Annotated in this window: 100 protein-coding genes, 1 tRNA gene, 3 pseudogenes and 2 riboswitches; of the genes and pseudogenes, 55 read left to right on the top strand and 49 right to left on the bottom strand. The window is 64.9% G+C overall.

Annotated features, from left to right (window positions below):
- A pseudogene (locus tag BMF89_RS12470) lies at nt 1–198 on the top strand (lipoyl synthase); the annotation flags it as partial.
- A 16-nt stretch (nt 199–214) separates the two neighbouring features.
- Nucleotides 215–1,027, top strand: a complete 813-nt coding sequence (locus BMF89_RS12465) for a methylenetetrahydrofolate reductase (RefSeq protein WP_078107415.1) — start codon at nt 215–217, stop codon at nt 1,025–1,027.
- Between the two features lie 30 nt (nt 1,028–1,057).
- Here the strand turns inward: BMF89_RS12465 and BMF89_RS12460 are convergent, their stop codons facing one another.
- Nucleotides 1,058–1,777, bottom strand: a complete 720-nt coding sequence (locus BMF89_RS12460; RefSeq protein WP_078107414.1) for a zf-HC2 domain-containing protein — start codon at nt 1,775–1,777, stop codon at nt 1,058–1,060.
- Nucleotides 1,774–2,274, bottom strand: coding sequence for a sigma-70 family RNA polymerase sigma factor (locus tag BMF89_RS12455; protein WP_059389901.1), 501 nt, complete (start codon nt 2,272–2,274; stop codon nt 1,774–1,776). Before BMF89_RS12455 ends, BMF89_RS12460 begins: the two co-directional genes overlap by 4 nt.
- A 154-nt stretch (nt 2,275–2,428) precedes the next feature.
- Here BMF89_RS12455 and BMF89_RS12450 point away from each other — a divergent pair, with 154 nt between their 5' ends.
- Nucleotides 2,429–3,007 carry a hypothetical protein gene (locus BMF89_RS12450; RefSeq protein ID WP_078107413.1) on the top strand — a complete coding sequence of 193 codons (579 nt, stop codon included), beginning with the start codon at nt 2,429–2,431 and terminating at the stop codon, nt 3,005–3,007.
- Nucleotides 3,008–3,152: 145 nt separating this feature from the next.
- Here the strand turns inward: BMF89_RS12450 and BMF89_RS12445 are convergent, their stop codons facing one another.
- Entirely contained in the window at nt 3,153–4,001 is an 849-nt protein-coding gene (locus BMF89_RS12445; protein WP_078107412.1) for a hypothetical protein, read from the bottom strand.
- Between the two features lie 167 nt (nt 4,002–4,168).
- On the opposite strand from BMF89_RS12445, the gene BMF89_RS12440 reads away from it, so the two are divergent.
- Both BMF89_RS12440 and BMF89_RS12435 read left to right on the top strand, forming a co-directional pair.
- Nucleotides 4,169–7,561 carry a DEAD/DEAH box helicase gene (locus BMF89_RS12440; protein ID WP_078107411.1) on the top strand — a complete coding sequence of 1,131 codons (3,393 nt, stop codon included), beginning with the start codon at nt 4,169–4,171 and terminating at the stop codon, nt 7,559–7,561.
- Nucleotides 7,562–7,609: 48 nt separating this feature from the next.
- The gene (locus BMF89_RS12435; RefSeq protein ID WP_078107410.1) at nt 7,610–8,245 is read left to right on the top strand and encodes a hypothetical protein; all 636 of its coding nucleotides are present in this window, start codon (nt 7,610–7,612) and stop codon (nt 8,243–8,245) included.
- Between the two features lie 3 nt (nt 8,246–8,248).
- On the opposite strand, the gene BMF89_RS12430 is transcribed toward BMF89_RS12435, so the two are convergent.
- The 6 genes from BMF89_RS12430 to BMF89_RS12405 all read right to left on the bottom strand — a co-directional run bounded on the left by BMF89_RS12430 (nt 8,249) and on the right by BMF89_RS12405 (nt 14,344).
- Entirely contained in the window at nt 8,249–8,671 is a 423-nt protein-coding gene (locus BMF89_RS12430; RefSeq protein WP_078107409.1) for a helix-turn-helix transcriptional regulator, read from the bottom strand.
- Nucleotides 8,672–8,701: 30 nt separating this feature from the next.
- Nucleotides 8,702–9,667 (bottom strand): DnaJ C-terminal domain-containing protein, encoded by a 966-nt coding sequence (locus BMF89_RS12425; RefSeq protein WP_078107408.1) that lies wholly within the window; start codon nt 9,665–9,667, stop codon nt 8,702–8,704.
- 282 nt (nt 9,668–9,949) lie between these two features.
- Nucleotides 9,950–10,612 carry a nucleotide exchange factor GrpE gene (locus BMF89_RS12420; RefSeq protein WP_078107407.1) on the bottom strand — a complete coding sequence of 221 codons (663 nt, stop codon included), beginning with the start codon at nt 10,610–10,612 and terminating at the stop codon, nt 9,950–9,952.
- Between the two features lie 2 nt (nt 10,613–10,614).
- A complete protein-coding gene (dnaK, locus tag BMF89_RS12415) occupies nt 10,615–12,480 on the bottom strand; it encodes a molecular chaperone DnaK (protein WP_078107406.1) in 1,866 nt (621 codons plus the stop codon).
- A gap of 340 nt (nt 12,481–12,820) precedes the next feature.
- Nucleotides 12,821–13,597: an oxygenase MpaB family protein gene (locus tag BMF89_RS12410; protein WP_078107405.1), complete on the bottom strand. Its 777-nt coding sequence runs from the start codon at nt 13,595–13,597 to the stop codon at nt 12,821–12,823.
- Nucleotides 13,598–13,618: 21 nt separating this feature from the next.
- A complete protein-coding gene (locus tag BMF89_RS12405) occupies nt 13,619–14,344 on the bottom strand; it encodes a TetR/AcrR family transcriptional regulator (protein WP_078107404.1) in 726 nt (241 codons plus the stop codon).
- Between the two features lie 151 nt (nt 14,345–14,495).
- Here BMF89_RS12405 and BMF89_RS12400 point away from each other — a divergent pair, with 151 nt between their 5' ends.
- Nucleotides 14,496–15,431: an NAD-dependent epimerase/dehydratase family protein gene (locus tag BMF89_RS12400; RefSeq protein WP_078107403.1), complete on the top strand. Its 936-nt coding sequence runs from the start codon at nt 14,496–14,498 to the stop codon at nt 15,429–15,431.
- On the opposite strand, the gene BMF89_RS12395 is transcribed toward BMF89_RS12400, so the two are convergent.
- Nucleotides 15,407–17,575, bottom strand: coding sequence for an MMPL family transporter (locus BMF89_RS12395; RefSeq protein ID WP_253190805.1), 2,169 nt, complete (start codon nt 17,573–17,575; stop codon nt 15,407–15,409). The two genes, BMF89_RS12400 and BMF89_RS12395, sit on opposite strands and share 25 nt — an antisense overlap.
- Before the next feature lie 153 nt (nt 17,576–17,728).
- On the opposite strand from BMF89_RS12395, the gene BMF89_RS12390 reads away from it, so the two are divergent.
- The 8 genes from BMF89_RS12390 (at nt 17,729) to BMF89_RS12355 (ending at nt 23,871) form a co-directional block, all read left to right on the top strand.
- Nucleotides 17,729–18,241 carry a MarR family transcriptional regulator gene (locus BMF89_RS12390; protein ID WP_078107401.1) on the top strand — a complete coding sequence of 171 codons (513 nt, stop codon included), beginning with the start codon at nt 17,729–17,731 and terminating at the stop codon, nt 18,239–18,241.
- A gap of 72 nt (nt 18,242–18,313) precedes the next feature.
- Nucleotides 18,314–18,976, top strand: a complete 663-nt coding sequence (locus tag BMF89_RS12385; protein ID WP_078107427.1) for a hypothetical protein — start codon at nt 18,314–18,316, stop codon at nt 18,974–18,976.
- Between the two features lie 25 nt (nt 18,977–19,001).
- The gene (locus tag BMF89_RS12380) at nt 19,002–20,228 is read left to right on the top strand and encodes a pyridoxal phosphate-dependent aminotransferase (protein WP_078107400.1); all 1,227 of its coding nucleotides are present in this window, start codon (nt 19,002–19,004) and stop codon (nt 20,226–20,228) included.
- 51 nt (nt 20,229–20,279) lie between these two features.
- On the top strand, nt 20,280–21,095 hold the full coding sequence (locus tag BMF89_RS12375; RefSeq protein ID WP_078107399.1) for a methyltransferase domain-containing protein: 816 nt from the start codon (nt 20,280–20,282) through the stop codon (nt 21,093–21,095).
- A 114-nt stretch (nt 21,096–21,209) separates the two neighbouring features.
- On the top strand, nt 21,210–21,569 hold the full coding sequence (locus BMF89_RS12370; protein WP_078107398.1) for a YciI family protein: 360 nt from the start codon (nt 21,210–21,212) through the stop codon (nt 21,567–21,569).
- A gap of 3 nt (nt 21,570–21,572) precedes the next feature.
- Nucleotides 21,573–22,829 (top strand): sigma-70 family RNA polymerase sigma factor, encoded by a 1,257-nt coding sequence (locus BMF89_RS12365; protein WP_171983473.1) that lies wholly within the window; start codon nt 21,573–21,575, stop codon nt 22,827–22,829.
- Between the two features lie 99 nt (nt 22,830–22,928).
- The gene (locus BMF89_RS12360) at nt 22,929–23,204 is read left to right on the top strand and encodes a hypothetical protein (protein WP_078107397.1); all 276 of its coding nucleotides are present in this window, start codon (nt 22,929–22,931) and stop codon (nt 23,202–23,204) included.
- Nucleotides 23,205–23,247: 43 nt separating this feature from the next.
- Nucleotides 23,248–23,871, top strand: a complete 624-nt coding sequence (locus BMF89_RS12355; protein WP_171983472.1) for a LysE family transporter — start codon at nt 23,248–23,250, stop codon at nt 23,869–23,871.
- Nucleotides 23,872–23,979: 108 nt separating this feature from the next.
- Here the strand turns inward: BMF89_RS12355 and BMF89_RS12350 are convergent, their stop codons facing one another.
- The gene (locus BMF89_RS12350; RefSeq protein ID WP_078107395.1) at nt 23,980–25,050 is read right to left on the bottom strand and encodes a LacI family DNA-binding transcriptional regulator; all 1,071 of its coding nucleotides are present in this window, start codon (nt 25,048–25,050) and stop codon (nt 23,980–23,982) included.
- 162 nt (nt 25,051–25,212) lie between these two features.
- Between BMF89_RS12350 and BMF89_RS12345 the strand changes: the two genes are divergently transcribed.
- From BMF89_RS12345 to pabB, 5 genes are all read left to right on the top strand, one after another.
- Nucleotides 25,213–26,247 carry a nucleoside hydrolase gene (locus BMF89_RS12345; RefSeq protein WP_078107425.1) on the top strand — a complete coding sequence of 345 codons (1,035 nt, stop codon included), beginning with the start codon at nt 25,213–25,215 and terminating at the stop codon, nt 26,245–26,247.
- Nucleotides 26,248–27,675: an MFS transporter gene (locus BMF89_RS12340; protein ID WP_078107394.1), complete on the top strand. Its 1,428-nt coding sequence runs from the start codon at nt 26,248–26,250 to the stop codon at nt 27,673–27,675.
- Nucleotides 27,672–28,616, top strand: coding sequence for a ribokinase (locus BMF89_RS12335; RefSeq protein ID WP_078107393.1), 945 nt, complete (start codon nt 27,672–27,674; stop codon nt 28,614–28,616). Before BMF89_RS12340 ends, BMF89_RS12335 begins: the two co-directional genes overlap by 4 nt.
- Nucleotides 28,617–28,708: 92 nt before the next feature.
- Nucleotides 28,709–29,269: a low molecular weight protein-tyrosine-phosphatase gene (locus BMF89_RS12330; RefSeq protein ID WP_078107392.1), complete on the top strand. Its 561-nt coding sequence runs from the start codon at nt 28,709–28,711 to the stop codon at nt 29,267–29,269.
- The gene (gene pabB / locus BMF89_RS12325) at nt 29,266–31,365 is read left to right on the top strand and encodes an aminodeoxychorismate synthase component I (protein ID WP_078107391.1); all 2,100 of its coding nucleotides are present in this window, start codon (nt 29,266–29,268) and stop codon (nt 31,363–31,365) included. Before BMF89_RS12330 ends, pabB begins: the two co-directional genes overlap by 4 nt.
- 3 nt (nt 31,366–31,368) lie before the next feature.
- Here the strand turns inward: pabB and BMF89_RS12320 are convergent, their stop codons facing one another.
- Nucleotides 31,369–32,949 carry an NCS1 family nucleobase:cation symporter-1 gene (locus tag BMF89_RS12320; RefSeq protein ID WP_078107424.1) on the bottom strand — a complete coding sequence of 527 codons (1,581 nt, stop codon included), beginning with the start codon at nt 32,947–32,949 and terminating at the stop codon, nt 31,369–31,371.
- 137 nt (nt 32,950–33,086) lie between these two features.
- Here BMF89_RS12320 and BMF89_RS12315 point away from each other — a divergent pair, with 137 nt between their 5' ends.
- Both BMF89_RS12315 and BMF89_RS12310 read left to right on the top strand, forming a co-directional pair.
- Nucleotides 33,087–33,551, top strand: a complete 465-nt coding sequence (locus tag BMF89_RS12315) for a phage tail protein (protein WP_078107390.1) — start codon at nt 33,087–33,089, stop codon at nt 33,549–33,551.
- A 194-nt stretch (nt 33,552–33,745) separates the two neighbouring features.
- The gene (locus BMF89_RS12310) at nt 33,746–34,453 is read left to right on the top strand and encodes a hypothetical protein (protein ID WP_078107389.1); all 708 of its coding nucleotides are present in this window, start codon (nt 33,746–33,748) and stop codon (nt 34,451–34,453) included.
- 91 nt (nt 34,454–34,544) lie between these two features.
- Here the strand turns inward: BMF89_RS12310 and BMF89_RS12305 are convergent, their stop codons facing one another.
- A complete protein-coding gene (locus BMF89_RS12305; protein WP_078107388.1) occupies nt 34,545–35,642 on the bottom strand; it encodes an FAD-dependent oxidoreductase in 1,098 nt (365 codons plus the stop codon).
- 112 nt (nt 35,643–35,754) lie between these two features.
- Between BMF89_RS12305 and BMF89_RS12300 the strand changes: the two genes are divergently transcribed.
- A complete protein-coding gene (locus BMF89_RS12300; RefSeq protein ID WP_078107387.1) occupies nt 35,755–36,201 on the top strand; it encodes a MarR family winged helix-turn-helix transcriptional regulator in 447 nt (148 codons plus the stop codon).
- A gap of 4 nt (nt 36,202–36,205) precedes the next feature.
- On the opposite strand, the gene cls is transcribed toward BMF89_RS12300, so the two are convergent.
- The gene (cls, locus tag BMF89_RS12295) at nt 36,206–37,675 is read right to left on the bottom strand and encodes a cardiolipin synthase (protein WP_078107423.1); all 1,470 of its coding nucleotides are present in this window, start codon (nt 37,673–37,675) and stop codon (nt 36,206–36,208) included.
- A 111-nt stretch (nt 37,676–37,786) separates the two neighbouring features.
- Between cls and BMF89_RS12290 the strand changes: the two genes are divergently transcribed.
- A complete protein-coding gene (locus tag BMF89_RS12290) occupies nt 37,787–38,728 on the top strand; it encodes an aminodeoxychorismate lyase (RefSeq protein ID WP_078107386.1) in 942 nt (313 codons plus the stop codon).
- An 84-nt stretch (nt 38,729–38,812) separates the two neighbouring features.
- Here BMF89_RS12290 and BMF89_RS12285 read toward each other — a convergent pair whose 3' ends face one another.
- A complete protein-coding gene (locus BMF89_RS12285; protein WP_253190803.1) occupies nt 38,813–39,322 on the bottom strand; it encodes a DinB family protein in 510 nt (169 codons plus the stop codon).
- 123 nt (nt 39,323–39,445) lie between these two features.
- Between BMF89_RS12285 and BMF89_RS12280 the strand changes: the two genes are divergently transcribed.
- The 3 genes from BMF89_RS12280 (at nt 39,446) to BMF89_RS12270 (ending at nt 42,236) form a co-directional block, all read left to right on the top strand.
- A complete protein-coding gene (locus tag BMF89_RS12280) occupies nt 39,446–40,642 on the top strand; it encodes an SLC13 family permease (protein WP_078107385.1) in 1,197 nt (398 codons plus the stop codon).
- Nucleotides 40,643–40,745: 103 nt separating this feature from the next.
- Nucleotides 40,746–41,342 carry a hypothetical protein gene (locus BMF89_RS21950; protein WP_171983470.1) on the top strand — a complete coding sequence of 199 codons (597 nt, stop codon included), beginning with the start codon at nt 40,746–40,748 and terminating at the stop codon, nt 41,340–41,342.
- 366 nt (nt 41,343–41,708) lie between these two features.
- Nucleotides 41,709–42,236, top strand: a complete 528-nt coding sequence (locus BMF89_RS12270) for a cupin domain-containing protein (protein WP_078107383.1) — start codon at nt 41,709–41,711, stop codon at nt 42,234–42,236.
- Between the two features lie 152 nt (nt 42,237–42,388).
- On the opposite strand, the gene BMF89_RS12265 is transcribed toward BMF89_RS12270, so the two are convergent.
- Together BMF89_RS12265 and BMF89_RS12260 are read right to left on the bottom strand one after the other, a co-directional pair.
- Complete coding sequence (locus BMF89_RS12265; protein ID WP_078107382.1) at nt 42,389–43,420, bottom strand: ornithine cyclodeaminase; 1,032 nt, start codon at nt 43,418–43,420, stop codon at nt 42,389–42,391.
- Nucleotides 43,421–43,580: 160 nt separating this feature from the next.
- A complete protein-coding gene (locus BMF89_RS12260; protein ID WP_078107421.1) occupies nt 43,581–44,012 on the bottom strand; it encodes an Lrp/AsnC family transcriptional regulator in 432 nt (143 codons plus the stop codon).
- Nucleotides 44,013–44,067: 55 nt separating this feature from the next.
- On the opposite strand from BMF89_RS12260, the gene BMF89_RS12255 reads away from it, so the two are divergent.
- From BMF89_RS12255 to BMF89_RS12240, 4 genes are all read left to right on the top strand, one after another.
- Complete coding sequence (locus BMF89_RS12255) at nt 44,068–44,427, top strand: hypothetical protein (protein ID WP_078107381.1); 360 nt, start codon at nt 44,068–44,070, stop codon at nt 44,425–44,427.
- Nucleotides 44,428–44,540: 113 nt separating this feature from the next.
- Nucleotides 44,541–44,653: riboswitch (SAM riboswitch) on the top strand.
- Nucleotides 44,654–44,663: 10 nt separating this feature from the next.
- Nucleotides 44,664–44,921 (top strand): DUF1737 domain-containing protein, encoded by a 258-nt coding sequence (locus BMF89_RS12250; protein WP_078107380.1) that lies wholly within the window; start codon nt 44,664–44,666, stop codon nt 44,919–44,921.
- A complete protein-coding gene (locus BMF89_RS12245; protein WP_078107379.1) occupies nt 44,918–45,328 on the top strand; it encodes a rhodanese-like domain-containing protein in 411 nt (136 codons plus the stop codon). The genes BMF89_RS12250 and BMF89_RS12245 overlap by 4 nt, the downstream gene beginning before the upstream one ends.
- Nucleotides 45,329–46,537, top strand: coding sequence for an O-succinylhomoserine sulfhydrylase (locus tag BMF89_RS12240; RefSeq protein ID WP_078107378.1), 1,209 nt, complete (start codon nt 45,329–45,331; stop codon nt 46,535–46,537). It abuts the gene before it with no gap.
- A 12-nt stretch (nt 46,538–46,549) separates the two neighbouring features.
- Here BMF89_RS12240 and BMF89_RS12235 read toward each other — a convergent pair whose 3' ends face one another.
- From BMF89_RS12235 to BMF89_RS12215, 5 genes are all read right to left on the bottom strand, one after another.
- Nucleotides 46,550–47,794, bottom strand: coding sequence for a glutamate--cysteine ligase (locus BMF89_RS12235; protein WP_078107420.1), 1,245 nt, complete (start codon nt 47,792–47,794; stop codon nt 46,550–46,552).
- Between the two features lie 104 nt (nt 47,795–47,898).
- A complete protein-coding gene (locus BMF89_RS12230) occupies nt 47,899–49,422 on the bottom strand; it encodes a UDP-N-acetylglucosamine 1-carboxyvinyltransferase (RefSeq protein WP_078107377.1) in 1,524 nt (507 codons plus the stop codon).
- Between the two features lie 410 nt (nt 49,423–49,832).
- A complete protein-coding gene (locus BMF89_RS12225; RefSeq protein WP_078107376.1) occupies nt 49,833–50,639 on the bottom strand; it encodes an energy-coupling factor transporter transmembrane component T in 807 nt (268 codons plus the stop codon).
- The gene (locus tag BMF89_RS12220) at nt 50,636–52,246 is read right to left on the bottom strand and encodes an ABC transporter ATP-binding protein (protein ID WP_078107375.1); all 1,611 of its coding nucleotides are present in this window, start codon (nt 52,244–52,246) and stop codon (nt 50,636–50,638) included. The genes BMF89_RS12225 and BMF89_RS12220 overlap by 4 nt, the downstream gene beginning before the upstream one ends.
- Entirely contained in the window at nt 52,246–52,875 is a 630-nt protein-coding gene (locus BMF89_RS12215; protein ID WP_078107419.1) for an ECF transporter S component, read from the bottom strand. Before BMF89_RS12215 ends, BMF89_RS12220 begins: the two co-directional genes overlap by 1 nt.
- A gap of 75 nt (nt 52,876–52,950) precedes the next feature.
- Nucleotides 52,951–53,087, bottom strand: a riboswitch (TPP riboswitch).
- Nucleotides 53,088–53,281: 194 nt separating this feature from the next.
- Here BMF89_RS12215 and BMF89_RS12210 point away from each other — a divergent pair.
- Both BMF89_RS12210 and BMF89_RS12205 read left to right on the top strand, forming a co-directional pair.
- Entirely contained in the window at nt 53,282–54,004 is a 723-nt protein-coding gene (locus BMF89_RS12210; RefSeq protein WP_078107374.1) for an NUDIX domain-containing protein, read from the top strand.
- Between the two features lie 51 nt (nt 54,005–54,055).
- Nucleotides 54,056–54,316, top strand: a complete 261-nt coding sequence (locus BMF89_RS12205) for a DUF4235 domain-containing protein (RefSeq protein ID WP_078107373.1) — start codon at nt 54,056–54,058, stop codon at nt 54,314–54,316.
- 149 nt (nt 54,317–54,465) lie between these two features.
- Here BMF89_RS12205 and mnhG read toward each other — a convergent pair.
- From mnhG to BMF89_RS12175, 6 genes and pseudogenes are all read right to left on the bottom strand, one after another.
- Nucleotides 54,466–54,828: pseudogene (mnhG, locus tag BMF89_RS12200) on the bottom strand (monovalent cation/H(+) antiporter subunit G); the annotation flags it as partial.
- A complete protein-coding gene (locus tag BMF89_RS12195) occupies nt 54,818–55,096 on the bottom strand; it encodes a monovalent cation/H+ antiporter complex subunit F (protein WP_078107371.1) in 279 nt (92 codons plus the stop codon). The pseudogene mnhG and the gene BMF89_RS12195, both read right to left, overlap by 11 nt.
- Nucleotides 55,093–55,659 carry a Na+/H+ antiporter subunit E gene (locus BMF89_RS12190; protein WP_078107370.1) on the bottom strand — a complete coding sequence of 189 codons (567 nt, stop codon included), beginning with the start codon at nt 55,657–55,659 and terminating at the stop codon, nt 55,093–55,095. The genes BMF89_RS12195 and BMF89_RS12190 overlap by 4 nt, the downstream gene beginning before the upstream one ends.
- Entirely contained in the window at nt 55,656–57,245 is a 1,590-nt protein-coding gene (locus tag BMF89_RS12185; protein WP_078107369.1) for a Na+/H+ antiporter subunit D, read from the bottom strand. Before BMF89_RS12185 ends, BMF89_RS12190 begins: the two co-directional genes overlap by 4 nt.
- Nucleotides 57,242–57,697: a Na(+)/H(+) antiporter subunit C gene (locus BMF89_RS12180; RefSeq protein WP_078107368.1), complete on the bottom strand. Its 456-nt coding sequence runs from the start codon at nt 57,695–57,697 to the stop codon at nt 57,242–57,244. The genes BMF89_RS12185 and BMF89_RS12180 overlap by 4 nt, the downstream gene beginning before the upstream one ends.
- The gene (locus BMF89_RS12175) at nt 57,694–60,780 is read right to left on the bottom strand and encodes a Na+/H+ antiporter subunit A (protein WP_078107367.1); all 3,087 of its coding nucleotides are present in this window, start codon (nt 60,778–60,780) and stop codon (nt 57,694–57,696) included. The genes BMF89_RS12180 and BMF89_RS12175 overlap by 4 nt, the downstream gene beginning before the upstream one ends.
- Before the next feature lie 86 nt (nt 60,781–60,866).
- On the opposite strand from BMF89_RS12175, the gene BMF89_RS12170 reads away from it, so the two are divergent.
- The 6 genes from BMF89_RS12170 (at nt 60,867) to BMF89_RS12145 (ending at nt 67,675) form a co-directional block, all read left to right on the top strand.
- Nucleotides 60,867–62,270 carry an MFS transporter gene (locus BMF89_RS12170; RefSeq protein ID WP_078107366.1) on the top strand — a complete coding sequence of 468 codons (1,404 nt, stop codon included), beginning with the start codon at nt 60,867–60,869 and terminating at the stop codon, nt 62,268–62,270.
- 74 nt (nt 62,271–62,344) lie between these two features.
- Nucleotides 62,345–63,496 (top strand): ROK family transcriptional regulator, encoded by a 1,152-nt coding sequence (locus tag BMF89_RS12165; protein ID WP_078107365.1) that lies wholly within the window; start codon nt 62,345–62,347, stop codon nt 63,494–63,496.
- 63 nt (nt 63,497–63,559) lie between these two features.
- The gene (locus BMF89_RS12160; protein WP_078107364.1) at nt 63,560–65,083 is read left to right on the top strand and encodes a glycoside hydrolase family 3 N-terminal domain-containing protein; all 1,524 of its coding nucleotides are present in this window, start codon (nt 63,560–63,562) and stop codon (nt 65,081–65,083) included.
- 35 nt (nt 65,084–65,118) lie between these two features.
- Nucleotides 65,119–65,904, top strand: coding sequence for a glucosamine-6-phosphate deaminase (locus BMF89_RS12155; RefSeq protein WP_078107363.1), 786 nt, complete (start codon nt 65,119–65,121; stop codon nt 65,902–65,904).
- A 77-nt stretch (nt 65,905–65,981) separates the two neighbouring features.
- The gene (locus BMF89_RS12150) at nt 65,982–66,464 is read left to right on the top strand and encodes a cation:proton antiporter regulatory subunit (RefSeq protein WP_059389838.1); all 483 of its coding nucleotides are present in this window, start codon (nt 65,982–65,984) and stop codon (nt 66,462–66,464) included.
- 5 nt (nt 66,465–66,469) lie between these two features.
- Nucleotides 66,470–67,675 carry a cation:proton antiporter gene (locus BMF89_RS12145; protein ID WP_078107362.1) on the top strand — a complete coding sequence of 402 codons (1,206 nt, stop codon included), beginning with the start codon at nt 66,470–66,472 and terminating at the stop codon, nt 67,673–67,675.
- Nucleotides 67,676–68,074: 399 nt separating this feature from the next.
- On the opposite strand, the gene dcd is transcribed toward BMF89_RS12145, so the two are convergent.
- A complete protein-coding gene (gene dcd, locus BMF89_RS12140) occupies nt 68,075–68,650 on the bottom strand; it encodes a dCTP deaminase (protein WP_078107361.1) in 576 nt (191 codons plus the stop codon).
- A gap of 148 nt (nt 68,651–68,798) precedes the next feature.
- Between dcd and BMF89_RS12135 the strand changes: the two genes are divergently transcribed.
- Nucleotides 68,799–70,583: a CAP domain-containing protein gene (locus BMF89_RS12135; protein WP_253190802.1), complete on the top strand. Its 1,785-nt coding sequence runs from the start codon at nt 68,799–68,801 to the stop codon at nt 70,581–70,583.
- A 115-nt stretch (nt 70,584–70,698) separates the two neighbouring features.
- On the opposite strand, the gene BMF89_RS12130 is transcribed toward BMF89_RS12135, so the two are convergent.
- Nucleotides 70,699–71,145 carry an SRPBCC family protein gene (locus BMF89_RS12130; RefSeq protein ID WP_078107360.1) on the bottom strand — a complete coding sequence of 149 codons (447 nt, stop codon included), beginning with the start codon at nt 71,143–71,145 and terminating at the stop codon, nt 70,699–70,701.
- A gap of 237 nt (nt 71,146–71,382) precedes the next feature.
- On the opposite strand from BMF89_RS12130, the gene BMF89_RS12125 reads away from it, so the two are divergent.
- The 3 genes from BMF89_RS12125 to BMF89_RS12120 all read left to right on the top strand — a co-directional run bounded on the left by BMF89_RS12125 (nt 71,383) and on the right by BMF89_RS12120 (nt 72,828).
- Nucleotides 71,383–71,456 (top strand) — tRNA-Gly (locus BMF89_RS12125).
- A gap of 86 nt (nt 71,457–71,542) precedes the next feature.
- The gene (locus tag BMF89_RS22620; RefSeq protein WP_264637052.1) at nt 71,543–71,677 is read left to right on the top strand and encodes a hypothetical protein; all 135 of its coding nucleotides are present in this window, start codon (nt 71,543–71,545) and stop codon (nt 71,675–71,677) included.
- Nucleotides 71,674–72,828, top strand: a complete 1,155-nt coding sequence (locus tag BMF89_RS12120) for a N(5)-(carboxyethyl)ornithine synthase (protein WP_078107359.1) — start codon at nt 71,674–71,676, stop codon at nt 72,826–72,828. The genes BMF89_RS22620 and BMF89_RS12120 overlap by 4 nt, the downstream gene beginning before the upstream one ends.
- Before the next feature lie 69 nt (nt 72,829–72,897).
- Here the strand turns inward: BMF89_RS12120 and BMF89_RS12115 are convergent, their stop codons facing one another.
- A complete protein-coding gene (locus BMF89_RS12115) occupies nt 72,898–74,295 on the bottom strand; it encodes an MFS transporter (protein WP_078107358.1) in 1,398 nt (465 codons plus the stop codon).
- Nucleotides 74,296–74,445: 150 nt separating this feature from the next.
- Here BMF89_RS12115 and BMF89_RS12110 point away from each other — a divergent pair, with 150 nt between their 5' ends.
- The gene (locus BMF89_RS12110) at nt 74,446–75,300 is read left to right on the top strand and encodes a LysR substrate-binding domain-containing protein (protein ID WP_078107357.1); all 855 of its coding nucleotides are present in this window, start codon (nt 74,446–74,448) and stop codon (nt 75,298–75,300) included.
- Here BMF89_RS12110 and BMF89_RS12105 read toward each other — a convergent pair.
- Nucleotides 75,284–75,877, bottom strand: coding sequence for a TetR/AcrR family transcriptional regulator (locus BMF89_RS12105; protein WP_078107356.1), 594 nt, complete (start codon nt 75,875–75,877; stop codon nt 75,284–75,286). The genes BMF89_RS12110 and BMF89_RS12105 overlap by 17 nt on opposite strands.
- A gap of 99 nt (nt 75,878–75,976) precedes the next feature.
- Here BMF89_RS12105 and BMF89_RS12100 point away from each other — a divergent pair, with 99 nt between their 5' ends.
- The 3 genes from BMF89_RS12100 (at nt 75,977) to BMF89_RS12090 (ending at nt 77,855) form a co-directional block, all read left to right on the top strand.
- Complete coding sequence (locus BMF89_RS12100) at nt 75,977–76,303, top strand: hypothetical protein (protein WP_078107355.1); 327 nt, start codon at nt 75,977–75,979, stop codon at nt 76,301–76,303.
- 55 nt (nt 76,304–76,358) lie between these two features.
- Complete coding sequence (gene panD, locus BMF89_RS12095; RefSeq protein WP_171983469.1) at nt 76,359–76,787, top strand: aspartate 1-decarboxylase; 429 nt, start codon at nt 76,359–76,361, stop codon at nt 76,785–76,787.
- Between the two features lie 141 nt (nt 76,788–76,928).
- Nucleotides 76,929–77,855 (top strand): AEC family transporter, encoded by a 927-nt coding sequence (locus BMF89_RS12090; protein WP_078107353.1) that lies wholly within the window; start codon nt 76,929–76,931, stop codon nt 77,853–77,855.
- Between the two features lie 94 nt (nt 77,856–77,949).
- On the opposite strand, the gene BMF89_RS12085 is transcribed toward BMF89_RS12090, so the two are convergent.
- From BMF89_RS12085 to BMF89_RS12075, 3 genes are all read right to left on the bottom strand, one after another.
- A complete protein-coding gene (locus BMF89_RS12085; protein ID WP_078107352.1) occupies nt 77,950–80,589 on the bottom strand; it encodes a trehalase-like domain-containing protein in 2,640 nt (879 codons plus the stop codon).
- Nucleotides 80,590–80,713: 124 nt separating this feature from the next.
- On the bottom strand, nt 80,714–81,703 hold the full coding sequence (locus tag BMF89_RS12080; RefSeq protein ID WP_078107351.1) for an LLM class flavin-dependent oxidoreductase: 990 nt from the start codon (nt 81,701–81,703) through the stop codon (nt 80,714–80,716).
- Nucleotides 81,700–81,936: a hypothetical protein gene (locus tag BMF89_RS12075; protein WP_078107350.1), complete on the bottom strand. Its 237-nt coding sequence runs from the start codon at nt 81,934–81,936 to the stop codon at nt 81,700–81,702. Before BMF89_RS12075 ends, BMF89_RS12080 begins: the two co-directional genes overlap by 4 nt.
- Before the next feature lie 190 nt (nt 81,937–82,126).
- On the opposite strand from BMF89_RS12075, the gene BMF89_RS12070 reads away from it, so the two are divergent.
- The 3 genes from BMF89_RS12070 (at nt 82,127) to BMF89_RS12060 (ending at nt 84,580) form a co-directional block, all read left to right on the top strand.
- Nucleotides 82,127–83,098: an ABC transporter substrate-binding protein gene (locus BMF89_RS12070; protein ID WP_078107349.1), complete on the top strand. Its 972-nt coding sequence runs from the start codon at nt 82,127–82,129 to the stop codon at nt 83,096–83,098.
- Nucleotides 83,099–83,169: 71 nt separating this feature from the next.
- Complete coding sequence (locus BMF89_RS12065) at nt 83,170–84,120, top strand: D-2-hydroxyacid dehydrogenase family protein (RefSeq protein ID WP_078107348.1); 951 nt, start codon at nt 83,170–83,172, stop codon at nt 84,118–84,120.
- 7 nt (nt 84,121–84,127) lie between these two features.
- Nucleotides 84,128–84,580, top strand: coding sequence for a GNAT family N-acetyltransferase (locus tag BMF89_RS12060; RefSeq protein ID WP_078107347.1), 453 nt, complete (start codon nt 84,128–84,130; stop codon nt 84,578–84,580).
- 9 nt (nt 84,581–84,589) lie between these two features.
- Here BMF89_RS12060 and BMF89_RS12055 read toward each other — a convergent pair whose 3' ends face one another.
- Nucleotides 84,590–85,096: a GNAT family protein gene (locus tag BMF89_RS12055; protein ID WP_216353815.1), complete on the bottom strand. Its 507-nt coding sequence runs from the start codon at nt 85,094–85,096 to the stop codon at nt 84,590–84,592.
- Nucleotides 85,097–85,380: 284 nt separating this feature from the next.
- On the opposite strand from BMF89_RS12055, the gene BMF89_RS12050 reads away from it, so the two are divergent.
- Nucleotides 85,381–85,833: a hypothetical protein gene (locus BMF89_RS12050; protein WP_078107345.1), complete on the top strand. Its 453-nt coding sequence runs from the start codon at nt 85,381–85,383 to the stop codon at nt 85,831–85,833.
- Between the two features lie 111 nt (nt 85,834–85,944).
- On the opposite strand, the gene BMF89_RS12045 is transcribed toward BMF89_RS12050, so the two are convergent.
- Both BMF89_RS12045 and BMF89_RS12040 read right to left on the bottom strand, forming a co-directional pair.
- Nucleotides 85,945–86,454 (bottom strand): GNAT family N-acetyltransferase, encoded by a 510-nt coding sequence (locus BMF89_RS12045; RefSeq protein ID WP_078107344.1) that lies wholly within the window; start codon nt 86,452–86,454, stop codon nt 85,945–85,947.
- A 316-nt stretch (nt 86,455–86,770) separates the two neighbouring features.
- A complete protein-coding gene (locus BMF89_RS12040; protein WP_078107343.1) occupies nt 86,771–87,748 on the bottom strand; it encodes a nitronate monooxygenase in 978 nt (325 codons plus the stop codon).
- A 353-nt stretch (nt 87,749–88,101) separates the two neighbouring features.
- Between BMF89_RS12040 and BMF89_RS12035 the strand changes: the two genes are divergently transcribed.
- Together BMF89_RS12035 and BMF89_RS12030 are read left to right on the top strand one after the other, a co-directional pair.
- Nucleotides 88,102–88,905: an alpha/beta hydrolase gene (locus BMF89_RS12035; protein ID WP_078107417.1), complete on the top strand. Its 804-nt coding sequence runs from the start codon at nt 88,102–88,104 to the stop codon at nt 88,903–88,905.
- Between the two features lie 1,225 nt (nt 88,906–90,130).
- Complete coding sequence (locus BMF89_RS12030; RefSeq protein ID WP_078107342.1) at nt 90,131–90,775, top strand: hypothetical protein; 645 nt, start codon at nt 90,131–90,133, stop codon at nt 90,773–90,775.
- A 557-nt stretch (nt 90,776–91,332) separates the two neighbouring features.
- On the opposite strand, the gene BMF89_RS12025 is transcribed toward BMF89_RS12030, so the two are convergent.
- From BMF89_RS12025 to BMF89_RS12000, 7 genes and pseudogenes are all read right to left on the bottom strand, one after another.
- Nucleotides 91,333–92,730, bottom strand: coding sequence for an NtaA/DmoA family FMN-dependent monooxygenase (locus BMF89_RS12025; RefSeq protein WP_078107341.1), 1,398 nt, complete (start codon nt 92,728–92,730; stop codon nt 91,333–91,335).
- A 9-nt stretch (nt 92,731–92,739) separates the two neighbouring features.
- On the bottom strand, nt 92,740–93,894 hold the full coding sequence (locus BMF89_RS12020) for an LLM class flavin-dependent oxidoreductase (protein ID WP_078107340.1): 1,155 nt from the start codon (nt 93,892–93,894) through the stop codon (nt 92,740–92,742).
- Nucleotides 93,891–94,751, bottom strand: a complete 861-nt coding sequence (locus BMF89_RS12015; protein ID WP_171983475.1) for a DUF1684 domain-containing protein — start codon at nt 94,749–94,751, stop codon at nt 93,891–93,893. Before BMF89_RS12015 ends, BMF89_RS12020 begins: the two co-directional genes overlap by 4 nt.
- Before the next feature lie 150 nt (nt 94,752–94,901).
- Nucleotides 94,902–95,045 (bottom strand): annotated as a pseudogene (locus tag BMF89_RS22615) (LLM class flavin-dependent oxidoreductase); the annotation flags it as partial.
- A 41-nt stretch (nt 95,046–95,086) separates the two neighbouring features.
- Nucleotides 95,087–96,085, bottom strand: a complete 999-nt coding sequence (locus BMF89_RS12010) for an ABC transporter substrate-binding protein (protein WP_078107338.1) — start codon at nt 96,083–96,085, stop codon at nt 95,087–95,089.
- Between the two features lie 13 nt (nt 96,086–96,098).
- Nucleotides 96,099–96,926: an amino acid ABC transporter ATP-binding protein gene (locus BMF89_RS12005; RefSeq protein ID WP_078107337.1), complete on the bottom strand. Its 828-nt coding sequence runs from the start codon at nt 96,924–96,926 to the stop codon at nt 96,099–96,101.
- Nucleotides 96,923–98,005: an amino acid ABC transporter permease gene (locus tag BMF89_RS12000; protein ID WP_078107416.1), complete on the bottom strand. Its 1,083-nt coding sequence runs from the start codon at nt 98,003–98,005 to the stop codon at nt 96,923–96,925. Before BMF89_RS12000 ends, BMF89_RS12005 begins: the two co-directional genes overlap by 4 nt.
- 264 nt (nt 98,006–98,269) lie before the next feature.
- Here BMF89_RS12000 and BMF89_RS11995 point away from each other — a divergent pair, with 264 nt between their 5' ends.
- Together BMF89_RS11995 and BMF89_RS11990 are read left to right on the top strand one after the other, a co-directional pair.
- Nucleotides 98,270–100,234, top strand: a complete 1,965-nt coding sequence (locus BMF89_RS11995) for an FAD/NAD(P)-binding protein (RefSeq protein ID WP_078107336.1) — start codon at nt 98,270–98,272, stop codon at nt 100,232–100,234.
- Nucleotides 100,235–100,290: 56 nt separating this feature from the next.
- Nucleotides 100,291–100,812 carry a GNAT family N-acetyltransferase gene (locus BMF89_RS11990; protein WP_078107335.1) on the top strand — a complete coding sequence of 174 codons (522 nt, stop codon included), beginning with the start codon at nt 100,291–100,293 and terminating at the stop codon, nt 100,810–100,812.
- Between the two features lie 51 nt (nt 100,813–100,863).
- Here BMF89_RS11990 and BMF89_RS11985 read toward each other — a convergent pair whose 3' ends face one another.
- Entirely contained in the window at nt 100,864–101,442 is a 579-nt protein-coding gene (locus BMF89_RS11985; RefSeq protein WP_078107334.1) for a DinB family protein, read from the bottom strand.
- A gap of 197 nt (nt 101,443–101,639) precedes the next feature.
- Here BMF89_RS11985 and BMF89_RS11980 point away from each other — a divergent pair, with 197 nt between their 5' ends.
- Nucleotides 101,640–102,632 (top strand): hypothetical protein, encoded by a 993-nt coding sequence (locus BMF89_RS11980; protein WP_253190804.1) that lies wholly within the window; start codon nt 101,640–101,642, stop codon nt 102,630–102,632.
- A 23-nt stretch (nt 102,633–102,655) separates the two neighbouring features.
- On the opposite strand, the gene BMF89_RS11975 is transcribed toward BMF89_RS11980, so the two are convergent.
- The 3 genes from BMF89_RS11975 to BMF89_RS11965 all read right to left on the bottom strand — a co-directional run bounded on the left by BMF89_RS11975 (nt 102,656) and on the right by BMF89_RS11965 (nt 107,184).
- A complete protein-coding gene (locus tag BMF89_RS11975; protein WP_078107332.1) occupies nt 102,656–104,629 on the bottom strand; it encodes an NHL domain-containing thioredoxin family protein in 1,974 nt (657 codons plus the stop codon).
- A complete protein-coding gene (locus BMF89_RS11970) occupies nt 104,629–106,794 on the bottom strand; it encodes a cytochrome c oxidase assembly protein (protein WP_078107331.1) in 2,166 nt (721 codons plus the stop codon). Before BMF89_RS11970 ends, BMF89_RS11975 begins: the two co-directional genes overlap by 1 nt.
- 105 nt (nt 106,795–106,899) lie before the next feature.
- A complete protein-coding gene (locus BMF89_RS11965) occupies nt 106,900–107,184 on the bottom strand; it encodes an HU family DNA-binding protein (RefSeq protein WP_078107330.1) in 285 nt (94 codons plus the stop codon).
- Between the last annotated feature and the right edge of the window lie 596 nt (nt 107,185–107,780).

Here is a 107,780-nt window from a genome sequence, read left to right as displayed (position 1 = left end):
TTCCTCGGCGTCATGTCCGGCCCCCTGGTCCGCTCCTCCTACCGCGCCGGACGCCTCTGGGCCACCGCGATGCGCAAGAAAGGCCGCGAAATCCCCGCGCACTTAGAGCACATTGCCCACATCGCCGAAGGCATCCAGGACTCCGGCACCACCCGCCAGGAAGCCCGCACCCTCCTCGCACACCACGCCACGGCCTGATCCGCAAGGAGCCAGCATGTTTCCCACCCGGATTGAAATCATTCCCTCAGACGGAATCGTTGAGAAAGTCCAGGCCGCCGTGCCGCTTTCCACAACGCTCACCATCACCTGCCTGCCCCATCACGGCATCGTGCGGACCATGGAGGCTTCCGTCAAGCTCAGCCTGCTCGGCTACAACGTGATTCCGCACCTCTCGGCACGCGGGCTGGAGCACCGGTCGCAGCTTTCCGGCATCCTCCGGGATTGCGAGGCCGCCGGGATCAGTGAGGTCTTCGCCATCGGTGGAGACGGACCTCTTGGCGCGGGCCCCTACCGATCGAGCCTTGGGCTCTTGGCGGATATCGCCGAGTACACCGGCGGCAGCATCACAGCGGGCATCGCCGGTTACCCCGAGGGACACCCCTCCGTGAGCGGGCTGGACTTGTTGGACGCCCTGCTGGCGAAACAACAGCTGGCGACGCATGTTGTCACGCAGATGTGCTTCTCCGCGCCGAAGATCCTCGACTACGCCGCGCTCCTGCGCCGGGAAGGCGTCGAGCTTCCCGTATGGGCCGGCGTGGCCGGAGCAGTTCCCCGGACAAAACTGCTGGCCTTGGCAACCCAGATCGGCGTCGGGACTTCGCTGAAGTTCCTCAGCAACAAGGGAACTCTTGCCCGCAAGCTCCTGGGCCCGGACAAGTACTCACCGGAAACCCTGGTGTCCGAGCTCATGGCGCAGCCGGATGGGGTCTCGGGAATCCATCTCTACAGTTTCAACCGACTGGACATGCCCATCTGGGAGCGAAACGATCTGCCCGATCCTGAGGCCAGCGAAGCAGCGACCGCGTAGCGCGGCCAACCGCTTGGGTCCCGGAAACCCCTAGCTCCCCGGGACCGAAATCACCGCGACCGTCTTCTGGTTGTCGTCGCGCAGTTCCACGCCCGAAATCCCGGCGAGCTGGACCGGCGTCGCGCCCGTGACCTTGATGTGCCCGCTGGACGTCGCGGTCCAGCCGCAGGCCATTTCCTCCGTGCCGTCGCGGCCCTTGACCCACAAGTACATGGTGCCTTGCGGCGGCATGCTGCGGCCTTCCAGCTGCAGCTCCGTCCCCCACGCCTTCCGGACGAGCCCCACCGTGAGTTGCAGGCCGTTGTCCGTCTGCACCGAATAGCTGGCGTCTGGCTTGGGCGGCTGGTTCAACACGGGCCCCGCCAATATGCCCACTCCAAGGCAAGCGGCGGCAACGGCACCCACCAGGGCCGTCCACCGGCGTCGGGATTTCCGACGCCGAGCTGCCATCTTCAGGAGAATCGGATGCGGAAGCGTTTCTGAAAAAGCCCCCATAAGTGAGCGGGCGTCGGCAGTGGCCGCGGCGGGCTCGACGGCGGAAGGCTCGACGGCGGGGCGCCCGGCGGCGAGCGCGACGGCGTCGGGCACGGGGACGGCGTCGAGGAGGGCCGGGAGGCTTTCCAGCTCGCCCAACGCGAGCCGGCAGTCGGCGCAGCTTGCCAAATGCTCCTCGAAAACACGGGCCTCGGCAGGCTCGAGTCCGCCCAGCAAGTAGGCGCCCAGCAATTGGTGAAGTCCGGTTTCGTTCACCGCTGCACCCCCATTTCGTCGAGAATCGTGCGAAGCGCCCTGACGGCGTAAAAGGCCCGGGATTTCACTGTGCCGCTGGGGATGTTGAGCCTCAGCGCGGCCTCGTTCACCGTGAAACGTTCGTAATGCAGTGCTACCAGGACCTCCCGGTGTTCGGTGCTGAGCCGCAGGAGCGCCTCCTCCATGAGGACCCGGTTGAGGAGCTCGTCCACCCGCTCGGTGGCCTCCTCAGGGTCCGCCATGTCGCGTTCGGCAGCCTCTGCCGGGCGCCGCTGGGCCTTGCGGTAGTTGTCGATGATGACATTGCGGGCAGTGCGGAACAAATAGCTGCGCAAGCTGCCGGTGATCTGCGGTGCGTGCTGCCACACGCGGAGGATGGTCTCCTGCACCACGTCCTCAGCCAAGTGCGCGTCCGGCGTGCAGCTCAGCACGAAGCGGCGCAGGGCCGTACCGTGGTCGCGATAGATCGCGGCCACCACGTCCTCGTCGAGCGGCATCGGCGCCTCCTTGGTGCTCGGCTTCCCCTTCTCTTGCGTTACGACGTGCGCACCGCGAATAGGGTTCAAGCCCTGTGAACCATTCTTCACCCGGCGGCGTCGTACGGGTTAGCTTCCGGCACGTCCACGGCCGGTCGAAGCGAAGGAGCAAACCATGAAGAAGCAACTCGGCACCGGGCTCGGCATCCTTGCTCTGGCCATCGCCCTCACTGGCTGCGGAGGAAGCCCCGGAGCGTCGTCCTCAAGTGCCTCCAGCCCCGCGGCCTCGAGTCCGGCGGCATCGAGTTCGGCGAGCTCTGGCGGCTCGTCGTCGAGCACTTCGGCTGGCGCGGCGGAACTGAAGACGGCGTCGTCGAGCTTCGGCGCGCGAGTGGTTGCGGCGAACGGCAAGAGCGTCTACATCTTCGCGAAGGACGCCAAGGATTCCGGCAAGAGTGCCTGCACCGGCGGCTGCGCTACCCTCTGGCCTCCCGTGACAACGACGTCGGCCATGCCTGGAGTTGACGGAGTGAGCGGAACCATCGGCACCATCCCCACAGCAGACGGCAAGATGCAAATCACCATCAACGGGATGCCCATCTACTTCTACTCCAAGGACGAAGACTCCGGTGACACCTACGGCCAAGGCGTGGGCGGTGTCTGGTCGCTGGTCAGCCCGTCCGGCTCCATGGTGACCCCGAGCAGCAGCAGCACCCCAAGCGGCAGCGCCCCGAGCAGCAGCATGGGCTACTGAAACCCTCGCTCACCTTTGCACCCTAAAAGGCAAACGCTCGCTCAGATCTGTCCGGACCGGCCGGCAGATCTGAGCGAGCGTTTGTCCAAAAGGCCTCAAAGGTGAGCGGGCGTCCGCCTCAGAAGCCCCGAAGGTGAGCGGGCGTTTAGGCGTCTTCGAACTCGTCAGCGTCCTCGAACTCCACCGCGGCGATGATTTCCTTCGTCTCCGGGTGGATCATGAAGGCTTCGTCGTCCTCTTCGATCATGATGTAGTTGCCCTGGTCCGTGGCGAAGTGCCAGGCGAGGATGGTCTCGCCGTCATGCTCGTAGTTGGGATCGCCCATGGTGATCTTCTCCAGCTGGTAGCCGGCAACGTCGCACAGTTCGCGGATGATGAGCTCGAATTCGGGGGCGTTCTCAAGCTCGGCTTCGGCTGCCTCGGCCTGGCGCTCTTCGAGGTTCGGGATGAGGGCTACGCGCTCGGCGATGAGGGCCTTGAGCTGCTCCTCGTCCAAGTAGAGGACGCCGTCCTGGCTGCGGAGCCACGCTGCGTTGAGTTCGATGATGTCTTCGGTCTCGAGGAGGGATTCGAATTCGCCGTCGAGGGCTTCGAGCTCGGCAACGGCTTCCGGTGCCACTTCGGACTCGTCAAGTTCGCCGTCCAGGTAGGCCTCGGCATCATCCTCGGACAGCGCGTCAAAAGCCGCGGCGGTGCGGTTGAACAGCTCAAGGTGGCCTTTGGCGCCCATTCCTTCGAGGCCTTCGCGGACAAACGCATCCACCTCTTCGCGTTCCGGAACCGTGAACACGTACTGGGCGAAACCGCCCGCGAGTGCCTGTGTCAGGTAGTAGTCCACAAAGTAGCTGCGCAGGGCGTTGGTAGCGATTTCCTCATGGTTGAGGAGCTCCTCGTACATCTCGTTGACCACGGTGACGTTCGCGTCCACAACGTCGGCACTGTCGGCCTCGATGCTGTCCTTCGTCAGAACGACGGGGTTCTCATTGCTGGTCATGGGATTTCCTCACTGCTGGGAAGCTTGTGCTGCTCCGGACCCTTTCAACGTACGCGGGGGCGGTTGTCGGGCAAGCTAGGCAGAGGTGAACGTCCGGCAAAGTTTCAGGGCCGCTCAGTGGGCCCTAGGATTCATAGATAGCCTCCTGCCGAAAGTAGCCTTAACGAATGCCTTCCCACTCAGACGATTCCTGGGAACTGGCGATTCAGACACCCGCCATTAACGACCGCTCCCTCGCGGCCGGCCTCGCCTATGCCATGGGAAGCCGGGTCAGCGGCATCACCTTCGACTCCGCCACCGGCCTGATGATGGGCAAGGTCAGGGGCAGCGGCCCGTCGCCGTATTCAACGTCGGCCAAGCTGGTCCGCAAGCCCGGCGGCTGGAGCTGCACCGTGGGCGTGTGCAGTTGCCCCGTCCGGAAGGACTGCAAACACGTGGCCGCCCTTCTTTTCGCGGCCGAAGACCATCCCGCCGTGCGGGCACAGCTGCTCAGCGCGCCCGCGTTCGGGCAGACGGCCCAGCCCGGAGCAATCGTGCAGCGGCCGGCCTGGGAGCAGGCACTGAGCAAGCTCATCGCCACTCCAGGGACCACCCCGCAAGGCCAGGGCCTCCCCTTGGCCCTTGCCTTCGAAGTGGAAGAACCCGCCCCGCACTTCTCCTACACAGGCCGGCGCGACCCGCTCCGCAGCGTGCGCCAGCTCAAGGCCCGTCCGGTGATGATGGGAGCCAAGGGCAAGTGGATCCGGGGCGACGTTTCCTGGACCAACCTGAACTACCTTGGCTACAAGCGCGAGTTCAATGAAGCCCATATCGACTGGATGCAGAACTTCCTGGCCGCGCATTCCACTGCGGACTACCGGCAGCTCACGTCGAGCATGTGGATGCTCCTCAACGAATTCGCCGGCAAGAACCTGTGGAGCCTGCTGGCCGAAGCCTCGAAAGTCGGGGTCTCGCTCATCCACTCCGGCGGGGCCGAGCCGGTCCGCATCGCCGCGGAGCCCGCCGTCGTCGGGCTTGACCTCAGCCGGCCCGACGACGGCCTGCAGCTCGCGCCGTCGGTGACCTTGGGCGGGGACACTCTTGATCCCGCGACCTTGGGATTGCTTGGGCGTCCGGCGCATGGCTTGTTCTTCACTGGTCCCGGCGAGGGCCACTTGCCCGGGGTGTCGGCACCGGAGAACCTGATTACGCTGGCCCCCTTGGAGGGCGGCGAGTCGCAGGAACTCCTCGATTTCGTCATGGGCGCATCCCGGCTCCAGATCCCGGCGAAGGACGAAGAGCGATTCCTCACGGCGTTCTATCCGAAGCTCAAGCAGTCCACCCGGGTCACGGCGGCGGACCATTCCGTGGAGTTGCCGGTCCTGGCAGTGCCCACGCTGTCCCTGTTGGCGAACTACGGCTCCGACCACCGCGTGCGGTTGCACTGGGAGTGGCACTACAAAGCCGGAAAGCTTGTGACGGCCCAGCCGCTCTGGCGGCACCCGGACGACCACGGCTACCGCGACGACGCCGAGGAAGCCCGGATCCTGGAGACCTTGGGCCGGCCTTGGGACGTGGTTGGCGCGCTGGGCGAGTCGTCGAGCGGCGGATGGGGGGCTCCGCGGCTAGCGGCGTCGGTAGCTCTGGACGGGCTCGACACCCTGGCCTTCACCGAAGAGGTGCTGCCCCGGCTCCGCGAGCTGCCCGACGTCGTTGTGGACACCTCGGGTGAGATCGCCGACTACCGCGAGGCCACCGAGGCTCCCGTTGTCTCCATCTCGACGAAGGCCACCGACAGCCGCGACTGGTTCGATCTCGGCATCGTCATCACGCTCGAAGGCGAACCGGTGTCCTTCGCCGCGGTGTTTTCCGCCCTCGCGGCTGGCCAGAGCCGGATGTTGCTGCCGAGCGGCGCCTACTTCTCGCTGGACCTGCCAGAACTGCACCAGCTCCGCGCGCTGATCGACGAAGCCAGGTCCTTGCAGGACAACCCGGACCGGCACGGCACCCTCCAGATCAGCCGCTTCCAGGCCGGACTCTGGGATGAGCTCGCGCAATTGGGAATTGTCGATGAGCAGGCGGCTGCTTGGCGCGAGGCCGTGGGCGGCCTGCTCGACGACGGCGTGACCGGACTGCCGCTGCCGGGCTCGCTCGATGCGGAGCTGCGTCCATACCAGTTGGAAGGCTTCAACTGGCTGAGTTTCCTGTACCGGCACAGCCTCGGCGGTGTGCTGGCCGACGACATGGGCCTCGGCAAGACAGTGCAGGCGATTGCCCTGATGTGCGCGGCGAAGGAGCGAGCTGAATCCGACGCCGACGGCCCGGCCGGAGCGAGTGGCTCCGCTCCTTTCCTGGTGGTGGCTCCCACCAGCGTCGTGGGCAACTGGGCTGCAGAAGTTCAACGCTTCGCGCCCGGTTTGAGCGTGAAGACCATCGGAGAGACTTTCGCCAAGTCCGGCGCGGATCCGCAGGAAGCCATGGCCGGAACCGACGTCGTCATCACCTCCTATGCCCTGTTCCGGATCGACTACGAGGCCTACGCAGCCAAGGAATGGGCCGGGCTCATGCTCGACGAAGCCCAGTTCGTCAAGAACCACCAGTCCAAGGCCTACCAGTGCGCCCGCAAACTCCCGGCGTCCTTCAAGCTGGCCATCACGGGAACGCCGCTTGAGAACAACCTCATGGAGTTCTGGGCGCTGACCTCGATTGTCGCACCTGGGTTGTTCTCCAGCCCGCGCCGCTTCGCCGAGTACTACCAAAAGCCGGTCGAGAAGAACGGCGACAAGGCCCAGCTCGCCAAGCTCCGACGTCGGGTACGTCCCCTGATGATGCGCCGAACCAAAGAGCAAGTGATCAAGGACCTGCCGCCCAAGCAGGAGCAGGTCCTTGAAGTGGTGCTGAACCCGCGGCACCAGAAGGTGTACCAGACGCACCTGCAGCGTGAGCGGCAGAAAATCCTGGGGCTCATCGACGACGTCAATAAGAACCGCTTCACCATTTTCCAGTCGCTCACCCTGCTGCGGCAGCTGAGCCTGGACGTCTCCCTCGTAGACGAGTCCTTGTCCGCGGTGCGCTCGTCCAAGCTGGATGTGCTGTTCGAACAGTTGGAGGACATCGTTGCCGAGGGGCACCGGGCGCTCATCTTCAGCCAGTTCACGGGGTTCCTGGGCAAGGTCCGGGAGCGGCTCGAGGCGGAGGACATTGAATATTGCTACCTCGACGGCAGCACCCGGAACCGGGCCGACGTCGTGAGCGAATTCAAGAACGGCGCAGCGCCCGTGTTCCTCATTTCCTTGAAGGCCGGCGGCTTCGGCCTGAACCTGACCGAAGCCGACTACGTGTTCCTGCTGGACCCTTGGTGGAACCCGGCCTCCGAAGCGCAGGCCGTGGACCGCACCCACAGGATCGGGCAGGCCAGGAACGTCATGGTCTACCGCCTGGTGGCCAAGGACACGATCGAGGAAAAGGTCATGGCGCTCAAGACCAGGAAGTCCCAGCTTTTCGCGGACGTCATGGAAGGCGATGCCCTGTCCGGTGGCGCGCTCACGGCGGAGGACCTGGCGGGGCTCTTCGCGGAGTAGGGATTCGCCCCTGAAGCAACCGTTTCGACGTGGCCTAGGCTGGACCGCATGGCTATCATCCATCAAGCAACCCTGAGTCCCAGCAAACGTGAGCTCATCGAAAAGTATTTGCCCGTCCAGCCGTGGTTCACCAAGGACGGCTCCGCACCGCCCGAGCTGCTCGGTGCATACCGCTTCGATGATCCGGACGGCGAAGTCGGCCTCGAGACCCACTTGGTCTCCCACGGCGGCAAGATCTACCAGGTTCCCCTGAGCTACCGGGGTTCGGAATTGCCCGGGGCAAAGGACTCGCTCCTCGGCACCATGGAACACTCCGTGTTGGGCACGCGGTGGGTTTACGACGCCTGCGCCGATCCCGTCTACGTCGCTGCCCTGGCCACCGTCATCGTCACTGGCCAGCGGGAGGCCGAACAGTTCGTGGATATGGACGGCGTGCTGGAGCCTCGCAAGAGTTCCGTCGAGGTCAAGGGCAGCGGTACCCCCGGTAGCGAAGTGCCTGCGCTGAGCCCGGCGGCCCCGATCACCGAAGACGGCATCACCAGTATCGACGCCGGTCAACTCACCGTGCAGGTGAACCGTGTCCTCGTTCCGGGGACACCGGGTCCGGAAAATTCGGCTGTCCTGCGGGGCACGTGGGCCGGCCAGGAAGGGCCGGTGCTGCTGGCTTCCCTCTCGCAGGCCTAGGGACTACTCCCCCGTCCGCGGTCTCCACACCACGATTGCCTGGGACCGCGCCCGGGGGCGCTGCCCGCGGGCCAGGCTGACGACGTCGCCGGCTGCTCCCGCCGCGAAAACGCGGGCCTCCATCGGGCTGCGCCGGCGTTGCAGTTCCTCGCTCAGTTCGGCAACGCGAAATTGCAGCGCGGCCACCTGGTTTTCGAGTTCGAGGATGCGCTTGATGCCCTCGAGGGACACGCCTTCGTGGGAGAGCCGCTGGACCTCGCGCAAGCGGTCGATGTCGCGTTGGGAGTATCGCCGGGACTTGCCCGGGGCACGGCTCGGCGACACGATGCCGAGGCGGTCGTACTGGCGCAAGGTCTGCGGGTGCATGTCAGCCAGTTCGGCCGCGACGGAGATGACGAAGATCGGCTGGTTGATGTCGATGCCCATGCCTGCGTCCCCTCCCATTGTGTTCTGCCGCTACAAGCGGGCCCTGGAGGCCAGGTCGTGGCGGGGGTCGGCGTCGGCAGTGGCCGCGGCAAACGCCTTGACGGCCTCCTCGGCCTGCTTGTTGAGGTTCTGTGGTACGGAGACGTCGATTGTCACCAGCAGGTCCCCGGTGCCCTTCGACGTCTTGACGCCGCGGCCCTTGACCCGGAGCGTGCGCCCGGAAGGCGTGCCCGCCGGGACGCGGACGGTGACCGTGTCGCCGTCGAGCGTTGGCACGTGGATGTTGGAACCCAGCGCCGCCTCCGCGAAGGTGACCGGAACGTGGATGCGGATGTTGTCGCCGTCGCGGTTGAAGAAATCGTGGGGCTTGACGTTCACCGTGATGATGAGGTCCCCGTTGCCGGCCGCCCCGGGGTTGCCCTTGCCCCGCTGGCGGACCTTCTGGCCGTCCCTGATGCCCGCGGGAATCTTCACATCGATGACGTTGCCGTTGCTTTCGCGCAGGCTCACCGTGGTGCCATGAATGGATCCGGCAAAGGAAATCGAGGTGGACGCCGTGCGGTCGCTGCCCTTTTGCGGGGCTCGCTGGAAGCCGGTCTGCCCACCGCCGAAGCCGCCGCCGAACAGGTCAGCGAACTCGGGAGGGATGCCGCCGGCACCGGCAGGCTGACGTCCGCCGCCGCCGAAAAGCCCGCCGAACAGGTCCTCGAAGCCGCCATTGGCCGGCCCGCCGCGAGCTGCGCCCGGAGCGAAGCGTGCACCACCCATGGCGCGAATGGCATCGTACTGCTGGCGCTCCTCGGCATCCGAGAGCACCGAATAGGCCTCCGAGATGTCTTTGAACTTCTTCTCCGCAGCAGCATCCCCGGAATTGGTATCCGGATGGTACTTCCGCGCAAGCTTGCGGTACGCCTTCTTGATGTCAGCGTCAGAGGCGTCCTTGGCGACACCAAGGATGGCGTAAAAATCCTTCTCAACCCAGTCCTGGCTGGCCACTCGGCTACTCTCTTTCGTTTCTGGTTAAGTTGCGTGCGCTGCGCTTATCCCACCTTAGGTGAGACGACCGTCTGAGCGGAGCGAGGCAAGGGGCCCGGGAGTGGCATCTAAGGATCTGGCCGAGGGCCCCGACACGAGCTTGCGAGTGTTGGGAAGGCCAATATCCGCTGCCGAAGCCGGGTGGCCAAGGATCGCAGATCCTGGGCCACCCGGCGAAGGGGCGGGGCCCCTTGTCTCGTTTCGCGATGCTCCCCCTCATCCGCGAAAGCGCGGTGAGCACAACTAAGCCGGCACAGCCACAATCACCTGTGCCGCGCGCAGCACTCGGTCGCCGGACCGGTAGCCGGAGCGCAGCACTTGGCTGACGGTGTCTACTTCGATGTCCTCGCCCGGCTGCTGGATGAGTGCTTCGTGGATCGTGGGGTCGAATTCGACTCCGGTTTCCGCGATGCGTTCCAAGCCGTACGTCTTCAGCGCATTCTCCAGCTTGGCGGCGATCGCGGCGAACGGGCCGTCCACGAGGTCGCCGTGCTGGCGGGCGGCGTCGACGTCGTCCAGCACCGGCAGCAGGGAGTTCAGGACGCCGATGACGGCCATTTCCCCTGCGACGGCGCGGTCGCGTTCGACGCGCTTGCGGTAGTTGACGTACTCGGCCTGCAGGCGCAGGAGGTCGTTGCGGAGTTCCGCGGCCTCTGCTTCTGCAGCGGCTCCGGGGGCTACCGACCCTTCAGCCGGAACCTCCATGCCGTTGAGGATTTCCTCAGCCTGGGACAGGGCGTCGCCCTCGGCGGCAGCGGCGTTGGATTCAGCTGCCGATCCTTGGGTGTGGCGGGCGGCCCCGGTCTCCGGGTCAACCTTGCGGTTGTCCCGAATGACCGGCTTGTGCTGCTCGCTGCCCTCGTTGTTGGACGGTGAGTGCTCTGCGTCGTTGCCGTGGTGAGGCATGCTTACTTCTTTTCGTCTTCGTCGATGATCTCGGCGTCGACGATGTCCTCGTCGGCAGCCTTGGCATCGGCGTGAGCGCCCTCAGCACCAGCGGCGCTGCTTGCGCCATCCGGGGAACCGGCGTGCGAGTAGATCGCTTCGCCGAGCTTCGACTGCGAGTGCTGCAGCTTCTCGAAAGCGGTCTTCACTGCTGCGTCGTCGGTGCCTTCGAGGGCCTTCTTGAGGGCGTCGACGTCGGCCTTGACCTCGGTCTTGACCTCTTCAGGCAGCTTGTCGTCGTTTTCGGCGATGAGCTTGTCCACGGAGTAGGCGAGCTGCTCGGCAGTGTTGCGCGTGTCGGTAGCCTCGCGGCGGGCCTTGTCCTCGGCTGCGTGCTCCTCGGCTTCACGGACCATCCGGTCGATGTCTTCCTTGGACAGCGCAGTGCCGCCGGTGATGGTCATCGACTGCTCCTTGCCGGTGCCCTTGTCCTTGGCGGAGACGTGGACAATGCCGTTGGCGTCGATGTCGAAGGTGACTTCGACCTGCGGGACGCCGCGCGGGGCCGGTGCGATGCCGGTCAGTTCGAACGTGCCCAGCGGCTTGTTGTCGCGGGTGAATTCACGCTCGCCCTGGAAGACCTGGATGGCCACGGACGGCTGGTTGTCGTCAGCGGTGGTGAAGGTCTCGGAACGCTTCGTGGGGATCGCCGTGTTGCGCTCGATCAGGTGCGTCATGACGCCGCCCTTGGTTTCGATACCGAGGGAGAGCGGGGTGACGTCGATCAGCAGGACGTCCTTGCGCTCGCCCTTCAGCACACCAGCTTGGAGGGCTGCGCCAACGGCAACAACTTCGTCCGGGTTGACGCCCTTGTTGGGCTCCTTGCCGCCGGCGAGTTCCTTCACGAGGTCGTAGACGGCGGGCATGCGGGTGGAACCGCCAACGAGCACGATGTGGTCGATTTCGGAGAGCTTGATTCCGGTTTCGGCGATGACGTCGTGGAACGGCTTCTTGGTGCGCTCGAGCAGGTCCTTGGTGAGGTCCTGGAACTTGGCACGGGTCAGCTGCTCGTCCAGGTGGACCGGGCCGTCGGGGGTGACGGAGAGGTACTGGAGGGAGACGTTGGTGCTGGTGGAGGACGAGAGTTCCTTCTTGGCCTGCTCAGAAGCTTCGCGCAGGCGCTGCAGGGCGATCTTGTCCTTGGAAAGGTCGATGCCCTTGATCTTGAGCTGGTTCAGCAGGTAGTCAACAACGCGCTGGTCCCAGTCGTCGCCGCCGAGGCGGTTGTCGCCGGCCGTGGCGCGGACCTGGATAGTGGAGAAGCCGTCTTCGTCCTTGCCGACTTCCAGCAGGGAGACGTCGAACGTGCCGCCACCGAGGTCGAAGACCAGGATGAGTTCGTCTTCCTTGCCCTTGTCCAGGCCGTACGCAAGTGCAGCGGCGGTGGGCTCGTTGACGATGCGGAGAACGTTCATGCCGGCGATCTCGCCGGCCTCCTTGGTGGCCTGGCGCTCGGCGTCGTTGAAGTAGGCCGGGACGGTGATGACAGCGTCGGTGACCTTCTCGCCGAGGTAGCTCTCGGCGTCGTTCTTCAGCTTCATGAGGATGCGCGCGGAGATTTCCTGCGGCGTGTACTTCTTGTCGTCAATGGCGACGGACCAGTCGGTGCCCATGTGGCGCTTCACGGAAGCGATGGTGCGGTCGATGTTGTTGACGGCCTGGCGCTTGGCGATTTCGCCGACCAGGACTTCGCCCGACTTGGAGAATGCAACGACCGACGGCGTGGTGCGGCCACCCTCGGCGTTGGCAATGACGGTGGGCTCGCCACCTTCGAGAACAGAGACGACGGAGTTGGTGGTTCCGAGGTCGATACCTACAGCGCGTGACATATGGTGCTTCCTTTCAATGGCCGACGATCGAGATTTCACCCGATTCCTTTCCCCGTGGAGGGTTCGGAGCCGGGGAGCACTCAACCTTCGGCTAGTTGAGCGTTCTGCACTCAACTGTACTCAAGCCTCATCCAATGTCAATCCAAAGTTGAGTCGGGTAGGCTCAACTCTTCTCGATGAGAGCCTATGAACCCCGGAAACTCAGGGATTCATGGGCGATTTCGCCGTGGGAGAACGCTCGGTTGAGGGCCGACGTCGAACTCGCGGGAACAGTGCCGGTTCGCCGGAACGCTCCGGCGACTGCGCAGCGTTCCGGCGATGTCGAGGGCGGGCCGGCGCGTTATTCGCCCGGGCCGAGCTGGGCAAGATAGTAGTTCTTCGGCCAATGCCTGACCTTTTCCGGAAGCCTCGGATAAGCCACGGCCAACAACCGCATGAGGGCGTCGAAGCTGCGCCGGTGACGCACCTTCCAAGGAAGTCCGAATCCCGCGCGAAGCTGCTCCGGCAGGAGCCCGGCTGTAAGCAGGCGGACCAACGGCATGCTCAAACGCATCAAGAACGGCCCGCTCGCGGGGTACAGGAGCTCGTGGGCCACTCGCAAAGCGGCCGCATCCGGTTCGAGGTGCCGCAAGGAATCGTCCCGATAGCGCGCGAAGGCCGGGCGGTCGGCCGGCCAGAGTTCCGCGGGAAGCTGCAAGGCCGTCCCGATCCGCGCATACTCACGGTAGATCCGGTCGGCGGTGTCGTCGTCGAGGGCTCCGTGGACCTTTTCGTAAACGGTGACGGCGGTGTCATAGAGGGTGGCCACGACCCAGAGCTGGGAGTGCGCATCGAAGGCGTTGTACCCGTTCGACGCCTCGTCCGCTGGCCGGCGAACCGGGGCGTGCGCACGATTCACGGCCCGGCGCACCGCCGCCAGTTGCTCTTCCGAGCCATAGACCACGGCGTAGACGTACGTCATGGTGGCACGCAAGCGGTCAAGTGGCCGCTCGGCGAAATTGCTGTGCTCGGCGACGCCGTGACCGACCGCGGGATCGGCGATCTGCATCAGGATGGCGCGGCCTGCACCGGCCAGCAACACGCCCTCCGCGCCGATGTCAGCAAGTCCGCGACCCATGCAGTTACTGTACCTTCGCGGCTACAGCCCCACGACCCCCAGCAGCACCTCGAGCTGGTGTTCAAAGAGCTCGTCCAGCGCGGCAAAGGTGTCGGCGCCGTATTGGCCGAACACCTCGAAGCTGACCGCCCCGAAAACCGATGTCCACACCAGCACGCCCCGGGCCAACGCGGGTTCCGGAACAGCCACGCCCAGTTCGGCCCGGACGGCCGCCAGGTTCGCGGCGAGGGCGGGAGGAACGACGACGGCGGGCGCCACTTCGGCGGCCAAGGCGCCCGCGCGGTAGGCGGCGTCGAAGATCCCCACCATCCGGTAGATCACCCGCGTTCCAGGTTCGGTGGTGCGTTCTGCGGGCGCTTGGTATCCGGGCACCGGGCTGCCGAACAGGAGGGCGTACCGCGCCGGCTCGCGCAGGGCCCACTGCCGCACGGCACGGCCAAGCGCCAGGAACCTGCCACGATAGTCGCCCTCAGGGAGGGCGTCGACGGCGGCATCCACGTCGTCGCCCAGCTCTCCGTACGCGTCAATCAGCAAGAGGGTCAGCAGTTCGTCGCGGCTCTCCACATAGCGGTACACCGCAGACGACACCACGCCGAGGTCGCGCGCAACCGCCCTCAGGGACAGGCCCGCGGCGCCATGCAAAGCAAGGTGCTGACGGCCCAGCCGGATGATGTCCGCCACGGTCTGGGCCCGGGCCCGCTCTCGGGGCGTCGATTGCTTGGCCGCTGCAACTAAGGGGAGGTCCATGCATCCAGCATGCCATAAATGAGAGCACTGGAAACAAATGTGAGCAGTGCTCTTGACATGCGATTCGAAAGGATCCATCCTGAATTCAGAGAGCACTGCTCTCTGATCAAGACTTCCACCAATAGATCCCAGCCGGAAAGCGAGCAACACCATGTATGTCGTCACAGGAGCAGGCCCCGTCGGATGGACCATTGCCGAACAACTCGCGGACCGCGGAGACCAGGTGCGTGTCCTGACGCGCTCAGGCAGCGGCCCGGAACACCCGCTGGTCGAAAAGCTCCGCGTGGATGTCTCGGACCCGGCCAAGTTGGCGCAAGCCTTCGACGGGGCCGCGGCCGTCTTCCACTGCATCCACGGTTCCGCCTATCGCGCCAAAGCCTGGGCGGCCGAACTCCCTGTTGCAGAGCGGGTGGTGATGGACGCGGCATTGGCGGCGGGCGCCGTCGTCGTCTTCCCCGAAAGCCTTTACTCCTACAGCGAGCCGGACAAGACCATCACTGAAAGCAGCCCGCGCGAAGCGGCCGGCGGGAAACGCGGGATCCGTTCCGCCCTGCTGAAGGCCCGGCAAACCCACGCCGCGAACACCGTCAGCGTGGTGGCAGGCGATTTCTTCGGGCCACGGGCACGCATGGCGCACGCCGGCGAGCGCATGGTCCCGCTGATACTGAAGGGCAAGACAGTCCAGGTTCTCGGAAGCGCCGAGCAGCCGCACTCTTTCACCTATGTCCCGGATCTCGCCGCAGCCATGATCGCCGCGGCCCAGAAGCCCGAGCTCTGGAACTCGGTGCTGCACGCCCCCACGGGACCGGCAATGACGATGCGGGAAATTGCCGGCAACTTCGCACGGTCGGCCGGCGTTCCCGAACCGAAGCTGAGTGTGGTGCCCGGTTGGCTGCTCCGGACACTCGGCTTGTTTTCAACCGACATGCGGGAGCTGGCCGAAATGATGTACCAGTTTGAGCGGCCGTTCGTCATGGACTCCACGGCGAGCCAGGCCAAGCTCGGGCTGGAACCGACGCCGCGTGCGGACGCGATGGCGGCGACCGTGGCCTGGTGGCGGGATCAGGAAGCCGTCGCCGCCCGCTGATCCTCTTTCGACGCCGGATGGCGGCCCAAGCGTCCCGGCCACCAGATGCGGACCCCGACGTCGTAGGACAGCGCAGGCACCAGGAGCGATCGCACGATCGTCGTGTCGAGCAGCACCCCGAACGCCACGATAAAGGAAATCTGCGCAAGGAAGAGGATCGGAATGACCCCCAGGGCGGCAAAGGTTGCAGCAAGGACAACGCCGGCCGAGGTAATCACTCCGCCGGTGGCACCGAGCCCCTTCAAGATGCCGGCCCTGGTTCCGTTGAGCATCGACTCCTCCCGGACACGGGTCATGAGGAAGATGTTGTAGTCCACGCCGAGGGCTACAAGGAAGACAAAACCGAAGAGCGGAACCGAGCCATCCGCTCCGGGGAATCCAAACACATGGTTGAACACCCATGCCGAGACACCCAATGCGGCCGCATAGGACAGCACCACGGTTCCTATCAGCAAGAGCGGCGCCAGGATGGACTGCAGCAGTGCCATGAGCACCAACAAGATGACCGCCAAGACGATCGGGATGATGCGCCACAAATCAGACTGCGCGCTCGCGTTGGTGTCCGCGGCCGTGGCCGTGGTTCCTCCCACCAGGGTTCCGGGGGCCTTGTCATGGAGCTTCTGCCGGAGCGTGGCGATGGTCTGTTCGGCCTTCGCCGAGTCGGCCTCCGAGGACAGGGTGGCATTGATCAACACCCGGCCGTCCCGCACCAAGGGGGCGGCACCGGTCGCGGCTTCAGCCAGCGGTCGGGCTCCGGAATCCGGTGGAACGGTAACCACGGATACATCCGAGATGCCTTCCTGGGCCTTGACTTCGGCAAGCACCACGGCTGCCGACTTTTCCTCGGCCACCACCACTACAGGACTTCCTGCGCCGGCCGGATAGTGCCGGCCCACTGCCGTTTGGCCGTCCACAGCCTCGGATTTGCTCAGGATGAGTGCCGACTGCGGAACACCGCTCGCCTGGAGTTGCAGCAGGCCAGAAGCGCAGACCACCAAAACGGCGGCGGCCCCCAGCCATACGGCCCGGGGCCGCTTGGCTATGATTCCGGCCAGACGCCTCCAGACCCGGGGAATGTCGGAGTCGGCCGGGGCGGCGACGGCGGCACTCGCGTCAGCACTCCCGGCCTGGGCTTTCCTCGGCGTTCGCGGCCAAAATGCGGACCGGCCGAGAAGTCCAAGCGCCGCGGGAAGCAGCGTGAGGCTGGCCAACATTGAGAAGACGATTCCGATCGCGCCGATAGGCCCCAGCCCCCGGTTTGAATTCAGTTCCGAGAAGAGCAGGCAAAGCAACGCCAGCGCGACCGTCGTGCCGGACGCCACAATGGCCCCAAAGCTACCCTTGTACGCGCGTCCCACAGCCGACCATTTGTTTGACGCGTCACCCAAGGCCTCACGGTAACGGGCCACGAAGAGGAGCGCATAGTCGGTGGCCGAGCCCACCACCAGGATGGACAGGATCCCTTGGCTCTGCCCTGTCAATTGGATTGCGCCCGCCTTCGCCAAGGCAAAGACCACCAAGATGGACCCGCAAAGCGCGAAGACGGCAGTAAGGAGAACCACAAAGGGCAGCACCACGGATCGATAGACTGCCAGCAGGATGATCAGGACGGCGCCCAGCGCCGCGAAGAGCAATATCCCGTCGATGCCGCCAAAAGCGTTCACCAAATCGGCGAGAAAGCCCGCCGGTCCCGTCACGTAGCTGGTTGTTCCAGCGGGGAGCCCTGCCCCCGCCGCATACCCCGTCGCGTTTGCGCGAAGTGCTTGAATGCTCTCCTTGACACCGTTTCCTTCCTTCACGGGGACGATGAATTGCACCGCTTTGCCGTCCGCGGACGGAATCGGCCCGACGATCGCCGTCGAATGGCTGACCCCGACGACGGCGGACAGCTGGGTGCCGAGGGGCGCCAATCCGGCCAGTTGAGCGGGTGAAAGTTTCTCGGGAGACTCGAACAGCACCACCGCGGGAACACTGCCGCTGGAAGCGAACTTGCTTTGCCATGCGCGGGCTTCGGTGGATTCGGCGCTCGCCGGCAGGAAGGATGCTTGGTCGTTGCTGGACACCTCGCTGAGCTTTCCAAAGGTCGGGCCGCCGATTCCACCGATGACCATCCACGCCGCCAGCGATAGCACCGCCGCCGCCATCCACCACCGCGAACTGCTTCGTCGCCCGATTCCGGGCCGTCTGTCGTTCATGGCCGCCCCCTTCGTAATTACTTCCATGGTGAAATATATCTATCATGGAGATAATTGGTCAATGGCATCCCGGTGGGATAATTTGAGGCTGAAGGAGGCCTCATGGATGACAATCACGACGTTCGGTCCGCAGCTGCACTCCTTGGGCTTCTCCAGCAGTTCACGGTCGAAACGGAGCGCTACGTGGAGGCCGTCAGCAACCGCCACCATCTCCATCGAACGGATCTGAACGCATTGGCGGCCATGGTGGCCGCCGCGCGGGAGGGCAAGACCATGACTCCCGGGGCGCTCAGGGCGGCACTCAACCTGAGTTCTCCGGCAACAACCGCGCTTGTGGATCGACTTGACCGGGCAGGCCATTTGGCACGCCGCCGCAGCGAAAAGGACCGTCGGCAGGTTCAGCTGGAGATGACTGACTCCGCACGCGCCACCGGCAGCGAATTGTTCTCTCCCTTGGCGGGCGCCATAACCCCTGTCATTGACTCCCTTTCGCCGGAAGAAGTCCACGTAGTCATGACTTTCATGCAAGGCGTCATCGAGGCCACCAAGACGGCCCGCAACGATGTCCCGGCAAACAGCCAACCATCGAATGGAGTGACGCCTGAACCCCGGTGACTCGCGGACCAGTGCGGGAGTAACGTAGTGCACAACGGCTAGCTGGACCACTTTGTGGACTGGAGTGTCACCGTGGGTGTTGTGCGATCATCCCTGACCGAGCTCCTCGGGATACTTTCCGACGCCGTCTCTCCAGTGCGCGTCCGTTTCGACGACGGTTCGGAACCGCCAAGGGGTCAATCCTCCGACGCTCCTGTCACGGTCCACGCCGTCGCCATGAACAGGGTGGGCCGGTCCCGGCGGGAGGGGCCGCTGCTGGACCTCGAGCTCAAAGTGGCCGTGGAATGCCATGGACCCACGCAACTGGACAACATGGAGAAGCTCCTGGTGGCCATCGAACAAAACACCCAATACTCCGTGGTCTCCAGCGGTGAATTCCAACCGGACGAATACGACGCCGGGATCCGCCAAGGCCTCGGCTTCCTGGTCCGCGTCCCCGTGGGCATAAGCCTCGACGAGCCCTCCGGGCCTCCGGTCGCCGAACCTCTGCTTGCCGCTTCCACGCTGGCCCGCCTCATCCACGGCAGGTTGGTCGACGTCCACAACAAGGGCATCCCCGAGGCTTATATCCGCCCGCATTCGTCGGCGACCGCCGTCGTGAGCGATCCCACCGGTCATTTCGAGGTCCTGGCTTCGGCGGACGATCTCCAGCACTTTGTGGTGGCAGTCCGCGGCACCGAACGCGAAGTCTCGGCCAACACGAGCAGCCTGCCGGTCATCATCCGATGGGAGTGAGGCGCCGGACGTGAAATGATCAACCATGCGTCCGATGCAGCACTCCAGCAAACTACAGAACGTCCGTTATGAACTCCGCGGGCCCATTCTCCAAGCGGCCAAGACCATGGAGGCCGAAGGGCACCGCATCCTCAAGATGAATCTCGGGGACACCGCGCCGTTCGGACTGGAAGCTCCAGAGTCGGTTGTGGTGGACATGATCCACCACCTCCGCGGTGCCCAAGGGTACAGCGATTCCAAAGGCATCTTCACAGCGCGCACAGCGATTTCGCAGTACTACCAGACCAAAAACCTCATGAATATCGGCGTCGAGGATATCTTCATCGGCAACGGCGTCAGCGAACTGATTTCCATGACGCTGCAGGCTTTCCTGGAAAACGGCGACGAGGTCCTGATCCCCGCGCCGGACTATCCGCTGTGGACGGCAACAGTGACCCTCACAGGCGGAACGCCGGTTCACTATCTTTGCGACGAGGGCCGGAATTGGTGGCCGGACATGTCCGACGTCGAAGCCAAAATCACCAAGCGCACCAAAGCCATCGTCATCATCAACCCGAACAACCCCACGGGTGCCGTATACCCGCGCCACATCCTGGAGGAGTTCGCGGCACTGGCACGCAAGCACGATCTTGTCCTCTTCTCCGACGAGATCTACGAGAAGATCCGCTACGAGGACGCCCAGCACATCCATACGGCATCCGTGGCAGACGACATCTGCGTCCTCACCTTTAGCGGCCTCTCCAAGGCTTACCGGATGCCTGGCTACCGGGCCGGCTGGGTCGCTGTGACCGGCCCGCACGCGGCAACTGCCGAATACCGCGAAGCGTTGGAGCTCCTGGCGTCCCTCCGCTTGTGCTCCAACGTTCCGGCACAACACGCCATCCAGACCTGCCTTGGCGGCTACCAGAGCATCGAGGAACTCATCAGGCCAGGCGGCAGGCTCCGCGAACAACGGGACCTGGCCTTGAAGCTCCTGACGGCGATTCCCGGGGTCAGTTGCGTTCCTGCAGCCGGGGCGATGTATTTGTTCCCGCGGCTGGACCTTGACGTCTACCCGATCGAGAGCGACGAGAAATTCGTCCTGGACCTCCTGCAGGACCAGAAAATCCTGGTCTCCCACGGCTCGGCTTTCAACTGGCCAGCCCCGGACCATTTCCGCTTCGTCATCCTGCCATCAGTCCGCGAGATCGAGGAGGCCGTGCGGCGGATCGCTACGTTCCTGGCGGCGTATCGGAACCGGCCCCAGGCGTAGGGCCACGCGCAGTTCCGCCCGCTTTCGGCTCCATCGGGGTAGCGTTTCCCTATGAACGAGCAGAAGCCTGAAGACGTCTACACACACGGCCACCACGAGTCCGTCGTACGCGCCCACGCCTCCCGCACAGCCGAGAACTCTGCCGCGTTTGTCATCCCGCATCTCACCGCCGGGACGTCGGTGCTCGACGTCGGATGCGGGCCCGGGAGCATCACGTGCGACTTCGCGGAGCTGGTGGCTCCCGCGAAGGTCGTCGGGCTCGACCGTTCCGCCGAGATCGTGGCGCAGGCTGCGACGCTCGCGGCCGAGCGTGGCGTGGAAAACGTGGAATTCGTGACGGGCAATATCTACGATCTGGACTTCGAGGACGAGACCTTCGACCTCGTCCATGCCCACCAAGTCCTGCAGCACCTTACCGACCCCGTCGCCGCGCTGCGCGAGATGCGGCGTGTCGCCAAACCCGGCGCCATCGTTGCAGTCCGCGACGCCGATTTCCACGGCATGAGCTGGTACCCGGAGGTCCGCGAGCTCGACGACTGGATGGAGCTCTACCAGAAGATCGCCCGACGGAACGGAGCAGAACCCGACGCCGGGCGGCGGCTCGTGTCCTGGGCGCAGCAGGCGGGCTTCACCGACGTCGCGCCCTCCAGCAGCAACTGGCTGTACGCCACCGCGCAGCAGCGCCGCTGGCAGTCGCGCGTGTGGAGCGAACGCGTCCTGCACTCCGCCTTTGCCGAGCAGGCGCTGGAATATGGCCTGGCCAACGAGGCAGACCTCGCCAGGATCGCCGCCGGTTGGCACCGTTGGGGCTCCACGGATGATGGCTTCTTCCTGATCCCGAACGGGGAAGTCATCGCACGGGCCTAGCCGGCCGCCCAAAGTTTCTTGGAATTTTCCCTCGGCCCATGTCGAAAACGGTCCTGCAGTTCCGACTTATGAACGAAAGCGCCCACACAGAGCGCCCTGATAAAGGAGTTCGAGATGAAATACATGATCATGATGTTCGGTTCTGCCGAGGGCATGATGGAGACCGCGGACCCCGAGTGGATCAGGGAAATGATCGGATTCATGATCCAGATCGACAAGGACCTCACTGATTCCGGCGAGATGGTCTTCAACGCCGGATTGGCCGATCCTGGTACTGCCAAGCTGGTCAAGCAGACGGACAACGGGGTCATCACCACCGATGGACCTTTCGCCGAGGCCAAGGAATCCCTCATCGGCTACTGGGTAGTGGACGTCGCCAGCGAGGAACGGGCCGTGGAAATCTGCTCCAGCATCGTGAAATACGCACCGGTTGTGGAGCTGCGCCGCGTCCAGGACGCTCCGCCGGAGGTCTAGCGCTTGGCCGCACCTTCCAAGGAATCCACGTTCGAGGACCTGCTGCGCACGCTCGCGCCGCAGGTCCTTGGCGTGCTCATCCGCAGGCACGGCCAATTCGCCGAGTGCGAGGATGCCGTCCAGGAAGCGCTGCTCGCGGCAGCAATGCAATGGCCCGCCTCCGGTGTTCCGGAGAACCCGAGATCGTGGCTGCTCACGGTCGCTTCACGGCGTTTGGTGGACTACTGGCGCAGCGAAAGTGCCCGGCAGGCGCGCGAACAACGCGCCGCGGCCTTGGAACCGCCGCCTGGAGAAGACCCTTCCCCGAGCAGTCAGACGGACGGGATTGCGGAAGACACCCTCACCCTCCTTTTCCTGTGCTGCCACCCCGCCCTGTCAGCACCCTCGCAACTGGCACTGACCTTGCGGGCGGTCGGAGGGCTCACGACGGCGGAAATCGCCAGCGCGTTCTTTGTCCCGGAAGCCACCATGGGCCAAAGGATCAGCAGGGCCAAGCAGAGCATCAAGAAGGCGGGAGCCCATTTCGAGCTCCCGGAACCGGGCGAGCGAAAGGCGCGGCTCGGCGTCGTCCTCCACGTCCTGTACCTGATCTTCAACGAGGGCTACGCGGCCAGTTCCGGCCCATCCATGCAACGCGAAGACCTCACTGCCGAGGCCATCCGCCTTGCCCGGCTCCTTCGGGAGCTGCTCCCGGGCGAGTTCGAAGCGGGCGGGTTGCTGGCCCTCATGCTCCTGACCGACTCGCGACGACGCGCGAGGTCCCTCCCGGACGGGATGTTGGTGCCGCTCGCCGAGCAGGATCGCCGGCTGTGGGACCGGGCCCAGATCGCCGAAGGTCTCGAACTCTTGTCAACGGTGCTGGGGGCCGGGCGTCCGGGGCCCTATCAGCTGCAGGCCGCCATTGCGGCGGTCCACGCCGAGGCACCGTCCGCGGCCCAGACCGACTGGCCGCAGATCCTGGCGTTGTACACGGTCCTCGAAGCCGTAGCGCCAAGCCCGGTGGTGACGCTCAACCGGGCAGTTGCGGTGGCCATGGCGGAAGGCCCGCGGGCGGCCCTTGAGCTGTTGGATGGGCTTGGGACCGGGCTGGGAGACTGGCACAGGCTCGACGCCGTTCGCGGACACCTGCTCGAAATGTCCGGCGACCCTGCGGGCGCCCGGGAGTGCTTGCTGACCGCGGCGAAGAAGACCGGGAGTCTGCAGGAGCGGCAGTATCTCCTGGTGAAGGCGGCCAAACTCGGGCAGCTGTCCGCTCATTGACCAAGAAGAAAAGCTCTACCCAAGACTCGTCGTGATCGGCCTCGACGCCGAGATGCAGCTGGAAAGCATCCGGGTTGTCACGGAGTCCTTGAAGGCAGTTTGAAACCCTTCCAGGACGCCATCCTGGAACATCTGGATCTCGAGGGTTCCAAGTATTTTGCGATCGCGCACGCCGGAATCTGGGCGGAGAACGATTTCTTCAGTGAACAACCGATCCTCGCGGAAGCGAAGCTTCTGTCAGAGGCAGCCGCATGGAAGGGAATTCTGATGATCGGCCATTACGGCATCGACGTCCACGGCCGTTCTGAGTCTTACGCCTCAAGGGTTGACCAAGTAGCGCTTCAGGAATTCCGACTCGTCAGCACGATCTGGTAGCCGCGCGTCCCGTCGTCCCGCCCTGCGGGCATAAGCTGGGTTGGTGCAAATTTCGCTTTGGCTGGCTCTGGTAGGCGCCGGCACCCTGATCAGTTTCACTCCCGGCGCAGGCGCCATCTCCACGATGAGCAACTCGCTCAACTCCGGATTCCGCCGCTCCATCTGGGGAGTGCTGGGCCAACAGGCGGCACTGATCATCCATATCCTGATCGTGGCTCTCGGGGTAGGTGTTCTGGTCTCGAGCTCACCCGTGGTTTTCAACGTGATCCGCTACACGGGGGCGGCATATCTCGTGTACATGGGCATCCGGCAGTTCCTGCACCGGCCGGACCTGGACAAGGAAAAAGTGGAGGCCCGGCGGAACGAGCCGGCGTGGTCGATGTTCCAGCGAGGCATTTGGGTCAACCTGCTCAACCCCAAGGCGATCGTCTTCTTCCTGGCCTTCATGCCGCAATTCATCCGCCCCGAGCAGCCACTGATTCCGCAGTATCTGATCCTCAGCACCACGATCGTTTTCATCGACATCTGCGTCATGTGGTTCTTCTTCGCCTTGGCGGCCCGTTCATTCCAACGGTTCACGCACAACGAGCACGGACAAAAAGTCCTCAACCGCACTTTCGGCGTGCTCTTCATGTCCGTGGGCGTGCTGCTCGCCGCCATCCACTAAAACAACTCGACTGCTCCCCACCGGCCAAGTGCGCTCCACAGCGGTGACAGCGACGCAGAAGTTATCCACAGCCTCCATCGATTGCTCCAGAACGGTCGTTTTGGGCCTTCAAAACGACCGTTGCTCAGCAATCGATGGGGAAAAGCCAGTGGAGCCGCGTACCACCAAAGAGCTCTCGAGCGTCAGTTGCGGTTGCTCCAGCTCGCGGCCTTCCATCAGACCCCGGAGTTGTTTCCCGGCCTGGAGACCCAGCGGGGTGGCCGGCAAATGCACGCTGGTCAGGCTCGGGTTGCTCGTGGCCGAATACGGCAGGTCATCGAAGCCGGCGACAGCGAGTTCCTCCGGAATCCGCACCCCGGCCACGCGGGCCTCCTGCAGCACACCGTAGGCGTGGGTGTCCGTTCCGCAGACGACGGCGGTGACCCCGGCGCGCTGCCAGTCCGGCCAGGCGGCAGCGAAGGCAGCCGCGGCAGCGCCGACGTCGATGGTGGTACTGATGATGTGGGAGTCCGCCACCGAAATACCGCAGGAATCTGCCTCATCCAAGAATGCAGCCCGGCGCACCCCGAACGTCGCTGTGCCCGTCACGCTGTCCACGTACGCAACGCGCTTGTGTCCGGAGGCCGCAAGGTGCGCGGCCAATTCACGGGCGCCGTGGGCGACATCGAGGTTCACCGACGGAGCGTAGGCCTCAAGGCCAGGCGCATCCAGAAGGACCAGGGGCCCGGCGACGGACAGGTCCTCCAGAAAGGCCGCGTTGGGCGCATCCACCAGCAGTCCGGCGGGGCGAAGGGCCATGAGCTTTCGGACATCCTCCGCCCGGGGGAACTCGCCGGCGTCGGTGACCGATAGCAACAGCTGGTACTCGGAGCCGAGCGATTCCCGGACTCCGGCGATGACCTTCGCGAAGAAGGGGTTGGAAATGTCCGGCGCCACAAGGATCACAATCGAGCTCACGCCCTTGGCCAAGGAACTGCCGATGCCATCCACCACGTAGCCAAGCTCGGCGATGGCCTTGCGGACCCGCGAAATATTGTCCTCGGAGACCCTGCCCTGGGTTTTTCCATTGGCAACCAAGGACACCGTCGCAGTCGAGACCCCTGCCAAGGAGGCCACCATCGCCGCGGTGACGCGCTGCGTACGGCTTGAGGCCCGATGCACTGGTTCGGCGGATTCCATACAACGATCGTAGTCGGAATCAGCCAATTCCCACGCGCCAACGCATCAAGCGCTTGACGTGTTTTGCGTTAAGCGCTTGACGCGACACGCAAGCCAGTGCCAGAATTCCCCTGAATGCTTTAGCGCCCTGCCTCGGCAGGCCCCAATGACGTGGAGATGAACATGGATCCCAACACCATGACCCGTGAACGCAAGAAGATCATCCTGGATTGTGATCCCGGGCATGACGACGCCGTGGCCCTGCTGCTGGCCCACGGCAACCCGGACATCGAGCTGCTCGCCGTCACCACGGTGGTCGGCAACCAGACCCTCGAAAAGGTCACCCGCAACGCCCTGTCCGTGGGCACCATCGCAGGCATCACGGGTGTTCCCTTTGCCGCCGGCTGCGACCGTCCGCTGGTGCGCTCGATCGAAACCGCACCGGACATCCACGGCGAAACCGGCATGGACGGCCCCGAACAGCCCGAGTCCACCATCGAACTGGACCCGCGCCACGCCGTGGACCTGATCATCGAAACGATCATGGCGCACGAGCCGGGCACCGTCACCCTCGTCCCCACCGCGGGACTCACCAACATCGCCATGGCCGCCCGCAAGGAGCCGCGCATCGTTGAACGCGTCAAGGAAGTCGTCCTCATGGGCGGCGGCTACCACGTAGGCAACTGGAGTGCCGTGGCCGAGTTCAACATCATCATCGACCCCGAAGCCGCACACATCGTGTTCAACGAAAAGTGGCCTGTGGTGATGGTCGGATTGGACCTCACGCACCAGGCCCTGGCCACTCCCGAGGTGGTCGGGAAGATCGCCGCCGTGGGCACCAAGCCGGCCAAGTTCGTCATGGAACTGATGGAGTTCTTCACCAAGACCTACAAGGACGCCCAGGGATTCGACTATCCCCCGGTGCACGATCCCTGCGCCGTGGCATACGTCATCGACCCCACCGTGATGACTACCCGCAAGGTCCCTGTCGACATCGAACTGCAGGGCAAGCTCACCCTAGGCATGACCGTGGCAGATTTCCGGGCCCCCGCACCAGCCGACTGCAACACCTCCGTCGCGGTCGACCTTGACCACGAGAAGTTCTGGAACCTCGTCACCGACGCGATCATCCGCATCGGTGAGCCCGACGCCGGCGCTCCCGCCACCATGAGCGCCGACGCCGCCGTCGCCGTCAGCATCGCAGGAGAGGCAAAGTAAATGACCACGCTCATCAACGAAACCAAGACCAACCGCGGCAACGTCGCCGCACTCATGGTCGCCCTGCTGGCCGCCTGCGTGGCCTTCCAGCTCAACGCATCGATGCTCAGCCCGGCCCTGGTCACCATGGGCAACGAGCTCCACACGGACCAGGCAGTCATCGGCCTCTCGCAGACCTGGTTCTTCACGGCCGCAGCCCTGTTCTCGCTCTTCCTGCCGCGCCTGAGCGACATCGTGGGACGCAAGAAGATCCTCCTCGGCATGATGCTGCTGATGGCGATCGGCTCGGTCATCGCAGCGATGGCGCCCGACGTTACCTGGCTCTTCGTGGGCCGCATCATCCAGGGCGTCAGCGGCCCCACCGTGCCGCTCTGCCTCATCATGCTGCGCTCCGCCGTCGACAACCCGCGCAAATACGGAGCCCTGATGGGCCTCATCACGGCAGTCAACGGCGGCGTTGCCGGCGTCGACTCCTTCGTGGGCGGCTACTTCGCCGAGCACTTCGGCTTCCGCAGCATCTTCTGGCTCATGGTTGGCCTCGCCATCGTGGCAACGGCCTTGATCGCCATCCTTGCAGGCGAAAGCAAGCCTGCCGCAGGCACCGGCATGGACTGGCTGGGCGTGTTCTTCATCGTCATCGCCGTGGGCGCACTCCTGACAGCCCTCAATGAGGGATCCAAGCTGGTTGGCGCCTTCTCTTCCGGAACCCTCATGCTGTCCATCGGGCTGATTGTGGTCGCTGCTGTCGCTTTCGCCGCTTTCTGGACGGTGGAGAAGCGTTCCAAGAAACCGATGGTGGAAACCGTCCACCTCCGCCAGCGTTCCACGTGGGCGCCGCTGCTGACCACCACCCTCGCCATGACCGGCATCTTCGCGGTCATCAACGGCATCGTCCCGGCCTACGTCCAGGCCGCGGCACCGGGATTCGGGGTCGGCCCCACCGAGATGTCGCTCATGATCCTCACGCCGTACGCCCTCCTCGGCTGGGTATTCGGCCCCATCAGCGGCCGGCTCGCTCCCGTGCTCGGCTACACCAAAGTCCTGCGCATCGGCATGCTGGGCAGCATCGCGGCCCTGGCCGTCATCGCGCTCCTCGGACTCAGCAGCCTCCCCCTCATGATCGTGGGAACGGCCTTGCTCGGCATCATGTACGCCGGTACGGTCAACATCATGCTCAATGGACTCGGAGTCGTCCTCTCCCCCGCCGGCAACCCCGGCTTCCTGCCCGGCATGAACGCCGGGGCCTTCAACCTCGGCGCCGGACTGAGCTTCCTGGTGTTGCCGGCTGTCCTTGTGGCGACCTCCGCGCTCGGCGACGCCAAGGCGTCATACTTGACGGTCGTCGTCGTCGGCCTTGCCATCACGGTTGCCGCGTTCGCGGCGTCGCTGCTCATCCCCAAGCCCCTCGAAGCCGAGGTCGGAAAATGAGCCGCCGGATCGTCGTCGTCGGGTCCTTGAACGCGGACCTGACCATCTATTGCGAGCGGCTCCCGCTCCCCGGTGAAACCGTCCACGGCAATGGCTTCGCGGTCAATCCCGGCGGCAAGAGCGCCAACCAGGCCGTCGCGGCGAGCAAACTGGGCGGCGCCGTGAGCCTGATCGGCGCCGTCGGAGACGATTCCAACGGCGCCATGCTGCTCGCCTCCACGGAGGGGGCCGGCGTGGACGTTTCGCGCGTCCGCCGTTCCACGGATGCCGCCACCGGCGTCGCGGTTATCGCGGTGGACGCGCACGGTGAGAACAACATCATCATTTCGGCCGGCGCCAACGGAACGCTCGCCCCGGCGGACGTGTCGGCGGACGCCTTCGACGACGCGGCAGTGCTCTGCCTCTGCCTGGAGGTCGGCCTCGACACGGTGGAGGCTGCCGCCAAAACAGCGCACGACGCCGGCGCAACAGTTCTGTTGAACCTCTCCCCGTACGCCGAAATCCCGCGGAGCCTGGCCGCCCTGAGCGACGTCCTGCTGGTGAACGCCCATGAAGCGTCCATGTTCCTGGGCGACGCCGAAATGCCGCACCCGGGAGCGCACGCCAGCGCCTGGGAGTCAGTCCGGAGCCAGTTCGCCGAGCGGGGACTGGAGCGGGTCCTGGTGACCCTCGGGTCCCACGGCTCGGTGGTGCTGGATTCACTCGCGGCTCCCGGAGAACAGATCTCCCGGATCGCACCCACCAAGGTCAATGCCGTGGACACGACCGGTGCAGGGGATGCCTTCACCGGCGCGGTGGCTGCCCGTCTCGCCGCGGGCGAGACCTTGGCCGAAGCCGCGGCGTTCGCATCGGTTGCCGCGGCGCTCGCCACGACCAAGAAGGGCACCCAGGCGGCCTACCCCGGCGCCGAGGAAGTCCTGGAGCATTTGCGGATTTCCTGACCCAGCCTGCGCTTTTACGCCTCCACCAGCGACTTTACAAATCTTGTAATTTTGACTAGCCAAGACGGGGTGGGATCCCCCATGCTTGCTCCATGTACTCAGCGCCGAGCCCATACCGCATCATCACCGTTTGCACGGGAAACATCTGCCGCTCACCCATGGCGGAGCTCATGTTGACCGAAGCGTTCGACGCCGGAGGGCTGGGTGGAGCGGTTGTGGTGGACTCCGCGGGAACCACCTCATACGAGGCCGGACACCCTATCGATCCGCGTGCGGCCCGGGTCCTTTCAGCACACCGGATCCACTCCGAAGGTCACCTTGCCAGGAGCTGGCGCCAGGAGTGGTTCCGGGAGCGGGACTTGATTTTGGCGCTCGACGTGGATCACTACGGCTGGCTGCATGAGGCCGCCCCGGATTCGGAGACGCTCGCCAAGATCCGGATGCTGCGCAGCTTCGACCCATCCGTCGCTGGCCGGAGCACCCTGGACCTGGGCATCGAAGATCCCTGGTACGGGGGCCACCACGATTTCGACGTCACCTGGGACCTCATCCGGGCGGCCGTCCCCGGGATTGTCGCCTTCACGCGCGACGCCGTGGCCGCCGGGCAGCACGCACGGCACCACGACCCACAGCAGGTACGCTCTATTTCATGACCCCAGCACCCGTGATCATCGCCATCGATGGCCGGTCCGGCGCCGGAAAGACCACTCTCGCCGTCGAACTTGCCGCCCGCCTCCGCATGCATCACAAGGTGTCGCTGTTCCATCTCGAGGACATCTATCCGGGCTGGAACGGCCTCGCTGCAGGCATCGAGCGGTACGTCACCACGGTCCTGGCACCGCTGCGGCACGGCGACGCCGCCGAGTGGGTCAGTTGGGACTGGGAGAAGCACTACGACGGCCGCAACCACGTGACGCTGCCTGCCGAAATCGTCATCGTCGAGGGCGTCGGGGCCGCTGCGAATGCCGCCCGCCCGATGCTGGACGCCGTGGTTTGGGTGGACGCTCCCGACGACGACCGCAGGCACCGTGCGATGGCCCGGGACGGCAGCAGCTACGAACCGTTCTGGGACAGCTGGGCGGCCCAGGAGGACGAGTGGCTGGAGACCGACGACGTCCTCGACCACACTGACGTCAGGGTGCTGAACCGGGCTGACGGCAACGCCCCGGATGACTCGCTGCAGGCGCTGAACTACCTCCCGTCGCTCTCCCCCGTGCTGGCTCCCGAGCTCTCGGCACGCCGCGGTTTGCAGCTCAAGGCCGAACGGATAGATGCCACGCCGGACGCCGCGGCCCTGTTCCACACGCTCTACGCCCACTCCGCCAACGCCGTCTGGCTCGATTCCTCCAACACGTCCTCCAACACGTCCTCCAACAGGGACACAGTGGGCGACGCCGGATCCTCCAACGCCGCGGCCGAGCGCAGCCGCTTCAGTATCCTCGCGGACGACGGCGGCTCCTTCGGCCAAGCCGTAACGCACAGTTCCGGAACCACCCGGCTCAGTGCCGGTTGCGCCACCGTGGAGACCACCGGGCCCTTCTTCCGCTGGTTGGACACCGTGTGGGGCCGCAAGGCTTTGAAGGCGCCGGAAGGCTACGACTGCGAATTCACGCTCGGCTGGTTGGGCTACCTCGGCTATGAATTGAAGCGGGAGACCGGTGGCAGCGATGTCCAGGCCGGCACTCCGGATGCCGCGTTGCTCTTCGCCGGCAGGGCCGTGGTGATCGACCACCGTGAGGCTGCCGTGTGGCTGCTCGCCATCGATACCCCCGACGCCGGCGAATGGCTTGGGCTTGCGCGGGAGGCCGTGCTGTCCGCGGCGTCGGCACCCCAAGCGGCCAGCGCGCCGAGGCACTCGGCCGGGGATCCCGCCGTCGGGGGTCGCACACTGGCGCTTGAGTTCTCCAGCCGCGACACCGAGGACGAATACAAAAGCAAAATCAGCGACGCGCAGCACCAGATCGCCGAGGGCAACACCTACGAGGTCTGCCTGACCACCACCGTGACCGCCACGGATCCCGGGCTGGACCCGTGGGAAGGCTACCTCGCGCTGCGCAAGCGCAACCCGGCGCCGTTCGCGAGCTACTTGCGTTTCGGCGATCTGACGGTCGCGAGTACCTCGCCTGAGCGCTTCCTCCGGATAACCTCCGACGGCGGCATGCGGGCCGAGCCGATCAAGGGCACCAGGGGCCGGGCCAACGATCCTGTCATCGACGAGGCACTGCGGCGTGGCCTTGAGTCCTCCCTCAAGGACCGTGCGGAGAACATCATGATCGTGGATCTGCTTCGCAACGACCTCAGCCATTTCGCCGTGCCCGGATCGGTGACGGTCAGCCGGTTATGCGCGGTGGAAAGCTACGCCACCGTGCACCAGATGGTGAGCACGATCGACGCCCGGTTGCGACCCGGAGCGCCCCGGGCCGAAGCCGTCGCGGCAGCGTTCCCTGCCGGGTCAATGACGGGCGCTCCGAAGATCAGCACCATGGACATCCTTGACGGCTTGGAGTCCGGACCGCGCGGGGTCTACTCGGGCGCGATTGGGTACTTTTCGCTCAACGCGGCGACGGATCTCGCCGTCGTGATCCGGACCCTGGTGATGGGTCCCGACGGCGACGGCGGACGCACGCTCAGTCTCGGCGTCGGGGGCGCCATCACGGCGGACTCCACGCCCCAGGACGAATACGAGGAAATCCGGACCAAGGCGTTCGGCGTGCTCTCCGCCCTGGGCGCGGAGTTTCCCTCTACCTGAGAATCAGTCGTGTTCTTCCGTCCGGGCGCGGACCGTCCGCGGATCGTTCCGGGTGATCGTGTAGTAGATCAGGCTCGCCAGGATCGCCCCCACGAACCATGAATACGGACCCAGGCCCGAGCCTCCCGGCAGGAAGGTCTGCAGCGCCGGGACCAACGCCAGAACGCCTGCGACGACGGCGGCCGGGACCAACGCGGCGATGGCCTTGAGGTTCCAGCCCTTGGTGTAGAAGTAGAGGCCCTTCTCGTCCTCGTGGTACAGGTCCGAGACCTTGCACCGCTGGTGCCGGATGCGGAAGAAGTCCGTGAAGATGACCCCGAACAGCGGACCGAGCAGCGCGCCGAGGCCGCCCAGGAAGTACACGATCACCACGGGACTGCTGAAGAGGTTCCAGGGCAGGATCACGATGGCCAGCACCGCGCTGATGAGGCCGCCGCGGCGGAAGTCGATCCTGTGCGGGGCCACGTTGGCGAGGTCGTAGGAGGCGGAGACGAAGTTTGCCACCACATTGATGCCGATCGTGGCCACCACGAACGTGACGGCGGCGATGATGGTGATCCACGGATTCTTGATCGCCTGGACGATCGCCACCGGATCGGTGATGACCTTGAACATGTCCTGGCCGCGGTACTGGTCTGCGGTGAAGTATGATGCCGCGCCCGCTGTGACCACCACTGTGACCAGGGCGAACGCGATGAAGTTCACGGGCAGGCCCCAGAAATTGCCGCGCAGGATGGTCTTGCGGTCCGGTGCGAACCGCGAGAAATCGCAGAAGTTCAAGAGCAGCGCCGCAAAGTAGGTGACGGTCAGGGCAATTGCCGAGAAGAACTGGGTCACGGCTGCCGGTCCGTCCAGAGGGGCGACGCCGGGGATCGAGAGGCTGAACTTGTTGCCCGCTTGCGTCAGGATGTAGATCGCGAGCGCGAACATTGCCACCCAGATAGCGGGGCCGGCCCAGTCCTGGAATTTCCGCACGGTCTCCATGCCGCGCCGGATGACGAGCAGCTGGACCGCCCAGAGGACCAGGAACGCCGCCCAGCCGATCGGCGTCAAGCCAAGGATGCGTGGCACGTCCGGGCCATCGAGCGGGGTCAACTGGGGCCACACGGAAAACAGCAGCACCAACACGGCTTCGGAGGCGAGCCAGGTCTGGATGCCGTACCAGGCAATGGCGATGAGTGCCCGGATCAGTGCAGCCAGGTTGGCACCGAAGAGGCCGAAGGACATCCGCGCCAGGACCGGATACGGTACGCCGGTCTTCTGCCCCGCCGTCCCGGCAAAGTTCATCAGGAAGTAGACGAGGGTGATGCCGAGGACAAGGGCAAGGAAGACCTGCCAGCCCACGAGGCCGGTGATGAAGAGGCCGGCCGCGAAAGTGTATCCGGCGATGCTGTGGACGTCGCACATCCACAGGGCGAAGAGGCTGCGGACCCTCCAGTTGCGTTGCCGGGCCGGTGCGAGGTCTGCGTTCCACAGCCTGTCGCTGACCAATCTGCCCTCGGCCAGGATCCGGACTTTCTCAGGGTATTCGTCTCCAGGCTCTGGCGGTGCCTGCACAGCCGGGGACTCGTTTTTCCGCGCCATGACGCCTCCGAACAACGCTTCCAAACATGCTTGGACTTCCAGAATCGCCCCATTGCTCCAGGATGGAAAGACCCCCCGGGAGCGCTGGATCCTGGTCGCGTTAGCATTGGTCAAACCACGTCGTACCAGGAGGGTGCATGCCTTACACCGTTGACTTCGAGAATGTTTCTACTACCGGGCTGGAATCGTCTCCGGTTGCCGAGGCCTTGGCCGGGCTGCGCGCCAACGAAGGCCGCTACTACAGGAACAAGTACGGCCACGTCTTCACGGTGAGCCCTGCCGGCGAGGTTCCGGAGGTGGTGGAGCACGTGAGCCGCATCTTGAAGGAGGAGCGTGACATCGTCATCGGCTCCCGCCCGCTGGAAGCGACCGCCTTCGACGTCGACGGTTTGCGCATGGCCTACGTCTTCTACGAGTCGGGGTTGTCGATCAACGTCATGTACAGCATCGAGGCCGGCGGGAAGCGGGCAGTCGGATTCAAGCTCTCCGACGGCATGGAGATTCCAGAGGAACTGGAGTCACGCTTCAAGTTTGCCCGCCAGAAGTCGAAGCTTGCAGGCGTTATCCGCGGCTCGTTTTTCGTGATCAAGGGCGAGTACTGACCGTGCCGACGGCATCCAAGTAGACAACACTCTATTTAGGAAGCCTACTGATTATGTACCGTGGCAACCATCCTATTCATGACTGCTTGGGATCGGTGCGGGGAAAGACCGGCCCGGCGGTTGAGGCAAGGCTGTGCCGGTTACCCCCGGGAAGGCCATGCCGCCACGAAAATTGGGGTTTACACATGAAAAAAATGCTCGCACCACTCGGGATCGTCTTTGCTGCCGTCCTGGCGTTGACCGGCTGCGGAGGTCCCTCGAATCCGGGAACCGCGGCCGCTCCTTCCTCGACGCCGACGCCTACACCGACGCCCACTCCGAAGACGTATACGAATGAAGAACTCGCTTCCATCGTCGCGCAGTTGAAGGACGACCAGGGCAAGCCGTTGACCGTCATACCCGCTGCGCAGATCGACCAGGGCATCATCGCCGCGAAGCAGATGCTCAAGTCCGCCGTCATCACACCCCCGGCGTGCGCGGCCTTGGCGAACAACAACGCTCAGGTTCCGGAGGGGGCGACGTATGCGGCGGGGCAGAGCATCTCGGCGGCGGACAAGTCCGTCACCGTGATCACCGCCCTGGCGGTGAAGGATCCCACGGTATTGGGCGGCCAGACGAAGAAGTCCAGTGATGCGCTGGCCCAGTGCTCTACCTTCACGATCGAGGCGGGAGGACAGAAGGTCACTACCCAGACACAGCCGTTGCCGGAAAAGACCAGCGGGGACCAGTCGGTCGGGATGCTGATGACCCAGGTCCTGCCGTCGGGCCAGAAGGCGACCACACTGACCGTGACCGGAGTGAAAGGCAACCTCGGGGCCACAGCGATCAAGACAGGCGCCACCGTCACCCCTGACTCGGCGGCGGAACTGGTCAAACTCGTCGACGCGGTCCTCGGCCAGTAATCAGGCGGCGGAGGACTCATCCCTGCCCGCCAGGCGGGAGGCTCTGAATCTTCAGGGTCTCCCGCAGCCAGGCGACCTCGATTGAACTCGATCAAGCGCCGAGGTTCAACATTTCGACGTAGCGGTCGATCATCATGTGTTGGCCCTTGATCTCGGAGATCAGTTCCGGACTGGCGATCTCGCCGTCGGGCAGTTGTCCCGAGCCGCCGGACGGCCCCAGGGGAAGGATGATGACGGGCTTCGACGGCGTGTAGGCGGCCAGTTCCGCGGAGCCCTCGATCTGGGCCTGGACGTTCTTGGCAACCACCGCGGCTTCGCGTCCCGCGACTCCGGCTTTGTTCACGTCGATCGCCGAAATGTCACCCAAGGCGTAGACGTTATCGAAGCCTACGACGCGCAGCTCGGGGGTGACGTCCAGGTAGCCATCGGCGGTCCGGGCGGCCAGGAGGTCGCCTGCCACGTAGTCGGTCTGCGGGGCTATTCCGTAGCAACGGAACCAGATGTCCGCCTCGATGGCGGTACCGTCCACGGTGTTGACGGTGAACGTGGCGAATTCACCCGCAGGAACCGGCGGCAACTGCACCAGCGGACTTCCCAAAATTCGCCGTACGCCGAGTTCATCCAACTGCCGGTTGACCTCGATCCGCAGCCGTGGATCGTACGGGCCGGGAAGGATGTCCGGCGCAAGATCCACCATCACAATGTCCTTGTCCGGCCATGCCGCCGCGATTTCGCCCGCAAATTCAAGGCCCACCGCCCCGGCGCCGAGCAGCATCACCCTGCCGGCACGTTTGAGGTCGTCATGTGCGGCTTGGTAGCGGGCGATGGCGTCGCTCGTGACCATTCGATCGCTCTTGGCCGGGAAGGGGTAGCTGGAACCGCTTGCGAGGACGATGTAGTCCGGCGCCAGCCGGGCACCCGAAGCCAACTCGACAGTGTGCCCGTCTACCCGGACAGCGCGATCCCGGAGTACCTCACCGTGCCCCAGCAGGCGGTCATAAGGAAGGAACATCCGCGGCAGGAAATCGGGTTGGACCACGGATCGGAGGGCCGCAATGTTGTGCACGAAAGCGTCCTTGGGCTCCACCAAGGTAACGGTCGCGTATTCGTCCAGCGCCTTCGCTACGGAGATCCCGCCGTAACCTCCGCCGATGACTGCCACAGTGGGGTGCGGAGCCTCGTTGTTCATGGCAACTCCTTAGGTGGAAAGCTCACGCTGCTCGGCTCGTGCCGATCAGATCGTTTATGAAGGACAACGATTGCCCGTAGTCAATAATTTCCTCAGTGATAAGATTTTCCTGATGAGTTCTTCGGCAGCAGGAAAGCAACTGGGGTTTCTCCTGGCACGCCACGGGCGCATCATGAATACGCGCCTCCGCCAAGCCCTTGACTCCTCCGGGCTCAGCCCAAGGCATGCCGTGCTGCTGTGCCGGCTTGACGATTCCGGTCCGCTCAGTCAGCAGGACCTGATCGATATCCTCTCAATCGACGCGAGCGGACTGGTTGCGGTCCTGAACGACCTTGAGCGCGCGGGACTGGCGGAACGGCGCCGCGATCCCGCGGACCGCCGTCGCCATATCGTCGAAATCACCGCGGAAGGCAAGCGCGCGGTGGCGTCGATTGAAGTCGCGGTGGCCGACGTCGAGCAGGAGGCCTTTGCCGGGTTCTCCTCCGATGAGCTCGAGCAACTCCATGCGCTGTTGTCGAGGATCCACGGCGAACCCGCGGACGAGGCCTGCGAGGACTGAGTCCCTACTGCAGGGTGGCCGTCAGCCGCGCCACGTTGTCCACGTACTTGGCAAGCATCGGCCGGTGCAACCAGCCCTCCAGGGTCAGCTCGCGGCACATTTCCCGGTAGCTCGATTCCACGGCGCGCATGCTGTCCACGGCCTCGGCGCCCAGAATCATCACCGACACCTCCATGTTGAGCGAGAAGGAGCGCATGTCCATATTGCTGGAGCCGAGGACAGCCACTTCCTCGTCGATCGTGAAGTGCTTGGCGTGCAGGACGTAAGGGGCGCGGTACAAGTAGATCCGGACCCCGGCCTCCAGCAACGCCTCGTAATAGGAGCGCTGGGCATGGTGGACGAGGAACTGATCGCCCTTCTCGGAGACGAAAAGCTCCACGTCGACGCCGCGCTGGGCCGCCGTCGTAATGGCGTACAGCAGCGAATCGTCGGGCACGAAGTACGGGCTGCAAATCGAGATGCGGTGCTGGGCCGAGTAGATGAGCGTGTTGAACAGGCGCAGGTTGTTTTCGGTGACAAACCCGGGCCCGCTGGGAACCACCTGGGCCGTCATCCGGCCGGGCGTTGCCTGGACCGCAACCTGCAGCTGGTATTCGAGGGACTCGTCGGTTTCGCTGAGCCAGTCGGTAGCGAAGACGACGTTGAGGGTCGCAACAATCGGGCCCTCCATCCGCGCCATGAGTTCCACCCATTTGCGCCCGGCGCGTCGGTGCTTGGGGTTGTTGTAGGAGGGCTCGATCAGGTTCTGCGAGCCCGTGAAGGCGATTTCGCCGTCGATCACCAGGATTTTCCGGTGGTTCCGCAAGTCCGGCCGACGCCACTGGCCGTGGATGGGCAACAGCGGCAACATGCGGCGCCACTGGATCTGGCCGCGCTTGAGCCGGCGGACGAGCTTTCGGTAGCCGGGGATCCGCAGGGTGCCGATGTGGTCGAACAGAAGGCGGACGTTGACGCCGCGCGCTGCCGCGTTTTCCAACTCGGTGAGGAGCTCGTCAGTGACCGAGTCACTGCTCATGATGTAGAACTCCGCATTGACGAACTTCTTGGCCCCCCGGACTGCTTCCGCCATGGCCTTGATCGACTCCTCGTAGCCTGGGAAGAGCTCCACGGAGTTACCGTCCACCATCGGCAAGGAACCCAGGCGCCGGTTCAGTTCACCGGCCGAGGTCACCCATTCGGGTCCCGAGTACGTGCTTACGACGTCGGCGAGCGCCGACGTGCCTGCACGCACCCGATCATTGACTTGCTCCTGCTGCTCCCGACGACGGCGGGACAAGCGGAAATTGCCGAACAACAGAAACAGGACAAAACCGACGGATGGAACGAGGAAGACGGCGAGGAGCCACGCCATGGCCGTCGTGGGTCGGCGGTTTCCAGGAATGACGCCCAGCAGCACGATGCGCAAAATGATCTCAAAGATGGCCCACGCACCGAGGAGCCAGGTCCACTCTGGCCCGAACTGAAAAGGAAACAGCACCCACACCCCCACGATCGAATAGCCATTCAAAGAACCAACAGTCAGCCCAGCCTATCTGGCACACCGCATCCGACCGTCCGTCCCGCGGGCCAGCACTAAGCTGGAAACATGACTTTACCTGCCTCGACGGTCCTCGTATTCCTGGATCCAGCGTTCGAAAACGGCCGCGTCGCCGATTCCAGCCAGCCGCAGCTCATGGCCACAGACCTGGGCGCCACCCGGGGCGACGGGGTCTTCGAGTCGCTGCTCGCCGTCCAGGGCCGCGCGCGCAAGGTGCAGGCGCACCTCAACAGGCTTGAGAGCTCAGCCCGCGCGCTGGACCTCAACATTCCCGAGCAGGATGTCTGGCGCCGTGCCATCGACACCGCGATCACCGAATTCCGCGAAGCCTTCCCCGCGCCGAGCCCGGCCGAGGACGAGGTTGTCGTCAAGCTCTTGGTGACGCGCGGCGTGGAAGGCACCTCGACTCCTACGTGCTGGATCCAGGCTTCGCCGTCCCCCGCGGGCAGCCGCCGGCAGCGCGAGACGGGCATCGACGTCGTACTTCTTGACCGTGGCTTCGACACCGAAGCGGGCGACCGCGCCCCTTGGTTGCTGCTCGGCGCGAAGACGCTGTCCTATGCCGTGAACATGGCCGCGCTGCGCTACGCGCACAAGCAAGGCGCTGACGACGCGATCTTCACCTCAACGGACGGCCGGATTCTTGAGGGCCCGACGTCCACGGTGCTGCTGGCTCACGTGGAAACGGTCGACGACGGCGCCGGCTCGGTGCGCACGGTCAAGCGCCTCATCACTCCGCAACTGGACAGCGGCATCCTGCCGGGCACGTCCCAGGATGCGCTTTTCACCAAGGCAAAGGCAGCGGGCTGGGAGCTGGGCTACGGCCCGTTGGTCCCGGAAGACCTGTTCGACGCCGATGCGGTGTGGCTGATCTCGAGCATCCGGCTCATCGCTCCCGTGAACCACGTGGACGGCAGGGAGATCGGCACCCCGGCAATGCGCAAGCAGCTGACGGCCGAGCTCAACGAGCTGTTCGCGGGGATTGAGTAGGGGTTCCAACCCGACTGCCTCCGCCTGCCCAAGTGACTAGCAGTAAGTGTCGTTAAGAGCGCCCAAAACGACATCTGCTGCGAGCTACTTGGGTGCGGTGATCTGTTCGCGCAGGATGTCTGCGTGCCCGCAGTGTTGGGCTAGCTCCCGGAGCATGTGGAGGTAAACCCAACGCAGCGGGAGCGGACCGCGTCGGTTGCCGTTGAGCAGGTCGTCTAGCCCCAAGGACGACGTCGCCTGGCGCGAAGCTTCGCATGCCTCGCGGTGTGCTTGCTGGATCGTGGCGATAGTGTCGCCGTCGTCGAGGACAAAAGACTCGTCCGGCGTGGCCGGGATGCCGATCTCTGCGCGGGAACGGCACGTGACGGCTTCGTCGAACCAGACCTTTTCCACGAAGGTCACGTGTTTCACGAGGCCCAGCAGCGTGGTCCGGGACGGGACCAATGACCGCCGGGCCTGTTCCTCCGTCAAACCGTCCAAGCAGTCGTTGAGCGCGCGCCGGTGCTCGTCGATGAATGCTTCGAATTGGATCCGAATTGGCTGGTTGAGGTTGTCCTCGGCAAGCGTCACGGTTGCACCTATGTTTTCCGTCAAGCAGGGATTCAGTCAGTATCGACGTGATCCGAGCTTAGCGGCTGTCCTGAATTCCGCCGTCGATTGACGTCGGGGGCGCAGTCCTTGGTCTGAGGATCGCTTGCCGGGCAATAGACTCCGTTCATGCGTTTGGCGATCATTGGAGCGGTTCTCCTTGGCTTAGGGGCCGTGGCGATCGCCACGGGTGCCCTGCCTTTCACGGACCTCATGGCACTCGTGGATCGGGTGGCTCCGATTCTGCTGTTCGTCGTGGCGATGACGGTTGTGACTGAGCTGTGCAGTGAGGCCGGAGTCTTCCTTTGGACAGCCCGACGGCTCCGTTATTGGGGCCGCGGATACAGCATTCTCTTGTGGCTGTTCCTGGCAGTCTTCGCGACGCTGAGCACCGTCTTCCTGTCTTTGGATACAACAGCAGTGCTCCTGACACCCGTGGTGGTCAGTGTGACGCGGCAAGCCGGGCTGCCGGCCCTGCCTTTCGCCCTGACCACGGTGTGGCTGGCCAACACGGCAAGCCTGCTGCTGCCCATTTCCAACCTGACCAACCTTCTCGCCCAGCACAGCCTTGGCGGCATTACTCCGGGCGGCTTCGCCGGCCTCATGTGGGCACCCGCCCTTGCCGCCGTCGTCGTGCCGTTGCTCTTCATCGGTATCGTCTTCCGGCGGGATCTGCGCAACCGCTATTCACGGATCCCGGTGGTGCGGATCAGGCCGGATCAGCCGGCCGGGGCTGAAACCAGGCCTGCCGCGGACCGGGTACTGCTCGGGTTCAGCGCCTTGGTGCTGGCGTTGCTTCTGCCTGCGTTGGTGTCCGGGGTCCCGGTATGGATCCCGGCCCTGGCCGGGGCTGTTGTACTGGGGGTGGTGTTCGCGCTCCGGAGTCCGCGGGCCCTTAAGGTGACGCTGATTCCATGGTCCTTGCTGCTGTTCGCTTCCGGACTTTTCCTGGTGATGGAAGCCGCCAGGCATCTGGGGGCTCCCGTGTTGCTGAGCCAGTTGGCCGGACAAGGCCAAGGCTTCATGGACCTGGTTCGGCTTGCCGTGACGGGCGCCGCCGGTTCCAATGTCCTCAACAATTTGCCTGCCTACCTGCTGGCAGAACCGCTGGCGGGGACGCCTGCGCGGATGGCGGCCTTGCTGATCGGAGTCAATGCCGGACCGATCATCACCCCTTGGGCCTCCCTGGCCACATTGCTCTGGCACGACCGGCTCGTCCGCATGAATGTCCTGATCACGTGGAAGGGCTATGCGCTCTTCGGACTGATTGTCGCGCCCCTGACGGTGCTCGCGGCAGTGGCGGTCCTGGCAGCCACCGGCCAGTGAGCGTCTTCGGCAGTAGCCGTGTCGCCCGGCGTGAAGAATCAAGACAGAATGTAGAACAGCCCGGTCCGTATAGTCGGGGCCAAATACACGAAGGATCCGCCGCATGCTCAGTCTGCAGGACATCGACAACATCGTCCTCAACGGAGGGATTGTGGTGGACTCCGCCGGGGAGAAAATCGGCTCAGTTGAGCAGGTCTTCACCAGTGGCGATTCCGGGGATCCCGTTTTTGTCACCGTGCGGACCGGTTTGTTCGGCATGGCCGAATCTTTCGCCCCGCTCTCCGGAGCCAGCCTGGATGGTTCGGTGATCAAGGTGGCTTTCGCCAAGGACAAAGTGAAGAACGGCCCGCGCATCGAGAGTGAACGCGGCGTGATCACGGAGACGCAGGAACAGGAACTTTACAGCTATTACGGGCTCGTGGCCGAGGAATCCAATGATGCCGCCGCGGCAAACGATACCGAGGATACCGGGCTCGCGCCTGTGGAGACCGTCTCCGGCGAGAACGCACCGGACCAGCCTCTCCCGATGGCGCATGGGGGGCCAAATCCGCCGCACGGCGGCCCGCCACCCCCGCAGGGCGGGCCACATCCCCCGCATCCGCCACATTTGCACAAACATGTGCCCCGGCCCCCGCATCCCGGCCCGCCACCGCCGCATCGGCCGCCCGGGCCCCCGCCGGAACCGGGAGACCGTCAATAGCCGCGGCGTGCTCGCCGCGGCTATCTCAGCCGTCGGCTGTGACTCTCAAGGCGGCGGCGCGGGCGTCGGGAGCGACTGCGCCGTCCACGGGCCGGAAAATTTAGCGTGGCGAACTCTATTGTGCCGCCATGGCGGCAGTAGTTAACTAGTCCCGTGAACTCAGCTGGGGAAGGGTGATCTGGCTCTCGGCCCGGCGGGCACCTGGTTTCACGGTGCCGTGGAATCAGCACTGTTGATGGAGGGCATCATGATGAGTGCAGTTTCTTCGTCCTGGAATTTCAATCACGGTTTTCCCACGCCCGGACCCCAGGATCCCGACAAGACCATCGGCCTCCCGGCCTGCTTCTCACTGAAGGATCCGGTCACGTGACTGCCGCCGCGGAAGACTGGATCAAACGGCTGGACATGTCCCCCGCTCTCGTGGGCGGCTGGTTCGCGCCGGCGCTCGTGAGCAACGAGGACATCGCGGGATCGGCGCTGCCTCCGCGCTTCGGCGTCGATCATCCGCTCTACAGTTCCAACTGGTACTTGCTGCAATCAGGAGAAGTCCTCCAGTTGCACGCCCTGAAGCAGGACGAATTGTGGTTCTTCCATGTGGGGACGCCCATCAGGCTGCACGTCTTCTCCCGGGAGCTTGGACACCAGGACTTTGGCTATACCGAGACCGTGTTAGGGCCGGATCCGGAGGCAGGCGAGACGCTGCAAGGAGTTGCCCCGGGCTCCACCTGGTTCGGTGCCGAGTTGGCCGGTCCAGGGTTCGCCTTGGTCAGCTGCAGCCTCTCACCCGGATACGAGAGGTCTGACTCCGCGAAACCAACGGCACGGGACATCGAGTCGCTCGTCATGAGGTTCCCCGGGCATGCTGAGCTGATCCTGCGACTGGCGGCGGAATAGCCCGGGCCGGCGGGCTGGCAGTCTGGCCGGGAAAAACGTCTGGTGCGCCGGTTCTGGGGCCGGCGCACCAGGCTTCTCCCTCCCCAACTGACTCGCAGTTGTTGTCGTTTAGAGCGCCCTAAACGACAACAAATGCGAGTCAGTTGGGCTTCTCAGGATCCGACCGGAGAAAGCGCGCGCACCAAGCCGAAGAGGTCCTTGGGGTCGTCGGGGTTCGCGACGAGGTCGATCTCCTCGAAGAATTCCGAACCCTCGACGGCGTCGCGGAGATACCGCAAGGCGGAAAAGTCCTCGATCGCGAAGCCCACGGAATCGAATACCGTGATCTGGTGCCTGGAGGTCCGGCCCGGCGCATGACCGCCAAGGACTTGCCAGAACTCGGTGACGGGAAAATCGGCGGACATTTGCTGGATCTCGCCTTCAATCCGCGTCTGGGGATCGTATTCCACAAAGACGTCGCCGAGGTCCAGGATGGCAGCGTCGAGTTCGGTCTTTCCTGGGCAATCGCCGCCGATCGCGTTGATGTGAACGCCCGGAGAAACCTGGTCTGCAGTCAGGATGGTGGCGTTGGCCTTGTCCGCGGTGCACGTGGTGATGACGTCGGCGTCTTCCACTGCGTGGGCCGCCGAGCCCGCGATGGTGATGTCGAAGCCGAGGGGAGCCATGTTCCTGGCGAACTTCTCCATCGCAGCCGGATCAGTGTCCCAGATCCTGACAGTGTTGATGCCCAAGGCTGCCCGGAAGGCCAGCGCTTGGAACTCCGACTGGGTTCCGGTTCCGATCATCGCCATGACCCGTGCATCGGGGCGCGCAAGTTTCTTAGCGACCATGCCGGACGTGGCCGCCGTCCGCAGCGCTGTCAGCACTGTCATCTCCGCGAGGAACGTCGGGTAGCCGTTATGGACATCGGACAGGACACCGAAGGCTGTCACAGTCTGGAAGCCGCGCGCTGGATTCGAGGGGTGTCCATTGACGTACTTGAAGCCGTATGTTTCCTGGTCACTGGTGGGCATCAGCTCGATGACGCCAAACGGGGTGTGACTCGCCACCCGCGGGGTCTTGTCAAAAGATTCCCATCGCCGGAAGTCGTCTTCCAAGTACTGAATCATCTCCGAAATGATGGTTTCCGGGCCTCGCCCGGCCGTCCAGCGGACCATATTGCGGACATCGACAAAGCGCGTCATGTGCGCTCCTTTCCCTCATAAGCATTGTTGCTACGAGGCTACGGAGCGGCGATATGCATCCGCAATTGCCAAAGTATGTACTTTTCATTGAAAACATGCACAAAATGACGAGTCGTTTCGAACATAATGCTCATGAGGTTTGTCGCCGCCAAGCAAGCGGCTACCGCAGGACCGAGCTGAGCAGCAGGCTTGTCTCGCTATTGACGATCCCCTCGATCCCGCGGATCCTGCCCAGCACTTGGTCAAAGTCGCTGAGGCTCTCCGTGCGCAGCTCAGCCACGAGGTCCCAGCCGCCATTCGTGGTGTGCAGTGCCCAAATCTCGGGGAGCCCCCTCAGCTGGCGAATGACCCTGTCGGCCGACCTTCCTTCCACGGCAATGAGCGCAATAGCCCGGATCGCAAGTGGATCGACTTCGTCACGCACCCTCGCGGTGAAACCAACGATGGTTCCGGAGGAAACCAGGCGCTCGAGCCGGCTGTTCACAGTGGCCCTGGCGACGCCCAGTTGGCGCGCGAGGCTCGCGACAGATGCCCTGCCGTCCTCCCTGAGGGCGGAGAGGAGCTGGCGGTCAAGGTCGGTGAGTGCTGCCATAAAGACAAACGTATCGCCCATTCCCCAAGTGGGCCTGAGTCCGTAGGGTATCGACATGAGCATCTACATCAGCCCCGACTCTGCTGCATGGTCGCTGACGGCCATGGCAACCGGTGCGTCAGCGGGATCAATCGATGATGCGAACGGCATGTCCAACTTGATAAAGGAAATCTACGAGACAGAAGGTTTCGAAGCGCTGTCTGGCGTGGTTTTTGCCCTGGCTCATCACAACAGCCTCTCGCTGCACGCACTCGCCACGGCCACCGGGATATCCGTGCACGAGTTGCTGGAAATCCGGAAGCATCAAGGTTCCACGTTTCATCACTCCCCCACAGGAGTAGCATCGCGCTTTGATGCCGTTTCACCCCGGGTCCAGGCAAGCCTGGAACCGTTACCGAATGAAACCGAGGCCTAGGGTCCGCACCAGCGTGGCCCCACCCACCGGCTCCCCACCGGCCGCCTCCCGGTTACGGAACATGACGACGGCCGGTGATGCGGGCCGCCGTCGTGGGTGTTATTTTCTTCTTGAGTAATGAGCACCAGCGCGAAGCCCTGACTTGCTGGTCGGCAACCCTCTCTCCGGCGGGGTGCCTCAGGTGACTACTCGGCGTATCGACACTTTCGAACTGCAAGCGTGACTGAGGAGCACCAATGCCTGAACCAACCGAGGAAAAACTCTCCTACCGTCTCATCACGGGCCCTGACACCAAGGAATTCTGCGAGCGGATCTCCACCGCCCTTGCGGAGGGATACGTGTTGCACGGCAGCCCGGCCGCGACTTTCAACGGCAAGGACGTGATTGTGGCACAAGCCATCGTCCTGCCCGCGGCGATCGCGAGCGCGGATGCCGCCGTCGCCAATGCGGTGGATCAGCTTGATGAAGAGTTCGACGGCGAGGGCCACGCATGAGCTACGCAGGCGACCTCAGCCCGCACGACGCCTGGGCCAAGCTCGAGCAGGGCGCCATCTTGGTGGACGTCCGCACCGAAGGCGAGTGGGCACACATCGGGATCCCGGACACCAAAGCCACCGAAAACGATCCCTTGTTCATCCAGTGGAACCTCGCCGGCGGCATCCCCAACACCCGTTTCATCGAACAGCTGACGCAACAGGCTCCCGAGGCGGACGGTACGGAACTGGTCTTCCTCTGCCGCTCCGGCCAGCGCTCCATCGCGGCCGCGATCGCCGCAACCCAGGCCGGATACACCGCCTACAACGTCCTCGAGGGCTTTGAGGGCGAACCTGACCGCTACGGCGAGCGAACCGTGAATGGCTGGAAAAACCGTGGACTTCCGACGAACCTGGGGAATATCTAAGTGACTTTCAATCCTGACGCCGCCAGCTGGAGCCCTGATACCCAGGCAGTCCGCGGCGGTCTTGACCGTACCAACTTCCAGGAAACGTCCGAAGCCGTCTTCCTGAACTCCGGTTTCGTCTACGAGTCCGCCGCGGCTGCCGAGCGCGCCTTCACGGGCGAGGACGAACGCTTCGTCTACTCCCGTTACGGCAACCCTTCGGTCGCCACCTTCCAGGAGCGACTCCGCCTGCTTGAGGGCACCGAAGCGTGCTTCGCGACGGCGTCGGGCATGTCCGCTGTCTTCACCGCCCTCGGTGCGTTGCTGGCGGCCGGTGACCGCGTGGTTGCCGCCCGCTCGCTCTTCGGTTCCTGCTTCGTGATCCTCAACGAGATCCTGCCGCGCTGGGGGGTCGAGACCGTCTTCGTCGACGGGCCTGACCTCGACCAATGGCGTGCTGCGTTGTCCGAGCCGACAACGGCGGTGTTCTTCGAGTCGCCGTCGAACCCCATGCAGGAAATCGTGGACATTGCCGCGGTGAGCGAGCTTGCCCATGCGGCGGGCGCCACGGTCGTCGTCGACAACGTCTTCGCCACCCCTTTGCTGCAGCGCTGCGGCGATCTCGGCGCAGACGTGATTGTCTATTCCGGCACCAAGCACATCGACGGCCAAGGACGGGTCCTGGGCGGCGCGATCCTGGGCACCAAGGAGTTCATCGACGGGCCGGTCAAGCAACTCATGCGGCACACCGGGCCGTCCCTTTCCGCGTTCAACGCCTGGGTCCTGACCAAAGGCCTGGAGACGATGGCCCTGCGCGTCAACCACTCCTCGGCATCTGCGTTGCGGATCGCCGAATGGCTTGAGGCACAACCGGCCATCAGCTGGGTCAAGTACCCGCTTCTGAAGTCCCACCCGCAGCACGAGCTCGCCGCGAAGCAAATGAAGGCCGGCGGAACCGTGCTCACTTTCGAGCTGCTCCCCTCCGCGGGGCGATCAGCGAAGGAGGCCGCCTTCGCGCTGCTGGACGGGCTCGCCGTCATCGACATCTCGAACAACCTGGGCGACTCCAAGTCCCTCATCACGCACCCCGCCACCACCACGCATCGCGCCATGGGTCCGGAAGGCCGCGCAGCCATTGGCCTGAGCGACGGCGTCGTGCGGCTTTCGGTGGGGTTGGAGGATGTGGACGACCTCATCGGGGACCTCGAGCGGGCCCTCAAGCAGGTCTAGCCTGGCAGCGGGTTAGCCCGGCGCTTCGCGCCAGTCTTGGCGCACCCAGGTGAGGACGGGTTGCGGCTTGGTGTCGCTCTCGTCCCGCTCTGAGCGCATCGTGATCTGAACAGCGTGCTCGACGACGGCGGCCAGCCCGGCGGCGTCGGGCGCGCCCCCGTTGATGCCGCTCCAGCGCTCGGCAACACCACGCTGTTCGATAGCGCCATTGCCACGGCCCAGGATGGCTGCCACGCCGGTCTGGACCAAGTCGAATTCGCCCTGTTCGGCGAGCACAGGTTCCAGATACTCCACCAAGGACCAGACAACGTCCGCGGCGGGCTCCGGGCGGAAGGTCCCGAAGTCCAGCAGCTCGGTGCGCAGGCCGAAGTTGCTTGCCTGCCAGGACGCCATCCGCAGAAGCGCCGTGGGCACGGCCGCGGGCTCTATTCCGGCATGGTATTCACGAACAGACGTCTCAACCAGGGCCCTGACAAGGACGGCGATGAGCGCCGCATCCTCGGCCCGGAGGCAGACATCGGCCACCCGGACCTCCACCGTGGGAACGTGCCGGGAGAGCCTGGCGTCGAAGTAAACCATCCCCTCGTCCAGCAACACTCCCGTTTCGATGAGCCTCCGGACAACCCGCCGGTAGGAGGCGAGGGATCCGAAGATGGCCGACGGCCCCGACGAAGGCCAGCGGTTCCATGCTTGCGTCCGATAGCTTTCAAAGCCCGTGGCCAGCCCCCGCCAGTAGGGAGAGTTGGCGCTCATCGCGGTGAAGACGGCGAGCTTGTCCCGGATGCGGTCCAGGACCATCACGCCTTCCTCGGGGGACTCGATCGAGGTGTGGACGTGGAATCCGCACGTGAGCTGTTCGTGTGCGGTGATGCCGAAGCGTTCGAGCATGATGGCATACCGGGGATCCGGAGTGGTGTGCAACGCGGCGTCCACGGGCGACGTGGCCAACGCGGCGATCCGCGCGCCGTGGCGCCGTGCGGCGTGACTCGCGAGGCCCCTGCCCCTGCGGATCTGGTGTAAGAGCTCGGCATAGCTACGGCATGGCCGGGTCTGGGTTTCGATCTGCTCAAGCTTGAGTTCGTGGCTTAGGCCGGTATCGGGGCCGTCGACCTCGTCAAGGGTGGGTCCGGGTTCGGGGCCGTCATGGGCGGGGCCGTCCTGGGCAGCGCCAGCGAGGAGCGCGTCGGCAAGCGCGAGCGGCTCGCCGGTCACGGGATCGACGATCAGCAATTCCTCTTCCACACCAAAAGTGCGCACGGAACAATTGTGCGCCATGGCAGCCTTGCGGAGACAGATCGAGATTTTGGGGGCGCCGCTGAAGGATTCTGCTGGACCACATGATCGTGCAGAATCCGACGCCGTCAGTCCTGGAAGTACTCGATCTTCGCGCCGATGGTGTTGAGCCGCTCGGCTAGGTCCTCGTAGCCGCGCTCAATCACGTAGATGTTGCGCAACTCGGACGTGCCGCGGGCCGCCAGCATGGCCAACAGCAGGCAAGCTGCGGGCCGGAGGGCCGGAGGGCATCCGACTTCGGCACCACGCCACTTCGTGGGGCCATTGACATAGATGCGGTGCGGATCGAGGAGTTGGACCTGGGCGCCGAGTTTGTTGAGCTCGGTCAAGTAGATCGCCCGGTTCTCGTAGACCCAGTCATGGATCATGGTCTGGCCCTCGGCATTGCCGGCGATGACCGCGAAGAACGGCAAGTTGTCGATGTTGAGCCCGGGGAACGGCATGGGGTGGATCTTGTCCTCCGGCGCACGCAATCGCGATGGCTTGGTGGTGACATCAACCAAGCGCGTCCGCCCGTTGCGCGCGAAATACTCCCCCGAGATGTCGAGTTGCTGGCCCATCTGCTCAAGCGTGGCCAGTTCGATCTCCATGAACTCGATGGGGACCCGGCAGATGGTGACTTCCGAGTTGGTCACGATGCCCGCGGTGATCAGGCTCATGGCTTCAATGGGGTCTTCCGACGGGAAGTACTCGATGTCGACGTCGATCGCCGGACGGCCCGTGATCTTGAGGGTGGTTGTCCCGATGCCGTCGATCACCACGCCGAGCCTCTGCAGGTAGAAACAGAGGTCCTGCACCATGTAATTGGGGCTGGCGTTGCGGATCACGGTGGTACCGCTGCGGTGCGCGGCGGCCATGATGGCGTTCTCGGTCACGGTGTCTCCGCGCTCCGTAAGCACGAAGGTGCGGTTGTCGCCGTCGGCCGGCGGGGCCTGCACGGAATAGAAGCCGGACTTGGCCTCCACCGAGAGCCCGAACTGCCGCAGCGCCTGCATGTGCGGTTCCACGGTCCGGGTCCCGAGATCGCAACCGCCGGCGTAGGGCAGTTGGTATGAGGCAGCCTCATCGAGGAGCGGGCCGAGCAGCATGATGACGCTGCGGGTTCGGCGTGCGGCTTCCACGTCCATGGAGGCGAGGTCCAGGGTTTCGGGGCGGCGGATGCGCAGATCGTTGCCGTTCAGCCAGGTGCATTCGACGCCGATGGAGGTCAAGACCTCGACGATCCGGTTGACTTCTTCGATCCGGGCAAGCCGGCGCAAGGTGGTGGTGCCGCGGTTGATGAGGCTCGCGCAAAGCAGTGCGACGCCGGCATTCTTGCTGCTGTTGACGTCCACCGAGCCCGAGAGCGTGCGTCCGCCTTCCACGCGCAGGTGGGTCATCTGCCGTTTTCCGACCTTGACGATGGTTCGCCCGAAGATCGACTCAAGGCGCTCAATCATGCGGAGGCTGAGATTCTGCTTGCCCTGTTCCATCCGGGCAATGGCGCTTTGGCTGGTGCCCAGTTCCGAGGCGAGCTGTCCCTGCGTCCAACCCTTTTCGCCGCGGGCTTCACGAAGAAGGAGACCTACATGTTCGGCAGTCGGTTGAGTCATGATCAATAAATATCACGGACGGCGTATTCATGGGAGATTTTGTGACGCAACACGCCGATTCCGCCGATCAATAGTCGCCTCGTGCGATATTCACGCTCTGAAGTTGGTCACTCGCCAACTACAACGAACCTGGGGGTCAACAAAATTCCCCGCCGGATTCCAAGGCACCGGAAGCGCCGGGGGTTGACAGGTTCGCGCCCGCCTCGTGCTGGTCGCTTGCACCCGCGGAACATCCGGCGTCGGCGGCTTTCTTGGCTGGGGGAAGACCCATTTCGGGGGCCCTGCAGACGGGACCGCCCCCACGGGGCAGCATCCGGGCGGCGTTACCGTGCGGCCGGATTGGATCTGGCGCACCCAACTGACTAACAGTTGTTGTCGTTATGAGGCGCCAAAACGACAACAAATGCGAGCTAGTTGGGTTGCTTCAGCCAGACGAAGTGCCACGTCCCTGCCCATTGGGCCGCGAGCACGGCTGCGGCTGCGATGACCACCCCGCCGGCCAGAACCCAGACGTCCAGGCGGCTGTAGCTTGATTCGCGGGCCCAGGTCCGCTGTCCGCCGCCGAAGCCCCGCGCCTCCATGGTCACGGCCAAGCGGGACGCCCGACGGATCGCCTGGACCAGCAGCCCGAAGCTTTGGCCGAGCATGGCCTTGACCCGTTGCGGCGGGCTCCCGTGCGAGCCGACACCCCGCGCGCGCCGGGCCATGCCGATGGTCTGCCACTCCTCCGCCATGAGCCCCACGAGCCGCAGCGCGGCCAAGGTTCCCAGGACAAATCGATGCGGCAGTTTCGCCTTCTGCGCCAGCGCATCGGCAAGATCGGTGGGGTCGGTGCAACTCATCAGGAGGATGGCCGGAAGCGCTATGGCAAGGCCGCGCAGCATGAAGCCGACTCCCAGCTGGAGCGAGCCTTCGCTGATTGACCAGATCCCGACGTCGAGCAGTGTCCTGCCGCTGCCAGCCGAGAGGATCGCTGTGCTCCAGCCGCCCAGCACCGCCGCGATGATCAACGGCCAGCCACGCTGCCAGAGCAAACGCACGGTAAGGCCCGCGAGCGGGAACAACGCCAGTTCGCCCAAGAGCGCCGTCGAAGCCGACACCAGGTCGATGGACAACGCCAGCACCAGGGTGATCAGGAAGACCGACACGAACTTGGCCAACGGATTGGCGCGTGTCAGGAGGGCATTGTTGCCGCGCAGGGTCAAGGCTTCCCTCATGCCGCACCTGCTTCCTGCCGGGCCCCGCCCTGGAGCACAGGCTCGAGCCGCATCTCGGTGCCACCCAGGACGGAGCTGAATTCCCGATCGTGAGTCACCGACACAACGGAGGTTCCTGCATCGAGCAGTTCGGACAGGAACGAGGCAAGCTCAGCCCACGTGTTCGCGTCCTGGCCAAAGGTGGGCTCGTCCAGCACCAGGACCCGGGGGTGCGCGGCGAGCACCGTGGCCACTGACAGCCGGCGCTTTTCGCCCCCGGAGAGCGTGTACGGATTGGCGTCCACCAGATGCCGAAGGCGCAGACGCTCCAGCAATTCGTCCACCCGCTCCTCGCCGTGGCCAAGGTGCTTGGGGCCGAACATGAGCTCGTCGAGCACGCGGCCGGTGACAAACTGGTGCTCCGGCTCCTGGAAGACCGTCCCGATGCGCGAGATCAACTGCTGGGCCTTCCACTTGAACGGGTCCGTGCCGGCGCCGTCGCTGAGCCCGACGGCGGCAGTCACCGCGCCGGACACCGGCGCCAGCAGCCCCGCGAGGGTCAAAGCGAAGGTGGATTTTCCCGCGCCGTTGGGGCCCGTGATGGTCAGTGCCTGCCCGGCGAGCACCTCGGCGTCGAGACCGGACTGCACGGGAAGCGGCGGGATCGTCGTGAAACCCCGGCGCCGCGACCGTTCACGGGACACTGCGAGCTCCCGGGAGGCGAGGAGCAACTCCCCACCCGACGCCCCGGAGCTCCCCGCCTCGAAGCCGGCCGCTGTACCCGAACGTGGCCTGGTGGCCGGGACGTACCCGGGCACCCAGACGCCCGCAGCAATGAGCATGTCCCTCGCCTGAACCAACACCGTCTCGGGATCGCCGTCCAGGAGAACCGCCGGCGTCGAGCCCCCCGCAGAGGAGGAACTGCCCGGCTGGAGCACCACGATCCGGTCCACGAGGTCTTTCCAGACGGAGACCCTGTGCTCCACCACCACCAACGTGGCGCCGGTCTTGTCGAGGCAGCGGCCCACGGCGTCACGGACCTCCAGCACGCCGGCGGGGTCCAGGTTGGCGGTCGGCTCGTCCAGCAGGATCAAGCCCGGCCGCATCGCCAAGATGCCGGCCAGCGCAAGGCGCTGTTTCTGCCCGCCGGAGAGGGCCGACGTCGGGTGGTCGAGCGCAAAGTTGCCGCTCGCACTATTCCGCAGCCCGACGTCGTCGAGCGCTTCACCGACGCGCTTCCAGATCTCTTCCCGGGGCACGCAAAGGTTCTCGGCACCGAACGCGACGTCGTCGCCCAACCGGGAAAGCACCACCTGGGTTTCCGGGTCCTGCTGCATGAGTCCGGCACGGCCCCGCTGGGCCCTCGGCGACACACCGTCCACCAGCAACGAGCCGGTCTCGTCGGCGTCGTCCCCTTCCTCGCCCAGCACACCGGCCAGTGCATGCAGGAGCGTCGACTTGCCCGCGCCCGAGGGGCCGAGCAGGAGCACGCGCTCGCCCGGGCGGATGTCCAGGTCGAGGGCATGGATGGCCTGCGTGGTGCGGCCGGCGTGCCGCCAGCCCCAACCTTGCGCGGAGATGGCGGCGGGTCGCACCGCTGCAGAGGTGCCGGAATCAGGACTGGGCATCAGGAAAAGACGGGCTCCGAAGCGGCCTTGCGGGACGCGAACGCACTCAGGACACCCGTCTTGGCCAGGCCGCGTGTCGCGACCCAGGACAAAGCTCCGGCAATAACGGCACCGGAAATCGTGCAGAACACGATGTACGCGAGCTTGTCGACCGGTTCGAAGGCGATGTTCCAGCCCCACGGCAGGAAGGAATCGTTGAGGCCGCAGAACAGGCCCGCGCCGGCACCGGCCAGCAGTGACACCGGCAGGTTGAACTTCTTGTACATGAAGGCCAGGAAGATGAGTTCCGCGCCAAGGCCCTGGAGCAGGCCCGAGATCAGTACCGTGGTGCCGTACTGCGAACCCATGATGAGCTCACTGGTGGCAGCCACCGTCTCGCAGAAAATTGCAGCACCGGGCTTGCGCACGATGAGCATGCCCAAGACTGCCGGAATCATCCACCCGCCGGCGATCAGGCCGCTCAGGGGCGGGTAGCCGGCGGACATAGGCGTGGCAACCAGAGCCATCTGGTCCCATGCCCAGAAGATCACGCCACCGGCGATGGAGATCAGCGCCGCCACGACAATGTCCACGACGCGCCAATTGTAGGCAGGCTTGGTGAGGCCCGGCCTTGCAGAAATACCAGTCATTTTGTCCTCCTGAGGAACAGGAGGGGAAAGTGTTTCCGGTTTCCTGCGGGCGGCTTCCGCCGTGCCGGTTCCGGACACTATGAGAACTCGACTCCCTTGCGCCGGTACTAGCCGGATCAGGTTCGAGGGTCTGCGGCTGTCCGCACTCTCAGCGCCCGTCCTCCGTACCGCATTGCTGCGAGCCCGACGGCGGCGCTCCCCTGTCGTTATCAATCCGCCCTTTTGGGCGTGGTTCAGTTTACACCTTGACTCGGTTGCGGGCGCTGTGCCGGAACGCGAATCGACGGATTCTGCTGGATCACTCGCGGGTTGGGCGCAGTCCGGCCCGGAATGACGCGGGCGGCCGCGGAAACTGGGAGAATGATCCAGCAGAATGTGACGCAGAAGCGCAGGCAAAGGAGCGGTCTTGGCAGGGATTGACGAAGCGAACAGCACGGCCGAACCGAGACTCGCCGCGAGCGTGATCCTGGTCCGCGACGCCGCGGTTCCGGAGGGCTCTCAAGATGCGGCGTGCGCTTTGGAAGTGTTCGTCCAGCACCGGGTGACCACGATGGACTTTGCCGCGGGAATGGTCGTTTTCCCCGGCGGGCGGGTGGACCATGCGGACAGCTCCGGCTGGGACTTCGCGGACGACGTCGTGGAGCGGCACGCCGCCGCGTGGCACCGGAGCAGCATCGCCGTCGAGCCCTCTTCCGCCCGCTTCAACGCCGGCCGCGTACTGGCGGCCGCACAGCGCGAGGTTTTCGAAGAGGCCGGGGTGAAGCTCGACGCCGCCACCCTCCGTCCGTGGGCCAACTGGGTCACCCCGGCAGACCAGCCCAAGCGCTTCGACACCTACTTCTACCTGGCCTGCCCGGTTTCCGGTGCCGAGCCAAGGCACCAGACCACGGAAGCGTCATCCTCCCTGTGGATGCCGGTCCGCGCAATCCTTGATGCCGAAGCCGCCGGAACGCTCAAGCTCATGCCGCCCACCTTGGCTCTGCTGGATGAGCTCCTCGCCCTCGGCACGATGGAAGCGGTGCTGGGGGAGAGCCGGGACATCGTTCCCGTGCGTCCAAAGCCGGGGGCCCTGCAGGAGTTCTTCCGGCTGAGGCACCAGCCGCCATCCGGTGCTCCGGAACTGCCCTGAAGTGGGGTTAGGCTGGGGACGGTCCTGTTTCCTCCCGCAAGGAGTCCCGGAATGAACTTCTTCTTCAAACTGCTCGGTACCGGCGTAAGCATCGGCGCAGGCTTCGCCGGCACCAAGCTCGTCAACGCCCTGTGGGAAAAAACCACAGGCAACAAGCCACCCAAGGGCAACGACGACATGGAAGCGAGCCTGCGTTCCGCCCTGACCTTCGCCCTGATTTCCGCCGCTGTCAGCGCCGTCATCCAGGTTGTAGCGGGGCGGGGTACGAAGCGCGCCATCTCGCACTTCGAAAAGACACAGGACGTCGTCTAAGCGGACGGCCCGTCGTTAGCGCCCGCGCTCCCGCTATCCCGGGCGTCGCGGGCGTTGCCGCTTTCCCGGGCGCTCCCTCCGTCGCGCGTGCTCCCGGTGTGGCGCATTTCCGAAGCCGCTTCCTGGGCTTTCTCCGCTGCCCGTTGACCGGCTGCCCGCACCACCACAGCCTCGAGTTCGTCGATGCTCAGCAGCTCGGGGTGGAGGTGTTTGGTCCGGTAGCCTGCGCGGCCCACCATGTGTGCGGACACGGGCACGGTCAGCAGTTGGAAGATCCAGGCGACGGCCAGGATCGGCCACACCCACCATTCGCGCATCTGCAGCCCGATGGCCGCCAAGACAAGGAACAACCCGAGCACTTGGGGCTTGGTGGCTGCGTGCATGCGGCTCATCAGGTCCGGGAAGCGCAACAGGCCGACTGCCGCTCCCAATGACATCAGCGCACCGACAATCAGCAGCACTGCGGTGACCACATCGATGACGGCGTCCGCTCCGGTGGCGTTAGGAGTCATTGACTTGCCCTCTCCTGTCGGCCACGAAGCGGGCCACCGTCACCGATCCGACGAAGCCGATCAGCGTCAGGGCGACGAGGAGCACCAGGTTGTTGAGGTGCCTGTTGACGGCCATGTCGATGGCCAGCGCTGCGCCCAATATGGCGAGCAGCACGTCCGAGGCGAGCACCCGGTCCAGCAGCGAAGGCCCGACGGCGATCCTGTAGATTGCGCCCGCCGCCGCGAGGCTAAGAATCACCGCCGTGACGATCAGCACGATGTCCTTCATGAGGCAGCTCCCCTCGTTGCAGGCCGGCCTTCGGCCTGGAGTGCGTCCATTTCGGCCCGGGTACCCATGATCCGGATCAGCGAGGCTTCCGTGTCCTGGACTTCCTTGCGCAGCCTGGCGGTGTCCACAACGTTGCGGACATTGAGCCCATGGATATAGAGCGTGGACGTCGAGCGATCCACCTCCACCACCAAGGAACCCGGAATCAGCGAAATCACATGCCCTGTGGCCGTCACCATAAGGTCGGAACGGCTGCGCAGGGGAACGGCAACCACTGCGTTGGTTACCGAAGGACCCCGGAAGACCGCCAGGTACATGACCTGGAAGCTCGCGGCCACCACTTTGCCGAGGAACACCACGACGAAAGGAATGGCCCGCAGCACGTTGAAACGCCCGCTGAGCTCCACGGGAGGCAAGTAGAAGACCCTGGCTACCACCACGGCGATCAGCGCACCGAACACAAGATTGCCGGGGCTGAAGTCCCGCCAGAGCGCACCCCAGACGACCACCAGCCAGACCAGCAGGGGCAACTCGGTGCGGAACGAGATCCGCTTGCGGCTCACTTTCCACCTCCCTGCGGTGGGATCGACGCATCCGGCCCAGCGATGTCCGGAACTTTCGCATTCCCGCCGAGCACGGAATGGATGTACGCCGTACGGTCCAGCATCTGTGTCGCAGAGTTTCCGGCCAATTGGAAGAGCGGACCCGCAAAGACGGTCAGGGCCACGCCAAAGACCACCAGCGCGGCGGTCGGCCCCACCATGGTCCGTGGAAGCAGCCCGACGGCCGCAGAGTCTTTCAGGACGGGGGCCGGGTACTCAGCGTCCTCGGGTTTCCGCCAGAATGCGCGGTTCCAGACGCGGGCGATCGCCAACAAGGTCAAGAGGCTCGTGACCACTCCGCCCACCACCAAGGTCATGGACAAGGGTGTCCCCAGGGCGATCCCAGCCTGCAGGAGTCCAAGCTTCCCCAGGAACCCGGAGAAGGGTGGAATTCCCGCGAGGTTCATCGCTGGAATGAAGAACAGCAGCGCCAGGAGCGGAGAGAGCTTGGCAAGCCCACCCAGCCTGTCCATGGATGAGCTGCCGCCCCGGCGTTCGATCAAACCCGTGACCAGGAACAGGCTCGTTTGGACCGTGATGTGGTGGGCCACGTAGAAGACGGCTGCCGCAAGCCCGGCAACGGAAGACATGGCAAGCCCAAACACCATGTAGCCGATGTGGCTGACCAGGGTGAAGGAGAGTAATCGTTTGATGTCGCTCTGGGCTATGGCGCCGAGGATGCCCACCAGCATGGTCAGGAGCGCTACCACCATCAACGGGGTATTCAAGGTGTCACCAGGGAAGAGCAGGGTTTCCGTCCGGACCATGGCATACACGCCCACCTTGGTGAGCAGGCCAGCGAACACGGCGGTGACCGGTGCCGGCGCGGTCGGATACGAGTCAGGCAACCAGAAGGACAGCGGGAAAACGGCGGCCTTGATCCCGAAGGCCACGAGCAGCATGACGTGGAGCAGGTTCCTGGTGCCCGGATCCAGTCCGGCCAGCTTGATGGCCAGATCCGCCATCGTGATGGTTCCAGTGGCTCCGTAGATCATCGCAATGGCGATCAGGAACAACACCGAGGACACGACGGAAACCACCACGTACGTGACCCCTGCGCGGATGCGCGGACCGGTGCCCCCCAACGTCATGAGCACGTAGCTCGCCGTCAACAGGATCTCGAAGCCCACGTACAGGTTGAAGAGGTCACCCGTGAGGAAGGCGTTGGAGACACCGGCCACCAGGATCAGGTAGGTCGGGTGGAAGATCGACACCGGTGCCTCGCGGTCGCCGTCGGCCATGCCCTGGCCGGTGGCGTAAATCAGCACCGCGAGGCTGATGACGGACGAGACCACCAACATGAGCGAAGAGAACTGGTCCACCACCATCACCACGCCAAAGGGCGGTTGCCAGCCACCCAGGGTGACGGATGCGGTGCCCGTGGTCCATACCGAGGCAAGGACCAAGCATTCCAGGAGCAAGGTAAGGGACAACAAACCGATGCTGACCACCCGTTGGGCCAGCGGGTTCCTGTTCAGGGCGAACGTGAGTGCGGCACCGAGGATGGGAAGTACGACGGCGAGCGGCGCCAGGCTGGCGATGTTCACAGGGGGCCTCCTTCCTTGGCTGCTTCGGTGACTGCCGTGACCGGGAACTCGGATGTTTCCTCGGGAACCACCGAGTCGTCCTCGGCGTCAAAGCTGGGTGTCTTCGCGACGCGCCGGTCTTCGGCGTCGTCCTGGATGTCGTCTTGCCGTGCCAACGCCCATGTCCGGTAGATGATGCCGAGCATGAATGCCGTCACCGCGAAGGAAATCACGATCGACGTGAGAATCAAGGCTTGCGGCAGGGGATCGTTGTAGTCGCGCGGATCCGTCGATTTGCTGAACAGCGGGGCAAGTCCGGCATAGCCACCCGTCGCGAGGATGAGCAGGTTGGTGGCGTTGGCCAGGAGCATGAGCCCCAGGAGAACACGGGTCAGGCTGCGTTCCAGGATCAGATAGATCCCACAGGCGTAGAGCACTCCCATGACGATCAACAAGGTCAAATTGACGCTCATGGGATTCCCTTTCCGTGCGCGGTGGCTGCGGACTCGCCAGTGGTTGCCGGCGACGCGACGGGGGCGGCGGATCCGATGCCCCCTTGATCCCCTGCGTCTGCGTCTGCGCTGGAGGTCTCTTCGAAGTGTTCGTCGATCTCGGCTCCCAAACTGCGCAGCACGTCCAGGGCCAGGCCGATAACCACCAAGTACACGCCGATGTCGAAGATCGTGGAGGTCACGAACTTGATGTCGCCGAACAGCGGTAGCCAGAACTCGATGATGGCGCTTTGGAACACCTGGCCGCCCAGAAGCAGCGGGACGAATCCCGCGGTGGCCGCCGTCGCGAGGCCGGTTCCCAAGAGCATGCCTGCGCTGATCGGCGCGGCTTCCCGCAGCTCGAACCGTCCGCCGGCCAGGTATCGGATCGTCAGGGCGAGTCCGGCAGTGAGTCCGCCGGCGAAGCCGCCTCCGGGAAGATTGTGTCCCGCCAACAGGAGATACACGGAGAAAACGATCATCGAGTGGAAAATCAGCCGCGTGACCACTTCGAAGATGATGGAACGCCGTTCGGGTGCAAGGGTTCGGCCGGCCACGAGCCAAGGGTCCGTCAGGGAGCCCGCGAACTTGCGCACGAGCGCCAGCGAGGCGTCGTCGCGCGAACTGCCTCCGGCCGCGGCGCGCCTTCCCACGGTTCCCTCGGGGATCGTGGCGGCTTTGTCGAGGCGCTCTCCCCTGCTGCGGACAAAGATCAGGCTCGCGACGCCGGTAGCGGCGACTGCCAGCACCGAGATCTCACCGAAGGTGTCCCATGCCCGGATGTCCACCAGCGTCACGTTGACCACGTTGAGTCCGCCGCCGCCTTCGTAGGCCAACCGCGGGAAGGAGAGGGACACAGGCTCGGCAATGCGGGCACCCATGGCGTAGATCGCCACGAAGATCATGGTGACCGCGAAGGCCACGCCGATGATGACGCGTACTACCCGGTATTTGCCGCCAGTGCGGTCCCGGAGTTCCGGAGGGAGGCTGCGCATCGCCAGCACGAAGGCCACCAGGATGATGGTCTCCACCAGCATCTGCGTCAGGGCGAGGTCCGGGGCTCCCTGCAATGCGAACATCAGGGCTATGCCGTAACCGGTGACGGACACCATCAGCACAGCGAGGAAGCGCTTGTTGGCACGAACCGCGGCCAGCGCGCCAACGACGATTCCTGCCGCGGCAATGAGCTGGAGCGGAGAATTCGGGTCGATCAAGAACACACCGCCCGGGAGCGGCTTGTTGGCCACGATGAGCGCCGTGAGCGGGACGGCGAAAGCCACGGTGAGGATGACCGCCAAGTAGAAGTAGAGGGAACCGCGCTGCGTGCGGCCGGTGACCCATACTGCGACGTCGTCCAAGGCCCCGATGGTGCGCTGGTAGGCCCGATCGCCGTCCACCCAGTCCGGGACTCGGCCTTGCGCCCGGGACACGAGGTTGCGGGCATGGAACATGACGACGCCGGCCGCGAACGTCAGGGCGGTCAGTCCCAAGGCGGGAGTCAGTCCGTGCCACAGCGCGAGGTGGCTGGCGCTGGGAGCGCCGGTTCCGGCGTCGGGCGCTGCAAAAAGCGCGGCGTACGGCTGGATCCACCCGTCAACGGGATCCGGCCACAGGCCGTACACGATGGTGAGGAAACTCAGGATGGCGGGCGCCGCGAGGAACGATGGCTGGACGGCCTTGAAGGGCGTCCGGTCGACGCCCTGCTTGGTGGCGAATGCACCCCACATGAAGCGGGCGCTGTAGGCGAACGTGAGGATGGACCCCAGCACCAAGCCGACGAGCAGGACAAGCCCCCACGGTTCCGGCGCAGCGCCCGCGCCGGAGTGACCCGTGCCGTAATGGACGAACGTTTCCAACACGGATTCCTTGGCCACGAAACCTGCCAGCGGAGGTATGCCGGCCATGGATGCGGCGGCGATCCCCGCCACGATGGCGAGCGCCCTGGAGGACTTGTAGACGCCCGAGAGTTTGCGGATATCGCGCGTGCCGGATTGGTGGTCGATGATGCCCACCACCAGGAACAAGGAAGCCTTGAAGAGCCCGTGCGCCAGCAGAAGCGCGAGACCGGCGAGTGCGGCGTCGGGCCGGCCGAGGCCCACCACCATCATGAGGAACCCGAGCTGGCTGACTGTGCCGTACGCAAGGATGAGCTTGATGTCGGTCTGCCGGAGCGCCCGGTAGCCGCCCACCAGCATCGTCGCCAGGCCGAGCCCAAGCACCAGCGGCAACCAATAGGGGCTTTCGCTGAACCCCGGCGCCAGGCGGGCCACGATGTAGATGCCGGCCTTGACCATGGCCGCCGCGTGCAGGTAGGCGCTCACAGGGGTGGGAGCGGCCATGGCCCCCGGGAGCCAGAAGTGGAAAGGGACCAGCGCCGATTTGGTAATCGCACCTACCAGGATGAGTACGACGGCGGCTGCGACCGCACTTTGCGCGGGTCCCGTGATGAGGGTGGCCGCCTGTGTCATGATCGCCGAAATCCGGTATGTTCCGGCTGCCTGGCCCAGGATGATGAGGCCGACGAGCATGGCCAGGCCACCCGCGGTGGTGACCATGAGGGCCTGCAAGGCCGAACGGCGGGCGGCGAGGCGCGTTCGCGCGTAGCCGATCAGGAGGTAGGACAGGACCGTGGTGAGTTCCCAGAAGATGAACATCATCAGGAGGTCGTCCGCCGTCACCAGGCCGAACATCGCCCCCGCGAAGGCGAGAAGCTGGGCTCCGAACCCGCCGAGGTTGGCGTCCTTGTTCTTGAAGTACCGAGCGCAATAGACCAGGACCAGCGAGCCGACTCCCAGGACCAGCAAGGACATCACCCATGCCAGGACGTCCATGCGGAAGGCGAAGTCAAGCTTGAGGTTCGGAATCCACGGGAGGTTTTCTTCGATGAAGCCGCCGGTGGGATTCCCGCCTTTTCCTGGATAGACCCGGTCGTACTGCAGGAGCAGCCAGACAAACGCGGCCGCCGGAACCGCCGCGAGGACATAGAAGGCATTCCGCTGGAGTTTCCGGAAGATCCAGGGCGCCACAGTTGCCGCTGCAAAGGTCACGGCAAGAACTGTGATCACTGGAATCTCCGCAAAGTCAGGAATGAATTGTCAAAAGTTGGAGCAGGCGGTCAAACGTTGGGTTCGGTGCAGGTAGTTTATCAACCATGAACATGGCAACTGCGCCTGAAGCCCCGCACCCGGCATCCGAGCTCGCTTCGGGGCCTGTCCTGTCCAACAAGGGCCAGATCCTTGCCTGGGCATCCTGGGACTGGGGTTCCGCTGCGTTCAACGCCGTCATGACTACCTTCGTGTTCACGGTCTACCTGACGTCCAAGGCCTTTGGCGGGGAAGACTCCGCGTCAGCCACCTTGGGTGCCGCGTTGGCGATTGCCGGCGTCGCAATTGCGCTCCTGGCACCCGTCACCGGTCAACGTTCCGACTCCGGTGGGCGCAGGAAACTGTGGCTCGGTGTCAACACAGCCATTGTGGCCGTGCTCACTGGCTCATGCTTCTTCGTCTTCCCCAAACCCGAGTTCCTGCTCCTGGGGGTCTCGCTGGTTGCGCTCGGCAATATCTTTTTCGAGTTCGCGGGCGTCAATTACAACGCCATGCTGGCCCAGATCTCCACTCCTGCCAACATCGGCAAAGTGAGTGGCTTCGGCTGGGGAATGGGGTACCTGGGCGGCATCGTCGCGCTGCTCGTGGTGCTGCAGCTTTTCGTCCAACCGTCTTTCGAGTGGTTCGGAGCATCCACCCAGGACAGCCTGAATATCAGGCTCGTGGCCGTCTTCTCCGCGCTCTGGTTCTTCATCTTCGCGCTGCCTGTGCTCTTCGCTGTGCCGGAGCTCTCCGTCAGGAAACCGGAATCGCGGCTCGGATTCCTGGCCTCCTACGGTTTGCTGGTCCGCCGGATCAGGGCCATCTACCGGACCAGCCCGCACACCATCTACTTCCTGCTCGCGAGCGCCATCTTCCGCGACGGCCTGGCTGCGGTCTTCACCTTCGGCGGGGTCATTGCTGCGGGAACCTTTGGATTCGAGCTCAAACAAGTCATTTTCTTCGCGATTTTCGGCAACGTGGTGGCAGCCGTTGGCGCCATGATCGGCGGATTCCTGGACGACAGGATCGGGCCCAAGTCCGTCATCGTCATTTCCCTCATGGGACTCCTGGCAGCCGGCACCGTGATCCTGGTGCTTGGCAACGGCGACTACGTGTTCTTCGGAGCCCCTTGGGCAGGCAGCACCACGTTCTGGGTGTTCGGGCTGTTCCTCTGCCTGTTCGTCGGACCAGCCCAGGCGTCCTCCCGAGCCTATCTCGCAAGGCTGGCGCCGGACGGCGAATCCGGCGAACTGTTCGGGCTCTACGCCACCACCGGCCGGGCGGTGAGCTTCCTGGCGCCGGCACTGTTCACCCTGTGCATCACCGTGGCGACGCCCCTGGTGGCCTCGGGCGGGGCCCAACGCTGGGGAATCCTCGGCATCATGGTGGTGCTCCTGGCCGGCTTGTTGGTGATCCTGCCCGTAAAATCACCCAGCAAGACGGAAATCGCCACGGTTCCGCTGAGCTGACAGACTGTGCTTGATTCCACACAATCTGCAAAAAACCCTTGATCTTTGATTGTTAGTAGAGTTTACTAACTCACATGGAAGCCCTTCGCGACCGCCAGCGCACAGATCGGACCAGTGCGGCGACCCTGCCTTCTGACGGGCGCGCCCACAACCTCTCCCTGGTGCGCCAGACCCTCCACTCGGCCGGGGCAATGAGCCGCGCGGATCTCTCCCGGACCCTGGGCCTGACCCGCGTCACGGTATCGGACCTCGTCTCGGACCTCCTGGAACGCGGCCATGTGGTGGAACTGGGGCACTCCGATGAAGTCCGCCCCGGCAAACCGGCCATTCTGGTAGACATCAACCGCCAGGGCCTCCAAGTCATCGGCATGGATCTCGCCGAAAATTCCGTGCTGCGCGCCGCTGTCCTCGATCTTGACGGCAACATCCTCGACCGTGCGGAACGCACCCTCTCGGAGGAAACCGGACAAGACGTAGTCAACCAGGTCCTCGCACTGGCGTCCGAGGCAAAAGCACGGGCCACTGCCACGTTGCTCGGGATCGGCGTCGGGACCCCCGGCATCGTCAACGCCGACGGCGTGGTCACCACGGCCCCCAACTTCGGATGGAAGGACGTCGCCCTGCGCGAGCTCCTCCAGGAGCGCACCGGCCTGCCGACCCTCGTTTCCAACGACGCCGACGCGGCAGTCCACGCGGACTACACCTTCGGCGGCGGCAGTGACGACATGGTGCTCGTGAAAATCGGGCGCGGTGTCGGTTCAGGCCTCATCGTGGGCGGTAGACGCACCAGGGGCGCCCACTCCGCGGCGGGCGAAATCGGCCACGTCACGGTCGGCACCGACGGTGGAACCATCTGCAAATGCGGTAAAACCGGTTGCCTCGAAACCTGGATGTCCGTCCCCAGCCTCGAACGGGCCCTCGCCGAAGCTGCGGCGAGCTCCGAACCGGAGGCCGCGGCCGACGTCGTACTCCGGGAAGCAGGCGAGCGGCTCGCCATCGCCCTCGCCCCCGTGGTTGGCGCCCTCGATTTGGGCGAGGTGGTCCTCAGCGGACCCCGGGAGCTTTTGGAAGGTCCCCTTCTCAACGCCGTCCAGCAGACCTTGCTTGAGCGGCTCCTGCACCAGGACCCCTCACCGGTGTCCGTCCGTCTCGCGGCAGACGCACAGGACATTGTCCTGCGCGGCGCCGCCGTGATGGTCCTCGGGAACCAGCTTGGTGTGGCCTGAGTGCCACCTGCGCCGTTTCCAGCCCTGACTAACCAGCCACGCATCCCTTCGAAGGAGCCGGACATGGACACGATTCAGTCCCCCGCCACTCAGTCCTTTGCCACCAGGCCCGCCCGCGACCACCTGCGCCGCCTCGCGGCAGGAACCCTCATGCCCGGATTCACCGGCATCGCGGTCCCCGTCTGGATTCTTGAAGCGTACGACGCCGGGCTCGCGGCTGTGTGCCTCTACGGCACCAACGTGGCGTCCCCCGTCCAGTTGCGCGAACTGTGCGCCGGGTTGCGGGCACATTCCCCGAACACGCTCATCGCCGTCGATGAAGAGGGCGGCGACGTCACGAGGCTGCACTACCTCACGGGATCCACGCAGCCCGGGAACGCCGTGCTCGGGCGCCTCGACGACGTCGAACTGACCGCCGCGAGCGCCAGCGCCATCGGCCACGAACTGGCAGGCCTGGGCATCAACGTGAACCTGGCCCCGGATGCCGATGTCAATTCCGCTCCGGACAATCCCGTGATCGGCGTGCGCAGCTTCGGGGCCGAACCGGACTTGGTGGCCCGGCATACTGCCGCCTGGATCCGTGGCCTCGAAGACGCGGGCGTGGCATCCTGCGCCAAGCACTTCCCGGGCCACGGCGATACCACCACGGACTCCCACCTGGCGCTCCCCCGGGTCACCGCCGACGCCGCCACCCTGGATGCCCGCGAACTGGTCCCCTTCCGGGCGCTCGTGGCGGCTCGCGGAGCCACGGTCATGACCAGCCACATCCTGGTCGAAGCCCTGGACCCGGACCACCCGGCGACCTTCTCCTCGCGCATCCTGCAGGACCTGCTGCGACGTGACATGGGGTTCGACGGCCTCATCATCACCGATGCTTTGGACATGGCCGGCGCGTCCGCCCAGACTGGCATTCCGGAAGCAGCCGTCCGTGCACTCATGGCCGGGGCGGACCTGTTGTGCCTTGGTTCCGAAACGGGACCGGCCCTCTTCGAACAAACACTCACCGCGATCGCCGATGCCGTGGAAGGGGGGCGCTTGCCCATGGAACGCCTCGCGGACGCCGTTGCCCGGACGGCAGCACTGTCCGCGCGCTTTCCTGCTGCCGGCGCTGCTGAAATCCAGGAGGCCGCCATCAGGGGCCAGCTGGGGCTGCGGGGCGAGCCGCAACGCTCCGGCGTTCCCGGCGATGCGAACGCGCTCGACGGCGAGCGCATCGCCGAGGCCTTCGAGGTCTCCGAAGCCGCTCAAAGGTGGCTTGCACGGGCGGAACCCGTGGCGATCGTGCAGGTTGAGACCGGGTCCAATTTCGCGGTCGGTCGCGTGCCGTGGGGCCCTGCCGCCACAACGTCGGAAGTGGTCCGAGAAGGCGAAGTTCCCGACGGCGCGCGGGTCGCCGTCGTCGGGCGCGGCCTGGATGCCGAGCACCCGCTGTGGACCGTCTTCGCCCGCTTGAGGGCGGAAGGGCACGCGGTGATCGCCGTCGAGTGCGGCTGGCCGCGCGGCGGGGCGGACATCGTCACCTATGGTGCGTCGCTCACGGTGTCCCAGGCCCTGACGGCGCTGCTTAACGGCAGTACCAAAGCCTGACTGCAGCCCGCCCAACCCATCGACAGAAAGCTGCCATGGAAGTCATAGTCGCGCCCACCCCGGAATCGGCCGCTTCGGCCGCTGCCCAGGCCGTCCTCGCAGGAGTCCCTGCGGGCAGAGGACCAGTACTGGGATTGGCCACCGGCTCGTCCCCGCTCGGGCTGTACGCGGAACTCGCGGCTGCGTCCGCTGCGGGCCGGGTGGATTTCGCGGCCGCGAAGGGATTCGCCTTGGACGAATATGTGGGCCTTCCGACTGGACATGTCCAGTCCTACCGCCAGGTCCTCGTCCGCGAGGTCTGCGAGGTGATCGGGCTTCCACTGGCCGGGCTGAATGTCCCTGACGGCACCGGCGCCACGCAGGCCGAGCTCGAAACCGGAGCTGCCGCCTACGACGCCGCGATCCGCGATGCCGGGGGCGTTGATGTGCAGATCCTCGGCATCGGCGCCAACGGCCACGTCGGCTTCAATGAGCCCGGGTCCTCCTTGTCTTCCCGGACCCGGTTGAAGCGGCTGACGGCCCGCACGAGGCAGGACAACGCCCGGTTCTTCGGTCATCACGGCGACGTCCCGACCCACTGCATCACCCAGGGACTGGGGACCGTGCTGGAGGCGAGCAGGCTGGTGCTCATCGCCACGGGTGCCGCGAAGGCCGCCGCGGTCGCTGCCGCAGTCGAGGGGCCGCTGACGGCGTCGTGCCCGGGTTCGATCCTGCAATGGCATGCCGACGCCGTGGTGGTCCTGGACGAGGCCGCTGCCGCCGGATTGGCGAACCGCGAATACTACGACGACGCCGCGCGCGGCCTGGCTTTTGCCCCGTAGAACGGCGCGGACCGCTTTGCGCGAAGGGCTCGAGCGGCGTCATTCCGCCGCCCCTTCAAGAGGGCTAGGGTGGACTTATGAACGTGGATGAGACAGAACTTCCAGGCCTCGGGGTCCGCAAGGATTTCATCACGGCCTCGGGACGCCGCATCGGTGTTGTCGAGATGCGGGAGGGTGAGACCGAGCTTTTCGTCTCCACATGGGACGATCCCGATACCTGCCAGGCATCCATCCCGTTGACCGCAGACGAAGCCGCCGCCCTGGGCAACCTTCTGGGCGGACAGCACATCGCCATGCGCCTGGCCGAAGCCCACAAGGAAATCCCCGGCATTGTCACGCGGCAGTTCTCCATCACCGCTGACTCCCCTTTCAACAACCAGCCCATGGGCAAAGCCCAGATCCGCACCCGCAGTGGTGTCTCGATCGTGGCGATCATGCGCGAAGGCGAAGTGGTTCCCTCACCGGCTCCCGACGTCGTCCTTCACACGGGTGATTTGCTGGTGGCTGTCGGTACGCAGGAAGGTCTTGACTCTGCGGCTGCCATTCTGCGCAACGGCTGACGTTCATGGACCCCCTGGCCCTGACCCTCATTGAGCTGGGCGCAGTCGTTTTCTGCCTCGGCCTCTTGGCGCGCTTGGCCGGCAGGATCGGCATGTCCCCCATTCCGCTCTATCTGGTGGGGGGACTCGCGTTCGGGGCAGGTGGACTGGTCAAGCTCGACGGCATGCAGGAGTTCGCCCATCTTTCCGGCGAAATCGGGGTCATCCTGCTCTTGCTCATGCTCGGCTTGGAATATACGGCGGCGGAGCTCGTCACCGGGCTGCGGCGCTCCTGGCAAGCCGGTGTACTGGACCTGGTGTTGAACTTCCTTCCGGGTGCGGGCATCGCGGTGTGGCTCGGCTGGGGGCTGGTGGGCGCGATCGTCATGGGCGGTGTCACCTACATTTCTTCCTCCGGGATCGCGGCGAAGGTGATCACTGACCTCGGCCGGATCGGTAACAGAGAGACGCCCGTGGTGCTTGCCATCCTGGTGTTCGAAGACCTGACCATGGCCATCTACCTTCCGATCCTGACGGCGATCCTCGCGGGCGTGGGCTTCCTGGGCGGGCTCCAGACGGTGGGCATAGCGTTGGCCGTCGTCACCCTCGTGCTGGTGGTGGCCCTCAAACACGGCCATCGGGTATCCCAAGCCGTGCACAGCGAAAACTCCGAGGTCTTCCTGCTCAATCTCCTCGGGGCCGCACTTCTGGTGGCCGGCATCGCGTCCGCACTCCAGGTCTCCGCGGCCGTGGGGGCGTTCATGCTGGGCATCGCCATTTCGGGGGCAACTGCCCACAACGCGACGCGCATCCTTGAACCGTTGCGGGATCTCTTCGCGGCTATCTTCTTCGTAGCCTTCGGCCTCAACACGGACCCATCCAAGATCCCGCCAGTACTGGGCTGGGCGCTGCTTCTCGCCCTCGCAACAGCCCTTACCAAGGTGCTGACCGGATTCTGGGCGGCAAAGCGTGCAGGGATCGCCGTTCCTGGGCGTTTCCGCGCCGGGGCCGCACTGATCGCCCGCGGCGAGTTCTCCATTGTCATTGCGGGCCTGGCCGTAACCTCGGGAGTCGTACCGCACGAGCTTGCCGCCCTCGCCACCGCGTATGTGCTGCTCATGGCCATCTTCGGGCCGCTCGCAGCCCGCTTCGTGGAGCCTATGGCCAAGGTCTTCCGCAAGCCTCCCCGCAAATCGAAGGCGTCGGAGCCTATTGCGTCCCTCGAGGCGTGAGATCCCGGCCTTCTCGAGGGTTCAAAGAGGCGAGATCGCACGCCTCGATCCGTAAGCGGCCCGTCACTACTCCTCCCCACTGTGGATAACCAGCTACGGGTGCCTACGCTGTGCCAAGAATTGGTGCATGCGCAGTCCTGGACCTCTTCCTGAAACCCTCAGGGGCCGCTCGTTCACGCTCTCCGAACAGCGCGCTGCCGGGGTTTCGGAGAGCCGGGCATGGAGCAAGGATCTTCGCGTGGCCAGCCGTGGAGTCCGCGTTCCTTGGGGCGCCGTCCAGGAGCTTTCCCGTCGTAACCCGCGTGCGAGACGCCCTTGCCCGCGCAGCTTGGGTCAGCGAGACGTGAGATCTCGGCCATTTCGCAGCATCAAAGGGGCGAGACCTCACCTCTCGATGCGCTAAACAGACGTCCGGTGGAAGTTCAGGTGGCTGCGGCTCGCGGTAGGGCCGCGCTGGCCTTGGTAACGGTTGCCGTAACCGCCGGAACCATAGGGATGCTCGGCGGCCGACGAGAGCCGGAAGAAGCACAACTGGCCGATCTTCATGCCGGGCCACAGCTTGATGGGCAGGGTAGCCACATTGGACAGTTCCAACGTCACATGGCCCGAGAAACCGGGATCGATGAAGCCGGCCGTGGAGTGCGTCAGCAGACCGAGGCGTCCCAGCGAAGACTTTCCTTCAAGCCGGGCGGCGACGTCGTCCGGCAGGCTCACGGTCTCGTAAGTCGAACCGAGCACGAACTCGCCCGGGTGCAGGATGAAAGGCTCGTCGCCCTCGACCTCCACCAGGCGGGTCAGCTCAGGCTGTTCCTCGGAGGGGTCGATGTGCGCGTATTTGTGGTTGTCGAACAGCCGGAAGAAGCGGTCAATCCTCACATCCACCGAGGACGGCTGAACCATTGCGGGGTCGTAGGGCTCCAGGACGATACGTCGGGAGTCGATTTCGGCACGTATGTCGCGGTCAGAGATCAGCACAGGATCAAAAGTACCGTATGCGCCGCGTACCCCGTGGTGCCGGAGTGGCGCATGGGACTATAGTGCACCACATAGACTACCGTTACCGCTGTTGCGTTTGGGGACGGTGGCACGACGCGAATCTGGGGACACATTGAGACGAATTGCGGTGCCCGTTGCCGTACTGGTGGCCTGCCTTGTCACGGTGATGGCCCCTGCCTCCGGACCGATCGCCCTTCCGGCGCAGCTCGCCGGAACGTCCGCCGCAGCCGCGCCTTCCGCCCCAAGCACCGCCGCCGGTACTGAGAGTACGACGACGGCGTCCGCACCGCCGTCGGGATCCGGCCTTCCGCAGGCCGCACCTTCGCCGGCGTCACCAACGGCCACCGTTCCCACCATCCCGACCCCGGTAGCCGCAGCCGCCCCGGCTCCAGCCGCCCCCGTGGGTGGGGGCAGCACGCAGGCCGTCGAAACGGCGACGACGTCCACGCAGGCAAACCCCGCCGTCGCCCCGGGCAACGGCACGTCGCCCCAGGCAGTGGACGGCCCGCCCCCGATCCCCTCCATTCCGCCGGCATCCGGCCCCGACCCGCTCCCCGGAAGCCCGGCCGGGAATGTCCCGGATCCGACCCAAACCCAGGCGAAGTCCTCCCCCGCGGCCGTCCCGCTGGTTTCGCCGCACGCGTTGGTCAACGACGACAATTCGGCACAGGTGCTGGCCGTCTTCAACGCCATCAATGCCTACCGGACGTCGCTTGGCTTGAACCCGGTGAAGTACAACCCCACGGTGTCCACGCTGTCGCAGGACTGGTCCAACAACATCGCCAGCCGCCAAGTGATCGAGCACCGCCCCAACTTCTGGACCGATCCCAGGGCCTTGAACCCCAACAACGGCGCGGGCGAGATCATCGCTGTCCGCTGGGACCGGAATGCAGCCCAGCTTGTCGAATGGTGGAAGAGCTCACCCGCCCACGATGCTCTGCTTCGCGACCCCCGCTTCAACGTGATCGGCGTCGGAATCACGTTCACGGACGGCAACTACCAGACCACGCCCAATAGCTACACGATGTGGGGCGTGGTCAATCTCTTCGGCTATACGACCCTCCCCGCCGGAACCGTCAACAGCCCCGGCGCGGGCACAGCTCCTCCCCAGCTTCCGCCACCGAGCGTCTGCGACCCCATCGCGAAGCACCAGCCGCCCACCCTGGACCTCAGTGCGGCAGCCATCCGCAGCACCGGTGACCTGGTCGCCGTCGACCCTTCCGGAAACCTGAGGGACTACCCGGCACTCGGCAACGGCACCTTCGGCCCTGCCCGGACGGTCGGCTCCGGTTTCGCCGGGGCGAAAGAAGTGATGACCACGGATTGGGACCGAGACGGCGTGATCGACGTCATCGTCCAAATGCTGGACGGCAGGCTCCTGCTGTACCCCGGGGTGGTCAGCGGAGGATTCAAGGCACCCGTGACGTTGGGCTCATCGGGCTGGCAGGGGATGACCATGGCGGTGGGCACCTGGTGCGGGAACAACAGGCTCCCGCAGATCCTCGCCACCGATTCCACCGGGGCGCTCTACCTGTACCGGAACCTGGGACTCACCGCGCTGGTCGGACGGACCCAGGTTGGCTCGGGCGTCAGTGCGATCCGGCTCAGCATGGTGGATTACGACGCCGACGGCTTCCAGGACCTGCTGGCCGTGGAAGCAAACGGGAACCTGCGCCTCTACCGGGGTTCGGGACTCACCACGCCCAAGGCAGAGGCCCGGCTGGTCGTGGGAACCGGATGGACGGACTACTCCGGATTGCGCTCGCTCAAGGGCGTCACCGGCCTCAACTCCACGGGAGTCGCAGGCCTGCTGAGCAACGGAACGATCGAATACTGGGACCTGACCGGTGGACGCCTCACGACGCCGAGCATCCCGATAAGCGGTTTGGGCGGACTGAAGCTGGCGCAGTAACTGGGCCCACGCCGCCAGGGTTCCCTGGGCGAGCGGAGCGAGGCGAGGGAGGCGCTGGGCCCACGCCGCCAGGGTTCCCTGGGCGAGCGGAGCGAGGCGAGGGAGGCGGTGGGGATTATGCCTCCGGGGTTTGCTCCTCGATGACCGACTTGAGCTGCTCCAGCTGGACCACTTCACCTTCCATGGTCTTCTGGATCATGGTGTTCATGAGTTTCTGCAGGCCCTTGGGGTGGTACTCCAGGGCGAACCGCAGGCGGGTATTGGGGCCCTCGGTGCTGAGGTAATAGCCGCCGGTGGGCCGCGCGGGGCCGGCGACGACGGCGAACCGCACTTCAGCGCCTGGCCTGGCCTCGGTGATCTGGAAGTCAGCCGCGATCGGCCGCCCTCCCGGGCCCGACAGGGTCTGCTGGTAGACGGCGCCTTTTTCGCCAGCGTGCCCCGAGCGAAGGGAAATGCTGCGGATTCCACTGCGCCACAGGGGGTTGTTCAGGCCGTCCACCAGAAATTGGTAAACGGTCATGGCGTCGCGACCAATGAGTACTTCATGCTCTGCAAATGCCACGGAATCCTCTTTCGGCGTACGGCTCATAGACATAGCCGGGTTCCCCATGACACAGCAGCTAACTGCTACAGAATAGTCAGGCGCGGCGCAGCGCAACACACCCGCGTCGAGCCGTAATCGAATCTTTACGAGCTCCGCAGGGAATTTGATGGGACCGTGATACCGGTGAGTCTGTGTCTGGATCACCGTGCCATCTGCGCTAAGCTGGGATCTGCTCCGGCTGATGCGCGGAGCAGTGCGGGCGTAGCTCAATGGTAGAGCGCTAGCTTCCCAAGCTCGATACGCGGGTTCGATTCCCGTCGCCCGCTCCATCTCTGCCCGGATACAAGGTGCCCAACTCCCTGGGTGTATCGTCAGGAGCTAGGAGCCATTTCGGCTCTGCTCTAAGGGAGCGACCATGGCTGACAAATCACCTCGCCAAGCTGCATCGAAAAAATCCGGCAAATCCATCAAAGAAAAGCGCGCGGACAAGAGGGCTTCTGAGTCCTCCGCCACCACCGTGGCCAAGCCGGCAACCGGCAACAAAAAGTGAGCGGCCATACAGGCGCCATGACCCTCGGCATCCTCTCGTCATCGCAGAAGCCGGACGAGCGCCGGCTGCCTGTCCATCCCCTGCATCTGGAGCGCATTGCCCCGGAGCTCCGGCAACACATCCGGATCGAGCGCGGGTACGGCGAGCGCTTCGGCTTTTCGGACAGCCAACTTGGGCCGCTGGTCGGTGGCATGGCAAGCCGTGAAGAACTGATTTCGAATTCGGATGTCATTCTCCTGCCCAAACCGCAACCGGAAGACCTCGCCGACCTCCGGGACGGCCAGGTCCTCTGGGGTTGGCCGCACTGCGTGCAGGACCGGGCCATCACCCAGCTCGCGATCGACAAAAAGCTGACCCTGATCGCCTTCGAGGCGATGAACCACTGGGCGAGCGACGGCGGCTTCGGACTCCACGTTTTCCATAAGAACAACGAACTTGCGGGCTACTGTTCCGTCATCCACGCCCTTGCCCTGACGGGTTCGACGGGTGACTACGGGAGGCGGCTGAGTGCCGTCGTGATTGGTTTCGGAGCCACGGCGCGTGGCGCGGTCACCGCCCTGAACGCCCACGGCATCCACGACGTCCAGGTGCTGACCAACCGCGGAGTTGCTGCGGTCGGTTCCCCCATCCACTCGGTGCGCATAGTGCAGTTCGATCACGACCAGAACGCCCCTTTCCTGAGCGAGGTCATCACCGACCGTGGCCGCCTGCCGTTGGCACCGTTCCTCGCCGCGAGCGACATCGTGGTCAACTGCACGCTGCAGGACCCGAACTCGCCGCTGACGTACCTGCGGACCGAGGACCTGGACGCGTTCCAGCCGGGCAGCTTGATTGTCGACGTCTCCTGCGACGAAGGCATGGGTTTCAGTTGGGCGCGGACCACGACGTTCGCCGAGCCCATGTTCACGGTGGGCGACCACATCAACTACTACGCGGTTGACCACAGCCCGTCCTACTTGTGGAATTCGTCCAGCTGGGAGATCAGCGAAGCGCTCCTGCCGTTCCTCGAAACGGTCATTTCGGGTCCCGAGGCCTGGGCCGCCAACGAGACGATCGCCCGGGCCATCGAGATCCGGGACGGCATCATCCGCAACCCGGACGTGCTGCAGTTCCAAGGGCGCGCAGCGGACTATCCGCACCTTGTGGCGTAGTGGACTTGTAGCCTCGGAATGCGGCTGAGCCGGGCGCCTGGCAGGCGCCCGGCCCGGCCGGGTTCGGCGTTACGCCGACTGCGGGACGATCCGCACCATCCGGCGTCGGTCCCGGACATCCACTTTGACCCGCAACTCGGACTTCCGGGCGAGCACGACGGCGACTGTCGCCGCTGCGAGCGCCGGTACCCCGCCTGACACCAACAGCGCCACGTGCGGATTCAGATGCTCGGCAAGCCAGCCCATCATGGGTCCGCCGATGGCTTGGCCACCGATGAGCACCATGATGTAGAGGCTCATGACGCGGCCGCGGATGCTCATGTTGGCGCTGACCTGGACCAACTGGTTGGCGGCCGTCAGGAACATGAGGCACCAGAATCCGGAAAGGACCATGGCAGCGGCCAGCCACACCATGGATGGGGCCAACGCTGCCAGGCACAGCATCAAGCCATACATCCCGGCGCACAGCACCACTGAGCGCAGGCGCAATTGCCGGCGTCGGGCCGATGTGATTGCCCCGGCGAGCGCGCCAAGGGCAACCATGGCGTTGAGCAAGCCGTAGCCGCCCGCGCCCGCATGGTAGACGTTGTCCGCAAAGGCGGCGAGAAGCACAGGCAGGCTCATCGCGAAGACCGCTACAAAGCCGGCCATGAGCCACGGCCAGTAGATGGTGGGCTTGCCGAGGGCGTATCGCAGGCCCTCCTGCAGCATTCCCTTGCGTTTTGGCACAGGCGTGCTGACATAAAGTTCGTTCTTGCGCAGCATCAGGAGCATGGTCACGGTGGAGCAGCAGGCAACCGCGTTCGCGGCGAAGGCCCACCCCGCGCCCACTGCGGTCAGCAGCACGCCGGCCAGGGCGGGACCAATCAGTCCGCCCAGCTGGAACGTGGTGGAGTTGACGCTGATCGCATTGCGGAGGTATTTCGGTCCCACAAGCTCGTTGACGAAGACCTGCCGGGCGGGCTGGTCGAGGACCGTCACCAGGCCCAGGACAAAGGCGATCACATAAACGTGCCACACCTCGATGTGCTGGCTCAGGGTCAAGACGGCAAGGATGGCCGCCAGGGAGGCCGCGACGCTTTGGCACAAGATGAGGATGCGCCGCTTGGCGAAGCGGTCCGCCATCATTCCGCCCCAGGGGCCCAGGAACAGCGACGGCGTGAACTGCAGTGCCACGGTTATTCCGACGGCGGTGACGGATCCGGAGAGCTGGAGTACCAACCAGTCCTGCGCAATCCTCTGCATCCAGAGCGCGATGACGGCCACGAAATGGCCCATGGCGAAGATCCGGAAGTTGGGCACTTTGAGGGAAATGAAGGTGTGCCGCCAGGGGAGCCGTTCGCTGACGACGGCGATCGGCTGGGTGACCGTGTCCGGGTCGGCAGCGTGCGGAATTCGGCTGCTTGCGGCGAGTGAATCGATGGTGGGCTGGCTGACGTTTGCCGCTGCGGGCGGTGGGGGTGCCACAAGTAGTCCTTGGATAGGCGTCTCGCTGGGATGCCTTTAACGCTAGGGTTGGCCGCGGTGATTATGGAAGTGAATTGGCTGTATAACTAGCATTGCGAAATGCAATACACTCGCGTGAGTAGTGGTGGACGTACCTATTCAAGGAGCTCCGTGTTCGAACCCGTGCAGCTGCGGTCCTTCCTGGCCGTGGCCGAGACTTTGAGTTTCACGAAGGCAGCCGAGCGCCTCGGCCTCGCCCAGCCCACGGTCAGCCAGCACGTAAGAAAGCTGGAGACGGCGGCCAAACGGGCGCTCGTAGCGCGCGACACCCGGGATGTCCGGCTTACGGACAATGGCGATGCGATGGCAGGCTTTGCCCGCAACATCCTCTCCGCGCACGATTCCGCAGCCAGGTACTTTTCCGGCTCCGCGATGCGTGGCCGGCTGCGGTTCGGCACCGCCGACGATCTCGCCATCACGGGCTTGCCACGGATCCTCCGCGAGTTCCGGCAGCTGTATCCCCAGATCAACCTGGAACTCACCGTCAGCCAGAGCGACCAGCTCTACAAACGCGTCAATGCGGGCCAGTTGGATCTCGTGTTCGTGAAGTGGGTGGGCGAGGCGAAGGACGGCACCGTGGTCCGCCACGACAAGTTCGCCTGGGTGGGCGTCGAACAGACGGCCCTGGACCCGGCCAGCCCCGTGCCGCTGATTTGCTATCCGGCCCCGAGCGTCAGCCGGAAACTGGCTATCGACGCGCTGGAGGCCATGGGCCGCACGTGGCGGGTCACCTGCTCCACCCGGCAGATCGCCGGCGTCCTGGCAGCGGTGCGCGCTGGCATCGGCGTCGCGGTGATGCCGTCGTCGCTGGTTCCCGAGGACCTCACGGTGATCACCAAGCGCTTCGACCTCCCGCCCGTGGGTGACGTGGACTTCACCTTGATCCGCAACCCTTTGGCGAACGCCGAGGTAGTGGACGCACTGACGCAGGCGATCATCGGCAGAACGCTCAACAAACAGGCGTAGCTAGCTCCCGTGCGGCGAGGAGGACGGTTTGGACGATCGTCTTGCGGCGCCGCTCCGCCCTGCTTGACCCCTTGCTGCCGGCCATGAGGCCATCCAGTTCCGGCAGTACCGGCCAGGCGTCACACAACGCAATGATGGTGAGCATCAGATCGGCCGCATCTTCCTTGGACGTCCCCGGGATGGCCCGGATGACACCATCAACCTTGTTCCTGCAGTTCGCGGCCCGGTCCGGACGGTTCACCACATATTCCCCCCGTTCCAACCCCTCCCAAAACAGCAGCCTCGGAAGGGTGGCATCTTGGTGGTGATGGTCGAACAGGCGTCCGGCGTAATCGGCCAAGGCTTCGGGACCATCGCCCTCGATGCGGACTTCGTCCACTACTTTGCTGAGCTGGGATGCGATCACCGCGTCGAAGAGAAGATCTTTCTTGCCGAAGTACTGGTAGATGCGTTCCTTGTTGACTCCGGCCGCAGCCGCGATGCGGTCCACCCTGGCGCCGGCTAGTCCGAATTGGCAGAACTCGGCGGTCGCTGCCTCAAGGAGGAGTCGCTTGGTCCGCTCGGTATCCCATGCCATGTGTCCACCTTAACAGATTCCAACCAAGTAGTTGCAGTTCTCGAAAGCAGCGTCTAGTCTGAACTCACGCCGAAAGCAACCAAATAGTTGGAGAATGTCATGAGCACCCAAATCCCCGTTTCCGCACCCGCGGACAGCGCCGCGGTTGCGGCGGTTGCCGAGCCCGCTCCGCACTCCGCGCACCCTGTGCACCTGCCTTCCGTGCACACGCGTGCAGTGATCACGTGGCTGGCCATTTTCCCCCTCGTCGCGATCGGCATGACGATCCTCGCTCCGCTCTCCGAGTCATGGCACCCCGCGCTGCGCGCCCTCGTGCTGACGCTCGTCGTAGTTCCTACCGCCGTCTACCTGGTTGTCCCGAAGTTGCTCGCCGGTTACGGCTCGCTGAAGCGGCGGCAGGCAAGAAAGGCCGCCGCCAAGGCCTAGCCTGTGGCCGGTATCACCCGGCGATCGGGCGGCCACGCGCTAAACTTGTCACGTTATGAACCGCACAATGTTTAAGTCCAAGATCCACCGTGCCACGGTGACCCATGCCGACCTGCACTATGTAGGTTCAGTGACGGTTGACCTGGATCTGCTGGATGCTGCGGATATTCTCCCCGGCGAGCTCGTCTCCATTGTCGACGTGACCAATGGCGCACGCCTCGAGACTTACACGATTGCCGGCGAACGCGGCTCCGGCGTCATTGGCATCAACGGTGCCGCAGCGCACCTGGTGCACGTGGGCGACGTCGTCATTCTCATCACCTATGCGGAGATGACCACCGAAGAGGCCAAGGGCTACCAACCAAAGGTTGTCCATGTGGACAGGGCCAACAAGATCGTCCAGCTCGGCAGTGATCCAGCCGAAGGCATCACTCCGGGCGTCATGCGCCCCCCGCACGCCCTCAACAACGCGAACCTGAACTAACTCCCCCTGCCCCGGGGACCCCTTCTTCGCGGTCCACATGGCGGGACATGCCGCCGTCGGGCCTTACAGCCGAATAAAGCTGATTTAGGCTGGGACTGTGAACCCCCGCCGCCCCGCACCCGTCACCCTCCGGATGCCGTAGTGCTGGGCGTCCTTTCCGGGTTCTTCGTGGTGTGGGCCATCATTCTGGTGGGCATGTTCGTCGGCAAGCGCGGAATCCTGGGAGACAACGCGCGTTCGGTCCTGAGCGCCCTGACTTTCTTCGTCGCAAGTCCCGCGCTGCTCTTTGAAACCCTCGGCAAGGCCCATCTTCGCGACATCTTCGCCGCTCCGCTCCTGGTCACGGCAGTGGGCGCCGTCGTTACCGGCAGCTTGTTCTTCGTCATCGTGAAGTTCTGGCTCAAACGCTCCCTCCCCGAATCGCTGATGTCCTCCATGAGCGCTTCCTTGGCCAACTCCGCGAACCTCGGCATCCCCATCGCCGTGTTTGTCCTGGGCGACGCAAGCTATGTGGCACCGCTGCTGATCTTCCAGCTCGCGTTCTTCACGCCCATGTACCTAATGGCTCTCGATGCCAGCACCAGCGCCCACCGCACCACTCCCCTGCGGTTCGTCTTGATGATCATTCGGAACCCGATGATCGTGGGATCGGCCCTCGGTTTGGTGGTGGCCGGAACGGGCTGGCAAGTGCCCTCGCTCATCATGGACCCGATTCATTTGATCGGCGGAGCCGCCATTCCCTCGATGCTCATGGCATTCGGGATGAGCCTGAACGGCTCCCGGCCCCTACAAAAAGACACGGGGCGCCGGACGGATGCGCTCCTGGCCAGCGGCTTCAAGCTCTTTGTCCACCCCGCGATGGCCTACCTGTTCGCCCGCTTCGCACTGGGGCTGGAGGCACACGCCTTGTTCGCGGTGGTGGTCACGGCCGCCCTGCCCACCGCCCAGAACGTGTTCGTGGCGGCGAGCCGCTACAACACGGGAATCACCGTGGCGAAGGATACTGTCCTGATCACCACCGTGGTGGCCGTCCCGGCAATGATCGCCGTGGCCCTCCTGCTCACCTAGCCCAACTAACTCGCAGTAAGTGTCGTTTTGAGCGCTGAAAACGACACTAAGTGCGAGTCAGTTGGGTCGGCGCGGCTGGTTGGTGTCCTCGCGCCTACTCTTCGTCCACCGAGTCGAGGTACCTGTCCAGGAGTTGCGCGCAGCGGATGAAGCCCAGGTGCGAATATGCTTGCGGGTGGTTTCCCAAGTGGGTCTCGGTGCCCGGGTCGAACTCCTCGGGAAGCAGCCCGGTCGGCCCGAAGAGCGCCACGAGCTGGTTGAACAGCTCGAGCGCGTCGTCCAGCCGGCCAACGGCCAGGTACGCCTCAATGAGCCAGGTGGTGCAGATGTGGAACCCGCCCTCCAGACCCGGAAGGCCGTCGTCGTACCTGTACCTGAACACGGTGGGACCCACCCGCAGTTCGCGCTCGACGGCGGTGACGGTGTCCAGGAAGCGCTGGTCGCGGACATCCAGCAGGCCCGAGAGTCCGATGTGCAGCACCGCCGCGTCCAGGTCCGGGCTGTCGTAAGCGACGGTGTATGAGCTCGCGGAATCATCCCAGCCCTCGCGGAGCACTTCCGCGCGGATGGTGTTGGCCGTTTCCTCCCACTCGGCCCCGATGGGGCGCCGGAACCGCACCGCCGTCTGCATGGCCCGGTCCAACGTCACCCAGCACATCACCTTGGTATAGATGTGGTGCCGAGGCGCACGCCGGGCTTCCCAGATGCCATGGTCCGGTTCGTGCCAGCGGGCCAGGACGGCCGAGGCCATCTGCTCCATGAGTTTCCAGTGCTCGTCCGGCAACGTGCCGCGGCGCTTGCCGAGGGCCTGGATGAGCCCGGCGATCGGACCGAAGACATCCAGCTGCACCTGGTGGTCGGCGGCGTTCCCGATCCGTACGGGCCGCGAACCGGCGTAACCGGGAAGGCTCTCGATGATGGCCTCCGTAGACAGCGGGGAGCCGGTCACCGAGTACAAGGGATGCAGCCATTCCGGACCGGGAGCGTTCTCCAGGATGCGGCCCAGCCAGCGGAGGAAGCCGTCCGCTTCCTCGGTGGAACCCAGGTCCACGAGCGCATTGACCGTCATGGAGCCGTCGCGGAGCCAGCAGTAGCGGTAGTCCCAGTTGCGGGTGCCGCCGATCCCTTCCGGCAGCGACGTGGTCGGCGCCGCGAGGACGGCCCCGGTCGGCTCGTGCACCAGTGCTTTCAGGACCAAGGCCGAGCGCCGCACCAGCGACGGTTTCATGTCGGGCAGTTCCAGCCCGCGGACCCACTGCCGGGACTGGTGCGCGACGGCGGCCCGCCGGACGAGCTCTCCGGCGGGGTCCGGCGTCGTCGGCTCAGTGTCTCCGCACCTCAGGTTCATGACGACGGGACCGTACGCGAGGCTGACTTCGGCGGTGGCGGTGCCGTGTTTGCCGTCGCTCGTGACCGTGAAGGACACGCCGGGAGCGAAGAGGACGATGGGATCCGAAGTGCCCACAACGTGCAGCTCTTCGCCCCGGATTTCCATGTTGAACGGAGCGTTGGCGTAGTCCGGCCGCGGTGCGAAAACAATCCGCGCGCTGCCGGTTCCGGACAGGACCCGGACCAGGCTGGTGATGCCGTCCGGGGCCGGCTCAAGGTAGTCCGTGACCGTAACGTCGGCCCAGCGCGTCTCCACGATCATGGTGTTGTCCACATAGCGCTGTCCCAGCACCTTCGACGTCTTGACCGGCTCCACGCTGAAGTGGCCGGCCGGGTCTCCACCAAGGATGTGCGCGAACAAGGATCCGGAATCCGGGAGGGGATGGCTCATCCAGCAGATCTTGGCCTCCGGGGTGAGCAGCGCTGTGGAGGTCCCGTTGCCGATCATCGAATGCCGCTCCAGCCCCACCGCGTCCTCGCCGAACAGCCACGCTCGGCGCAGTTCGAACAGGATGGCGAGCACTTTGGCGAAGGCCTCCGGGTCCGGTAAGCGGTAGCGCGCCTTGGTTTCTGCATCGCCAACGTGCAGGCCAAGATCCGGGCCCCGCAAGGTGGCGATCGCGAGCTCGTCGCTCTCCGCGTCGCCGGCAAACAGGGCCGCGCTGGCCCCCAACTGTGCACGCAGATGCTCCAGCGCGGCGTCTTTGGAGGGCTCCACGATGGACAAGTCCAGAACGGAGCCGTCCACAATGAAGAACAAGCCCAATTCACGGGCGATCTGGTGCGCCTCACGCGTCACCCGTGCCACGACGGAAGGAGTGGCCGGCCTGGTGTGGATGGCTACGGCCACGGGCTTGCGCTCGATGCTGATGCCCTTTTCGAAGCCGATGGATTCGTTGAGGGCGGTGGCTGCCTGTTGAAGGACGGCTTCTGTGGCCATCGTGACGCTGTAGGCGTAGGTCATGTCGAACTCGGCGCCGTGCGAACCCACCAGGTGGACTTCCGCCGGCAGCCGCGACACCGCGGCAAGGTCCCGCAGCGACCTTCCGGAGATGACGGCCGTGTGCGTGTTCGGCAGCGCCGCCAATGCCCGGAGCGCGACGGCGGCACTCCCCAACGGGAGCGTCTCGGTGGATACGCCTTCCGCGGCACAGAGGGTTCCACCGTAGTTGCAGGCCACCAGGAGCCCCGGAGTGCGGGCCAGCATCCTCAGTTCCGCCAGCAGCTCCGGAGTGATTCCATCGTGGGCGGCCTCGGATTGGACTGCCGTCCGCAGGAGGCCCAACGGAAGCGACTTTGTCAGCAACGCCGAATCGGCCACGGACAAATTGAGCGGAGTAGCCATGGGAGACGATCCTTCCGGGGTGGATTCGTCCAGTTTCCGCCCGGCTGGTTTCGCCTCCGTGACCCGCGTATTGCCGGGGTGTAACGAGTTTGCTTGGTTACGTTTGGGCGGTGCAGTTCGCTTGCTACACCCGCGTCAGCCCGACGGCTTCCGCCACCAGCTCCACGGAACGGAGGCGCTGCTCCGTGCCCGTGCTCTGGTGGGCAACGATCAGTTCGTCGGCATCGGCGTGGCGGGTGAACTCGTCGAGGTAATCGCGCACCATTTCCGGCGTTCCCACCGCCGAGTACTTCACCATCTGCGCGATGTGCTGGCCTTGGGGCGAGTCGAGAATAAGGTCCGCTTCGGCGTCGGTGAATTCGCGTCCGCCGCCCAGGAAGCGCGAGACGCGGTCCCGCTTGACCTCAAGGAAGAGCCGTTGGGCTTCGGCCGCCGAATCTGCGGCCACGACGTTGACGCCCGCGATCACGTAAGGCTCCTGGAGCTGCTCGGATGGTTTGAACTCGCGGCGGTAGACGGCGACGGCGTCCTGCAGCGCGTTGGGCGCGAAGTGCGAGGCGAAGGCGTAGGGCAGGCCGAGCTGAGCCGCCAAATGCGCCCCGAAGAGCGAGGACCCGAGGATGTAGAGGGGCACGTTGGTGCCCTTGCCCGGCGTCGCTTCGACCCCTTGGATCCGCGTCGGTCCCGTGAGGTACCCCTGCAGTTCCAGGACGTCGTGCGGGAAGGTGTCCGCGGCCATCGGATCGCGGCGGAGTGCACGCATCGTGTTCTGGTCACTGCCGGGCGCCCTTCCGAGGCCGAGGTCGATCCGGCCCGGGTGCAGCGTCTCAAGGGTGCCGAACTGCTCCGCGATGGTGAGGGGCGAGTGGTTGGGCAGCATGACGCCGCCGGCACCGAGCCGGATGCTGCTTGTGTTTGCCGCGATGTGGGCAATCAGCACGCTCGTGGCCGAGGACGCGATCGAGCCCATGTTGTGGTGCTCGGCGTACCAGATCCGGCGGTAGCCGAGCCGTTCGGCCAGTTGCGCCATCGCGACGCTCCCGGCGAAACTCTCCGCCGCCGTCTGGCCTTTGCCGATGATTGCCAGGTCGAGGATGGAGAGGGGAACAGTCACGTGATGCCGGCCTTTCGAAGGTGGTTTCGTTCGAGGGGCCGGTTTCCCGGCCACTCTTGCGACAACGACGGCGGCGCCTGGGTTATTTCTCCCGCTTGCGTGGGGTCCGTCTCAGCTCGTGAAGATGCCGAGATCCCGGCGAAGGTGACGGCCGCATGTCCGAAAGCCATGTCCTCCCCGGCCACGGACTGCACCTCCAGCGCCTGATTGACCGGGGTTCGCTCGTTGCTCACGAAAAATCTCCTCACGTGTCCGGCAGTTGTGTGGGAAGCCTGCCCCGCGGCTGTTTTGTGACCCTTCGGGACCTCCAATGAAGCCCGGTGAACCCCTGTATCCCAGCGTTTCAGAGCGCTTTGACCGGGTGTTGTCCCTGCCGGATAGTTGCAGCAACGCACACCATCCATCACTTTCGAAGGGGACTCCATGGCTTTCTCACGCCTCAAAACAGGCAGCGCACTGGCACTCGCCGTGACCACGACTCTCGGCCTCGCCGCGTGCTCGGACCCGGGCGCCTCGGCCGCGCCAGCGCCGTCGTCGGCCTCCGCCGGCAAAACCTTCAACCTGGCTCCCGAGCAGAACCGCTTCCCTGTGCAGGTTTCCCCGGAAGCCGCCGCCCTGGTGCCGGAGTCCGTCAAGGCAGACGGGAGGCTGACCGTCGCGGTGAGTCCCTTCGCTGCGCCGTTGGCCGTCTATGCCACGGACAACAAGACGCCGGTGGGCAACGAGGTGGACATCGCCGTCGCGCTGGCCGAATCGCTGGGACTCAAGGCGGACGTTGTCCCGACGGCGTGGGCGGATTGGCCGTTGGGCGTGGAATCGGGCAAGTACGAGGCGGTCATATCGAATGTCACCGTGACGGAAGAGCGCAAGCTCAAGTTCGATTTCGCCAGCTACCGCGAGGACAAACTGGGCTTCTACGCGAAGAGCGACAGCCCCATCACCAAGGTGGACTCGGCTCCGGACGTGGCGGGCAAGCGGATCATTGTGGGCTCGGGCACCAACCAGGAAGCTATCCTGCTGCGCTGGGACGCCGAGAACAAGAAGAACGGATTGAAGCCGGTTGAGTTCCAGTATTACGACGACGACTCGGCCTCCACGCTCGCGCTTCAGTCGGGACGTGCGGACCTCACGTTCGGACCGAACGCGACCGCGTCCTACAAGTCGCAGACCGATGGCAAGACCAAGAACGTGGGCCTGGTGGACGGCGGGTGGCCGCTCAAGGCGAGCATCGCGGTGACCACGAAGAAGGGCAACGGTTTCGCGGCGGCAGCCCAGGCCGGCCTGAACGCGCTCATCAAGGACGGAACCTACGGCAAGATCCTAGACCGCTGGGGACTCACCGCGGAAGGCATCCAGAAGTCTGAACTGAACCCGCCGGGCCTGCCGAAGAGCTAGCGCCCCCTCCTGGGGTGTACCTTTCCACGTATCGGGAACCGTTGCGTTCCGGACAAGCGAAAGGGATTTCCATGGGCCAGCGCCTTGCCATCCTCGACGACTACCAAGGGGTCGCCTACGACTATGCGCCGTGGGCCGAGCTCGCCGACGACGGGGTCGATGTCACCGTCTTGACGGAGCCGTTGGCGGATGCCGTGGACGCCCTCCGGGACTTCGACATCATCATGGCCATGCGGGAACGGACCACTTTCGACGCCGGTCTTCTCCGGCAGCTGCCGAAGCTGAAGCTCCTGGTCACCACCGGGATGGCCAACGCAGCCATCGATCTGCGCGCGGCCGAGGTGCAGGGCATCACTGTCTGTGGGACGGGCGGCTCACCAGCGGCGGCCCCCGAGCTGACGTGGGCCCTGCTCCTGGCTTTCGCACGCAAGGTGCCGTTCGAGGACCGCCGGCTGCGCGCCGGAAACTGGCAGGGCACCGTGGGTTTCGAACTGTCCGGGAAGACGCTAGGGGTGCTGGGACTCGGAAAGATCGGAAGCAAGATCGCCGGTTACGGCAAAGCCTTTGGCATGGAGGTCATCGCCTGGAGTCCGAACCTCACGGAAGTGACTGCCGCTGCGGCAGGCGCCCGGAAGGTGGGCAAGGAGGCACTCTTCCGGGAGGCCGACGTCGTGAGCGTCCACGTACGGTTGTCGGAGCGGTCCCGGGGGCTCGTCGGGGAGGACGAACTGCGGCTCCTCGGCCCGGAAGGCGTCCTGGTGAACACAGCCCGCGGGCCGATCGTGGACGAGGCCGCGCTCCTCCGCGGGCTCAACGAGGGCTGGCTCGGCGGCGCGGCCCTGGACGTGTACGACGTCGAGCCCCTCCCGGCGGGCCACCCCCTCTTCACGGCGCCGCGCACCGTGCTGACACCGCACTTGGGTTACGTCACGTCGCAAAGCTACGCCCGTTTCTACGGCGAGGCCTTCGAGGACGTCCGCGAATGGGTGCGGGGGAATCCGGTGCGGGTGCTCATTTCTTGACGCCTCAATGGGGTTGAATAGTCCCGTGCCTGCTGACTTCTCGCTCCGTCCCGCTTTGCCCTCCGACGCCGGCTGGATCGCGGAACTGCGCGCCGTCGTCATGCGACCCGATCTGGAGCGGCTTGGCCGTTGGGATCCCGTGCGGGTCCGGGAGCGATTCTTGAACGCGTTCCAGCCGGAACACACCTTCGTCATTGCCGTCGAAGAGCAGGTTGCCGGTGTCATCGCAGTGCGCCCGGAACCCGATGCTCTGTGGATCGAACACTTCTACCTCGCTCCGGAGTTCCAGGGGAAAGGACTTGGAGCCGGAGTGCTGCGTCGGATCATGGGCGCGTCCAAGGACCACCGGCCGTTCCGGCTCAACGTGCTCCAGGGCAGTCCGGCCCGACGCCTCTACGAACGCCACGGCTTTGTCCTGGAAACCGAGGATCCGGTGGACGTTTTCATGGTCGCGGGCTGACTGAGCCTGTCAGTCGTGAAGGACCACTTGGTAGAGGTTGTGGTCTTGCCATTTTCCGGCGATCAGCAGGTATCGCGGTGCCATGCCAATGTGCTGGAACCCGGCCTTGAGCAGCACCCGCTGCGAGGCAGCGTTGTGGAGCAGGGTGCCTGCCTCGATGCGGTGCAGTCCGAGTTCGTCGCGGGCCATGTCGACTATTGCGTGGACCGCTGCGGACGCCAGGCCACGGCCCGCGTAGTCGCCGTCCACCCAGTAGCCCAGCCCCGCGCTCTGGAAAGGACCGCGGACGACTCCTGCCAGGTTGAACCGGCCGACGAGTCTATCGCCGTCGAACAGCCCGAGCGGATGCCCTTCCCCGGCTTCATGCGCGACGAGTCGCTTGGCAATGTCGGCCGCCTGCCATTTTTCGGTGTAATACTCCTCGGGCCGCATTGGCTCCCAAGGCGAAAGGTAGGCCCGGTTGCGCACATATGCGGCTGCGAGCGCTGCCGCATCACTGACGCGCAACACGCGCATGCTGACGCTCCCACTAAGTTGGCGCGGTTCAATCATCGGTCAACATTAGACCAGATCGCAGCCGTCAATAAGTGCTTTGTTGCTCGGCAAACCGGGCTATCACAGCCGCATCCGGTTTATGGAACGTTCGCCAGTCCGAGCGAACATCGACCCACCGCGCGGGTTGGCCAGCCTCGGGCAGGAGCTCCGTCGCGGGATCGGCGATCGTCCAGTAGGACAAGTTCAGCGTCGCTGTGATGCGGCGGCCTCACTGCGTCCGGCATCGTGCGGCGTAGCATGCGGGTATGTGCATCGCGAGGGTCCTTCGGATCGCGGCTGCAGCCTGTGCGCTGGCGGCGGCCTCTGCCTGCACGCCAGCTATCCCGCGTGCCTGTGGAGGGCCGGCCGCGGGTGCGCCGGAAGTCGAGCTTGATGCAGGGCCCTGGCTGCGCGTCCACCCGGGCACGACCCTCGAACTCTGCCTTGCGGCGAATTGCGAACAACTCTCGCCTAGCCGGGAACTCACCACTGTCCAGGCTCCGCCCGAAGACCATGAGGGCGCCTACAGCCTTACGCTCAAGAGCGCAGGCGCACTGGTGATCCAAGAGCGCGTCGAACTCGCCGACCAAACCGTCGTTGGCCCTTGCGGGACCAGCCAGGCCATAACCATCAGGCGATTGACCCTCGGACCCGATGGCCGGCTCGTCGACACCCCTCAGCGGCAGGGCCCGCACGCCACAGCGGGCAACTCCCCCTGAGCTGCCGTTCAGACTCACCGCCGAATGGGCAAATACCAGCGACCAATCAGGACGCATCGCGGCGAAACTCGGGTCCACCGAGCCGGTTCGATTCTCAGAGATCACTCGACGCTATGAGAGCCTGATCGTGTAGCGGCCGACTTCTCCTCGGTCTGTCGTGACAATTCGGTTCAGAACGCCTCCGCAACGTTCAATAGTCTTCACCGAGGGAACGTTGTCCACGAAGCAGGCCAGCACCACTCGATCCATGTTGCGGGCCTTCGCCAAGTACAGCATCTCCCGAAGCGCGTCAGCGGCGAGGCCACGCCCTCTGGCAGACGGCCGGAGTCCATCGCCCACATGTCCGAGGGCTTCCGCACCCTGTGTGGGTTCGTGGCGGAGAGCGATTCCCCCGAGGACTTCGCCGTCCTCGACGATCCACCGAAAGGTGCAGCCGTCGTCGCAGTTCGACGCTTCCTTGGCCAAAAGCCGATCGACGAACACTCGGAATCCTTCCAACGATCGGACGTCGTCGGCCTCCACCAAACCGAAACCATCTCCACGGAGACCGTCGCCCCATTCTTTGTGCGCCTCCATCCACGCCGCGTGCAGGGCAACCGAGGGCCGGACGAGCAAAGACATAGTCCAACGCTACAGTCGACGCGCGGCGGGGCGCAGTGGGCGATCGACCGGCGTGATGCCTTCGCGGTGGAGGACTGATTGAAGGGCACCAGCGGTGACATTTAGCGCCGGAAGTCCCCAGCCGAATTCGCCGCGCTTGCCCTCCGAGACGGCTGGCTCTGACGAGGTGGATGCCGACGAGCTCACCTATTGACTACTTCGCTGCGGGTTACCGCCGGGTGTCACACGTGGTGGGAGCCTCCGGCCGCAGGAGACCTGCGCACCCACTCGAAGCCGTAGGTTCGGCCCAACCCGGGAGTTCCGGCTTCTGCGGACGTCAGCTATAAAGACGGGAGGTGCTCTCCAACGCTTCAGTGGCCTGCACGATAAGTCGTCGGACTATGTCCCGGGCCGGCAAAATATCGCCGATCAGGCCGGCCGACTGTCCCGTGAACGGCACGAACCGCTCCATGTTCTGCTGTTGGATGGCGCTCATGATCTCTCCCTGGAGACGCGAAGCGTCAATAGCCGCATCCGAGCGATGGCCTTGCCATTGCTCGATGAACGGTGTCTCGAGGGCCCGGGGAACGACATCGAAGGCACCGCCGCCGGGCTTGCCGAAGATGTCATCCCACACGTCCACTTTCACAGTGTCCTGGGAACCGGCCGCCAAAATGGCCCGTTTCCATTCATCGCTGATCGCAGCCTCTTCCGAAGCCAAAAATCGGGTACCAAGGTTCACGCCCTGTGCACCGAGGACAAGGGCAGCAGCCAAACCCCTGCCATCGGCGATTCCTCCGGCTGCCAGGACCGGCACCGGACCCACAGCATCCACCACCTGGGGTACAAGGGCCACCGTCGACACCTCACCGCCGAAGCCCCCGGCCTCGGTTCCCTGGGCGATGATCACATCAACTCCCCGCTCAGCGACTAGAAGCGCCTGTTCCACCGTATGCACCTGCTGGATAAACAGGGCACCCGCCTCATGTGCACGGGCGGGCAGATCGCCCGGATCGCCGAGTGCAAGGGACACGACCGGCGCATGCATCTCTAGGGCGATGTCGAAGGACTCGGGATGCTGTTGAAGCCAAGGTTGCGTGAAGTTGACCGCAAACGGACGCTCGGTCAGAGTACGCAGAACGGCAAGTTGTTGCCGCAGGTCTTCAGGTGACCGGGCCGAGCCGCCCAGGCTGCCCAAGGCGCCGGCATTGGACACCGCCGCCGCCAGTTCGCAGCCGCTGCCGAATGGTCCCATGCCCGCCTGGACAATAGGGTGCTCGACTCCGAGCGCTTCGCAAAAGGTCGTCCGCAGCATGTCATTCCTCCCGGAGAAGCCGTTGATCAGGCCGAGTTTACGCCCGTGCGGTCATGTTGTCCGGTGGCCGCCGCGAGCAACCAACGGGATCCGGACCGCCCGGACGGACCTCCGACGGGTTGAACCACTCCACGGCCGGCGTTCTGAGGAGGGTCTGATTCTCAGCTTCCTGCCACGACGCGGCGCCGCGGAGGGAATATGTGCAGTCAGGGAGGATATCCCCGCGCTAAGCGGTGCGTATGACGGTGGAAACCGCAGTCCAATTCTCCGGCATGTGGCATTCTTCGCGCCGCTGGCGCTGCCCCTTCGGACGCACCCTTGACACCTCAGGGCAGCGCTCCGATAGTGATCGCATGGATACCGTCGCAGTCGGTGCCCAGCGCATCGCGTACCGGGCGGCGGGCACCGGCCCGCCGTTGGTCTTCCTTCACGGGGCCTATGAAGATAGCCGCATCTGGGAGCGCCAGCTTGAGGATCTCTCCGACGAGTTCACCGTCGTCGCGTGGGACTCGCCGGGGTGTGGGCAGTCTGACGACCTGGTGGAGGGGGCAGGCACTCTGGGAGAGATCCTCGCCAGTTTCCTCACGACGCTCGGTCTTGCGGGCCGAACGCGGAGGCCGCACGTGCTGGGCCTGTCCTTCGGCTCGGTTGTTGCGCTGGATCTGTGGAAGGAACATCCCGAGATCCCGGCGACGCTCATCCTCGCCTCGGCGTATGCCGGCTGGGCTGGCTCGCTGTCGCCTGAGGAGGTCGAGCGACGGTACCGCCAGGTGAGTGCGGAGCTGGAAAAGCCTCCGTCCGAAATCATCCCGGTCTGGCTGCCCACGCTCCTCACGGAGCGGGCCACGGAGCCGATGAAGGCCCAGGTCGCCAACCTCTTCGAGGACTTCCGTCCGTCGGGGATGCGGGCGCTATTGGCTGCGTCAGGACGAACAGACTACAGCACGGTGCTTCCGACCATCACGGTCCCAACGCTCCTGCTGTATGGGGCCGCGGACGTGCGCTCGCCCGTCACGGTGGCGGAGGACATGCACCGGCGGATCCCGGGATCCGAGCTCGTGATCCTCCCAGACGTGGGTCACTTAAGCTTCGTCGAGGCTCCGGAAGCGTTCGATGCTTCAGTGCGCCGTTGGCTGCAAGCGCACAGCCAGACCTGACCCGGCGTTCCCGTCGCCGTCCTGCTGGCCTGTTAACTGCACCATGTATGTCGATCTTTCTGAGTGCGTTCGCCGTCCGGCAAGGCCCCGGCCACCGGGACCCGGGATCCGGTGCATCCCGGGTCCCGGCGGGAGGATCTTCGTAGCCCAGGGCTCGGATTCTCTACCCCAGACCCCGCTGGCCCATGGGGTCGTGGAAGACTGGAATGAAGAACGAACTCCTCTCCGCGACAGGCTCCACTGACGTTGCGGCAGGCGGCGCTGCAGGCAGGGCAGGACATCAACACTTTCAAAGGTGTCGCCGAGGTCCTCAACGGCACCGGAATGGATCTGCGCGCGCCCGGAAACCGCGGCATACCCGCTATGACCCGGAACGCCTGATGCAGTGGCTCCGCGTTCAAAAGGGACGCCACGAGAGCCCGGAACAGGGCCCGGTGCCGGTCAAGATCAGTGGCCTGCAGTGGACAGTCGGGGGACCCGGAGAGGTCCGTCAGTGTCTCAGGCCCGCGGCTGGCGACCGTCCAGCGCTCGTTGGCGGAACGGATTGGACGGAGCACCGGTCGAAAAATAATTGTCCCCGCAATGAAAAGGAGTCCCACCGCTTGAGGCCAGGAAATTATGAAATACCTTCGCATGCTTCTCCTTAGGGAGACCAGACGCGCAGTAAACCGGTCTTGAAGAAGGGCCGCCCTGACATGCTCGGAGCCTACATCGCAGTACCTGTCCGTGACAGGCTTCCCGCCTTTGGGGGCAGATACCGTCCGCTGAGGGATCGCCTTACTGACACGTTACTGAGGCCGCGTGCTCGAGCGGAATCCCCTTCACCCGCTCAACGATCTGCTTCGCTATGGCCTCGTTCGGACGTTCCTAGTTCATTGGCCTCTTCCGCTCGCGAATGCCGTGCGTGTGTACCTGAAGTAATTGTGGCCCATGCTTCTTCCTCGCCAAGAGTATTGGGTGTCCGCTGAAGGATCCTTTACCGGGCGGAAGCATGCGTCTTTCTTTTGCTGTTGAAGAGCCCTGTCGGACCTGTGCGTGCCTTAATTAGTCCAGCGAGACCTTATGGGTGGTCAGGCTTTGGGGAGACTTGGGACCGGCTGACGGGTTCCGGGGTCGCTGTTGGCTTATGGCTGGAGATAGTTCAAGATTTGAGCATCAGGCTCAGCGGTATCGGCGGAGGACTGCTAGGGCCCTGCGTCACTACTCGTATCCAGGGAAGCGGACGATGACCGGAATCGACGATCTCATACCCAAGTCCGAGGACCGTTGGGACACCGCTACAAGAAGGGCGCAGGGAATTGCAGACCTGGGCCTCGGCGGGGCCCTGAAGATCTACTACGCGCTCTATTTCCCCGCCGGGGTGATCATCCTTGTCACAGCGGGGACCGTCGGCGGGATGCTGGCCTTGGGAGGCGCCCCGGCGGACTGGCCGTCCTTTTTGCTGTTCGGATTCTTCCTCGCGTGGCTGGGTGCCGCCATCGGTGGACTGATCTACAACGCGAAGAAGATCCGGCCCGCAGTGGAGCCCGGCAGGATAGACGTGCTGCTCTCGCTGGAGGACGAAGAGCGAAAAAACATCCGGCGCCAGGTTCTCGGTAAGACCCCCGTTGATCTGGAGCATCTTGTCGTCTCGCGGGCCGCCGCTGTGCAACTGCGAAAGAATGTCGCCACACAGCTCATCTGGATGTCCATGTTCCCGCTTGTATTCATTCCCCAGGTCATACGAGGAGCCGGGTTCATCTCATGGTTCATGGGGGCTGGCGTGGTCGTCTTGGTGATTGGGACGATGTTCGTTATTCGCGACTTCCTGCGTGCTGGCAGGTTCCTCGCCAACACAACGGAGCCGGGAGCCACGGACACGGTCCAGTGACGACAACAGTGGTCGGCCGTAGCGTCCGTTTCGACAACCGGTCGCTCTTCATCGCTTGATTTCGACAACTACCGCCCGCTGCGACGTATCTCAGTCCGCCGCTGCGGTCGCGCCGTCCGTAAGCCGGTCCTCCGCCGGTCAGCTCGCCACCTTCACGCCTGAGCTTCGAGAAAACCGATGTGCAGGCACTCTCTAATTCCCGTATGACCCGCCCGATTAAATGCCCGGTGAAGGTGCCCTAATCGCTACACGCCACGTCATCTCGTAACCCAAGAGATACGGGCCCTGCTCGCCACTTCCACCAAGGCCACGGCTTTGCCTTGGAACCCCGGATCAGGTGGACGTTCTCATCAGGTCTTCCGGTTCTTTGATGAATCCGTTCTAGAGCCACTGTTCCCACACTGTTAATTTGAGCCGCACTAGTCCGTCATGGTTGTATCCGCCGTTCCCCGCCGGCCCCCTCGCCTCACAAGTTCGGCCAGGAAACCCTGCCGGCGTGGGTCCAGTGCGCCGTTTTGGACGCTCAAAACGGCGTCTACGAAGCAATCGCTGGAAGTTCAAAGCTTCACCGATTCCAACGCCTCCGAACGCACGGGCGTCGCCAGCCCCAGGTTCTCTCGGAGGGTCGAGCCGGCGTACTCCGTGGGATACACGCCGCGTTCCTGAAGCTCGGGCACAAGATGGTTCACGATGTCATCCAGGCCCGTGGGGATGAGCCATGGCGAGATGTTGAAACCGTCCACGGCACCCACCCGGGCGTATTCGGCCAGGGTGTCGGCCACCGCTGCGTAGGATCCGGTGAACGTCGCGTCAACCCTGGACGTCCGGGAGCTCACGAACTGCCGGATGGACAGGCCCTTCTCCTTGGCCTCGGCGCGCCACTGTTCGGCGAGCTGCCGGGCCTTGGCACCGTGGAAACCACTGCCACGGGTCTCGGAGGTCTCCTCTACCACAGGATCGATCTCCGGCAGCGGACCATCGGGATCGTAGGCGGACAACTCCCGGCCCCAGAACTGTTCCAGGTACGCAACTGCCTGCTGCGGTCCGATCTGCAGGCTGCGGACCCATTCCTTCTTTTCGCGCGCTTCCTCGTCGGTCGCCGCGAGGATGAACTCGCTGGCGGGCATGATCTGGACGTCGTTGGCGCCCCGTCCGGCCGCCAGGGAGCGCGAGACGATATCGGCGCGGAACTCCACGGCATCGTCGAACTTCGGGTGCGCCGAGAAGATGACATCCGCTTGGCGGGCCGCGAAGTCACGGCCCTCGGGAGAGTCGCCGGCTTGGAACAACACCGGCCTGTACTGGGCGCTGCGCGGCAACCGGGGCGTGACGTCCACGAAATAGTGCTGCCCCGAGTGGTGCACACTCCGGACATGCGATGGAACCGCCCAGGAATCCGCGGAAACGGACGAGGAAACCGCCCCGTCCTCCCACGAATCCCAAATCTTCTTGGCGGTCTCCACGAAGGCTTCGGCATGGACATAGCGATCGGCATGGTCCAGGTAGCCGCCCCGCCGGAAGTTGGCCCCGGTCCACGCGTTGTCCGTGGTGACGATGTTCCAGGCTGCCCGCCCGCCGGAGAGCAAGTCGAGCGAGGCGAGCCGGTGAGCGAGGTCGGCGGGATCGTTATACGTGGTGTTCTGCGTTGCAACGAGCCCGATGTTCGACGTCACCGACGCGAGCGCCGCGAGCATCGTCTGCGCGTCCGGCCTGCCCGCGACATCCAAAGCATGCGGACGGCCGAGGTGTTCACGCAAGCGCAGGCCTTCGCCCAGGAAGAAGGCAGCGAACAGCCCGCGCTCGGCGGTCTGGGCGATCCTCCGGAATGACTCATAGTCAGTCTGCGAACCGGATTCGGGCGCCTTCCAGATGGTGCCGGAGTTGACGCCCTGGAAGAAGATCCCGAACTGGATCTTCCCGCTCGGCTGGAATTTAGCACGGTTGTGCTGTGTCATGTTCTCTCCTCAGTTTTCCGAGCCGAGGCTCGCGTACCGGCTCAGCGGCCGTTCAAGACCCAGCAATTCCCGGAACGTGCCGCCCTGGGCAACAGGCTTAAGCGCCCCGCGGCGCCGAAGCTCGGGCAGCACCAACTGCGCCAGCTCCTCGAGCTCTACGTCCAGCACCGCTGGATGCAGCCGAATGCCGTCGGCCACCGCAAGCAGCTCCGCCAGGAAATCAACGAGCTCCGCGGCCGTGCCGATGAAGCGCGCTCGGGAACTGGACCACGGAGTAAAGGCGTCCAGTTCGGCGAGCCGCCCGGAGGCGCTTTGCCCGCGCGCGTCAAGGACGACGTCGAGCTCCGCCACTACAGCGGCGCCTCCCGCAAGGGTCGCGCCGCCCCCAACAACGGCGCCGCCCCCAGCAATAGCCCGACGCACCTCCGCAACCTCCGCCACGAGCAGTGAAGGCGTCGGAGCGGACACCAGCACCACATCGGCGTCCGAAGGAAGCAAGCCGGCGTGCGCAACCACGGGCAACTGCCCCTGCAGCGGGCGCGGAATGATGGAGGGTCCCTTCACGGAATACCCGGGCCCCGCGAAATCGGCTGGCGTCTCAAAGTCGACGTAGTGGAGTTTGTCCACGTCGAGGTACCGCCCGGTGGCCACGTCCCGGATCACGGCGCCGTCCTCCCAGGAATCCCAGAGCCGTCGGCTCACTTCCACGGACGCCGCGGCCTCTTGCGCCAAGGCGGCCCCTTCAGCAAAAGAGCGCCCGACGGCGGCTGCCTCCTCCGCGGAGCCGCTCGCCGCGACGAGCCAACCGGCCCGTCCGCCCGAGACATAGTCAAGGCTCGCCAGCTGCGTCGAAACGTGGAAGGGCTCGGTGTAAACCGTGTCGACTTCAGGGACCAGCACAATCGAACTTGTCACCGGCCCGGCGAAGGCGGCCCGCTGCAAGGCGTTCAGGCGGCCTGCAACGTCACGCCCGGAACTCACCGGCCCATCGGCGAACGTCGCTATATGAAACCCCGCCGACTCCGCCGCCAACACTGTGCTCCGGATCCGCGCACCGTTCAGCAACCCATCCGGTGCATGCCGGGCTTTGCGCCAGGCGGCTGGGTGGGCGCCGTCGCCGTCGAGCTCCAGAGCCAAAAAGCCAGACTGGGTGTTGCCGCTCATCGCTGTTCCCGCCTTTCGTTTGGAATCTGTTCGCCGGCTTCGATGGCCACGGCCAGCCGGTTCTCTGCAGGCGGCAACGGGCACGTGGCAAGGTCCGTGTAGGCGCACGGCAGGTTGACCGCACGGTTGAAATCGAGCACCACGGATCCGTCCCCATCCGGGACAACCGTGAGCGAGCGATTGGCCGCATAAGTGGTCTTGCCCGAGGTCGCATCCGTGAACAACACCGAGAGCGTGCCCGGAGCATGTCCATTGAAGGCCGTCAGCACCAGGTCCTGGCCCGCGAGCGTGAAATGGAGCTCGCCCGGTGCTTCGTAGACGTGCTGGATGCCCTCAACGGCGGCGCCTACCGTGGTGGGACGTGGAGACTCGAACGGCACGAACGTACCGTTCACGGCGAACGAAGCATCGGGCGCGTATGCCGGTGTGCCGCGGTATTCATTGAGCAGCGGGTTCCCGGGGTGCCGCGGCCGGACGATGTACTCGCCGCCGCGCTTGGCGAGCTCGACGACGGCGTCCCCCGACTTGAGGTCGAGGCCGTCCCGTTCGGCGATCGGGCCGAAAGTGACGGTGGCCCCTGCGGCGTCGGGGTTGAGTTCGTGCCCGTCCCGAAGCAGGCTTTCGCCTACCCCCAAAACCACGGTGACGACGTCGTTCTCAACACTCCAGATGCCGGGCACCCCGTCCAGTGGAGCAGCTGCGCCGCCAGGCCGATGCGAATGCCCAAGCCAATGCAGGTGGGTGACGGCGAGGAATCCGCGCGGATCGGCGCGGTGGCGCTCATGCGCGGCGTGCCATTCCTGCCACGCGGCCGTGAAGGCCGCGGTGGTGGGCGCGGCTGCGCGGACCGCCGGGATGACCTCGAGCGCGAACCGCTCCAGGATCTCCAGTTGCTGTTCGAAAGGCAGCGTGGTGGGCAAAGAAATGGACTGCAGATCGTGTTCGTAGAGCGAGTGGTAGCTCAGGATTTTGTCGATGATCTGTTCCGGGCTGCCCACCAGCGCGAGGACCGTCGTCGGGGACGAAGAGATGAACTCACCGGCATGCCGCTCCCCTACCGCGAAACTGTCGAAACCCAGTTCCTCGGCCCGGCGCGCAGTCTCCACCACCTGGTTGAGCCGCTCCGCCGTCGAAACGATTTCCCCCGTCACCGGGTTCTGCAGGTGCGGAATGATGTCGAGTACCTGGAACTTCACTGTGTTTTCCCTGTCTGGGCACTCCCGAAGTTGGCCGCGGTCACGGTCTTTGATTCCGGCAGCGCTTCTTCGCTCAGGCCCCAGCGCGCCAGGACCTTGCCGTAGGAGCCGTCCTTGATGGCCGAATTCAAGGCATCCGTGATGGCCGGAGCCAGGCCGTTGCCTTTGAGGGTGGTAGCAGCGACGAGGGTCTCGGAGGGCCAGCCGGCATTGACTTTCCCCACCACTTTCAGGTCGTTCCGGGTGTTCTCGCGGTAGGAGACGGACGGGTAGGGCGCGATGTTCAAGTCTGTCCGGCCGGAGGAGAGCGCCAGGATAGTGTCGGCGTCGGAAGAGTAGTACTGGAGGGTTGCCGGGGCCTTGCCGCGGGATTCGAGGTCCTTGTTCCAGGCCAAGAGGATCTTCTCCTGGTTGGTACCCGAACCCACCGAGACCTTCAACCCGGAGATATCATCCGCGCCCTTGATGTTGTACGTGGACGACTTCTTGGCTTCGAATCCCATGTACGCGGCGCGGTAGGTGGAGAAGTCGAACAGTTTCGCCCGGTCCTTGTTGATGCCGACGTTCGAGAACACAGCTTCGAAATCCCCCGACTGCGTCTTGAGCGGCCAGTTCTCCCACGAGGTCACCTGCACGTCCAGCGCGAGGCCCAGCTTGTCGGCCACGAGTTGTGCAATGTCCACCTCGACACCGATCGGGGTCTTGTCATCCGTGGCGTGGAAGGACAGCGGGATGGATCCGGCGGTGGTGGCAACGGTCAGTTTGCCGTCCTTGCCGATCGCGGCGGGAACCGCGGCTGCCGCGGTGGGATCCTTTTGTGCCCGGATGCGGTTCTGCTCGGGCGAGGTGTTGTAGACGACGCCGTTGCGGGCCGCACTCGCGGACGGGCTGGCCGCGGCAGCGGACGCGCCGGGGTCGGAGCAGCCGGCGAGCGCCGGGAGTACGACGGCGGGCAGCACCGCTAGCGCGAGAAGCCTGGTTCTGATGCGTGGCATTTTCAAAGATTCCTCAGATGTTGAAAGCTGGTTCGATGACTTTGGAGAAGAAGCTCCGCGTCCGGGGTTCATGGGGATTCGCGAAGATCTCCCGGGGACTGCCCTGCTCCACGATCTGCCCTTCGTCCATGAAGACCACGGTGTCCGCAACGTCCCGGGCGAAGCCCATTTCGTGCGTGACGATGATCAATGTGGTGCCCGAGGTGGCGAGTTCGCGGATGACATCGAGGACCTCGTTGACGAGCTCCGGATCCAGCGCCGAAGTGGGTTCGTCGAAGAGCAGAATCTTGGGGTCAAGGGCCAGCGCCCGTGCGATGGCAACACGCTGTTGCTGGCCGCCGGACAACTGCCGTGGATAGGCATCGGCCCGGTCCTTGAGTCCCACCCGGTCCAGGAGTTCCAGCGCACGCTTGAGCGCTTCGGCCTTGTTCCGGTGGAGCGCGACGACGGGTGCTTCGGTCACGTTTTCCAACGCGGTGAGGTGCGGGAACAGGTTGAAGTTCTGGAACACCATGCCGATGTCGGTGCGCTGCTTGAGGATGTCCTTCTCACGCAGTTCGTGCAGCTTATTCCCACGGAGCTGGTAGCCCACCAATTGGCCGTCGATGGTGATGTACCCGCCGTCCACCTTTTCCAAGTGGTTGATGGTGCGTAGCAGGGTCGATTTCCCTGAGCCTGAGGGTCCCACGATCACGGCGACGCCGCCTGGCGGAACCGTCAGGGAAACGCCCTTGAGGACTTCAGTGCCCCCAAAAGACTTGCGGACGTTGGTGATTTCCACGTGGCCGCGGGTTGCAGCGGCGGCGGCCGCCGCCGTCGTCGGGCTTTCGGCGGTACTCATCGGGCGTCCTTCGCTCGGTCAAAATTCATGGCTGGGTGGGTGGAAAAGAACTTCCTCGCCTTCTGCAACGGAGTGAGCGGCAGGTTGCGAACGGCACCCTTCGAGTAGTGCCGCTCGATGTAGTACTGGAAGATGCTCAGGACCGAGGTAATGGCCACGTACCAGAGGGTCGCCACGAGAAGCAGCGGAAGTACCTGCTGGGTGCGGTTGTAGATGACCTGCACGGTGTAGAACAGCTCGGAATAGGCCAGGACGTAGACGATCGAGGTGCCCTTGACCAGGCCGATGATCTCATTGAAGGCCGTCGGCAGGATGGCCCGCATGGCCTGCGGCAACACGATCCTGGTGGAGCGTCGCCAGGCCGGAATGCCCAGGGCCGCGGCCGCCTCGAGCTGGCCTTGGTCCACCGAGAGGATGCCGCCGCGGATGATCTCCGCCGAGTACGCCGCCTGGTTGAGGGTCAGGCCCAGGACGGCGGCTGCGAATTGGCTGATGAGCGTGGTGGTCTGGACCTCGAAGAATCGGATATCCGTGAAGGGGATGCCCAAGCTGATCTTCTCGTAGAGATAACCGAGGTTGTACCAAAGCAGCATCTGCACCAACAATGGCGTGGAACGGAAGATCCACGAGAACGTCCAGGACACTGAGAGCAGCAGCGGCGATGCCGAGAGCCTCATGAGCGCCAGGATGAAGCCGAGGACAAAGCCGAGCGCGCCGGAGATGGCCGTCAGCTTGAGTGTCTCCACCAAGCCGTTCACCACTGACTGCGCGGTGAACCATTGCGCCACCACGCCCCACTCCCAACGCGGGTTCGTCGCGAGGGACCAGGCCACCGCCACAACGCCTAGCGCCACCACAACGGTGCCTACCCAGCGCCATGGATGCCGGGCCGGCACCAGTTTATAGCCGGAGTAGCCGGCTGCGGGCCGGGCGACGGCACCCTGGGCCGCGGCAGCCTGGGCCGCGGCCGCCGTCGGGCTTTCCTCGACGGCGCCGTGTTCCAAAAAGGCGCTGGCCGGCGCCGGTTCCAGTGCAGATTGCTGTGCGGACTGCGCCACTGTGGTTGCTGCTGAACTCATGCGCCACCTCGCTTCGTATCGCTTGTTTGATCGGATGGCTGCCAACCTAGGGGCATTCTCGAAGCGGCTGCAAGGCGGATTTTTGCACTTCTTCATCGGGCTTCATGGCGCTTCGCGCCGCTTCATACGGAGCCATATGAGTCCGTTCTTTGCGCTTGTTGACCCACCGTGACGCGCAGTGAACGGCCGTTACCAGCGCCTCGACCAAGGGCCCGCCACGTCCCTAGGCTCAGGTACCACCAGCCACCGCCAACAGGAGTTGCCATGCCGCCCTTCGCCCCCACCATCGTGTTCATTGGCGGTGGTCCGCGCTCAGCCGGCATCCTCGAACGCCTCGCGGCCAACAGGAATGGCCTTTTCGCCGGCCCCCTCGCCATCCATATCGTCGAGCCGTACGAACCCGGTTCCGGGAGGATCTGGCGCTATGACCAGAACCCGCGACTCCTGCTCAACTCCACGGCTGCAGACGTCACGATGTTCACCGACAGCTCCGTGGCCTGCGACGGACCCGCCGTCGACGGTCCGGGCCTGGCTACCTGGGCAGCCGGCGTGCTGGACGGTTCCATCCGCGACGTCCCGCAGTTGGAAACCCACCTTCTTGAGCAGCTCCGGACGCTCACACCGGCGTCCTTTCCCAGCCGCCAGCTCCAGAGCAAGTACCTCGAGTGGTTCTTCCGGCGGGCCGTCGCGGCCCTCGGCCAGGACGTCGCGGTGACGGTCCACCGGGACACGGCCACCGCCGTCGAACGCTACTCTCCGGAAGGTCCGGCAGCGCCCGACGGCGGTGCGAAGTACCGCGTGCGGCTCGCCTCCGGTGGGGTCCTGGAGGCGGACATCGTGGTGTATTCGCTGGGGCACACGGATTCCCAAGCCGGGCCGGAGTCAGCGCGTCTGGCGGACTTCGCCGCGCGCCACGGCGGGTTCCACGCGGCGCCGTCGTACACCACTGACGTCGACTATTCGGCGATCGCACCCGGCCAGGACGTCCTGGTTTCGGGCATGGGGCTGGCGTTCGTGGACCTGCTGGTGCTCTTGTTCGAGGGCCGCGGCGGCCGCTTCGAAGACAGGCCCGACGGCGGCCTGGACTATGTGCCGTCCGGCGCCGAACCGCGGCTCTGGGCAGGATCCCGGCGCGGAGTCCCCTACCGCTCCAAGATCTCGTCGACCCTGCGCGGCGAACCCGTCGGCGCCCCGCGGTACTTCACCGCGGACGCCGTGGAATTGCTGCTCGCCGCCCACGAGGAGCTGGATTTCCGGACCCAGCTGTGGCCGCTCATCGCCAAGGACGCCGGCTACGCCTATTACCGCGAGCTCTTCACCGGCTACCCACATCGCGTTCGGGGCGATTGGGACGAGTTTTCGGCACGCTTCGATTCCCTGGATTGGTACAGCCGCGACCGCGAGAACCTCGTAGCCGCGGCCATCCCGGACCCGGCCCTGCGGCTCGACCTCGAGGCCCTCGACCAACCGTTCAGCGGCTGCGCCTTCCCTGACCATGCCGCCGTGCAGAGATCGGTGGCGAACCACATCGAACGGGATCTCACGCTCCGCACGAGTCCCGACCGCTCGGAAACCCTCGCCTTATTCATGGCCCTGCTCCGGGTCTACATGGAACTCGGCCGGCTTGTCCCCCAGGAGCGGCTCAATTCGCGCTCCCAACAAGCGGTGCATGGTTGGTGGCACGGCTTCTTCAGTTTCGTGGATTCCGGCCCGCCGCCGCACCGGCTGCGCGAAATCCTCGCCCTGCATCGCGCCGGGCTGCTGCAGTTCCTGGGACCGGGCATGTGGGTGCGTCCTGACGAGGCCAGCGGCCGATTCGTGGCCGGTTCCTTCCAATCGCCGGTGGTGGTGGATGCGGCGGCGTACATCGAGGCACGGTTGCCGTCGCCGTCGGTGGCGCGATCGGCCAACCCCGCGCTGGCGGACCTGCACGACGCCGGATGGGGCACCGAACAGTCGCTCCCCACCTCGGACGGCCCACACTCCACCGGTAAGCTGTTGGTCTCGAGTTCACACGAAGTCCTGGATCCCGACGGCGTTCGGCAGGCGGGGCTTTTCGCCGTCGGACCCTGGACCTCGGGTTGGGGCGCCGGTGCGTTCGCGCGGCCCGGAACCAACGCAGCACCGTTCCGCGAGAACGACGCCCTGGCCCGCCGCCTCCTGTCCGAACTCTCCGCCCACCCAACCAGCCCCGCCCACCCAACTGACTCGCAGTTGTTGTCGTTTTGACGCCTCATAACGACAACAACTGCGAGTTAGTTGGGCACATTCACGAAAGGCATGTCATGACAACAACGCCAACCCTGCCGTCGTCGGGCCTTTCGGTCCTGACCGTGCCCATGAGCGATCCCCGCGTCAGGCCCCTCCTGGACGAACTCGCCGTCGAATACACCACACGCTACGGCGACCTCTTCGGCAGCGGTGGCGCGGCCGAGGAACTCAACAGGTACCCGGCGGACGAGTTTGCCGCGCCCCACGGTGCCCTGCTCATCCTTCAGGAAAACGGGGAAACCGTGGCTGGCGGGGCTTTCCGCTGCTACGACTCCGGCACGGCAGAGCTCAAGCGGATCTGGACGCATTCGGCGCACCGCCGTCGTGGGCTGGCCAGGGTGGTCCTCTCGGAACTGGAGGCCGAGGCGTCTCGGCGCGGCTACCGGCGGATCTATCTCACCACCGGCCCGCGGCAGCCCGAGGCCAAGCACCTCTACCTGGCCACGGGCTACACTGCGCTCTTCGACGTCGACGCGGATCCGGAAGAGATCAAGCACTTGGCGTTCACGAAGGACCTGGGGCCCATCGAGACGTGAGATCTCGGGCCTTTCACTAGCTCAAAGGGCCGCGATCTCACCCCTGGATTGCTATCCCACAGCCTGGCGCGCCGCGGCCTCGATCCTGGCCCGGTGATCAGCCCATTCTTCGGTGCTTCGCTGTGACAAGTTCAAGTCTCCGGGGCCCTTCCCGGCCGAACCGTCGATGAGCTCACGAAGTATGTCGGCATGCCCCAAGTGCTGGGCCGTCTCGACGCACATGTGCACCAGGATTTGATGGAGCGTCACGTGACGGCGTTCTTCCGGCCACCACGGCACTTCCCCGGGAGCGTCCAGCGGTAGTGACTCAATCGTCGCATCACTGTGCTCAGCCGAGAAGCGATGCAGTTCGATGATCCCGTCCCTGCTCTCTTCCGGTACAACCCACAGGTCCGCGTCAGGTTCGGCATCGTCGGCGAACCACGGCAAGTCCCGGCCGCTGGGCCGGCCAAAGACCTCCCCGAAATACCCAAGCTCCACACTGGCCACATGCTTGACCAATCCCAGGAGGTTGGTGCCGGTGGGGGTCATGGGCCGGCGGACGTCGTACTCGTCGAGTCCGTCGAGCTTGGCGAGGAGTTCGCTCCGACGGGCGCGCAGATATTTGAGCAGAATCGCTTTGTCATCCATCCGGGCACTATACCGTTGCATCGCGGGTCTGTGCCGTCTGTGCATGGCGAAACTGACCTGCTCCTCGCGCGTCGGCGCGGCTGAAGCGGAGCTGCCACCCGCCGTCGTGCCCTTCCCCCAAAGCGTGTACAGCCGTCACGTGAGGGAAAGGATGGCAAGGTATTGCCAAACCGGCGGGTAACGTAAAGGGCGTGCAGTTGAGTCAAGCGTTGGTCAAGACCGCAGCCGGGTGGCTGCTCGGTCTGATGCTTGCCGTGGCCGCTGCGATCGTCTCCATCAACCTGGTGAGCAACTCCATCGCCAGCCCGCAGCAGCAGGTGCGCGACTACCTCTCGGCCCTCCAGCAGGGGCATGGCGGGGAAGCCCTCGGGCTCCTGCACGCGTCAGTGCCCAACGCCAATGCCGCCATGCTGGACGGTACAGCCCTCCAGACGGCGGCGTCGAAGATCACCGACGTCAAGCTGGGCAACGCCGAATCCCGGGGCGGCAACCGGGTGACGGTCCCCATGGACTACCAGATCGACGGCAAAACGCTGCACTCCGATTTCCTGCTTGAACGGACGGGCACCGAGTGGCTATTCTTCGGCAAGTGGTCCTTCGTGCCGTCATCCTTGCCGACCATCGAGGTCACCGCGGTGAACGCCAACGAGGCGAGCCTGAACGGCGTCCCGGTGAACCTGCCCAATGGCCGCAACAGCTTTGCCGTGTTTTACCCCGGCGAGTACGAAGCCAGTCTCACCGGAAAATACTTTTCGGCGCCGGCGACCAATACTTCGGTGACCACGGGCGCCCTGCCCCAGTCACCCCTCAACCTTCTGACCAAGCCCACGGACGCCATGATCAAGGTAGTGAGCGACAAGGTCAAGGAATTCCTGGACACCTGCGCCGCTGACGCCACCAAGCAGCAAAAGCTCCAACCCGACTGCCCCTTCTATCATGTGACCAACAGCCGGGTGGTGGACGGCACCATCAAATGGCAGATCACGGAATATCCGAAGGTCAGCATCGACCCCTTCAACGGGCAGTGGGTCGTGGCTCCCCTCAACGGCAAGGCCAAGGTCACAGCCCGCGAAATCGATCTCTTCAGCGGGCAGGTCGGCGATCTCAGCGCCGTTCACGACTTCAGCTTCACCACACGGCTGGACATAGGCGCAGACACCATCACGGTCACTCCAATGGTGAGCTTCTAGGCTGCGCCCCCGAAAGCCCCTGCTTAGTCCATCCCGCGCAGATCGAGCACCAGCTCGGAATCGCCGTCGGCCTGCAGGACCACGGGGATGCCCCAGTCCTGCTGGTACAGGTGGCACGCGGCGTGATCCGGGATTTCGCCGTCCTCGGTCTCCGGGCCGTCACACGCAGCGGCACGGGCCGTGATGTGGAGGATCCCGTCAGGCACATCCGCGGACAACTCCAGTGTCCGCAGCAGGCCCACGGACGTGCCGCCACCGGAAATCAGCAGCTCGGGCGGGGTCGACGAGATCTTCAGCTGCGTGGGATCGCCCCAGCGGTCGTCGAGCTTCTGCCCGGTCGGGGCCGTGAAGCGCACGGTGAGCTCCAGCTTCCCCGGCGCCACGGGACTCTTGGGCCGCTGCGTCTGGGAGGCTCCCTCGTCCACCTGTTGGGCTTCCTTGGGGATGGGAACCAGGACCAGTTGGTGCTTGTTGGATTCGACCACCACCAGCAGCGGTTCGCCGCCTTCGGGGTAGACCACGACGACGTCGCTCGGCTCCGCGAGTCCCCGCGCCAAAGTGGACACCGCCTTGGTCGCGGGATCATAGCGCCGCACGGCACCGTTGTAGGTGTCGGCAACTGCCACGGAGCCATCGGGGAGCACTGTGACACCGAGGGGGTGCTGCAAGCGGGCTTCCGTGGCCTCGCCGTCCCGGAAACCGAAATCGAACAGGCCCTTGCCCACCGCCGACTCAACGGTCACACCGGACTCGCCAAGGACCAGGCGGCGCAACGCCGAGGTCTCGGAATCGGCCACCCAGATGTTGTCTTCCGCATCCACGGCCAGGCCGGAAGGCTGGGCGAACCAGGCTTCCTCGGCAACTCCGTCAAGCAAACCTTCAAGGCCCGAGCCGGCCAGGATGGATACCTCGCCGCTGAGAGGCTCGAAGGCAAAGATCTGGTGCGTGCCGGCCATCGCGATGACAACGCGCTGCAGCTTCTCGCTCCACACCACGTCCCACGGCGAAGACAGGGACACCCCGGTCCCAACGCCCAGTACCCCGACGTCGAGTGCGTCGGCAGCGAAGTCGGCCGGTCCGGCGTCGTGGTGTTCAGCCCAAACGCCGGCACCGCTTTCCGTCACGCGGGCAGGGCCGGCGTCGAGCAGGCGCTGTACGCCGTTGCCCGCGACTGTCTGCACGTAACCCGAGCTGAGGGTGACGCCGCGGAGGCGGTGGTTCACGGTGTCCGCGACCACTGCCTCGTACCCGAGTTGCCAGGCCAGCGACGGCGGGAGCACCGCGACGCCCTGCGGCTCGTTGAACTGCGCAATTTCCGCCACTCCGTCCAGGTAACCCTTCGTTCCCGAACCGATGACGCGTTCGACGGTCTCCAGGTCAGGCCGAAGTTCCACCAATCGGTGGTGGCCGGAATCGACCACGAGGTAGTTGCCGTTCTCCAGCTGGGTCGCCTTGCCGGGGAAGCGCAGGGTGCCCGACGTCGGGACGGGAGCCACGTAGGGGCCGTCGCCTCGGTGGAGGGTCCCCTTGGCTTCGTGCTCGGCCACCAGCTCCTCAAGGAGCACGGCGAGGCCGTCTGCGTGGCCTTCACCGGAAAGGTGCGCCACGATGTAGCCCTCGGGGTCCACTACCACCAGCGTCGGCCAGGCGCGGGCCGTGTAGGCCTTCCATGTAGCGAGCTCGGGGTCGTCAAGGACGGGGTGGTGGATTTCGTAGCGCTCCACGGCGGATGCGAGGGCCACGGGATCGGCTTCGTGCTCGAACTTGGGAGAATGCACGCCGACCGTCACGAGCACGTCGGAGTACTTTTCCTCAAGCGGACGCAACTCATCCAGGACATGCAGGCAGTTGATGCAGCAGAACGTCCAGAAGTCCAGCAGCACGATCTTGCCGCGCAGCGCTTCCAGGTCAAGCGTCTTTCCGCCGGTGTTGAGCCAATTACGGCCCACCAGTTCAGAGGCGCGGACACGCAGTTGGGTGCGTACGGTTTCGCTCATCAGCGTCCTTCCAGGTTGGTATTGCTTTCGGGCTGCTTGGAATCCCGATCAATCAGTTTCGCATCGCGGTCTGCAAGCCGCGCAAACATATCGTTGTAAGCATTCAGGTCGGCGTCGTTATTCCTGTCCGCGGCCCGGTCGGTGCGTTTCGTCTCACGAGCGTCCGAACGCGACCACATGACCGCGACGCCGATCGCCACCAGCAAGGTGGGGACTTCGCCGATTCCCCAGGCCACGGCGCCGCCTGTCTGCTGGTCCAGCAAGGCCGATTGCCCCCAGGTCCGGCCGAGGTTGCCGAAGTAATCGGCAGCGAGCAACCCGGTGCCGCCCATGATGGACACGCCGAAGAATGCGTGGAAGCCCATCGTTGCGAGCAAGAGGAGCAACCGCATGGGGTAGGGCGCGCGTCGGGGCAGCGGATCTGTGCCGATCATGGTGAGGACAAAGATGTAGCCGGTTAGCGTGAAGTGCAGGTTCATGAGCTCGTGGCCCACGTGATCGCGCATCGCCCAGCCGAACGCGTCCGAGTAGTAGAAGAGGATGATCGAACCGGCAAAGTTCGCGGCAGCAAACAGCGGGTGGGTCACCACTTGGGAGAATTTCGAGTGCACAAACACCAGGAGCCACTCACGGACACCGCGGGAACCGTCCCCGCGCGATCCCTCGCCGCGGGATGGCAGGGCACGCAGTGCCAGCGTCACGGGCGAACCCAGGACCAAGAACAGCGGCGCCACCATCGTCAAAGCCATATGGTCCACCATGTGCGCGGAGAACAGTATGCGGCCGTAGACCGACGGCGGTCCGGACGTGATGTATGTCAGGACCAGCAGGCCGATCATCCAGTTAGCGGTACGGAACCACGACCAGGAGTCACCGCGCCGGCGGACCTTGACCACGCCAAGGATGTAGCTCGCCGCGCCGAAGAGGGCCACGGCCACCCAAAGCCAGTCGAAGCGCCATTCGGTCAACCAGCGTGCGGGCGTCAGCTCAGGCGGGAGCTCGTACCCGGACAGGATGAACGCAGGCGAGGCGTCGGGCGCGTAGGTGGTGGGCAGCGGCGGTGCCGAACTGGCCAGCGCGACGGCGAGTCCCGACGTCGCGCCCATCACCAGGAGTTCAACCAATACAAGCTGCCACAGCACGCGGCGCGTCGATATCGACTTGCGGCCCAGCTGCGGGATCACCCATTTGCGGTGCATGAACCCGATGCCGCCAAGGACAACAGTGGCCAATGCCTTCGCCAGGACGATCTGCCCGTAGGGGGTGCCCACCAAGGCCGAAAAGCTGGTGATGCGAATGCTTGCGTTGACGACCCCGGAGGCGAAGACCAGGACGAAGGCGAAGCCGGCCAAGGTGGAGAACCGGCGAAGGGTCTGATCCGTGATGTCTTTGGTGCCGGTTGCCTTGGAACCGTGCAGGACGCCTGAGAGGACAGCAAGCATGATGATGCCACCCACCCAGGCAGACACGCCCACCAAGTGAAGGCCAAGCGAATTGATAGCGCCCTCATGGTCGCTGGAACTCGCGGAGTGCCCGATTAGCGCGCTTGGCACCAGTCCGCCCAGTGCCAGGACAAGAGTCAACGCGAGTCCAGCCAACGAGCGGACCCCGAAGAGCGCCGTCGTGGCAATCGCGGCGATGATCGTCACGGCGAGCCACGCTTGGCCGGTCTGGATGTCCGTCATGAAGTAGACGAGGGACGCGGTGAACTGCGCGTCTCCGGAGAGCCTCTGCCCGGCCACGTCCGCATAGGTCAGCACGAGGACCGCGACGGCGGAGAGTGTCCAGGCTGCACCTGCTGCTGCCGCCACGGCCAAAGCACGGCTGAACGCGGGATGTTCAGGGGCATCGTCGCCCTTGGATCGGGATGCGTTCCGGGGAAGGATTGCGACGGCGAAGATCAGCCCGCCGATGACAGTCGCCAGGGACACATTATGGAGGGCTTTGGCGACGGGCAGCCCCCAGCGGACCAGCGCGCCCGGATCAGCGACCTGCCGCGCGGCCGACGCACCGGAGAAAATCAGGGCGCCAACGAGAGCCAGGAAGAGGGCAGCGAACCCCGCCAGCTGCCACGGCAAGGAGATCCCTTCCACGGCAGCAGCTGCCTTGGTTCCCGGCTTCGAAGCGGGCGAAGGAGCAGTGGCTGGAGTTTTGGCTGACGGCACCTATCCATTGTCCGCTAACGTCGGCGGCGCGGCGAATCGAGCGGGTTAAAGCAGAAAGGCGGCAACCCGCAGGTTGCCGCCTTCCAGGGCGTTCGCCGAAGTGTCTTACTTCTTGGCGACAGCTGCCTTCAGCTTGGAGCCGGCGGTCAGCTTGACGCTGTGGCCAGCGGCGATCTGGATGGTCTCGCCGGTCTGCGGGTTGCGGCCCGTGCGGGCAGCGCGGTCGGTGCGCTCGATGGCGAGCCAACCCGGAATGGTGATCTTCTCGCCAGCGGCGACAGAAGTCTCGAAAACTTCGAACAGGGCATCGAGCACGGAGTTGACGGCGGCCTGGCTGGTGCCATCCTTGCCAGCTACCTCGGAAACCAGTTCGCTACGGTTCTTAGCCATTTGTGTCCTCCTGGACTTTACGATTTTGGAGCTCACACACGGCATGCGCGCGAGCCACTGTTCGAAAACTTACCAGCTTGGGAGGACACGGCCAGCAAATTCCGCGTGTTTCCGCGCTTTTTTGACCAAATTCACCCTATTTCGGGCGCATTTGGGGGTCAATTCCGCCGCGGGCGAACTCCCCGGCCCCCGACGCGCGCTCACATATAGCCGGTCCGGGCCGGACGCCCGCTCACGTATGGCGGTTTCTGACGGGACGCCCGCTCACTTATGACGGTTCCCGATCGGACGCCCGCTCACTTATCCAGGGTTCCGGGCAGGACTTCCGCTCACTTCTGCTGAGGGCAGCTCGGGGATGGGGGTCCGGTCCGGCTCAATGGTGATCCGGTGTTGCCACAACCGTTGATATGTGAGCCGGCGTTTGGGGAAACGGGCGTATATGTGAGCCGGGGTTGGTGGAAACCGGGCCATACGTGAGCCGGGGTTTGATCCGCCGGACGACCGCTCACGTATGGCGGGTCCGGGCCGGACGCCGGCTCACGTATGGCGGGTCCGGGCCGGACGCGCGCTCACTTCGGGGGGCGGGGGGGTCCGGG

Source organism: Arthrobacter sp. SRS-W-1-2016 (assembly GCF_002009585.1).
GTDB classification, from domain to species: Bacteria; Actinomycetota; Actinomycetes; order Actinomycetales; family Micrococcaceae; genus Arthrobacter; species Arthrobacter bambusae_A.
This window is presented reverse-complemented; position numbering and strand designations above follow the sequence as displayed.

Bases quoted from the DNA above. Each gene is read 5' to 3' on its own strand.
- BMF89_RS12160 (WP_078107364.1), top strand. From the start codon at position 63,560: ATGGACACGATTCAGTCCCCCGCCACTCAGTCCTTTGCCACCAGGCCC.
- BMF89_RS12300 (WP_078107387.1), top strand. From the start codon at position 35,755: ATGAGTTCTTCGGCAGCAGGAAAGCAACTGGGGTTTCTCCTGGCACGC.
- BMF89_RS12065 (WP_078107348.1), top strand. From the start codon at position 83,170: ATGGGCCAGCGCCTTGCCATCCTCGACGACTACCAAGGGGTCGCCTAC.
- BMF89_RS11995 (WP_078107336.1), top strand. From the start codon at position 98,270: ATGCCGCCCTTCGCCCCCACCATCGTGTTCATTGGCGGTGGTCCGCGC.
- BMF89_RS11965 (WP_078107330.1), bottom strand. From the start codon at position 107,184: ATGGCTAAGAACCGTAGCGAACTGGTTTCCGAGGTAGCTGGCAAGGAT.
- BMF89_RS12215 (WP_078107419.1), bottom strand. From the start codon at position 52,875: ATGACTGGTATTTCTGCAAGGCCGGGCCTCACCAAGCCTGCCTACAAT.
- BMF89_RS12320 (WP_078107424.1), bottom strand. From the start codon at position 32,949: ATGGCGCGGAAAAACGAGTCCCCGGCTGTGCAGGCACCGCCAGAGCCT.
- BMF89_RS12280 (WP_078107385.1), top strand. From the start codon at position 39,446: ATGCGTTTGGCGATCATTGGAGCGGTTCTCCTTGGCTTAGGGGCCGTG.
- pabB (WP_078107391.1), top strand. From the start codon at position 29,266: ATGACCCCAGCACCCGTGATCATCGCCATCGATGGCCGGTCCGGCGCC.
- BMF89_RS11990 (WP_078107335.1), top strand. From the start codon at position 100,291: ATGACAACAACGCCAACCCTGCCGTCGTCGGGCCTTTCGGTCCTGACC.
- BMF89_RS12445 (WP_078107412.1), bottom strand. From the start codon at position 4,001: ATGACCAGCAATGAGAACCCCGTCGTTCTGACGAAGGACAGCATCGAG.
- BMF89_RS12145 (WP_078107362.1), top strand. From the start codon at position 66,470: ATGGACCCCCTGGCCCTGACCCTCATTGAGCTGGGCGCAGTCGTTTTC.
- BMF89_RS12170 (WP_078107366.1), top strand. From the start codon at position 60,867: ATGAACATGGCAACTGCGCCTGAAGCCCCGCACCCGGCATCCGAGCTC.
- BMF89_RS12310 (WP_078107389.1), top strand. From the start codon at position 33,746: ATGCTCGCACCACTCGGGATCGTCTTTGCTGCCGTCCTGGCGTTGACC.
- BMF89_RS12030 (WP_078107342.1), top strand. From the start codon at position 90,131: ATGACCGGAATCGACGATCTCATACCCAAGTCCGAGGACCGTTGGGAC.
- BMF89_RS12100 (WP_078107355.1), top strand. From the start codon at position 75,977: ATGAGCACCCAAATCCCCGTTTCCGCACCCGCGGACAGCGCCGCGGTT.
- BMF89_RS12400 (WP_078107403.1), top strand. From the start codon at position 14,496: ATGTATGTCGTCACAGGAGCAGGCCCCGTCGGATGGACCATTGCCGAA.
- BMF89_RS12350 (WP_078107395.1), bottom strand. From the start codon at position 25,050: ATGGAATCCGCCGAACCAGTGCATCGGGCCTCAAGCCGTACGCAGCGC.
- BMF89_RS12220 (WP_078107375.1), bottom strand. From the start codon at position 52,246: ATGCCCAGTCCTGATTCCGGCACCTCTGCAGCGGTGCGACCCGCCGCC.
- BMF89_RS12345 (WP_078107425.1), top strand. From the start codon at position 25,213: ATGGATCCCAACACCATGACCCGTGAACGCAAGAAGATCATCCTGGAT.
- BMF89_RS12455 (WP_059389901.1), bottom strand. From the start codon at position 2,274: ATGCCGCTCGACGAGGACGTGGTGGCCGCGATCTATCGCGACCACGGT.
- BMF89_RS12085 (WP_078107352.1), bottom strand. From the start codon at position 80,589: ATGGCTACTCCGCTCAATTTGTCCGTGGCCGATTCGGCGTTGCTGACA.
- BMF89_RS12335 (WP_078107393.1), top strand. From the start codon at position 27,672: ATGAGCCGCCGGATCGTCGTCGTCGGGTCCTTGAACGCGGACCTGACC.
- BMF89_RS11985 (WP_078107334.1), bottom strand. From the start codon at position 101,442: ATGGATGACAAAGCGATTCTGCTCAAATATCTGCGCGCCCGTCGGAGC.
- BMF89_RS12105 (WP_078107356.1), bottom strand. From the start codon at position 75,877: ATGGCATGGGATACCGAGCGGACCAAGCGACTCCTCCTTGAGGCAGCG.
- BMF89_RS12435 (WP_078107410.1), top strand. From the start codon at position 7,610: ATGGCTATCATCCATCAAGCAACCCTGAGTCCCAGCAAACGTGAGCTC.
- BMF89_RS12255 (WP_078107381.1), top strand. From the start codon at position 44,068: ATGAGCATCTACATCAGCCCCGACTCTGCTGCATGGTCGCTGACGGCC.
- BMF89_RS12010 (WP_078107338.1), bottom strand. From the start codon at position 96,085: ATGCCACGCATCAGAACCAGGCTTCTCGCGCTAGCGGTGCTGCCCGCC.
- BMF89_RS12025 (WP_078107341.1), bottom strand. From the start codon at position 92,730: ATGACACAGCACAACCGTGCTAAATTCCAGCCGAGCGGGAAGATCCAG.
- BMF89_RS12225 (WP_078107376.1), bottom strand. From the start codon at position 50,639: ATGAGGGAAGCCTTGACCCTGCGCGGCAACAATGCCCTCCTGACACGC.
- BMF89_RS12070 (WP_078107349.1), top strand. From the start codon at position 82,127: ATGGCTTTCTCACGCCTCAAAACAGGCAGCGCACTGGCACTCGCCGTG.
- dnaK (WP_078107406.1), bottom strand. From the start codon at position 12,480: ATGTCACGCGCTGTAGGTATCGACCTCGGAACCACCAACTCCGTCGTC.
- BMF89_RS12265 (WP_078107382.1), bottom strand. From the start codon at position 43,420: ATGACGCGCTTTGTCGATGTCCGCAATATGGTCCGCTGGACGGCCGGG.
- BMF89_RS12340 (WP_078107394.1), top strand. From the start codon at position 26,248: ATGACCACGCTCATCAACGAAACCAAGACCAACCGCGGCAACGTCGCC.
- BMF89_RS12035 (WP_078107417.1), top strand. From the start codon at position 88,102: ATGGATACCGTCGCAGTCGGTGCCCAGCGCATCGCGTACCGGGCGGCG.
- BMF89_RS12020 (WP_078107340.1), bottom strand. From the start codon at position 93,894: ATGAGCGGCAACACCCAGTCTGGCTTTTTGGCTCTGGAGCTCGACGGC.
- BMF89_RS12040 (WP_078107343.1), bottom strand. From the start codon at position 87,748: ATGCTGCGGACGACCTTTTGCGAAGCGCTCGGAGTCGAGCACCCTATT.
- BMF89_RS12205 (WP_078107373.1), top strand. From the start codon at position 54,056: ATGAACTTCTTCTTCAAACTGCTCGGTACCGGCGTAAGCATCGGCGCA.
- BMF89_RS12055 (WP_216353815.1), bottom strand. From the start codon at position 85,096: ATGCGCGTGTTGCGCGTCAGTGATGCGGCAGCGCTCGCAGCCGCATAT.
- BMF89_RS12410 (WP_078107405.1), bottom strand. From the start codon at position 13,597: ATGGGTCGCGGACTTGCTGACATCGGCGCGGAGGGCGTGTTGCTGGCC.
- BMF89_RS12465 (WP_078107415.1), top strand. From the start codon at position 215: ATGTTTCCCACCCGGATTGAAATCATTCCCTCAGACGGAATCGTTGAG.
- BMF89_RS12045 (WP_078107344.1), bottom strand. From the start codon at position 86,454: ATGTCTTTGCTCGTCCGGCCCTCGGTTGCCCTGCACGCGGCGTGGATG.
- BMF89_RS12330 (WP_078107392.1), top strand. From the start codon at position 28,709: ATGTACTCAGCGCCGAGCCCATACCGCATCATCACCGTTTGCACGGGA.
- BMF89_RS12155 (WP_078107363.1), top strand. From the start codon at position 65,119: ATGGAAGTCATAGTCGCGCCCACCCCGGAATCGGCCGCTTCGGCCGCT.
- BMF89_RS12450 (WP_078107413.1), top strand. From the start codon at position 2,429: ATGAAGAAGCAACTCGGCACCGGGCTCGGCATCCTTGCTCTGGCCATC.
- panD (WP_171983469.1), top strand. From the start codon at position 76,359: ATGAACCGCACAATGTTTAAGTCCAAGATCCACCGTGCCACGGTGACC.
- BMF89_RS12260 (WP_078107421.1), bottom strand. From the start codon at position 44,012: ATGGCAGCACTCACCGACCTTGACCGCCAGCTCCTCTCCGCCCTCAGG.
- BMF89_RS12290 (WP_078107386.1), top strand. From the start codon at position 37,787: ATGACTTTACCTGCCTCGACGGTCCTCGTATTCCTGGATCCAGCGTTC.
- BMF89_RS12375 (WP_078107399.1), top strand. From the start codon at position 20,280: ATGAACGAGCAGAAGCCTGAAGACGTCTACACACACGGCCACCACGAG.
- BMF89_RS11975 (WP_078107332.1), bottom strand. From the start codon at position 104,629: ATGAGCGAAACCGTACGCACCCAACTGCGTGTCCGCGCCTCTGAACTG.
- BMF89_RS12005 (WP_078107337.1), bottom strand. From the start codon at position 96,926: ATGAGTACCGCCGAAAGCCCGACGACGGCGGCGGCCGCCGCCGCTGCA.
- BMF89_RS12000 (WP_078107416.1), bottom strand. From the start codon at position 98,005: ATGAGTTCAGCAGCAACCACAGTGGCGCAGTCCGCACAGCAATCTGCA.
- BMF89_RS12245 (WP_078107379.1), top strand. From the start codon at position 44,918: ATGAGCTACGCAGGCGACCTCAGCCCGCACGACGCCTGGGCCAAGCTC.
- BMF89_RS12230 (WP_078107377.1), bottom strand. From the start codon at position 49,422: ATGACTCAACCGACTGCCGAACATGTAGGTCTCCTTCTTCGTGAAGCC.
- BMF89_RS12380 (WP_078107400.1), top strand. From the start codon at position 19,002: ATGCGTCCGATGCAGCACTCCAGCAAACTACAGAACGTCCGTTATGAA.
- BMF89_RS12180 (WP_078107368.1), bottom strand. From the start codon at position 57,697: ATGAGCGTCAATTTGACCTTGTTGATCGTCATGGGAGTGCTCTACGCC.
- BMF89_RS12050 (WP_078107345.1), top strand. From the start codon at position 85,381: ATGTGCATCGCGAGGGTCCTTCGGATCGCGGCTGCAGCCTGTGCGCTG.
- BMF89_RS12430 (WP_078107409.1), bottom strand. From the start codon at position 8,671: ATGGGCATCGACATCAACCAGCCGATCTTCGTCATCTCCGTCGCGGCC.
- BMF89_RS12305 (WP_078107388.1), bottom strand. From the start codon at position 35,642: ATGAACAACGAGGCTCCGCACCCCACTGTGGCAGTCATCGGCGGAGGT.
- BMF89_RS12250 (WP_078107380.1), top strand. From the start codon at position 44,664: ATGCCTGAACCAACCGAGGAAAAACTCTCCTACCGTCTCATCACGGGC.
- BMF89_RS12395 (WP_253190805.1), bottom strand. From the start codon at position 17,575: ATGGCGGCGGCGGTGCTATCGCTGGCGGCGTGGATGGTCATCGGTGGA.
- BMF89_RS21950 (WP_171983470.1), top strand. From the start codon at position 40,746: ATGCTCAGTCTGCAGGACATCGACAACATCGTCCTCAACGGAGGGATT.
- BMF89_RS22620 (WP_264637052.1), top strand. From the start codon at position 71,543: ATGGCTGACAAATCACCTCGCCAAGCTGCATCGAAAAAATCCGGCAAA.
- BMF89_RS12165 (WP_078107365.1), top strand. From the start codon at position 62,345: ATGGAAGCCCTTCGCGACCGCCAGCGCACAGATCGGACCAGTGCGGCG.
- BMF89_RS12390 (WP_078107401.1), top strand. From the start codon at position 17,729: ATGGATGACAATCACGACGTTCGGTCCGCAGCTGCACTCCTTGGGCTT.
- BMF89_RS12420 (WP_078107407.1), bottom strand. From the start codon at position 10,612: ATGCCTCACCACGGCAACGACGCAGAGCACTCACCGTCCAACAACGAG.
- BMF89_RS12195 (WP_078107371.1), bottom strand. From the start codon at position 55,096: ATGAAGGACATCGTGCTGATCGTCACGGCGGTGATTCTTAGCCTCGCG.
- BMF89_RS12405 (WP_078107404.1), bottom strand. From the start codon at position 14,344: ATGGACCTCCCCTTAGTTGCAGCGGCCAAGCAATCGACGCCCCGAGAG.
- BMF89_RS12060 (WP_078107347.1), top strand. From the start codon at position 84,128: ATGGGGTTGAATAGTCCCGTGCCTGCTGACTTCTCGCTCCGTCCCGCT.
- BMF89_RS12150 (WP_059389838.1), top strand. From the start codon at position 65,982: ATGAACGTGGATGAGACAGAACTTCCAGGCCTCGGGGTCCGCAAGGAT.
- BMF89_RS12370 (WP_078107398.1), top strand. From the start codon at position 21,210: ATGAAATACATGATCATGATGTTCGGTTCTGCCGAGGGCATGATGGAG.
- BMF89_RS12440 (WP_078107411.1), top strand. From the start codon at position 4,169: ATGCCTTCCCACTCAGACGATTCCTGGGAACTGGCGATTCAGACACCC.
- BMF89_RS12315 (WP_078107390.1), top strand. From the start codon at position 33,087: ATGCCTTACACCGTTGACTTCGAGAATGTTTCTACTACCGGGCTGGAA.